Source organism: Bifidobacterium hapali (genome assembly GCF_002259755.1).
GTDB lineage: Bacteria > Actinomycetota > Actinomycetes > Actinomycetales > Bifidobacteriaceae > Bifidobacterium > Bifidobacterium hapali.
Genome location: NZ_MWWY01000005.1, coordinates 1 through 115,343 on the forward strand (window position 1 = coordinate 1; position 115,343 = coordinate 115,343).

Sequence of the window (115,343 nt, forward strand, 5' to 3'; positions counted from 1 at the left end):
TCATACCCTCGGCCACAGAAAGCACCTCCCGACGACCATCCATACCAACACCGATAGCAACCAGCACGCTCACGTTCTCGACCGAACCACCCCAGCAGCGCTTGTGCCATACGCCGTCCATGAACACGTACGCATACTCCTGCACCAGCGGACGCTCCCGCCACGCGTCGATATCCGCGTAGATGCGCTTGAGCTTGTCGCTCAGAGTCTGCGAGGGCATGCGATCACCCCACAACAATTGGCTGACATCATCAACCTGACGCGTGGACACGCCCGCCAGATACATGTCAATCAGCGCCTCCTCGACGCTCTCCTCGCGCCGCCGGTAACGCTCGATCACGGCCGACTCGAACACCGCGCCCTTCAGTTTCGGTACCTTCAGGCTCATTTTCCCGGCCTTGACGGTCAGATCACGCTTGTAATGGCCGGCCCGGTACGCCTTGCGATCCCCGCTGCGCTCGTAACGGGCGGCGCCCGTGATCTCGTCGGCCTCGGCGTCGAGCATTGCGTTCAACGTCTCCTCGACGCTTCTACGGACCATCCGGTCCAGGGTGGTCTCCAACATGGCCTGGTCGACCTGTAGAATCTGCTGTGACATGGCTTCGTGCCCTCTTTCCAATCGCGATTTGTTTTGTTTGGCGACAGAAAATCGTACACAGGACACGAGCCATGCCCTTTCATCTCAAGCCCAAGCCAAAGTGCGCAAAATTTCGGGCCTTATCTTTTTATGTGATTTTGACATGTTTTTTGATGTCATGTGTATATATAAGGTACATATAACAAAGTGGGGGGTATCTCTTGAATGAAGAGATACCCCCCCACTAGAGGTCATGTGTTAATGCATGAATCCGGTTATTGTGCGTTATTGTCCGCTATTGTGCGTTGAGCTTGGAGCGCTTACGGCTGTACGCGAAGTACACGACTAAGCCAAGTCCGAACCAAATCGCGAACCGTAGCCATGTCTCCCAGTTAAGTCCGGCAATCAACACAAAGCAGAACACGATCGCGCAAATCGGCGTAAACGGTACAAGTGGCGCGCGGAATCCACGATGCGCATCCGGCTGAGTCTTGCGCATCCACAAAATACCAGCCGACACGATAATGAACGCCGAAAGAGTACCAATATTCACCAGCTCAAAGAGGATATTGATATTAATAAAACCGCCAGCAAACGCAGTGAGCAAGCCGAAGAACCACGTACCCTTGAACGGCGTGCGATACTTCGGATGCACATCGCCGAACAGCTTCGGGAACAGTCCGTCGCGGCTCATCGCATAGCAAATACGCGACTGACCGTACAGTTGCACCAACATCACTGTGGTCATGCCGATGAGTGCGCCGAGGTTGACGATAAACGCAAGCCAGTTCATACCGGTCGCGAGAATCACGCCAGCCACCGGTGCATCGATGAACTTCGCAAACTCCTGATATGGCACTACGCCGGTCATAATGAGCGTCATGATAATGTACAGCACCGTCGACACGGCCAGCGACAACAGAATGCCCTTCGGCAGTGTCTTGTTTGGATTCACGGTTTCCTCAGCAGACGACGACACTGCGTCGAATCCAATAAAACTGAAGAATACGATCGACGCAGCCGGCACAATACCGTACGGCTGAGTCGAACCGGGCTGGAACGTGTACACGCCGTACGGGGAGAACGGCTTCCAGTTTTCCGGATTGACATACCAGATAGTGCACACAATAAACAGCACGATGATCGCGAGCTTGATCATCACCATGATGTCGTTGGTTTTCTTCGTCTGATTGATACCGATTGACAGTACCCACGTAATAATGAGTACAATCACGAAACCGGGCAGATTGAAATACGTGGTCACGCCCGGCGTTGTGCCATACGCGGCGGTTAGCTCGACCGGTAAACTGAGGCCGAATCCTTCAAGCAGCTTATTAAAATAGCCAGCCCATCCGGCAGATACGGTAGCAGCTTGCAGTGCATATTCGAGAATCAAATCCCATCCGATCACAAACGCGATGAGTTCACCGAATGCCAGATATGAGTACGAGTATGCAGAGCCGGAAACCGGTGCCATCGAGGCGAATTCTGCGTAGCATAGTCCTGCGAAACCGCAGCAGATGGCGGCAAGCAGGAATGAAACAGACAAGGCCGGGCCAGCAGTAAGTGCACCTTTACCAGTGAGCACGAAAATACCGGTGCCGATAATCGCGCCGATACCGAGCATCGTCAGATCGAACGTGTGCATCGTACGTTTTAATGGAGTGGATTCAGCGACCAGCTGATCCACCGATTTTTTGCGAAAAAGATCCATGAGTCTTCTCTCAATACGGTATGGATGTGGGCTGGACCGGACGGTTTTCCGGGACCCCGGCACGCCTCAACGCCGGGAATCAGAATTCGTGTCGAACAAGTGCGCGTGAAAATACGTTACGGCACTGCGAACGAATGGTGACCAGTGTATGACTGTGCCGTGGACAAGCGCTTGCTATTTGTGGGATTTGTCTCGCGTGGTGGGACGAGTGGTGGAATCGATAGTGGGATGCGTGATGGATGTGTAAATGGCGTGTAGACCGTCACTCATTCGTCATTGTGCCGCGTCACAATAGGGTCCATGACTTTGAGTGCAGTATCGAATTGGCAGTTTTCATCACCGGCTGGCGAAGCGAATTATCAAGCCGCTCGTCGACGTTACCCGGCACAGGCCATCGTCGACCTCGCCGCATTACGCGACAATATGCGTCATTTAGTGGATGTGGTCGGCGGCCCGAACTCGGGCACTGCGGTTATGGGCGTGGTGAAGGCCGACGCGTACGGGCACGGATTGCTGCCGACTGCGCTGGCTGCGCTCGCGGGAGGTGCAACATGGCTGGGCACAGCGCAATCGCATGAAGCACTGCTACTGCGTAAACTCGGTATCAGACCGGAACGTTGTCATATTTTAACGTGGGTCTATAACGGCCTTGAAGTGCCGTTTGACGAGCTGATTGACAACGATATCGACGTGTCAGTTGGCTCTCTGCCGGGCATTGATGCGGTTGCTGCCGCGGCTCGCAAACTCGGCAAAACCGCGCGTGTGCATGTGAAGGTCGACTCTGGATTCGGGCGTAACGGGTTTACTGAAGAATCGTTTGATGCGGCGCTTGCCAAGTTGGTTCCGCTTGCTAAAGAAGGTGTGCTCGATATTGTCGGCCAGTGGAGTCATCTTGCGGTCGCTGACTCGCCGGATGTGCCTGAGTTTGTCGCTTCCACGGATCGGCAGATCGAAAACTTCAAAGCGTTCACCGCGCGCATGGAGAAAGCTGGTATTGCCCCGCGTATTCGTCATTTGGCCAACACTGCTGCGACACTTGATCGTCCGGAAATTCACTTTGAACTCACGCGACCGGGCATTGGCTTGTACGGTTACGAGCCAGACCCGGCGATGGGAACGCCGCGCGACTGGCATTTGAAGCCTGCGATGACCTTGCAAGCGCAGCTTGGCACGGTTAAGCATATTGATAAGGGTCACGGCATTTCGTATGGTCGCACGTATCTGACGCCCGACAATACGTCCACTGCGATCGTTCCGCTCGGTTATGCGGATGGTATCCACCGTTCCGCATCTGGCTTTGATATGCAAGGTGCCAAGCATATTGAAAAACTCGGCGGACCGGTGCGTGTGATGACTACAGATGGTCCGAAACTGTATCGAGTCTCGGGACGCGTGTGCATGGACCAATTCATGATCGACTTGCACGGCTCGTGCGATGCGCTCGGCGTACATGAGGGCGATACGGTTGAACTGTTCGGGCCGGGACGTGGCGAATCGTTTGCTGAGCCGACTGCGGACGATTGGGCTCGCGCTGCGGACACGATCAGCTACGAAATTTTCACCTGTCTTCGCAATCGTATTCCGCGGTTGTACCTGCATGCGGCTGACGTACTGTCGTCGGATGATCTCGCCAAGCTTGACCAGACGAGTCTGCTGTAGTCCTTGCATATTACGACCGACGTTATTATCATTAGTCAATTGTTAATGATAATAACGTCGGTGTGCGCACGGCTGCACGCACGTATCGCCGGCCATATTGCGAGGAGTACACCATGACGGCAAACGGGGGAGTGGAGCGGCATACTAGGCAGAAAGACGCTGTGCTGCGTCAATTGCGCGGGTGCGATGATTTTGTTTCTGCACAAGAATTGCATCGTAAACTCGATGATGAGGGAACGAGAATCGGATTGGCGACAGTGTATCGTCAACTTAATGCGCTCGCTGATTCTGGCGCGGCTGACACGATTCGTCTCGATGGTCAGCAACTGTTTCGTTTGTGTGGCGATGACGGGCATCACCATCACTTGGTGTGCCGCAAATGCGGGAAAACCGTTGAAATCGATCCGCCGAGCGAAGCGTGGCTGCGCAAGATTGCCACGCAACACGGATTCACCGTTGAATCTCACACGCTCGAGGTCTTCGGCCTATGCCCCGACTGTCGAAAGAGCTGAATCTTTTTTGCGCGTCTTTAATTGCAGAACGAGCTGAATAGACCGTATCGTGGCTCCCCTTGTCAGGGGAGCCACGATACGGGCCACTTGACGAGCCGCGAATTAATAACGGAATTTATAGCGTATTAATAACGCAGTCCACTAACCTCAGTCTCAGTTGATTAATGCGCCAGCATTTCGGTGGCTACTTCCTCCTTGCTGAGCGATGCTGGATAATATGTGGGCCAGTTGTCCATTTCCTTGAGGGTTTCCTCCTGTGAAGAATTGCCCATGAAAATGTGGAAGTGTGCAGACTTGCCCGGTGCAATGCCGTGATCGGAGAACTGCACGACTTTCGGCGCGCCTTCGGGCACGTCGCCAGTTGCAGTGAACAGGAATCGCACGCCACGGTTACCCTTGGCATAGTCGAGAATCTTGAATCCATCGTACTGATACGTGGCGGTCGCAGTTGTCTCTCCACGAGTGAAACTTATCTGATTGCCTGTGATGACGATCTTGTCTACATCGGTTTTGTAGCCGGTGTCGTAGTACTTCTTGTACTCTTCGGCGGTCATATCGCCTTTCTTGGCTTTTGCTTCCATCACTGTATCGAGCGTACCGTCTTGAAGATACGGGTATACGGACTGCCATTCGCCTTCGTAGTCAGCCAGCGAACGGTCGGCAACATCTTGTGTGAGGAAGAAACCGTTCATAGTGTCGGTGGCCAGCGCTTGCTTGGCAATCAGCGTGAGCCATCCCAGTAGCGTCGACTGATTCTCTGGAAGCTGCTCAGTGGCGGAGATGATCGTCTTATTGCTGGACAGTGCCGCTTCGTTGAGTTTCTTGGCGAAACTGCCCATTTCTTGCGGGTTGACGACCAAGATATCCACGTCGTCACTGGCAACAATATCCATCGCGTTTTTGAGATCGGCGGCAGATGGCTCTGCTTCACTGTTCATCGCGTTCGTGTATGTTTCGGGAGTCTTGTCGACTGCACCGATGTAATCGAGTAGATAACTGATGATCGACTCGGTGGCCACGTAGTTGCGTGTCACTCCGGCTGCGCGGCCCTTATTCACTAGGGCAACGAAATCAGCGTATTCGCCATTCCACTCGTTGAAATGACGTTGCACAGTGGCCGCGGTCTTCGAGTTCTCACTGGCTTCGGCCATGTACGCATCGTTGATCGCCTCGGCTGCTTTCAAGACTGCTTCAGGATTGAACCACACATGCGGATTCGTGGAACCGTGGTGATGATGGTGGTGACCTTCTTCGCCTTCCTCATGTTCGTGGGAGTGCTCTTCAGTAGCGGTAATACCCATGAGATCGCCCACATTGATGATGCGCTGCTTCTTCTCGTCGAGCTGTGCTTTTTCAGCCCAGCCATCATAGCCGGCACCGTTGAGTACAACCACATCGGCTTTGGCGAGTTTAGCAAGATCTGCTGCAGTCGCCTCATAGTCATGCGGATCGGCGGAGGTTGTGTTGATCAGTGACGTGACCTTTGCACATGAGCCGCCAAGCTGCTGGGCGAGCGAGCCCCACTGGTTGACTGAGGCAACCACGGTAAACGTCGTATCGCAAGAATCTTCATTAGTATGCGCTGTCGCGATGGCGTTGTTATTGCGTGTTGAGGATGAGCTATTTGGATGAATGAACGCGATTGCTCCGATAATGAGACCGGCGAGAATCGCTCCGACAATGAATGCAACAATGATGTTGATTGTATTGTTGCGACGATTGACGTTTGGATCTGTTGCGTTGGCGGTTGGTGCGGGCTGACTGGTGTTGGTATCGGTCATGTCCGTTTCTTCTTTCTACCTGTTATTTGGTGGATTGTGTTGTTAGTAACGATTGATTCGTTACGGCTTGATATACCCTTTGCGCACGGCTGCAGCGAGATTCTGCGGCACTTGCGTGGTTTTCCCTTCTGGAGTTGTTACGGTGACGAGTTGCGGGGTCGTCGCCTTCCAATTAGCTCGACGGGAACGGGTATGTGACCGTGAGGTCCGGTATTTTGGCAGTGCCATTAGCCTTGCCTCGCTTTCCAATGCGGATTCTTCTTGTTGATGACGTAGATATGCCCTCGCCGGCGCACGACGTAGGAACCGTCCTTGCGGACCAGTGAGCGAACGGATGATTTGACCTTCATTGTTGTTTCCTTATTAATCGATTACCTGCCGCTGCTGGCGGTCACCAACTGGATTTCACAACGCCGGGCAGTTCGCCTTTGTGTGCTTTTTCACGCAAATTGATGCGAGAAAGTCCAAATTTACGATTGAATGCTCGCGGTCGTCCGTCTGCGGTGTCGCGATTGCGTAGACGTGTCGGGCTTGCGTCGCGGGGGAGAGCATGCAGTTTGCGCATGGCTTCGGCACGCTCTTCGAGACTCAGATGTGGGTTGATACTGTCCCGCTTGTATTGCGTGCGGCGCTCGGCGTATTTCGCCACGATGCATTCGCGTTGCCGTTGCTTGGCAATTTTGCTGGTTTTGGCCATGATATTGCTTTCCGTGTTGTTTATCGGGTTTCCTTAAATGGCACCCGTTTGCGTATGACTGGATCGAATTTGATGAGTTCAAGCCGGTCTGGTGTGTTGCGTCGGTTTTTGGTGGTGGTGTAGGTGAAACCGGTTCCTGCTGTGGATCGCAGTGTGATGACTGGTCGGTTCACTGATGCTTTGCCTGCCATATGTCGTTACTACTTTCTGTGATTTATCGGTCGATGCGATTAAGTGCTGCTTCGATGCCGATGTGATCAATGGTTTTGATGCCTTTGACGCTGAGTGTCAAGGTGACGGTGCGACCTAATGAAGGGACCCAGTACCGTTTCGTTTGCAGGTTCGGAGCAAATGTTCGTTTGGTTTTCCTATGTGAATGTGAGACGCGATTGCCAGTTGAGGCATGCGTGCCCAGAATTTGACATTGTTTTGACATGATTAGATACTATACTCCATAATGAGAATCATTATCAAAACAGAAAGGTTCGTATGATGCATCCTGCATTGCAATCATTAAGAAACGCCGACGTGACCACGGGGGTGGTGTTGCTTACTGGAGTCGATCGGTTGAGTCTAGATGCGGCTGTGTTCTCGCTGATGGATTCATGTCCAAGTGCCTGTTCGATTGTGTATGATGTGTGTGCGAATGATGACGCGGAATGTGGTCTGGATATTGTTCGTCGCATTGGCTTACCACTATCTAATGAGCTATCTCACTGTGCGAATGATGCTCCGGCTCGTGTAGAGACAATGCAAGTATCGGATTGTTGCTTAAGTTGCACAGTGAAGCATGATGTTGGGCGCATGTTGGAGATTTTGCATGATGTCGCTGATGCATTTTTAGTGGTATTGCCAGTTGGTCTTGAGGCAATACCGGTTATGCAGTATTTAGATGATATGTTTCAACTGGGCGCATGGGGCGAGTCAATGGCGGTATCTGCTATTGGCAATGTTGTCGGTTTGGATGCGTTTGAAGAGCGTTTTTTCGATGATGATCGTCTGCTGCTATGTGGGGTTACTGAGGACGATGCGGTGTTTGATGAACGATCAACGGGTGCGGTGGTCTCTCGTCTGATTCATGAAGCTTCGCATGTGCTCGAATTGCCGGTGATTGGCAGTGGATGTCTGGCAAGACATGTTGATGCGGATGAGACTTGCGATTGTCGCGGCATCATCCGTTCGATTGCGGCGAATGATGCTGTGGTGTGTCCTGATGTTCATGATCTCGTTCTGATGGATTTGGTAAGGCCTGTGATTGCAAGTGGTGTATAGCGATGATTGTCAGGTGACGACACGCCACGACAACAGATAATGATAACGAATCTCATTATGGTGTATAGTGTGTGGTTGGTTGAACGAACACCACACGATATGGCGATTCGTACCAAAGAATGCCAGACGGTTCATACGCAATCGTCATAGAGAGGAACATCATGAATACCACAATCCGCCAGATCGCAACGCGCATTACTGCCGTCGCGGTCGCAAGTCTCGCTGCAATCTCGTTAGCTGCATGCGGCTCGGAGTCAGCATCATCCAGTAGCGACGCATCCAATGCATCAGCCACGAACGGCACGATCGAGGTTGTAGCTTCCATTAACCAGTGGGGTTCCGTGGCCAAGGATCTCGGCGGCGACCATGTCAACGTCACCAACATCATGACCAAGACCAACGTTGAAGCACACGACTACGAGCCAACCAGCCAGGATGTTGCGAAATTCGGCAAAGCTGCGGTCGCTGTCGTCAACGGTGCAGACTACGACCCGTGGGCGTCCAAAGCTGCCGGTTCCACTAAAGCTACACTGGTAGACGCAGCCGAAACCGCCGGTATCAAGGAAGGTGACAATCCGCACGTCTGGTTCTCCGCCAAGGTGCGCAATGCCACGGCCGGCGCCATCACCGCCGCCTACCAGAAGGCCGATCCTGAGCACAAGGATGACTACACCAAGCTCAACAAGGACTGGCATGCCAAGGAAGACGAGCTCGAATCCAAGATCAAGGATGCATCCGCAACAACCAAGGGCCTGCCATATGCTGCGACTGAATCGGTTGCATGGTATCTGGCCGACGATCTCGGCATGAGTGACGCCACTCCAACCGGTTATGCGCAAGCCTCTGCCAACGAAAGTGAACCGACTCCGGCGGATATTAAAGACTTCCAAGATGCGCTGAAGGCTGGCTCTATCAAGATGCTTGTCTTCAACTCGCAGGAAGCTAACTCGACTACTGACCAGATCACTAGCGCTGCTAAAAGCGCCAACGTGCCGATTATCGAACTCACTGAGCAGATGCCGGCTGAGTACGATAACCTGCTCGACTGGATGGGTTCGCTTGTCGACCAGTTCGATCAAGCGTGATCTGCGCGTCTCGGCACTGCGCTGTAAGCCTGATTTCGCGCCAAAAAAGCTATGATGCCGAGACTATATCAAGACTTCGGGCTGTCAGTCTGGCCGATATGGCATTGCCCAAGTGCGGGCATTATCGCACGCACCTGCTGTATTGACTAGTTCTTCTTCTGACAGTCCGATTGCACTGGTGGGGTGCACCCGTATATCAGCGGGTGCACCCCACCATGTGTTTGCGCAAGCAACTACAGTGATTTCAGCCTCGGGGGATAGTTGATTCTCGTTGTACTAGTGAGCAAGGAACGTATTCCACACCGTGATGCGGTTTGTGATTAATAGCGTCAAGTAGAGCGCGTGCGGCACGATGTCCGATCTGTTCGAGGTTGTTGTCGACAGTGGTTAGTGGTGGCGCGCTTCCCAAACTCACATTCATCCAGTTGTCATGACCAACAACTGCCACATCGCGTGGAATAGACAATCCTCGTTCTTTGAGTGCGTCAAGGCAGCCACGAGCTATGACATCGCTCTGGCAGATCACTGCGTCGAAGTCGACGCCCTGATCGAGCAGCATACGCGTAGCAGCGCGTCCCCACGGTTCAGACCAGTCGGAAAAACGTACTGGTCCTGCCGGTTCAAGTCCGGCTTCGTGTAGTGCCGCTGTGTATCCTTCAAGTCGGTCAAGCGCAGCTTTACCTGAAGCGGTAGCCTTTTGATCACCGCCAATGATGGCGATTTTGCTGCGTCCACACGATAACAAGTGTTCGACAACCATTCGTCCTGCGCCAACATTGTCGCTGGTGATAGAACAGTCGTCAGAGTTGGTAGAGGGTGCGTACGCATACACTGCAGGAATGCCATTAGGTATGATCATTGGTGTACGAGGGGTGGTTTTGTCATTGATAAGGATAATGCCATCAACGTTGCGCGATAGCAGATAATCGAGATGATTCCGCTCAAGTGTTGCATCGCCTCGCGCATTGGCCAGTAGCACGGTGTTTGATGCTGCACCCAATTCATCTTCTGCGCCGATGAGGATTGGCGTACAGAACATGCCTTGGAAATCAGAAGTAATTGCTCCAATTGAATTGGATTTACCGGAAATAAGTGACTGTGCAAATGTGTTAGGAACGTAGGATAACTGGAGGGCAGCTGCTTGCACGCGGACTCGCGTATCAGCGTTGACTTTCGGTTGCCCATTGAGCGCTTTAGATGCTGTTGCCACAGATACACCGGCTAGTGTCGCCACATCTTTGAGCGTGGCTTTCGTCTGTTCTGACGATGTCGTGGCCGCACTGTTAATGGGGACTGGTGGTTGTGACAATGCCATATATGGTTCACCTTGGTTTCGTCGCTTATTTGGACAGTATTGATCTCGTCCAAACATGAACTCGGTATGTTCGAAAATATAATACCAGTTAGTGATAAGGTTTTCTCCTTTATAGCATTATTTTCTGGGCGAACGCGTAGATGTATGTGTTTCTTGAATGCGTGTTGAGCTTGTTGTGATGAAATATATGGCTATATCGTGGGCGATCCTGCTTTTGCAATCGCCTTAGAGATTGGCTATATGCAACGGCTTTTTGCACAAAAGAGAAAAGATGAAAAATATTTCTCTGGAGTTGACAGCCTGCTTGCTTTTGGTTATATTTAGTAGCGAAAAGGTTTTCACTAATACTCTACTCATTGGTGAGGTGCACAATAATGTCACACATTGATAATGTCGTGATCAACGATGAGCGCGATGTCCGGTCAATTTCTCATGAAACGATTGACCGCTTGTCTCTAGCGGATCATTCGCTGATTTGGAATGCAGGCCCAATGCGCGCTCAATATGACTTTGATCGTGGTGGATGGATTTCGATCACTGCTCCAAGCGATCCTTCAAGGGCTAATTTCTTGTTATCTCCTCAAGAATTTCCTGAGTATGACCGTCCCGGTGATTCACGGTGGTTTGGTACGGTTGTAGTTGATGTGCGTGACGAGCATGACATTATCCATACCGTTGTGTTGTCTGGTAGCAATACCGTTCGCTATCGTGATGAGTCGTCAATAGAAGTGCTTTGCCCAGCTAGTGATGCAACGCTTGGATTATCGGCGGTTCATCGCTTTAGCTTGGGGAACGATGCCGTGTCATGGCATGTTGACATACACAATGAGTCGGGCCATACACTCGACATTATGCGTATTGGCGTACCGCTGCCGATGGACCAATTCTTCCGTGATGGCGATCAGTTCAAATATGAGTGCAATGTCCTCAGACATGCGTGCATTATCGGATATAACTCATGGCTATATTGGCAAAAAGCTGGAGGCGCCATGCCTATCCTGCTCTTCAAGGCGATGGGCGACACTTCGGTGATGAATTATGCAGTTGGCGATGCTCAGTCACCGTGGGGACCGCGCGCAGGTGCAGGGAAAACGTTTGAAGGACTGTACACGATCTATGTTGCCAATCGTTTAACTGATAGTACTGATGCTGGCAGTATGCGCATGGCTGATGGAACGTCATATGAGTATGACTTCCGTTTTGGTATGGCGACAAGCCATGATGACGCAGAACGTTGGCTGTCGGATGCAGGTGGGTTCTTCTTGCGCGCTGAGCCTGGTATGACGTTGCCTGTTGGACAGGCTGGACATGTCACGATTGTGAGCGGTTCTCGGCCGCAGTTGCGCACTGAAGATGAGCAGGATGTAATTGGTCGCATCGTACAAACTGGAGAATATCTCTGGCAAGCTGATGTGACGCTTGGTGGATATGGTCGTCGCGGTCTGCTGGTGGGAATCAATGGACGCGAATCGCGCATTGAATTCTGGGGTATTGAACGTCCTGAGGCAATTTATCAGAACCATACTAATTTTATTTCTCGCAATCAGTGGGAGACTGATACATCAGATCCGTGCTATCACGGTTTACTGATGTGGGATATGGTTGATCGTCATCGTATTAATTCGTCGTATAATCCGCATGAGCCAAACTGGATGGCGGGTGGTAGCGATGACATTGGCTTAACGCCAGGTTTGTTGCTGTCTGAATGGAATGTGTATCGTCCGAGCGAAGCACAGATACGAGTATTGGCTGGGTACTGTGATGATTTCATTCGTGATCGGCTGACTGAACAGCCTGGATATAAAGTACACCGTATGGTGCCGTGGTTCGAGATGTTCGAGCCGTGGGGAGGTCTCGGTGTCGATGATGTATGGCGTGCTTACAACTACGTTCATGTGGTAAACACGTTGTACAACATGTATCGCATTGCGACAATGTATCGTGCACAATATCCGTGGTTACATGAGCCTTCTCACTATTTGGTTGAGGCATATCGTTATGCGGTTGCTATGTTCTCGTACTGGATGTTCCCAGATGGTGAGGGTGCAGACCGATATGCGAATATGGGCGAAGGCGTGATGGCGTTACATCTGTCTGCAGCACTCAAGCGTGAAGGATTTGCGCAGGAAGCCGCACAGCTGTCTGGGCTAGTCAACAAGAAGGCTCGATACTTCGCGGCAAAATCATATCCATTTGGCTCAGAAATGGCTTTTGACTCTACTGCATATGAAACGGTGTATGCCTACGGTAAGGTTATCGGCGACGAACGGGTTATGCGTGGAGCGATGACAGCTGCATTGTCTAACCGTGGTCGTCAGCCGTTCTGGCAACTGTATATGACTGACTTACGCGGCTGCGGCGACAGCAGTTGGAATGTGAGCTATATGACCCAGCTGGGTGCGTGGACGATATATGACTGGGCTCTTGAGTGTCGTCATGCAGATCCTGAGTTACTGCGTGCGTGGTATGCCTCATATCTCGCTGGCTTCTCAATTTACAATTCTGGTGGATATTTATCTGATGATCCTCGCAATGCTGGTGCATCAGGATGGATTTTTGAGAATCGATATGGCGATGCGACGTCAACGCAAGATCGTCCTCGACTGTTGAAAGGTGTGGTTCCTGAATCTGGTGAAAGCGCACTGGGATATTTCGGTGGTCTACTTATTTCGGCGTCGGCTGTATATCGTGAGTGCGACGATGAAGGATGTGGCTGTGATACGGCCGATGGTCGTTCACCGTTGCTGTCGCTAGGTTGCTCGTTGCAAATTCGTGACGGTGGCTATACGGTAACGCCACAAGATGGTTTGCGAATTCGTTTCTTTGATACAGTTCATGACTGGGCGGTTACTTTACAGCGTGATGCACTTACTGAAGTAGCGTATGACGAGACTTGTAATGCGATTACATTGCAGATCGAAAATGTCACTGTAGACGCTCATACGGCAGTGATTCGTGTACGAGTTGCGCAGCCAGCATCGTATGAGGTACGAGTAAATAACGCGGCGCCAAGTATTGCCGAGATTGGTGATCAGTGGACTGATCTCGAATTATCGATCGCATCGCCGAACGTACAGGTTTCACTGGTAAAGGTGAAGTAATACTGATCGTGGTCTGATCGTGGTCGTGAAGACTTCACGTGTCTGAGCAATGTGTTGGTACTGGTGTGTATCATCTGCGAATCGCGGTGAAAACTATTTCGTAGCATACACATTGTCGATAATAACAACATATAAATTTGCACATCTATTCAAGGTGTGCTATATTAAAAAACGTAGCGAAAAGGTTTTCGCTAGAGTTCATCCAATCAAAGGAGTGACGATGACTAAGAATCGCAATATGGGGCGTGCTATTGGTGTAGTGGCCGGTGTGTGTGCCCTAAGCATGGTGCTTGCAGGTTGTGGTGGCAAGGATGACAGCGCTACTAAAACTGATGCCAATGGCAAGCCTGTTGTTGATATTTGGGTGGTACACGATACTACTGCACAGCCAAAGATCAACGATATGAAATGGATTAATGAGGTTTCGGCTGCCTGTGATTGCACAATTAAGTGGACTGATCAGGATTCCAGCAACTGGTCATCATCTAAAGGACCGACTCTTGCTACTGGTGATCTTCCTGATATCGTCATCAACGGTGTGAGCACTAATGATGTAGCGCAATATTCCTCTCGGTTTGAGGATCTTGCTCCCTATGTCGATAAAATGGACAATGTCAAGAAACTGTTTGACGCATGGCCTAGTGCCAAGCTTATGAGTGAAGATCTTGAAGGTCACATCTACACATTGCCGGAAAGCACGGGTGAAGGTTTCCACGGTTCTGGTACACATCTGATTATCAATAAGAAATGGCTCGACAAGCTCGGTTTATCTATGCCGACCACTTGGGATGAGTTCTTGAATGTGCTTGACGCGTTCAAAACCAAAGATCCTAATGGTAATGGCAAAGCTGACGAGATTCCGATGAACTTCGGTAAACTGTCCACGTCACAGTTCCCAATGAATGATCCGGTTGCTTTCATCAACTCCACCGGTATCACGACATCGCTCCAGTCTCCGGCTGGTATGTATGGTATTTACGTTGACAACGGCAAAGTCAAGAACTTCCTGACTTCTGACAACTTCAAGCGCACCGTCGAATTCTTGCATTCGATGATGGAGAAGGGCTATGTGCCCAGCGATGCGCTCACCAAAGATTCCAGCAAGTATTGGGCTGAAATGCAGGGCGATGTAGAGACTGCAGGCGCTGTACTTGCATGGAACCCGATCGCTGTAGTTGGCACTGACTATCAAAATGATTACGTTTCTGTGCCACCACTGAAAGAAAGCGCCGACAGTACTGCTGAACCGTCATGGGATTACTCCGCTGATTTCAACCAGTTCAACACTGGTAAGTTGTCGGTGAAGAAGGGCGCCAATATGGATGTCATCTCCAAGATCATCAACGAACTGTATAGCGAGAAACTCGGCGTTGAAATGATGTATGGCTCCATTCCGACTTACACCAAGGATAATGGTGATCATTCATACACGATTAATATGGATGACGATGTTACTCTTGACGTACTGTCTGGTTCAATGGCAGGCTGGATTCACAACGAGGTTAAGATCGATACCAACAACGGCAAGACCTACAATGTTCCTGAATTTGAGAATGCTGATAAGCCATACCGCGACACTTATACAAAGATTGAGAAGTCCGGAGACTACATGCCAGCATATGTGGTGCCAAGTAGCGAAGATATGACTTCGATTTCTAACAACAACACTGCGTATATGAACTATGTGCTGCCCACGTACTCCAATTGGATTCTTAAGGGTGGCGTTGACGAGCAGTGGGATGACTATGTCAAGAAGCTCGAAGCGAACTCTGGCTATACGCAGAATATTCAACTGTGGCAGAAGTGGTATGACAACTGGGCGAAAAAGGCCAAGTGACGTATAACGTCTGCCCATGATTAATCATGGTCCTGTCCGTGTTTGCTCGCGCTACGCTGCACGGCGGAACAAACACGGACAGGATCACCTTATTTTTGTGCAAGCCGTGTGCATCACATTATGAATACATTGAAAGAAGAGTATGATGGCAACCTCTGTTGACACGACTGCGGCCATCAACGCCGTACCAGATAACGACGAGCGCCGACGTAAGGCACCGATACCGGTGCGCATCGCATGGCATTTTCGCAGGTATTGGCAGCTATGGGTACTTGCATTACCTGGATGCTGCTTTGTAGCTCTATTCGCCTATGTGCCAATGTACGGTATTCAGCTAGCATTCCGCGAATTTAGCCCGTCTGAAGGTTTGACTGGTGGCAAATGGGTCGGTTTTAAATACTTCAAACAGTTTTTTGAATCGCCACTATTCGGAAATCTCTTGATCAATACCTTCCGTATCAGCTTATGGACGCTGATTATGGGGTTTATCGCACCGATTATCCTTGCATTGCTTATCAACCAAATCGGTAATGAGAAACTGAAAGGATTCGTACAGACCGTCACCTATATGCCGCATTTTATTTCAACGGTGGTGATCGTGTCCATGTTGAACATTTTCTTGACACCAAAAACAGGTATTATTGGTCAGTTCTTTGGCGGACAAAATCTGCTAGAAAACCCGGATATGTTCACGCCTATCTATTGGATCAGCGAAGTTTGGCAGCATATGGGGTGGAACTGCATTATCTATCTTGCTGCACTATCCTCCGTTGATCTATCACTGTACGAAGCCGCTAAAATCGACGGTGCTGGACGTCTTCAGCTCATCCGATACGTAGATTTGCCAACAATTATGCCGACTATCGGTATCTTGTTCATCATGCAGATGGGTGGCGTGCTCGGCGTTGGATTTGAAAAAGTCTTCCTTATGCAGAACGCACTCAACATGACCGCATCTGAAGTTATCAGCACGTATACGTACAAGATCGGCATGATTCAATATCAGTTCTCGTATTCGACAGCCATCGGTCTGTTTAATACGGTCGTCAACTTCGTCTTCCTCATCATCGCAAATACGGTGGCGAAGAAGGCATCCAACGTAAGTATGTTCTAGGAGAAAGCCATGAGTATTCTCAATACGAAGATCGAAAGGCGCTCCGCTATTGACGATCCGCATGATGCTGTTACTGCGGCGACGCGGGCTGCATCGGCGGACATCCCATTCAACCCCAAAGTACGGCAACATAAGACAGTCGGAGACTGGGTCGTTGATATTGTTATCGCTGCACTACTCATCGGTGTTGTTATTGCCATTATTTATCCGTTATGGTTCATTGTTATCGCGTCTATCTCCAATTCGCAGCTAGTATCTACCGGACAAGTCACGTTCTTCCCTAAGGGCCTCACTTTTGCTGGTTATCGGCGTGTATTTGAGGATGCGCGAATCTGGACTGGCTATCGAAACACACTTCTATACTCATTCCTTGGCACTGCACTCAACTTATTGGTGACGCTCCCCTTGGCATTCTCTCTGTCGCGTCGTGAGTGGAAAGTACGTCGTGTGATTCTGTTCTTGTTCACTGTCACAATGTTCTTTGGCGGTGGCCTCATTCCAACATACTTACTGTTCGATGATCTGAACATTCTCAACACCATGTGGGTGTTCATTCTGCCTGGAGCAGTGTCAGTGTATAACGTGATTATCGCGCGTTCATTCTTCGAAACATCTATTCCTGAGGAACTGCGTGATGCTGCACAAATTGATGGATTATCCTACATTGGATACTTCGTCAAAGTGGTTGTGCCACTGAGCTCGGCGATCATCGCAGTTATTGCACTGTACTACTTTGTAGGTCACTGGAACGACTTCTTTACTGGTCTTGTGTATATCCGTAATGTTGACAAGTGGCCGCTGCAGAACGTACTTCAATCTATCCTGTTGGGTGCATCTACGAATACGAATATGTCGTCAATTCAAGGACTGGACGCAGTTGACCGTCAGAACTTGGTTGATCAAATCAAGTATGGTGTCATTATTGTTTCTACATTGCCATTGCTCGTTATCTATCCGTTCCTGCAGAAATACTTCAACAAGGGTGTCATGATTGGAGCGGTTAAGGGCTGATCGCTGAATCAGCATATAACGATGTGTTAGGCTCTGTTAAACCAGAATTGACGTGGCTCCCCTCGTCAGGGGAGCTGTCGGGCGAAACCGACTGAGGGTAGTCCGCAGACATATGTCGAATCTGGTTTAACAGAGCCATGTGTCATGGTTGCGGCGGCGTACGTCAGAACACAACCGAGACAGTAGGGGAGCCGGTCGCCAGATCGGTAACGCGACGCGGCTCGCCATCAGAACTGAGCTGGAAAGCCGTCAGATGATCGGACACTTCGTTTGCAACCAACAGCAAGTTATCGATCGGCAGGATATGACGAGGACGACTGCCGCCGCAGTCAATACCATGTCCTTGCCAACCGGGTTGATCGGTTGGTGCCAAACGAGATAAACGCTCGCCATCCCATGCCAGAGCCACGATACGTTCCGTACCACGCAGACCGACGTACGCGATACCGGTACGATTGTCCGCATTATCTGCGCAGTTGTTTCGCATAGCCGACCACGGTACAAACGCCAATGATGCTGACTGATCACGATCAGTACCGCCGAGTTCAACGGTCTGCAGCACGCTGATACCGTCCGAGGAATCGTCAGTAGCGTTGTGCGTACGGTCTGCCTCATCGTTGTTGACCGGGCCGAGTAGCGTGACCGTACGACCCCATTCACCGACCACCGCTACACGCCAATCGTGTGTTGGAATATGTCCGGTACGAACCGGTAGCAGGTGCATGTCGCGCGGGCCAGTGCCGGGGGTTACGGTTACTGTGCCAACGCGGGTCAACGTTCCTGCTTGCCAATGATGCACGTAGATACGGTCAGTGCCGAGATCGGTAGACAATACGCGACCATCTGGCAACGGTAGAATCCAGTGCGCATGCGGGCCCTCTTGTGCGGGTAGCGGTCCGTGACCTTCTCCGGTCAATACTTGCGTGGCTTCATGTACGGCACCGTCGCTATCAATCGGATGTACGCAGACATGACCGTCGACGTAGCACGCCACGATGAGATGTTTCGCGCCAAGATCATCCACGGCTATAGCCGCATGAGTTGGGCCGTTACCCGGCGTTGGTACGCGAGATAATTCGGTCAGGTGTAGCGTATCGTTGCTGTCGTGCTCAATGTGGAATGCGGCGATTTCGTTAGTATTCTCCAGTACGGCGTACAGGTAGTCACAGTCCCGTTCAAGCCACGATGGAGATGGGACGTCAGCCAGCAAACCGTCACGTTTGCTTAACGCAACAGATTCATGATTATCGTCTGCGTGTGTGGATGGGGGAATATGCAATGTTACGGCTTCAATGCCGGGGCAATGTGATCCATTGAGCGGTCCAAACCCGCCGATAGCAAGTGTTGCATCTGCACTCGTTGCAGATGTGATGTCATTATCAATATGTTCAGCCATGCCATCTAATCTACCGCGATATATGGTTTCATCATGCTGTGTATCGCGTGTATCAAGCGTAACTGCGCGCAATAGTCGACCTTGCGCGCACTTACGCTTGATTTCAGCGTAAAAAACGAGCGTAACTGCGCGCGAGTGTGATTATTGCGCGCAGTTACGCTCGTATTCCACAGTAGGTTCGTTGTTGTATTGGTGACTTCCATATCGTTATGAGGGATGGGGAAGTCACCAATACCGCATTAAGCGGCGAAGTACTCGACGCCCGCCTCGAACAGTGGCTGATACTTGTTGCCGGGCACATTTACATACAGGCCGTTGCCGGAACGCTCCGAGTGACCCATCTTGCCAAACACGCGGCCGTCCGGGCTAGTGATGCCCTCGATTGCCAGCAGCGAACCGTTCGGGTTCACTGCAAGATCCATGCCGGGCACGCCCGACTCGTCCACATACTGCGTGGCGATCTGACCATTGGCCTTCAGCATATCCAGCACCGGTTCGGACGCCACGAAACGACCTTCGCCGTGACTGATCGCCACCGTATGAATGTCACCAACGTTCGTACGAGCCAGCCAAGGGGACAGATTCGACGCGACGCGCGTACGTACCAGACGACTCTGGTGACGGCCGATCGTGTTGAACGTCAACGTCGGACATTCGGCGGTCATCGGCACAATATCGCCGTACGGCACCAGACCCAGCTTGATAAGGGCTTGGAAACCGTTGCAAATACCGAGCATCAAACCGTCACGGTTCTTGAGCAGGTCACGTACCGCTTCGGTGACGGCCGGAGCGCGGAAGAACGCGGTGATAAACTTCGCGGAACCATCCGGCTCATCGCCGCCCGAGAAGCCGCCCGGAATCATCACGATCTGGCTGTGCTTAATCTCATCAGCCAGTGCTGCAGTCGATTCAGCGACGGCTTCCGGCGTGAGATTATTCACGATCAGCGTCGACACATCCGCGCCTGCGCGCTCGAACGCGGCAGCTGAATCGTATTCGCAGTTGTTACCCGGGAATACTGGGATTACGACGTGCGGGCGCGCAACTGGAGTGCCGACATATACGGTCTTCTTCGGTGTCTCAAACGTAACAGTTTCCGTGGTTGCGCCAGCGTCCGCACCCTGAGAACGGTAAGGGAATACTGATTCGATACCGGACTCCCACGCTTCCTGTACGTCGTCCAGATCAATCGTCTCGCCGACGGCACGCAGCTCGTAAGCCGCAGTCGTCGTACCAATCTCGCCGATTTCGACAAGGTTGGACGCAGCCGGGAGCTTCGCGTTATCTGCAAGCTCGATAATGAACGAGCCGTATGCAGGAGTGAACAGATCGTCTGCAGCAATACCATCATTGAGCGTTACGCCAATGCGATTGCCGAGCGTCATCTTGAACAACGCTTCCGCAGTTGCACCGTAACCCGGAGTGGACACGGCCAGTGCATCGTGGAAATCGACAAGCTCTTCGACCAGCGAGAACGCTTCAAGCAGCGCATCCTTGTCCGGTGTTAGACCGTCGGCCAGATAACGCGGCGCAATACGCACGACACGATGATCTGCACCCTTGAATTCTGGCGACGTAGCGCGCTTCATGTTGCCTACGGCCACGGCGAACGAGATCAGGGTTGGTGGCACATCGAGATGCTCGAACGTGCCGGACATTGAGTCTTTGCCGCCGATCGCGCCCGCGCCGAGATCAATCTGCGCCATGAGCGCGCCAAGCACGGCAGCAGTAGGCTTGCCCCAACGTTCCGGCTCATCGCGTAGCTTCTCGAAATACTCTTGGAAGCTCAGGTATGCCTTCTCATGCTCGAAGCCAGCGGCCACGAGCTTAGACAGTGACTCGACCACCGACAGGTATGCGCCGGTAAACTGGTTCGCGCTCATGATGTACGGGTTGAAACCCCACGCCATCGCGGACGCAGTGGTCGTCTCACCGAATACCGGGAACTTGGCGACCATCGCCTCGTTCGGGGTGAGCTGACGGCGACCGCCGAACGGCATAAGCACAGTGCCCGCGCCGATCGTGGAGTCGAAACGCTCCGACAGGCCCTTATTCGAGGCGACATTGAGATCGGTGACCACCGCGTGTAGGCGTTCGGCGAGTGAACCTTCACGCCAAGCAGCCGGCGTTTCATAGGCGTGCTGTTCTTCGACGTGAACAACCTGATGCTTTGACGCGCCGTTTGAAGCGAGGAATTCGCGCGACAAGTTGACAATCTCGTCGCCATTCCACGTCATCACCATGCGCGGATCTTCAGTGACGGTTGCGATAACAGTCGCCTCAAGGTTCTCTTCGCGCGCGTAACCGAGGAACTCGTCCACGTCATCGGCAGCCACGTCCACGGCCATACGCTCCTGCGATTCGGAAATCGCAAGTTCAGTGCCGTCAAGACCCTCATACTTCTTCGGAACCGTGTTGAGATCAACATACAGTCCGTCCGCAAGCTCACCAACGGCAACAGACACGCCGCCGGCGCCGAAATCGTTGCAACGCTTGATCAGGCGGCATGCGTCACCGCGACGGAACAGACGCTGCAACTTGCGTTCGACCGGTGCATTACCCTTCTGCACTTCCGCGCCGTCGAGCTCAAGAGACTCGACATTATGCGCCTTGGATGCACCCGTCGCACCGCCGATGCCATCGCGGCCGGTGCGGCCGCCGAGCAGAATGATCTTGTCTCCCGGAGCTGGGGTTTCACGGCGTACGTGATCGGCTGGGGTGGCGGCTACGACCGCACCCACTTCCATGCGTTTAGCCACGTATCCTGGGTGGTAGATCTCATCGACCTGGCCGGTTGCGAGGCCAATCTGGTTGCCGTATGAGCTGTAGCCGGCCGCGGCGGTGGTCACGAGCTTGCGCTGCGGGAGTTTGCCTTCGAGCGTGTCAGCGACCGGAACTGTCGGATCAGCGGCACCGGTGACGCGCATCGCCTGATACACATAGGAGCGGCCAGACAGAGGATCGCGGATGCAGCCGCCGATGCAAGTTGCTGCGCCACCGAACGGTTCGATTTCGGTGGGATGATTGTGCGTTTCGTTCTTGAACAGGAACAGCCAGTCCTGATTCTCCCCATTGACGTCAACCTTGACCTTGACGGTACAAGCGTTGATTTCCTCGGATTCATCGAGACCGGTCAGGATGCCGTTCTTCTTGAGCCATTTTGCGCCGATGGTGCCCATATCCATCAGACAGACGGGCTTGCTATCGCGGCCCAGTTCGTGACGGATTGCCAGATAACGCTCGAATGCAGCCTTGACAGTCGCATCGTCGATCGTGACTTCGTCAAGTTCGGTACCGAACGTCGTGTGACGGCAATGATCAGACCAGTATGTGTCAATAACCTTGATCTCGGTGATTGTCGGTTCGCGATGCTCCGCCGTGAAATACTGCTGGCAGAACTCAAGATCAGCTAAATCCATCGCAAGGCCACGCTCATCAATGAACTGTTGAGCGGCGGCCGCATCCATTTCATTGAAACCAGCGATAACTTCGACTTTGCCCGGGGTGGGAACGGCGGTTTTCAGCGTTTGCTTCGTGTCGAGCGATGCTTCACGAGCCTCGACCGGATTGATGACATAATGCTTGATCGCGTCTACATCAGCATCGGTGAGATCGCCTTCGAGTGCATAGACCTTGGCGGAGCGCACGGTCGGACGTTCACCCTGCGAAATCAACTGAATGCATTCGCTTGCCGAGTCGGCGCGCTGATCAAACTGACCGGGCAGAAACTCGGTGGCAAACACTGTTGCATTGCCAAAATCAGGAAGATCATTGGATACATTATCAACCTGCGGCTCGCTGAACACGGTAGGCGTGGCTTTGTTAAACAGCTCCTGGCTGATACCTTCCACGTCGTAACGGTTCACGATGCGCACGGATTGAAGTGCGGTAATGCCGAGGATAGTGCGCAGTTCACCGGCGAGCTGCTGTGCCTCGACGTCAAAGCCGGGCTTCTTCTCCACGTACACGCGGAAAACCATAGGATTCCTTTCTTGCAAACGTAACGAAAATCGGCTCCCTCTTAAGTTAGGGGGAGCCGAGGTGCATTATCAGTCGACGTCAATGCCTTCGGACTTGGCAAGTTCAACAAGACGTGATTCGATCTCCTCATATGCGGGGATGATCGAGCCAAGTCCGCGACGGAACAGGTCCTTGTCAAGATGCTCGACCTTGCCAGAGTGATCGCGCTGATCCCACAGACGGCAGGAATCCGGCGTGATCTCATCGGCCAGCAACAGGGTGCCGTCCGAAGCACGGCCCATTTCAATCTTGAAATCAACGAGCTTGACGTCGATCTTTGCGAAAATGTCGATCAGCGCTTCATTGATGCGGCGGGCCAGCGGAGCGATCTCAGCGAGATCTTCACGTGTGCACACACCGAGAGCGACCAGATCGTCATCGTTCACGAACGGGTCGTGCAGCTCGTCGTTCTTCAGGAAGTATTCGAGCACCGGCTCCTTGAGCGGCAGACCTTCTTCAACGCCCAAGCGTGAGCAGAAATGGCCTGCGGCAGTGTTGCGCAGCACGATCTCGAGCGGGAACATGTCCATCTTGCGCACCAGCTGGGCGGTGTCGTTCACACGCTTGACGAGATGGCTGTTGATGCCGCGAGCCTTGAGCAGATCAAAGATAATCGTGGTGATGAGGTTGTTCAGACGGCCTTTACCGGTGAAATCTTCCTTCTTTTCACCGTCGCCGGCCGTTGCGGTGTTCTTGTATTCAACCCACAGAATCTCTGGGTCATCGGTTGCGTACAGCTGCTTGGCCTTGCCCTCGTAGAGCTTTTCCAGTTTCTCCATGATCGCCTTTCAAATCAGCGGAATAACGGTAAAAGGGTACCAATAAAGGGCTACAACCGACACTCGTTGCAGCGAATCATTCTCAATAACAAAAGTGTGAGCCGAACGAACAAAATCGCTCAAATGAACAAACCTCATAATCGTTGAAATTTCAACGATTATGCATGAATAAATGTGCGATTGGGTGAACGGTAAGCCTCACACTTTTCTTATTGAGAATGATTCGCTGCACTAGCGCACAGTAATTTCAAGCCTATCGGCCACACGGTCGGCCTTGGCACGGGCATCAGCCTCGCTATCGCCAATCGCCAAGGCAACCGCCATGCGACGATGACCGTGGACCTCAGGCTTAGCAAAAATACGCAGGTCGGTGTTCGGCTCAGCTAGCGCGTTAGCAACATGAGTAAATTCGGCCTCGCCATCGCCAGACACGACGATCGCGTGACTTGCGGCGACTGTCCCGTCTGGGATTGATAAAGTCACATGGTCGGCGGTGATCGGCAATCCCAAAATTGCGCGTGCGTGCAGTGCAAACTCGCTTAAGCGCTGTGAAATCAACGTCACCATACCAGTATCGTGCGGGCGTGGCGAAACCTCGTTGAACAGAACTGAACCATCTTTCAATACAAATAATTCCACGCCGAACACGCCCCAACCATGCTCGCCGGTCGCTGTAGCTTTGGCAACCAGCCCTTTCACGGCACGGCGCGCAATCGACTGAGCCTTGGCCAACACCGTGTTATCAGCTGCGGCTGGTTGCCATGACTCGCGATAGTCTCCAGACTCTTGGCGTTGACCAATCGGCGCACAGGTGACAATGCCCGCCGACGAGCTCACCGTCAGCACTGTCAACTCATAGTCAAGCGGCGCCAACGCTTCGACGATCACGCGTGACACGTCGCCTTCGCCAGCCGCGCGGCGACCCTCCTGCGCTTCGATCCACGCTGCGTCAATCGCATCCGCCGATCGCACAATCGACTGGCCATGACCCGACGAACTCATCACCGGTTTGACCACGCACGGATAGCCAATCACATCCGCACCCTCGCGCAACTCGGCCAGTGAGCCAGCAAAACGGTACGGTGTCGTCGGCAAACCAAGTTCTTCATGAGCGAGCACGCGCAGACGTTCTCGATCCATGCAAATCGCGGCAATCTCAGCACTCGGTACCACTTGGATACCGCGCGCAGCTGCTTCAGCCAGTTCACTTGTGGCGATTGCTTCGATCTCTGGCACAATAATATCCGGCTGAATCTCGTCAAACAGCGCACGCAACTCGGCTGCATTTGCCATATCGAGTACGCGGTATTCATGTGCTACCTGCTGGGCAGGTGCGCCCGCGTACGAATCAGCTGCGCACACCCACGCGCCGAGTCGCATGAGTTCGATAGTGACTTCTTTGCCAAGCTCGCCCGCGCCAAGGAACAGTACGCGCGTCGGATGTGCGCCGAGCGGCGTGCCAAGCGGGCGGTCTGCAGAGTCGGGAACGGAAGTCATGACAATGGGGGAAACGTTCATATCACTCATGCCCATCATTGTGCCATGTGCTGCCGTCCAGTACCCCGGCTGTGCTGCGTGGCGGTTTTCTCTCGCTGAGACTGCTCTCAGCGAGAGAAAACCGCCACGCAGCACAGCTATAGATGCGGTCGGTGGCGGCGATAATATAGGCTAATGCGTGAACGCAAGGAAAATAGCGGCAAAACTACTCATCTATGTGCGCCGGAGATCGAACGGCCTCTAACCATCGCTCTTGTAATGGACACGATCGGTAACAAGGGCAACGGTACATCCAATTCAGCACTCCAATACGCGCACGAACTCGAACGGCAAGGACATCATGTGCGGCTTGTTGGCATTGGCGCGCCCGAATATCCGGCTCGTGTGAGCCATGTGCCCCTTGTCTCGTGGGTGGCTGCTAAGCAGCAGATGCAGTTTGCGGAACCAAGTGAAACCTTGTTCCGCACAGCGTTCCGTGGCGTTGATGTGGTGCATATTTATCTGCCGTTCCGTTTTGGTCGTCACGCGCTTAAAGCTGCGCGAGCAATGGGTATTCCGGTTACAGCAGGCTTTCATTTACAGCCTGAGAATGTGACCTATTCAGCTGGTCCGCTCAAATACGTTCCAGGTATTTCAAGCTTTCTATATTGGCTGTTTCGCGTTTGGCTGTATCGCAATGTTGGCCATATTCATGCGCCAACCGAGATGATTGCCGGCCAGTTGCGTGCGCACGGTTACAAGGCCAAATTACATGTGATTTCAAATGGATACACGGCGCGGTTCACATCGAAGAGGCAGCGCGTGGCTGGTGAGAGTACGCCTGTGCCGTTCCGTATTGTTGCATCTGGCAGACTTACGCATGAAAAAGACCATATTACGTTGATTAAAGCGATTGCTCGCTGTCGTCACGCGAAAGATATTGAGCTCACGATTTGCGGGACGGGGCCATTGCAGCGGTATTTGCGATTCCGCGCGCATCGGTTGCTGCATCGGCCGGCATCCATTGGATTCCATCGTAATGCTGACATGCCAGCATTGCTGCGCTCGTGCGATCTGTTTGTGCATCCGTCAATTGTTGATATTGAGTCGTTAAGTGTGATTGAAGGCATGGCTTCTGGTCTGGTGCCAGTGATTGCTTCGTCTGAGTTGAGCGCGGCCGGCCAGTTTGCGCTGCTTGACGAGTCACTGTTCCCGGTGCGTGATGTGGCTGCATTGGCACAGCGTATTGATTGGTGGATTGACCATCCGCAGGAGTTAGCTGTGTGGGGTGAGCGATATGCCAAGCATACGAAAGAGCATTATTCAGTTGAAGCGTCTGTTGCAAAGTTCGTGGATATGGAACGTGAAGCGATTGCGGATACAAACCGTTTCGCGTAAATGTTGCTGTGTTTTGTAAAAGCGACGCCCTGTCTTCTCCAATCTGAGAGGCAGTTATCCGACGCTGCAGGGGTCTTTCTTCAATCTGAGAGGCAGCATATATTCTTATATGAACCATATTCTGCCCCAAATGTGGGTGTGGAATGAGTTTCAAGTGAGACTGACTGCCTCTCAGATTGAAGAAAGACCCTTACAGAACGAAAAAACTGCCTCTCAGATTGAAGAAGTCGCAGCGATTCGTTTTTACAACAGTGCAATCAGCTCCTCAACCTGCTCGTCCGTAGTGGACCAGCTCGTGCAAATACGCATCACCGTGTGCGTTTCGTCAGCTTGTTCCATAAACCCAAGACGCACGTGCTGCTCCAGTCGCGTGCGTGTCGGCTCGTCGACAGTAATAAAGATCTGATTCGTAGGTGCGTCGAATGTGAGCGTATAGCCTTTGCTGCGCAGTACGTCGCGGATACGATCGGCGGCGACGTTCGCATGCTGTGCAATACGGCAATACAGATCGTCAGTGAACAGCGTGTCAAACTGCAATCCAAGCAGCCAACCTTTAGCCAGTAACGCGCCATGCTGCTTAATAAGCGTGAGGAAATGCTTCGGTGTATTGCTGAACTGTCCGTGATGAGTGAACACGACTGCCTCGCCAAACAGTGCGCCCACCTTGGTGCCGCCGATGTAAAACACGTCGGCAATATGGGCGAGATCAGCGAGCGTGACATCGTTACCGGTGGCTGTAAGCGCGTAACCGAGACGTGCACCATCGACAAACAACGGCATGTCATACTTGTGCGCGATCTCGGCGATGCGTTCGAGTTCAGCCTTGGTATACAATGTGCCGTATTCGGTGGCTTGTGAAATGTAGACGGAGCCGGGGAAGACCATGTGCTCGTAGTTACCATCCGCATAGAAGGTTGCGCAGTAAGCGTCGAGTTCGTCAGCGTCGATTTTGCCGTTGTGCTGGGGGAGTGTCAAGACCTTGTGTCCGGTCGCTTCGATCGCGCCAGCTTCATGCACGTTGACGTGGCCACTGGCAGCTGCGACAACGCCGGCGTACTGCGGTGTAATGGAGTCGATGACTGTTTGATTAGTTTGCGTACCTCCGACGAGGAACCATACGTCCGCTTGTGGAGCATCGCATGCTTTACGGATTTTTGCTTTGGCTTGTTCACAGATCTGGTCGGATCCGTAGCCGGGAAACTGTGTGGTGTTTGTTTGTGCGAGGCGCGCAATGATTTCGGGGGTTGCGCCGCAGGAATAGTCGTTTTCGAAGGACAGCATGTTGTCTCCTTGGGATGGACTGTGTATGGAATCTGACAGTTATCGATATCACAGGAGAGTTTACCGCGTGATGCGGCAGGGTTGTCTGAGTTTGACTGTTACTGAGCGCACAGTCACGCAAACGGCTGCAGCTGCAGCATACTTTGTGCTCAGTAGCTTACCTACTAGCGTCCAAGTATGGAGTGGCGGAAAAGGCTCACTGAGGGTACTGGTAGTGAGCGTTTTCCGCCACGCATCAGTACGAGTGGCGGTTTTCTCTCACTGAATGAGACTCAGCGAGCGTTTTCTGCCACGGCCTAGTCTGCGTGGCGGTTTTTGCTCACTGAGGGTACTGGTAGTGAGCGTTTTCTGCCACGCACCGGTATGAGTGGCGGAAATGGCTCGCTGAATGGGGGCTTAGCGAGTGAAAACCGCCACGCACCGGTATGAGTGGCGGAAAATGCTCGCTGAGGTCACCGTCAGTGAGCGTTTTCTGCCACGCAGATTTAAGGGCTAGAGGGAGAAACGAAAAAGCCTCCCCACGTGGGGAGGCTTTGGTGGGGTGGATAACGCGGCTCGAACGCGCGACCTTCTGAACCACAATCAGATGCTCTACCAACTGAGCTATATCCACCATGTGGCCGTTTCCAGCGGACTGGATCCAGACAACAGATGGATACTATACAGGAAATAGCAGAACTTTCCACTTCGGCGTGTCGCGACGATGTGTAGATGACTCATGTACAGCTGGAAGCTGCATATCTGCATAGCTGTGCGCTATATGCGTAAGTAAACCGCGTGCTGCATATTCTGCGCGAGCTGTGTGTTGTATATGTGCTGCGTGTTCTGCGTCCTCAGCACGCCACCTCTGGCATTACACTGATCAGTTATGTCAACAGTTCCATCATCTTCCAAGCGTGTGCGCAAAACTCCTGAGGAGCGCCGCCGTGAGATTCTCGATGCTGCGGTTCGACTGATCTCTGAGCGCGGGTATAACGGCATTTCTATTCAGGATGTGGCGGATGAGGTTGGTGTCACGAAACAGGGTGTGCTGCGTTACATCGGCAGTAAAGACAATCTGTTGGCGATGGTGTATCGGGACAATTACAGCGTAACGGGCAACGTTGAAGATTTCCTCCATTCGAGATTGCCTGGTTCGTCGCCGAATGATCTGCGGTTCCCGGCATATTTGCGTTTTCTTGTGCGATTTAATTCGCGACGACGTGAGCTGGTGCAGTTGTTTTCGATGTTGCAGGTTGAGTCGTTTAATCCTGAGCATCCGTTGCATGATGAGTTTGCGTCGCGTGCTGAAAATATTTGGCGTTATTATTCTTCGTTTGATTGGCGTATTCCGTCCGAGTATGTTGCGTGGGATGATCGCATGCGTCCGGTAGTGCGTCGTGCGATGGAGGTGATGGATGGTGTGCAGCTGAGGTGGTTGCGCGAGCCATCTATTGATCTCAATGAGGAGTGGGCTGATCTTGAGGAGTTACTGTTTCCGTCTCCGTTGTGGGATGACTATCGCTGATTGGTTGCGCAGATAGTGCTGATACAACTGTGTTGTGATGCTGCCGTGATGGCGGTATTGCGGTGGCGTGTCGTTGCTGCACCGATGCTAAACTACCGAATGGTAACTAAGTAATTCATTGTTCGTCTTCATTGAAGAAAGCGAGCTCAGTTATGAGTGATACCCCTGCGATTCCTCCGTACCGCAATACTGACCTCACTGACGCTGAGCGCATCACTGATCTCATTCATCGCATGACCCTCGAAGAAAAAGTCGGCCAGATGATGCAGCTCGACGCGCGCAGTGGCGATCTGGAAGATCTAATCGTTAACAAGCATGTCGGCTCTATTTTGCATACGAGTCCAGCAGACCTGCCGCGTGCAGTCGATCTCGTCAACACGAAAACCCGTCTCGGCATCCCGCTGGTGATTGGCGACGACTGCATTCACGGATACTCATTCTGGCCGGGCGCGACCATCTTCCCCGAGCAGCTCGGCATGGCCGTCAGTTGGGACCCGGATAAGATCGAAGCGGTAGGCCGTGCCACTGCAGAAGAGGTATCTTGCACTGGTGTGCATTGGACATTCTCGCCGGTGCTGTGCATCGGCCGCGATACCCGCTGGGGTCGCGTAGGAGAGACGTTTGGCGAAGACCCCTACCTTATCGGTGAACTCGCTTCGGCAATCGTGCGCGGCTACCAAGGTGGTGCGAAAGTTGGAGAACCGTTGCCGAAGAATGCTATTCTCGCATGTGCCAAGCATTTCGCCGGATACTCCGAAACGCAAGGTGGCCGTGATGCGTCTGAAGCTGACTTGAGCCATCGCAAACTCGAATCATGGTTCCTGCCTCCGTTCGAACGCGTTGCAAAAGAAGGCTGCGGCACGTTCATGCTCGGCTACGAGTCTATTGACGGCGTACCGGTCACGTTCAACAAGTGGCTGTTGTCTGATAAGCTACGCGGCGACTGGGGCTATTGCGGCATGCTGATTACCGACTGGGATAACGTCGGCCGATCAGTGTGGGAACAGCATGTCAAGCCGGATTATGTGCACGCTGCAGCTGACGCGGTAAAGGCCGGCAATGATCTGATTATGACCACGCCGCAATTCTACGATGGTGCGATTGAAGCTGTTCGTTCCGGTTTGCTTGACGAATCGCTGATTGACGCTGCAGTCGAGCGGATTTTGGCAGTCAAGTTCCGTCTTGGTTTGTTTGAAGATCCGAGGCTTCCTGACGAAGCGCGTATCGCCTCGGTGATCGGCTCCGAGAAACATCAGCAGCTGAATCTTGAGTTGGCACGCGAATCGGTCGTACTGCTACGCAACGACGGTGCGTTGCCGTTCGCAGCTGAAACTGCGAATCGTATTGCGGTTGTCGGACCGCTTGCCGACGATGCGCAAACTCAACTTGGTGATTGGGCTGGAAGTTCTGGCCAAGTCAACTGGATGCCTGACGGTCATCCACGTAACATGATCACCACAGTACTCGACGGTATTCGTGAACTTGCTGGCGATTCCTGTGATGTTGTGTACTCGCGTGGTGCGAATGTTGTCGATTTGGTCGATGACCCAGCTGGCAAGTTCTTCCCCGACGGTCAACCACGTCCGAAAGTCGCAGTGAACGCGGCTGTTGATCAGACTCTGATTGATGAAGCAGTAGCAAATGCGCGCGAATCTGACCTGGTCGTCGCGGTCGTTGGCGACGTGGTTCAGCTCATCGGCGAAAGCTGTTCGACAGCAACACTCGACCTGCTCGGCGGACAGAATGCGATGCTTGACGCGCTTGCGGAAGTCTCTCGTGAGACTGGCAAGCCAATGGTCACAGTACTGATCAGTTCCAAGCCGCAGATTCTGCCAGCGTCTATCGTCGGTGCAAATGATGTATTCGCGAAACGCTGCAACAATCCAACCGTTGGCACAGGTTCGATTTTGTGGGCGCCGAGCCCGGGTATGCAAGGTGGGCGTGCGATCGCCGAAATTATTCTCGGCCACGTCAATCCGTCTGGCAGATTGCCGATCACGTTCCCGCGTCACGCTGGACAGTTGCCGGTTTACTACAACCAGATTCGCGGTCAGCACGGTAATCGTTACGCTGATCTTACACAAGATCCTGCATTCGCATTCGGTGAAGGCGAAGGATATACGACGTTCGCGTATGGTGAGCCGACGATTGCTGGCGGCGCATCGCGCGGCGACGGTACATTTGCGACCAACGACACTGTGCACGCTGAAATTACGGTCACGAATACTGCAGATCGAACAGGTACTGAGGTTGTACAAGTGTATATCAACGATGTTGTGACGTCGTATAGCTGGACTGACCGTGAACTTAAGGCGTTCCATCGTGTGACGTTAGCGCCGGGGGAGTGCGCAACAGTTAAGTTCGACATTCCGGTTGCTGATTGCACGATCGTTGACCCGGATGCCAAGCGCATCGTCGAACCCGGTGAGTTTGAACTCCTTATCGGCCATTCGTCGCGCCGCGAGGATCTACAATCGGTCATATTTATTGTTGCGTAATGTCGGCACTTGCTGGCCGCTAATATTAAGTAATGATGATGAGCAATATCGTCAACATGGAGACAATGAGGTTGTGATATGAGTGAACACGTGTATCCGTCTGTGCATGATCTGACGCTTGAAGAAAAAGCGTCGCTAACCTCTGGCGCTGACGCATGGCATTTGCAAGGCATTGAGGCTAAAGGTATTCCGGGTTACATGATTACCGATGGTCCGCATGGACTGCGTAAGGGTATTCCAGCAGGTGATGGACAAACTGATCTTGATGCATCGGTACCGGCAACATGCTTCCCGCCAGCTGCAGGACTCGCCAGCTCATGGAATCCTGATCTCATCCGCGAGGTCGGCGAAGCGATGGGTGAGGAATGCGTGCAAGAAAAAGTTGCCGTTATTTTGGGTCCCGGTGTGAATATCAAACGCAATCCGCTTGGTGGCCGGTGCTTTGAATACTGGTCAGAAGACCCATATCTGGCGGGGCATGAGGCAGTCGGTATTGTTGAAGGAGTGCAATCCAAAGGCATAGGCACTTCGCTCAAGCATTTTGCGGCTAATAATCAGGAAACTGATCGACTGCGCATTTCGGCGCGCATCAGCCAGCGCGCATTGCGCGAAATCTATCTGCCAGCATTTGAACATATCGTCAAAACTGCGCAACCGTGGACGGTGATGTGCGCATACAACCGAATCAACGGCGTACATTGCGCACAAAACCGGTGGTTACTGACCGACGTATTGCGCAACGAATGGGGTTTCAAGGGCATCGTCATGTCTGACTGGGGTGCCGATCACAATCGCGTCGCCTCACTCAATGCCGGTCTCAACCTTGAAATGCCGCCAAGTGGCACCGATTCGCAGATCGTCGAAGCTGCGCAAGACGGACGCATCTCCTCTGCGCAACTTGACAATATGGCGCAAGGTATGATCGATCTCGTTGACAAGACACGCGCCGCAATGAACGTCAACGATTATCAGTATGACGTAGATGCGCATCACGAGACTGCACGTCGCGCGGCCGTCGAATCAATCGTTTTGCTCAAAAACGATGATGCAATCTTGCCTGTCAGCAAAGCTGCGCATGTTGCGGTAATCGGCGAGTTTGCACGCACTCCGCGTTATCAAGGCGGTGGCTCTTCGCATATTACGCCCACTCGAACCACATCGTTCCTCGATGCGCTTACGGCTCGCGGTGTGAACGCCACGTTTGCGCCGGGCTTCACGCTTGATCTCGCACCTGCCGACCCAGCCCTCGAATCGGATGCGGTCGATGCGGCTAAAAGCGCTGAGGTGGCGATTTTGTTCCTTGGTCTTCCTGATGCGGCTGAATCCGAGGGTTTTGACCGCACGGATATTGATCTGCCGGCTAAGCAACTTGAGCTGCTTGACCGGGTAGCGGCAGTGAACGACCATGTGGTTGTCGTACTGTCTAACGGTTCTGTGGTTGCTGTCTCGCCGTGGGCTTCACGAGCTCAAGGCATTCTCGAATCGTGGCTGCTTGGTCAGGCTGGTGGCGCGGCGCTCGCTGACGTGATCTTCGGTGATGAGAATCCGTCTGGCAAACTGGCACAGACTATTCCGCTCGATATTCACGATGACCCGAGTACGCTTAACTGGCCTGGTGAAGAAGGTCATGTTGACTATGGTGAAGGCGTGTTTGTTGGCTACCGTTATTACGACACGTTTGACAAGGCTGTTGCGTATCCGTTTGGCTACGGACTGAGCTATACGACGTTCTCCATTGGCGACGTGGCAGTTGAGAAGAGTGGGGCTAACTCGGCTGTGGTGACCGCGACGGTTACGAATACTGGTTCGATGGCTGGAGCACAAACTGTGCAGGTGTATGTTGCGCCTAGCGCGTGCGATGTGGCTCGACCTCGTCACGAGCTTAAAGGCTTTGTGAAAGTGCAACTTGAGGCCGGTGAATCGAAACGTGTGACGATTGAACTGGACGAGCGTGCGTTCGCGTATTGGTCGGAACAGTTTAATGATTGGCATGTGGAAGCTGGAACATACACGATCGAAGTGGGCTCTAGTTCGCGCGATATTGCTGCGTCAGTGCCTGTTGCACTGGATGGTGATGGCAAATCGATGCCGCTTAACGAGTGGTCGACGTTTGCGCAGTGGTCATCTGATCCAGTTGGTTCGCAAGTTGTCGCGATGCTTGAAGAGGCGGGGGAGCGTGGCGAGATGCCGAAGTTGCCAGATAATCCGTCAATGAGAATGTTCCTTGAACCAGCTCCGATTAATTCCATAACGGTGGTTTCAACGGATGGTTTGTCTATTACTGAATTCATGTTGCGCGAGTATGCGCGATTGATAAAGCAGCAGTAGTTGATAGGCGTATTTCGATGCTGACATAACCTGACATCATGAGCATATGAGACTGTTGAGATCGTTTGATTTCAACAGTCTCATCTCATGTTTGGGTAGTGTAATGACACGCCGATTGTTGTATATGCAATTGTTGTATATAGGGATGATTATCATGATTTCACGCATATGGTTGTATATGCAACTGTTGCATATAAGACTGTTGTATGGCAAACAATAGTCGTGACGGGAGGAATATGGACCAGCATGTCCTCAGCATTGAAGTTCGTTCACTGACTCGAGCAGTGGACCGATATCTCAGTGAAAGCATGCCTGAAGCTGCTCGTGTGGCAACAGGTGGCAATGCGCATATTATCGCGTTTCTGGATCGCAATCGCGATAAGGAAATCTACCAGCACACCATCGAGCAGAAGTTTTGTATTACTCGCTCTACTGCGTCGCGCGTGCTCGCGCTTATGGAGAAAAAAGGACTCATTGTGCGCGAACCGGTACCGCACGATGCACGATGCAAGCGTATTGTGCTCACGCACAAAGCGGATGCTATTGTGGCTGATCTCAAAACAAATGCTGATCGTGTGGAGCGGATGCTCGTCAACGGATTGTCGCCACTGGAGCAAGAAACGCTGCGCATGTGTATACAACGCATGCGCGAAAACATTCGTGAAGCGCAACAAGAGTATGAACACCATGAGGCTAGCCAGTTATCTTCCTCGACAGCTGGCGATGAGGATGAAGAGCTAAAACCATATAACCACATGAAGGAGGAGAATAATGAGCGATAGTGCTACCGCTACCGAGGCTGCGATTGAGCAGTCTCGTAAGGCTGTCGAACCGGAGCGACCGAAGCATATTATCCGTACTTTAGCGGGTTCGATGCGCGAATACACGAAAGAAAGCCTGCTCACACCACTGTTTGTGATTGTTGAGAGCATTCTCGAAATCGTGATTCCTACGATTATGGCCTCGCTGATTGATGACGGTATTTCAGGCGGTAGTATGCCCGCTATCATTAAGTTCGGCCTGATTTTGCTGTTATGCTCGATAGCTTCGCTTACTTCAGGTTTCTTCGCTGGTAAATTTGCGGCAATTGCTGCGGCTGGTTTTGCGAAGAATCTGCGCCGCGATCAGTTCGAGAAGGTGCAGGGCTTCAGCTTTACTAATATTGATCGATTCTCTACTGGTTCGATTATCACGCGACTTACTACCGATGTCACGAATCTACAGATGGCATACGGCATGATGATTCGTATGGGCGTGCGTGCTCCGATCATGGTGGTAGTTGCATGGATTTTCTCATTCCGTATTAGTCCTTCAATTTCGTTCGTTTTCCTCGCTTGCGTGCCAATTTTGGCGATTGGTTTGTGCGGGCTTGCGGTGCTTGTGCATCCGGTGTTCGAGCGTGTGTTCCACACGTATGATGCACTGAACAACGTTGTTGATGAGAATTTGCAGGGCGTACGCGTGGTGAAATCGTATAACCGCGAACCGTTCGAGATTTCCAAGTTTGATCGAATCTCACAGCGTATCTTCAAAGATTTCACCAAGGCTGAGCGCATTATGAGTTTTAATAATCCGCTCATGATGCTCTGCATTTATGGCTCAATGATTCTTATTTCGTGGATGGGCGCGAATCAGATCGTTGCTTCCGGTAACAATGCTGCGATGGGCTTGACTACCGGCGACTTGACTGCTCTGGTTACGTATGCGATGCAGATTCTCATGGCCATGATGATGCTCTCCATGATTTTTGTCATGATTATCATTTCGCAAGCGTCCGCCGAACGTATTTGTCAAGTGCTGCAGGAAGAAAGCACGGTGAGCGATCCTGATCATCCGGTCACCAATGTTGCAGATGGTTCGATTGTGTTCGACCACGTTACGTTCCGTTATTCCGATAGCTCCGAAAAACCGGTACTTGACGATATTGATCTGACTATTCAATCCGGTATGACCATCGGCATCGTCGGCGGCACTGGTTCGGCTAAATCGTCGCTTGTCCAGCTTGTTCCACGTCTGTATGATGTTTCCTCTGGAACGCTCAAGGTGGGCGGCATTGATGTGCGCGACTACGATCTTGAAGTGTTGCGCGATCAAGTTGCTATGGTGTTGCAAAAGAACGTGCTGTTCTCCGGTACGATCAAGGAAAACTTGCGTTGGGGTAACCCGAATGCTACCGATGAGGAAATTCGCCATGCCTGCCAGCTTGCACAAGCAGACGGATTTATCCAAGAGTTCCCTGACAAGTACGATACGTACATTGAACAGGGTGGTACCAATGTTTCCGGTGGCCAACGTCAGCGTCTGTGTATTGCTCGTGCGCTCTTGAAGAAGCCGAAGATTCTCATTCTTGATGATTCCACTTCGGCTGTTGATACCAAGACGGATCGCCTGATTCGTGCCGCATTCCACCACGAAATTCCGGACACGACCAAGATCATTATCGCGCAGCGTGTTGCTTCCGTACAGGAATCTGACATGATTCTTGTGATGAACAATGGTCGCATTATGGCACGCGGCACGCATGATGAACTACTGGCTACATGCGACGAATACCGGTCTATCTATGAATCTCAGACCAAGAACACTGCAGAAGGTCAAGCGGCGCTTGAACAGGCAGCAGCACATGAAGTTGCACAGGTGAAGCGTATGGAACAGGAAGGAGTGGCACGATGAGCGATACCAAACAGAATTTCAGCAAGCGCAAGCCGGGTATGGGCAAGCCTGCGCCCGGTACTACCAAGCGTATTTTCAGCTATATCTTGCATTACCGTTGGCGTGTGACTGCTATCGTTGTATGCATTCTTATTGGTGCTGCGGCACAGGCCGGTTCGGCGTTGTTCCTTCAAACGCTTATCGACACATATATCTTACCGATGGTCGGTGCCTCAAACCCGGATTGGGGTCCATTACTGCGTGCACTCACGCTTATGGGATGCCTGTATGTTGCCGGTATTGTCTCAAGCTGGCTATGGATGTGGCTGATCGTTACGGTCGAACAAGGCACGCTCAAAACCATCCGCGACGATATGTTCGCACACCAGCAGTATCTGCCAATTCGATACTTCGATACGAACGAACACGGCGATATTATGAGTCGCTACACTAACGACACTGATACGCTGCGTCAGGCCATTAGCCAGTCATTCCCGCAGATGTTTGCGTCAATGGTCTCTGCGATCGCAGCTATCATCTCGATGCTGTGGCTGTCGGTGCCGATTACCATATTCGTTCTGGTATTCACTGTGGCACTGTTCTTTATGGTGCGTGTCATCGTTTCTCGAGCCGGTCGTTACTTTGTCAAGCAGCAGCACTGGCTTGGTGATGTGAACGCATTCGTTGAAGAAGCAGTCAACGGCCAGAAAGTCATCAAGGTGTTCAACCATGAGGATGCAACGCAACAGACTTTCGACGAAAAGAATGAAGAACTGTTCGCTGCGTCTGCTGAAGCGAACACGTGGGGTAACGTCACCATGCCGGTTGTAGGCAACATGGGTTACGTGCTCTACATTTTGCTCGCTATTGTCGGTGGTGCAATGGCACTTGCTGGTGTCGGTAACTTTGGTCTGAGTGGTGCCGGTACGTTGACCCTCGGTACACTGATTTCGTTGCTCACCCTGTCCCGCTCATTTATTAATCCGCTCGGTCAGGTATCCATGCAGCTCAACATGGTGATGATGGCGCTCGCTGGTGCTTCTCGTATCTTTGCCTTAATGGATGAGCCGATTGAAACTGACGGTGGTACGGTGACGCTGGTGAATGTCAAACTCGGCGAGGATGGCCGTACGATGACTGAAACAGACCATGAAACCGGTCATTGGGCGTGGAAGCGTGAGGCAGGTGACGACGGTACTCGCTCGCTTAAAGCAGCAGAAAAGCTGCAAGGTTCGGCTCGTGAGGTGGCAATTAAAGCTAAGGAGCAGGCGGTTACCTCTCCTGATGGGCGTTATACGTTGCTACGCGGCGATGTGCGCTTCACCAATGTAACGTTCGGCTATAACCCAGACAAACCGGTGCTGCATGACATCACGTGGTTCGCTAAGCCCGGTCAAAAGATTGCGCTTGTCGGCGCAACCGGTGCTGGTAAGACTACGGTGACGAACCTTATCAACCGGTTCTACGACATTCAGGAAGGTCAGATTCTCTACGATGGTATTTCGGTAGCGAACATTCGTAAGCCTGATCTGCGTCGTTCGCTTGGTGTGGTGCTGCAGGATGTGAACTTGTTTACCGGTACAGTGATGGACAATATTCGCTACGGTCGTCTCGACGCAACTGATGAAGAGTGCATTGAGGCAGCAAAGCTTGTGAACGCGGACGGCTTCATCCGTATGCTGCCGCAAGGTTATCAGACTGTGCTTGAAGGTGACGGTTCAGGCTTATCGCAAGGCCAGCGTCAGTTGATCTCGATCGCGCGTGCTGCGGTTGCTGATCCGCCGGCGCTTATTCTCGATGAGGCTACGTCATCTATCGACACGCGCACTGAGGAAGTCGTTCAGGCTGGCATGGATGCGCTTATGAAGGGACGTACCGTGTTCGTTATTGCGCATCGGTTGTCTACAGTGCGCAACTCCGATGTGATTATGGTGCTCGATCACGGCCGCATCATCGAACGCGGCTCCCACGATGAGCTTATCGCTCAGCAAGGTGAGTACTACCAGCTCTACACCGGAGCCGTCGAGCTCGAGTAAGGAATAAAAATAATGGTTATGGTGCGAGCCAATCTTTGGCTCGCACCATAACCATTGTTATTCAGTCAACCAGTCGAGCGCGTTGACGACGTCGATACCGTCAACGGTTCCTAACCCAAATGTGTCTAGGGTTAAGACCATACGTCGACCCGGTTGGTTGCCGAGTTGCAGGAATGGTTCAAATTCGCGCCGACGTGTTTCAGGGTCCATAATGCTGGCACTGACTTGAATGAGTATTTGCTCGACGGTGAGATCGTCTCTCATTCGTGTCGCCACAAAATCAATTTCCAGTTTGTCTATTTTCCCTACTTGAACTGTGTATCCACGTGTGCACAACTCGTTATGAATAACATTTTCGAGTAGAACACCGAAATTACCGGATGGATAGCCAAGCAACATGTTCTTGATACCGAGATCAGCCGGATAATACTTATTGAGCCCTTGAAGATGACCACCGCCCTTGACGTTAATACGTGACGCACGATAAAATAGATAAGCATCTAATAGTCCAGAAATATATCGTTCGATAGTTTCGTTCGTAGTAGATCGGTGAGAGCTAACCAGCCGATGCTCAATCTTAGCGACAGGTGTTGGCGATCCTGCTGTATCGGCAAGATAACGGGTTATATCATTAAATACCATCGGATTGCGAATTTGCAGATACTGGGCAATATCCCGCATCACAATGGTGTTATACACACCATTGAGCACGGTGTGTGCTAATGCCTGATTGGTACCCTGATCAACTACAGGCGGTAGTCCTCCATACCTTGTGTATCGATCGAATGCGGCGATTCGGTCACTGTGCATATTGGTATAGTCCAAAAACTCTTGGAATGACAGCGGAAACACATTGATTTCAATATAGCGTCCGGCTAGAAGTGTTGCCAGATGACTAGAGAGTAGATGCGCGTTTGAGCCGGTTAAATAAATATCAACATTATGCTCGACACGTAATGCGTTGATGGCTCGTTCCCAATGGTTGACAAGTTGAACTTCGTCAAGGAGTAAATAATATCGACCGTCATCTTGTATATGAGTCACGATGGTCTGATGCAGTTGCTTCTCATCACAATCGTTGTACTGGAATGATTCAAGATTGATGTTGATAATGTGATCTTCCGCAATATCATGCTCAGTAAGGTAACGGTGGAAGAGTGCGAGTAATGATGATTTACCGCATCGGCGCATGCCTGTGATGACTTTAATAAGGCCATTATCTCGTGTTGCAACAAGCATGTTGAGATATTTCGGTCTAGGCTTCAGCTCCATAAGACTCCAACTTTTACTAGTATACTAGTAAAAGTATATCATAAAATCACACTTTTACTAGTATGACCGATAAAGTATGTTTTTGCGGCATACTTTAACGGTCATACTAGTAAAAGTTGCAAAGTGGTGCTAAGGCTTGCAGCAGTGTGGCTGCTAAGGTAAAAGATATGAGAACTGACAATCGTGGTCTGTCTGATATGTTCGACTTGCTGGGCCGTATGCATGGCAGCGTGTCGGTAATTGGCTCAATGAACGCGGACTATACGGTAACAACTGAACGATTGCCGAAACCGGGAGAGACAGTCAACGCTGGGCCGTTACGAATTCTGCCCGGTGGCAAATCCGGCAATCAAGCTGCACAAGCTGCCCTGCTCGGTGCGCAGGTTCGCATGTTCGGCGCGGTCGGTTCTGATGCGAATGCTGATTTTCTGCTTGGTGAATTGAATAAGTCGGGCGTTGATACGACATATGTGCGTCATGTGCCGGGCGCAAGCGGCACGACTGTGATCACTGTAGACGCGTGCGGTGAGAACACGATCGTGTACTCACCTGGTTCAAATGCGATGGTCGACATTGACTATGTCAACGCATCACATGACATACTCGTCTCTTCATCGGTACTTGGCTTGTGTTTAGAAAGTCCGATTGAAACGGTTACTGCAGCTGCTCGCATGTGCCATGAAGCTGGTGTTACAGTGTTGCTCAACGATTCGCCGTTCGTGCCTGAACTACCAGCCGAGCTGATCGCAGCAACGGATATATTGCTCGTCAACGAGCATGAAATGGCTCAACTCTTACGCATTGACGAACCAGACGATGGCAACTGGAGTAATTTCGACTGGATGATTGCCCTAGAACGGTTGCATGCATTCGGTTGTGAGCGAGCAATTGTGACACTCGGCGGTGACGGATCAGTGGTATTGGACACTACTGCGAACAATGCGAAACACAGTTTAGACGCCGACGTGGTAACCGTATCCGCATCCACTAACTGCGTAACTCGTATCGCTCCGGTCAGCGTCCAAGCAGTCGATACTACCGGTTGCGGTGACTCGTTTATGGGCACTGTACTCGCTGGACTCGCTTCGGGACTCGAACTGCACGAAGCAGCTCAGCTTGCTTCGGTCGTTGCGGCTTACGCAGCTACCGGTCACGGTGCGCAAGCATCCTACGGCACACCTGCGCTCATTTGCGAACGTTTCGATAGGTGAGCTACTGTACCAAGCTGCTTATTGAGATATTGAGATAAGTCTGTAGTCAGCGTCAGATAAGTCGCCGGTAGGCGAACAGCGACTGAATTCTCTGTGCCAAAGCGGAGTGGCTTGCAGCATGATAACGATACGCGAGATACGCTAATACGTATCATACGGCCATCGTATCGATTCAGCAGGGAGGCTTATCATGAAGAAAATCATCCTCGACTTGGACACTGGCATTGATGACACGCTTGCCATCGCCTATGCGTTAGGCAGCGGTGAAGCGGAACTCGTCGGCATCACCGGCACATACGGTAATGTCACCGTCGATCAAGGCGTACGCAATGCGCTCGCCGTCGCCGAACTCTTCGGTCACCCTGAAGTTCCCGTCTACCGTGGCGTCGATCATCCGCTTACGCGAGACACGTTTACGGTCAGCGCCGGTTCAGCCTTCATCCACGGCAACAACGGTATCGGCGAAATCGATATCCCTGACGCAAACCGCGAGCCCGAATCCGAGCCGGCAGTCGATTTTATCATCGACGCAGTCAAAACATACGGCAAAGAACTCACGTACATACCAACCGGTGCACTCACTAATATTGCAACCGCATTGCGCCGCGCTCCCGAAATCCGCAACTTGTTCGGCAGTATCGTACTCATGGGTGGCGCGCTCACTGTTCCCGGCAATGTGAACGCATGGACCGAAGCTAATATTTCACAAGATCCTGAAGCTGCCGACTACCTGTTCCGTTCCGGTGTACGCTCGACCATGATCGGACTCGACGTGACTATGCAAACACTGCTCACTCGCCGTCAAACGCAACGTTGGCGTGATCTGGATACACCAGCCGGACGTTTCCTCGCTGACATGACCGATTATTACATTCACGCGTATGAGACCACCGCACCAAACCTTGGTGGTTGCGGGCTGCACGATCCGCTCGCAGTAGCGGCGGCCCTCGACCCGACGATCGTTGCTACACTGCCAATTAATCTGAAAGTTGATCTTGACGGTGCCACACGTGGTCGCACGATCGGCGATTACGATCGACTTGCTGACCCGTTTAAGACTACGAATGTGGCGATTGCAGTCAACGCGTCACGATTCCTTGACGACTTTATGCACCGTGTGACGGCTGTCGCTGAACAACACTGATTGCGGTATCACTGATTTCGGCGCGAACTGGCATGCGCAGTATGAGCAGACTGAGTGAATGCTGCTGCTAAGCTGAGGCGAGGGGAGGTGCAATAACACGATGCAGCGGACGGAAACAATACCAGCAGGCGAAGCATACTGTGCATTCGACGAGGAACGCTGGGCTGTTGAACCGCCTAAATCCAAATCACGAACCGCGTTCGAGCGCGATCGTGCTCGGCTTATTCACTCGTCTGCTCTACGCCGACTCGGAGCCAAAAGTCAAATTTTGATCGCTGGAACCGACGATTTTGCGCGCACGAGGCTCACACATACGCTCGAAGTTGCGCAAATCGGTCGGCAAATCGGCAAATTACTCGGTTGCGATCCTGACGTGGTTGACTGCGCGTGCCTTGCCCACGATCTCGGTCATCCGCCGTTCGGGCATAACGGTGAACGCGCGCTCGCGTCCATTGCTGCGCATATTGGCGGATTTGAAGGCAACGCGCAAACCTTGCGTCTGCTTACAAGACTTGAGCCGAAAGTGTTCCACGAGGACGGTCGATCAGCAGGTGTCAATCTTACGCGTGCTTCACTCGACGCGGCTGTCAAATATCCGTGGACGCTTGCTGAAGCTGATCAGCATCCTAAAGGTGAACGCAGTAAAAAATATTGCGTATACCCAGATGATGAAGCGGTATTCCGTTGGCTGAAAATCGGCGCTCCTGAAGCTACGCGCCCGATGGAATGCCAAGTTATGGACTTGGCAGATGATATCGCGTATAGCGTGCACGATGTGGAAGACGCGATTGCAACCGGTGCGTTCAATCCGATTGCGCTCACTGATCCGCGCATTGTCGACAGTGTTGTGACGCAAACGCGCGCATGGTATGGCTCGCAATGGGACAGTGACCGGTTAGTTGATGCACTGAACCGATTGCGCACATTGCATATGTTCCCTGATAATTTCAATGGTTCACGAGCTTCGCTCGCACAGCTCAAAAACATTACCAGTGATTTGATCGGACGGTTTGCGTGGTCAGTGGAACATGCCACGCGCGACACGTACGGTTCCGGGCCGCTCGTACGATATCGGGCAAACGTGGTTATCCCTGAAGAAACGAGCTATGAAATCGTCGCGCTCAAAGGTATTGCCGTGCATTTTGTTATGGCACCGCGTGAACGTGAGCCATTCCACGAAGAAGAACAACGGATTATTGTCGATCTTATTGATGTGCTTATGGCTGATTCGCCAAATCCGTCTGATGCACTCGAAAGCGTATTCCTTGACGACTGGCGTGAAGCAGTGAACGATGATGAACGGCTGCGTGTTGCTGTCGATCAGGTTGCCTCCCTGACCGATAATTCCGCGCTCGCGCTGCATTCGATCTTGTGCTAAGCGGTTAATCAATATATGGGTGTGGTCGGAGTTGCTTGATGGAGTTGATGTTCGACACGCTCCGGGCCGCTCGGCCAAGTCTTACGGTCGAACATCAACTCCATCAAGCAACTCCTCGGCTTAATGTGATATCGAGTCTTGAGCTGGTGAATGAGAATAGTGTAAGTAACGTTCACCGAAAGCGAGGCGTGTGCTGTATATACGATGCGCGACCGTAAGACTTGGCCGAGCGGCCCGGAGCGTGTCGAACATCGTATATACAGCACACACCGGTTGGCGCACAATCAACGCAGAAACTTCGCGTGAACTAGCCAGCTCCCAGCATGACGGTATTGTTGAACGTTATGGCCGGGATGATCAAGAAAGAAGACGTCGAACAGGTGCGAGCGCGGGCTGACCTGTACGATATCGTGTCTGCAAGCGTGACGTTGAAAGCGTCAGGTACAGGTACGTTCGTCGGTCTATGCCCGTTCCACGATGAAAAAACGCCAAGTTTTAACGTGCGACCAGCACTCGGTGTATGGCATTGCTTCGGTTGTGGACTCGGCGGCGATGTGTTTAAGTTCGTCGAACAGCAAGAAAATATTGACTTCCGTGAGGCTGTCGAGCTGCTCGCTGACCGTTATCACATTGAGCTGCATTACGAAAATGGCCCGTCGCCAGATAAGCCTGTCGGCTCAAAACGTACTCGTCTGCTCGAAGCTAATGAGGAAGCACAACGGTTTTTTGTTTCGCAAATTCTCACGAAGGAAGCACTTCCCGCCCGCAAACTGCTTGGTGGCCGCAATTTCAGCCAAGCCGATTGTGAACGATTCGGATGTGGTTATGCGCCGCAAGGTTGGGATAATCTTGTGCGTCATTTAGCTGGTAAAGGTTTCACGCAGCAAGAAATGCTTGACGCGGGACTTGCTCGACGTGGGCAGCGCGGCGTGTATGACTATTTCCGCGGCCGTGTAACATGGCCGATTCGTGATTCGACCGGTCGCACACTTGGTTTTGGCGCGCGCAAGCTATACGAAGACGATACGATTAACGCCAAATACATCAATACACCAGACACGGCACTGTACCGCAAAACGCAAGTACTGTACGGTATTGATATTGCGAAGTCAGCGATTGTGAAGAAGCGGCAAGCGGTGATCGTCGAAGGTTACACGGATGTGATGGCGATGCATCTGGCTGGTATCGATACGGCGATCGCTACGTGTGGTACCGCGTTTGGTGCGGAACATGCGAAAATCGTACGCCGACTTATTGCCGATGATTCACTTGGAGCGGTGCAACTTATCGGCCCGTTGAAAGTTGACGGACAGTCGCTGAGCTCGCGCATTGTGTTTACATTTGACGGTGATGCTGCTGGGCAGAAGGCTGCATTACACGCGTTTGGATTAGATGCAACGTTCTTGTCGCAGACGTTTGTTGCTGTAGCGGATGACAATCTGGACCCGTGCGATCTGCGTATTGAACGTGGTAATGAGGCGGTGCGCTCGTTGGTCGACCATGCGAAGCCATTGTACGATTTTGTGATTGATACAGCGATTGGTCGTTTTGATACGACGTATACGACTGGTCAGATGGGTGCGGTCAAAGCTGCGGCTCCGCTTATCGCGCAAATCCGTGATCGTTCGCTGCTCGATTTATATACGCGCAAAGCGACGCGGCGTATCGGTGTTGATTTAGACGTGATGCAGCGAGAAGTACGGCAGGCACGCCGACAATTACATGTGCGCGACGAAGATGCATATGCGGTGAAAAGACGGAACGGGGTCGGAGGAGTCGGTCCTGAATTTGGCGAGAGCGCTGGGATTGTTGGTCGTGCTGGCAATGCTCAGATCGGGGCGGATAATAATCCGTATGCTAATCCTGCTGTACGGCGTTCCCTTGAGCGTCGCGATGCGAATGAGCAAACATATTATCGGATTGATGACGCGGTGTTTGTGTGTGAACAGCAGTTTATGGCTACGTTGATTCAAGTACCGCGTGCGATTGACCCGGCGATGTTTGCGTCACTGTCGCTGTCGAATTTCATGACACCAGTATTTCGTTCACTGTTTCAAGCGATTGCTGCTGCCGGCGGATTGCCGGACGTGGCGACTCCACAAGGATTATGGTTGCATAATCTCGCTAAGGCAGGCGGGCCATTATTGGAACCGGTAGTAAACGAATTGGCAGTCATGCCGTTGCCGCTGCCTCCGAGTGAGGATGATTTGCGGGCAAGTGAGGGGAAGCCAACTAATGGAGCAGAGGCTCAGCTTCGTCCAGCTACACCCGCTGAACAGCAGTATGCTGCAGAATTAACTGCGAAACTACTTGACATGGGATTTATGCGGCGTATCGGCGCGGTACGTCGACGGATGGCTGCATTACCTGATGGCGAAGAGAAAATTGCGCTACTCGGTCAAATTACGCAAATGGAGACTGCTCGCAAAGATCTTCAGTCGCAAATCTTCCACAATAATGTCGGCTGATTGCTTAGCTCATCGGCCGTAAGTATGTGTGCAGCTGGTATCTGCTCACAAACTTACGGCCTACAAATCACTCATACTGCCGGTTCAACGACTCGTATCAAGAACGCGGTCAGTGCACAACGGTGAGTGTGCACTCGGATAAGGTGACGAGCTGCTTGGATACAGAGCCAAGGAAGTGCGCGTCGAGGCCAGACAGTCCACGCGAACCGACTACGAGATGACTTGCATAACGCGATGCGGCAATCAATCCCTTAGCGGCTGCGATATGGAACGCATGCGCTTCGAGATCAACCCCTTGTGCAAATGAGCGGTCACCGAGCATATCCGACAGAATTTGCTCAGCACGCTGCTGCCCAACTTCTACCGGTGCAACAGCATTCTCGTATCCCGGTATCATACCTAAATCACGCAGCTGCCAGCAGAACAACACATGCAACGGCAGTCCATGCACGCGAGCCTCATGTATCGCGAACTCTAACGCGTGCCTAGACGTTGCCGAACCATCCACGCCCACTACCACAGGCCGTCCGTTTACAGCAACATTTGGCCGCGCGAATCGAGTCGTCACATTAGCTGGCGTCAGTGCGTTCGCAATCGCATCCTGCATCGTCTCATCTTCATCCGTGAAAATACGCACTATGGTCACCGGTACGCTCGTCGCTTCTTCAACCAGCGACGTGGAAAACGAGCCAGTAAACCAGCGCGCCACACGGCCAAGCGAACGGCGACCGACCACAATCTGCTGCGCGTTCTTACCGATCTGCAATAACGCTGACGTACCGGACGCATGCACCGACGTGAGCGTGACCGCATCCGCAGTCACATCAGTCATACCGTCCACTGCCTCATCAACCCACGCTTTGAGTCGTGCGCCAATTCGGTCGCGTAATTCTTGCCAGCCGGCCTCATCATCTGGCTCAGAGCCCATATCCCACGATCGAGTCCAACCGTATACTGCGTTCACGCGCTGCCCGGTCAGCTGCGCCTCGCGCAACGCCCAACGCAACGCTGCAAATGACTCATCAGAACCGTCCACACCGACCACAATGTCGGCCATGTCCGCATTGCCCGTCATGATGCCTCCTTTAATGACTGTGACAGTCAACGACTGATTCCAGCATATCGTCTCGTGTTGCGTCTACAGCGCAATTCACACAAGAATTGCAATAAACGTCACCGCGAATCGGTAGAGTGTCATGTACTAACAAGAGTGGAAGGACAAGCATGTTCGAACGGTTTACCGACCGTGCCCGGCGCGTGATCGTGCTGGCGCAGGAAGAGGCTCGTGCCCTCCAGCACAATTACATCGGCACCGAGCATCTGCTGCTCGGCCTGATCCGCGAGGGTGATGGCGTGGCCGCAAAGGCGCTCGCATCCAAGGGCGTGACCTTGGAGGACACGCGCAAGCAGGTCGAAGAGATGATCGGCAAGGGTAATGCGGCACCTGGAGGCCACATACCCTTCACGCCACACGCTAAGCAAGTGCTGGAACTCAGCCTTCGTGAGGCGCTGCAGCTGGGGCACAGCTATATCGGCACTGAGCACATCCTGCTCGGCCTGATCCGTGAAGGTGAGGGCGTAGGCACGCAGGTGCTCATCAAGATGGACGTCGATCTGGGCGAACTCCGTAGTGCCACAATCGATATGATTCGCGGCAACTCGGCTTCCTCGTCGGATGGTCAAGGCAAGGGTGATCTTGCAAACGCTGGTGGCGTGCAAGATAAGCGCAATCAGACTGGTTCGGCAATTCTTGACCAGTTTGGCCGCAATCTGACGGCTGAAGCAGCCGAGGGCAAGCTCGACCCGGTTATCGGCCGTTCCAAGGAAATTGAACGCGTGATGGTTGTGCTCTCGCGTCGTACCAAGAACAATCCGGTCCTGATTGGTGAACCGGGTGTCGGTAAGACTGCCGTTGTTGAGGGCCTTGCGCAAAAGATCAACGCGGGCGATGTGCCGGAAACGTTGAAGGGCAAGCAGGTGTACTCGCTTGACCTCGGTTCAATGGTGGCTGGTTCTCGCTACCGTGGCGACTTTGAGGAGCGCCTCAAGAAAGTCTTGAAGGAAATCAAGACGCGTGGCGATATCGTGCTGTTTATCGATGAGATTCACACGATTGTCGGCGCAGGCTCTGCAGATGGTGCCCTTGGTGCGTCTGATATGTTGAAGCCGATGCTTGCGCGCGGCGAGCTACAGACCATTGGTGCGACCACGACTGACGAGTATCGCAAGTACATCGAGAAGGATGCGGCGCTCGAACGCCGTTTCCAGCCGATTCAGGTGCATGAGCCGTCGATCGCGGAAACCATCGAGATTTTGAAGGGCTTGCGTTCTCGTTATGAGAATCACCACAGGGTGACGATTACTGACGGTGCTCTGCAAGCTGCTGCCGAACTGTCTGCGCGGTACATTCAAGATCGTAACCTGCCGGATAAGGCGATCGATTTGATCGATGAGGCTGGTGCGCGTTTGCGTATTAAGCGTCTGACTGCGCCGCCAGAGCTCAAGGAACTCGACGGTCGTATCGCCAAGCTCGCTGCTGACAAGGATGAGGCTATTAAGGCTCAGGACTTCGAGAAGGCCGCTACTTTGCGCGACAGTCAGGAGAAGCTGGAAGCTGAGCGCAAGGAGAAAGAGACTGCTTGGAAGCAGGGCGAGTCTGACGTCAAGATGACCGTGGATGAGGATGTGATCGCTGAAGTGATCTCCAACACCACGGGCATTCCAGTGTTCAAGCTCACGCAGGCTGAATCCAAGAAGCTTATGAACATGGAAGCCGAACTGCACAAGCGCATCATCGGTCAGGATGAGGCGGTGTCCGCACTGTCTCGTTCGATTCGCCGTGCGCGTGTCGGCTTGAAGGACCCGAAGCGTCCGGCTGGTTCGTTCATCTTCGCCGGCCCGACTGGTGTCGGTAAGACTGAGCTGGCTAAGGCGCTCGCCGAATTCCTGTTCGACGATGAGGACGCGCTGATTCGCGTCGATATGTCCGAGTTCTCCGAAAAGTATGCGGCATCGCGTCTGTTTGGTGCGCCTCCGGGATATGTCGGCTACGAGGAAGGCGGCGAACTCACCGAGAAGGTGCGTCGCAAGCCGTTCTCTGTCGTGCTGTTTGATGAGATCGAAAAGGCTCACCCGGATATCTTCAACACGCTGTTGCAGGTGCTGGACGACGGTCATTTGACCGACGGCCAGGGACGTAAGGTGGACTTCAAGAACACCATTATTATCCTGACGACAAACCTCGGTACACGCGACATCGCAAAGATGGCGAACACAGGCTTCAACCTCAGTTCCAACACAGAATCGAGCTACCAGCGCATGAAGGATCAGGTAAGCACGGAATTGAAGCAGCAGTTCCGTCCTGAGTTCCTCAACCGTCTGGACGACATCATCGTGTTCAAGCAGCTCACCGAGCCGCAGGTGCGTCAGATCGTGGATCTTGACGTCAAGCAGCTCAATGACCGTCTGTTTGACCGTCATATGTCGCTTGAACTGACCGACGCTGCTAAGGATCTGCTTGCGCAGAAGGGCTTTGACCCGCTGCTTGGCGCACGTCCGTTGCGTCGCGTCATCCAGCGCGATATTGAGGATGCGATCTCTGAGAAGATCCTCATGGGTGAGCTCTCTGACGGTCAGCGCGTAGTGGTGGATGCTGAGGGCGACAACGTTCTTGAAGAGGAATTCACGTTCAAGGGCGAGGCGTTCGATTATCCGAAGACTGCTGCTGACACGGCTAACACTGCTGATTCAGCCGAGGCTGAGGCTACAACGGAGGCACCGACTGACGAGCCAGCTATGGCGACAGCTGCATCGACATCAACAGCTGACGGTGATGGTGCTAATGCAGCAGATGGCAGCGCACAAGCTGAATAATTGCGCTGATTGCTATATATGAATGTGGCGGGATGATTCTCAATGAACCATCCCGCCACATTCATATATAGCTATATAGGCTGCGTGTTGCGTACGTAAGGTTATGCGCGTAACAAATCGAGATCAGTGTCAATCCGCTTATGTCGCGTAAACAACGTGCGTCCAGCACGCACCGAGCGCAGCACGTCACAACGCTCATACACCGCGTCAAATACGCTTGCTGCATCGAGCACAATAAAGTTCGCAGGCTTGCCTAGCTCAAGACCATACTGATCGCGCAATCCTAATGTGACAGCGCCATCAGTCGTCAAGAATTTCAGCGCGTCGTCAATCTCCTCAAAGCTCATCATCTGCGCCAGATGCAGCACATAATCGAGAATTAACATCATATTGCCGTTACCGACCGGGTACCACGGGTCTTGCATCGAATCTTGACCGAGCGACACATTTATACCAGCCTCGGTAAGCTCCTTGACTCGTGTAATCCCACGTCGCTTGGGGAATGTGTCTTGGCGGCCCTGCAAATATAGGTTTTCGGTAGGTGCGCACGCAAAATTAAGATGCGCCATCTTCAGCAGCTTGGTCAAGTGGAAGAAATACGCATTATCCGCCGAACCGAGCGAACAGGTGTGGCTTGCCGTAGTCCGCTCGCCAATACCTGCGCGGTAAGCCAGTGCTGCCAGCAACTCAACGTACCGCGAGTTCGGATCGTCAGTCTCATCGCAGTGCACATCGATCAGCTTGTCATACCGCGACGCAAGTTCAACCACCGTATGCATCGAACGTTCCCCAAACTCACGACACTGCTCAAAATGTGGAATACCACCGACGCAATCCGCGCCCATTTTCAAGCCTTCTTCGACCAAGTCGGCACCAGACTCACCGTGTGGGCCTTCGTATGAGTACATGCCCTCCTGTGGGAAGCTCACAATTTGGATAGTAACAGTGTCTTTAAGCTCTTCCTTGAGTTCAAGCAGCGCCTTGAGTGAAGTGAGATTCGGGTCAGTCACGTCAGCATGCGAGCGGATAAACTGCACACCGTGCAGCATTTCTTTACGTATGCCAATGCGAGCGCGACGCTTTACCTCGTCAACAGTCAAATCAGATTTCGTTTCACTCCACCGCTGAATACCTTCGAACAGTGTGCCGGACTCGTTCACTGCGCCGGGCTTACGTGCAGTGAACACATAGTCGAGATGTAAATGTGTGTCACAGAACGGCGGACACACGAGTTTACCACCTAAATCCACAGTTTCAGCAGTGCTCAAATCCTTGCCTTGCGCGCCCAGCTGAGCCGCCAAATCAGGTCCGATCGCTCTAAACACACCGTCTTCTACCAGCAGATCTTGCAATGGCGCAGTATCAGCGGCGGTGCTGCCCGGTTGACCGGTGGCAATATGTGCGTTCGTGAACAGTGTCGTGGTCATCGTGACTCCTTTACTCGGCGAACGTTCGAGACGTTGATGGTTATCCGTTGACGTGCGCTGTGTTGCTGTGTTGCCGATCGGTTACAAGCGGTGCGTGGCCGCGTAACCAACTGCGGCTATTGTCGGCACCACGCTTTGCAGCGAGATGTACCCGATGCAACCGGTGTATTACCGGAGAATGGACAGATTGTATGGTTGTGACGATTCGTGATGCGTTGGCTGATGAACGGTTTCGGGCAGCACAACCGACGGTTACAGTCGAAGGCAAAGGGCTTGATCGGCCAATTAGATGGGTGTTTACTAACGAGCGCGAAGATGTAGCAAACTTCCTGTCTGGCGGTGAGATGCTCATTGTTGACGGCAGTGCACTATCTGGTATGAGTGCGGATGCGATGGCTGCATATGTACGGAGTTTAGCTGATGCGAGGGTTGCTGCACTTGTTGTTGAACTCGTCGAAGACATACAAACAATGCCGGCTACGCTCACGAATACTGCGTGCGTCCGAGGATTAACGCTTATTGGCCTTGGCTCTCGCGTACCGTTCGTAGATTTGTGCCAGCGGATTAATACGGCGATCGTACGTGAACAGATGCGTCTCAGTCTTGAGGTGGACACTATGTCCAGTTCGCTGCGTGAACGTCTATCACACGCGGACAATATTGATGCCGTAGCGCAAGCTATTGCGGACTTATTTGGCGAAAGTGTAGCCATATTTGATGCAGATGGACTACTTGCCGCACAAGCTGGGGGAGTATTCCGTGATGACGAGCCGACAGTAGTCATCGGATTGTCTGGACAGTCGCGTCCGACAGGTGCTTTGGAGATCTCGCAACGCGCAACCATATTGGACGAAGACAAACGCAAGATTATTGCGAGTATCGTTGATCCCGTAGCCTCGCTGAGCATCGACGGTGGTGCACGTATCGGTATGATTCGACACATTGTCGCCGGTCCGTCTGACGGTATTCACGCGACTAACGCTGAAGCAGCAGACACACACGCCATGCTGGAAGCGTTAGGATTTGCTGGTTCCTGTATTTATCTTCCGTTCGCATTGCGACTGCGCTCGTTGACTGCGTCGATGGACGATGTATCTGCCATGATCGAACAATATTGTGCCCAGACTGGCCGTGATATCGCGTGCATACTTGACGGTGCAACGTTGATTGGTTGGATGGCTGCAGAAGATGCTGCGGCAGACGTTCCAGCATTTAGCGTGCAGTGTGTGCACGCGCTTGGCACACTGTTGGACGACAACGACAATGTGTGCGTGGTACACGGCAAGGTAGCGACGGATACGGTCTCACTACTTGACGGATTCGCTGCGTTGCGTGACGTCTGTAATAGCGATCCACAATATGGACAGATGATTGATGTGATGGACAGTGCTATCGATCGGTTTGCTGCAAACGATGACATGAACCGCGCTGTTCGTGCACTGATCGCGCAGACTATCGGCTCTGATATAGCTGCGTCACCAGTACTGCTCGACACATTGTGCGCTTGTTTCGATCATATGGATAACAAGACTGGCGCTTGCGAACAACTTGGCATCGGACGGCAAACACTGTACAACCGATTAGACAAAGTGACTCAAATGATCGGTATTGATCATACCGACTGCAGTGGCTGGACCGCGCTACTATTGGCCGCCAAACTCGCCAAATCTCGCCTCGATCAGCACATCTCATAACATCATGCGTGCCACCTGACAAATTGTCTCATCGTACCGGCAACTACGTAATGCGAGGTTCACCACACGGCAAATCACGCGAGGCATGATCAAGTCACCGCGGCACGGTCCATACAAACCGCATATCCCATCCATACGAAAGGCGGCGACATCATGAGCTCGGCAACGATCAGTACCACGCAACTCAGCGTCACACCACAATCTGAAGAGCAGACAATGGTCAAGAAGGTCGCAGTATCCTCCTTCCTCGGTAATTTCATCGAATGGTTCGACTACGCCTCCTACTCTTACTTCGCAACCACCATTGCTCTCGTCTTCTTCCCAACCGGCAACCACACTGTTGCCATGCTCCAGACCTTCGGCATCTTCGCACTGTCTTTCATTCTACGACCGATTGGCGCACTGTTCTGGGGCAGCTACGGCGACAAGCGTGGCCGCAAAGCAGCGCTCGCACACTCCATCCTGTTCATGTCCGGAGCGAGTTTCCTCATCGGATGCTTGCCGTCTTACTCAGTTATTGGTGTGGGCGCGCCGATCCTACTCCTACTGCTGCGCATGGTGCAAGGTTTCTCCGCATCTGGTGAGTATGCTGGTGCTGCCACATTCCTCGGCGAATACGCTCCGACCAGCCGTCGCGGTATCTACTGTTCGCTGATTCCAGCGTCGACTGCGATCGGCCTGCTCGCCGGCTCCACACTGGCCACGATCATGACCGTGCACGTCAGCCAAGCCGATATGGTCGGTTGGGGATGGCGTGTGCCGTTCCTGCTCGCAGGTCCGCTTGGCCTTATCGTGCTCTATATTCGTACCAAGCTCGCTGACTCGCCGGTGTACGAGTCCATGAATAAGGCACTTGAAGAGAAAACTGATCGTCGCGCTGAAGATGCAACCGTTGCCGAGGACGGTATGTTCGCGCCACTCAAGGAACTGTTCCGCAATCATTTCAAGGCGCTTATGATCAGCTTCGGTGCTTGCGTGCTCAACGCGGTCGGCTTCTACACGGTGCTCACCTACCTGCCTACCTACCTGTCCGACACGGTTGGTATGGATGCGACCCAGTCCAGCACGATCACCACGATTTGCTTGGTCGCCTACGTGTTTATGGTGTTTGGCATGGGTCATATTTCCGACACCTTCGGCCGCAAGAAGGTACTGATCGGCGCATGCGTTGCGTTTATCGTGCTCACGGTGCCCGCGTTTCTCATTCTCAACACCTCGCAGTTCTGGCCGGTGCTGATCGTTGAACTCGCTATGTGCGCTACGCTGACCGCAAACGACGGCACACTATCGAGCTACCTGACGGAAACGTTCCCCACATCCGTGCGTTTCACTGGATTTGCGTTCAGCTTCAACCTCGCCAATGCGATCTTCGGCGGAACTGCTTCGTTCATCGCTACTGGTTTGATCGCGCTGACTGGCTCGTCTATCGCGCCGGCTTGGTACATGGTGGCTGTGGCTGCGATCGCGCTGGTTGCGATGATCCTCTCCCACGAGAACACGGACAAGGATCTGAGCAATATCTAGTCTGATGTGCTAGTGATCACGTAGTCGCTGGTGAATGTTGCGATGATTTCCCTAGCTGGAAGTCATCGCAACATCGTAAGTAATGCCAGATTCATCAATCAGCAACATATAGAGCGTAATTAATCATCTCAAGAATTTCATTCACCCATAATCATTCGCCCATATCAAGGAGTACACACATGGGTATCAACCGTCGCATGGATCACATGACTTGGCCGGAATTCAAGGAGGCGTGTGAACGTCCCGTCATCGTGCCTATTGGCTCGACTGAACAGCATGGACAGCATTTGCCCATCGGTACGGATGCAGTGCTCGCGACTCGTATTAGCGAAGACTTAGCTGATCGTATCGACGGTACTGTACTGCCTACGCTCAGTTACGGGTATAAGTCCAAGCCATTGTCTGGCGGCGGTCCACTGTTCCCGGGCACGATTGATATGAACGGCGTGACCGTGATCAATCAGATGCATGACGTGTTGCGTGAACTTATTGACGACGGATGCACCAGGATTGTCGTACTCAATGCGCATTTCGAGAACGAGGCGTTCATCGTCGAAGCGATTGATCTGGTGACTCGTGAAACCGGGGGAGTGGCTACCATCGTTGAAACGAACTGGTGGGACCCGCTGCCGCAATCTGTGGTAGACGAAGTCTTCGATGGGCTGGTATTTCCCGGCTGGGCGCTCGAACATGCGGCAGTTACGGAAACCTCGTTGATGTTGCATTATGCGCCTGAACTCGTGCACATGGACCGTGCGGTAGAGGAGGCGGGTGCTTCAGCAAAATCGTATGTGCGATACCCTGTGCGGCAAGGCGATGTGCCGGCACACGGCGGACTTGCGAATCCGGCTGGCTCTAGTGCCGAACGCGGACAGCTCATCGCAGATGCGTGTGTCAATGAGATTGCACGCGTATGTGCCGAGGAGTTTAGCGGACGATAACATCGACTCAGATCAAGTGGTGTCATAGCAAGGCGGATTGCCTCTAGTATCCAGCACCGTTGCATTCGATAACGATGTTCATGGCTCAGGACAGCACCGTAAAGCAAACAGCAGTGTGGCTCCCCTTGTCAGGGGAGCCACAAACATCATTGACGAATCAATGACACATTACTTAATGGCGTTGAGCCACTGCTCCTTGGTTGCCTTCTCTGCTTCGAGTTGAGCCTTCTTCTTCGGGTCAGACTCGGCAGCGATCTTCGCGCTCAGCTCTTCAAGCTGAGCATTGATCTGCTGCTCGAAGCTGGACTTACGAGCGTCAGCTTCTGGATCAGACTTCTTCCATGCAGCATCCTCAACAGCCTTGATCTGCTTGTCAACTGCGTCAAGACGGCCTTCAATACGACGCATATCGTCACGCGGCACATAGCCGATCTGATCCCACTCTTCCTGAATCGCAGCCAGTGCCTGACGAGCCTTCTTCGCAGCAGCCTCGTCAGCAACCGGGACCAGAGCCTCAGCTTTAGTCAGCAGCTCTTCTTTCTTAGCAAGGTTCTCCTTCTCAGAGGAAGAAATCTGATCGCGATCAGCCTGACGAGCATTGAAGAACGTGTCAGCAGCAGCGCGGAACTGTGCCCACAGCGCATCATCCTCGTTGCGGCCAGCGCGTCCAGCCTGCTTCCAGCGATCCATCAGCTCGTTGAACTTGTGTGAAGTTTCACCCCAAGCAGTCGAATCCTTGAGTGCGTTTGCTTCGGCAATAATCGCTTCCTTAGCTTCCTTCGCAGTGTTGCGCTCAGTGTCACGAGCCTGAGCCCACTTACGACGAGCCTGATTGAATGTGGTGCGTGCCGAAGAGAAACGCTTCCACAGGGCATCCGCATCAGCCTTATCAATGCGAACTGTAGTGCGCTGGTGCTCTTGCCACTGATCGAAGAGCGAACGGAACTTGTCTGCAGTGGAGCGCCAGTTGGTGTTGTCACCGAGCGACGAAGCCAATTCCTCAGCCTTCACCACGATCGCAGTGCGTTCTTCGACAGCCTTGGCAATCGCAGCCTTGCGAGTTTCAGCGATCTTCGCTTTACGCGCTTCGCCCTCAGCCTTCAGCGTCTCGAACTGAGCCTTCAGTGCAGCAAGATCGCCGACAACATCCGGCTGTGCGGTTTCTTCAGCCAGCGTCTTGATCGTCTCATCAATCTCATGCGTCTTAATATTGTTGGACTTGAGACGACCTGCGAACAGGTTCAGCTTACCCTTCAAATCAAGGAAGCGACGGGCATACAGTGCCAGCGCTTCTTCCTTAGAAACATCCGGGAACTGACCGACCTCGCGCTCAGACTCGCCGTCCTTGACATAAACAGTGCCGTTATCGTCGACGCGACCGAACGCTTCAGCGGCCTTAACCTGATCTTCGGCATAGCCAGTAGCAGCCGGGGCAGGAGCGGCAGTATGCTGCGGCTTCTTTGCAAACGCTGCCGGGGACGGTGCGTGCGGCTTCGGCATAGCTGCCGGTGACGGTGCTGCAGGTTTGACGGCGGCGGGTGACGGTGTTGCGGCGGCGCTGGCCTGCTCCTGGGAAGCGGGCGCTGCTGCCTGCTCAGTGGTTTCAGTTGTGTTCTCGGATTCGGTGACGTTCTCGTCGGCCATGGCCAGCTCCTTAAGCTACAAGGTGGTAGAGGGGAAGCAGAATTACCCGTAGTTGGTACAAAAATTCTACGGTGTTTTCCGCAACCTCCCTTATTATAGGGAACCGTGGCTAAAGGCGCATCTATTTCAGGATTTCCAGAGTGGCTCCCCTCTGAACGTGTCGTGGAGCAGCGTGTTATTGACACGCTCCGTAGGGTGTTTGAACTCAATGGTTTCATCGGTATTGAAACGCGTGCCGTCGAACAAGGTTCAAGTCTGCTCAAAAAAGGCGAAACAAGCAAGGAAATTTACTTGTTGAGCCGTCTTCAAGAGGTTGGTCAAGATAACGACACTCCGGTTGAAGATCGACTTGGACTACACTTCGATCTCACTGTGCCGCTGAGCCGGTACGTAGTTGAACATTCTGGCGATCTGGCATTCCCGTTTAAGCGCTGGCAGATTCAGAAAGTGTGGCGTGGCGAACGTCCGCAAGAGGGTCGTTTCCGCGAGTTTGTTCAGGCTGATATTGATGTGATCGGTCAGGGTGATTTGCCTGATCACTATGAGGTTGAGCTGCCGTTGGTGATGGTGTCGGCACTCGAGCAGCTGCGCGCATTCGGCTTGCCAAAAGCGACTGTGCATGCCAATAACCGCAAGCTGTCCGAGGGGTTCTACCGTGGTCTTGGACTGACTGATATTGAGGGCGTGTTGCGTGAGATTGACAAGCTCGACAAAATCGGTGCTGACGAGGTTGCCAAACTTTTGGTTGAAGGTTGCGGTGCGTCTGAGGCACAGGCACGTGCTTGCCTTGAGCTTGCTGATTTAACTGCGGCAAACGGTGACGAACTGGCAGTGAAGTTTGACGCGTTGTGCGCTAAGCACAATATCGCAGCTGATAGCGACGCCTACGTTCTTGCGCGTCAGGGACTCGACACACTTGCGATGATCGTCGACGAGGCTGCTCGTATTCGTCCTGGTTCTGTGATCGCTGATCTCAAAATTGCGCGTGGACTTGATTACTACACTGGTTCAGTATATGAGACGTTCCTCGAAGGAGCGTCATCGCTCGGCTCAATTTGCTCGGGCGGTCGGTACGATAATCTCGCCTCGCAAGGTAGCCGAAAGTATCCGGGCGTCGGTCTGTCGATCGGCTTGTCTCGTCTCGTGTCGTACATGTTGCACACGGCTGGTGCGCATGCGAGCCGTGTCTCGCCGGCTGCGGTGCTTGTAGCCGTGTGGAACGAGGAAGATCGCGGTCAGTCCAACCGTATTGCGAACGATCTGCGTGCGCGTGGTATTGCGGCCGATGTTGCTCCGAGTGCTGCTAAGCTCGGCAAGCAAATCAAGTACGCTGATAAGCTCGGTATTCCATACGTGTGGTTCCCGGCCGGTGCCGCTGGTATATCCGATGAGAGCGGTGCCGATGAGAGTGCTCACGACGAAGTTAAGAATATCGTTACCGGCGAGCAGTGCGAAGCTGATTCCCGGTCGTGGGAGCCGGATAGTGTAGTTGCCCGGCAAACCGTGGAAGTAGCGGATCGCTGAGTCCGTATAAGTCCGTATAACGGTCCCTGTGTTCCACCGCAGGGACCTGCGACAATGAATAGAGGAAGCATGAGCCAGACGGCTTACAGAACACATCATGCGACCGACGTGACCGAAGCGCTCGTCGGCCAGAAGGTGACGCTCGCGGGTTGGGTCGACCGTCGCCGTGACCACGGTGGCGTGGCCTTTATTGATCTTCGCGATTCGACCGGCCTTGTGCAGGTCGTGATTTATGACGAGGAAATGGCTCGTCCGTTGCGCTCCGAGTTCGTTATTCAGGTCGTTGGCGAGGTTCGTCTGCGTCCGGATGGTAACGAAAACACGCATCTGGTTACCGGTAAGATCGAAGTCGTCGCCGATTCCATTGAGATTCTTGCCAAGGCTGACGCACTGCCGTTCCAAGTTTCCACGGCGCTTGAAAACGAGTCTGAGAACAAGCTGCCGGGCGAAGATGTGCGTCTCAAGTACCGCTATCTTGACCTTCGTCGTCCGTCCATGCAGCACAATCTCAAGTTGCGCTCCGAAATGACTAAGGCTGCTCGCCACGCGTTGGAAGACATGGACTTTACCGAGGTAGAAACCCCGACGTTCATCAAGTCCACACCGGAAGGTGCGCGCGACTTCCTCGTGCCGGCCCGTCTGGTGCCCGGCTCGTGGTACGCACTGCCGCAGTCTCCGCAGCTGTTGAAGCAGCTGCTCATGGTCTCCGGTGTTGAGCGTTACTATCAGCTTGCTCGTTGCTACCGTGATGAGGATTTCCGTGCTGACCGTCAGCCTGAGTTCACGCAGCTCGATATGGAGATGAGCTACGTCGATCAGGAAGACGTTATGGCTATGGCTGAAAAGGTCATCGCTGCGATCTGGAAGAGCGCTGGCTATGAGGTGCAGCTGCCGTTGCCGCGTATTTCGTGGCAGGAAGCGATGGACAAGTATGGCTCCGATAAGCCGGACTTGCGTTTCGGTAACCCGCTCGTCGAGCTGACTGATTACTTCAAGAACACGCCATTCCGCGTGTTCCAAGCATCGTACGTTGGTGCGGTCGTGTTCAAGGGCGGTGCTGCAACTCCTCGTCGTCAGTTTGACGCATGGCAGGAGTGGGCGAAGCAGCGCGGTGCTAAGGGTCTCGCGTATGTGGTCTTCGCTGAAGACGGCGAGCTCAAGGGACCGGTTGCTAAGAATCTGTCGGAAGAAGAACGCGCTGGTTTGCGTGAAGCTGTGGGTGCTGAACCGGGCGATGCAGTGTTCTTCGCGGCTGGTTCTCGTGAATCCTCGCAGCTGCTGCTCGGTGCAGTACGTGTCGAGTTGGCTCGCCGCGAAGGACTGCTTGATCCGAAGAAGTTTGCTTTCACGTGGGTTGTGGACTTCCCGCTGTTCAAGCGTACTGACGACCCGGATGATGACGACGTGGCAGTCGGCCACTCCAAGTGGACTTCCATGCATCACCCGTTCACCATGCCGTCCAAGGATTGGATCGACAAGTTCGATAAAGACCCTGAGCACGCTATGTCTGACTCCTACGACATTGTTTGCAACGGTGAGGAGATGGGCGGCGGTTCCGTGCGTATCCATCGTGACGATATTCAGGATCGCGTGCTCAACGTGCTTGGCATTGGCAAGGAAGAGGCTGAAGAGAAGTTCGGCTTCCTGCTTGAAGCGTTCAAGTATGGTGCACCGCCTCACGCGGGTATCGCGCTCGGCTGGGATCGTACCGTGTCGATTCTCGCCGGTACCGACACCATCCGCGACGTCATCGCATTCCCGAAGGCTGGCGGCGGTCGTGACCCGCTGACCGGCGCTCCGGCTCCGATCACCGACGCACAGCGCGCCGAAACCGGTGTCGATTACGATCCGGACGCTGAAGAGTAATAATCTGCGCGCAGGTTTCCCCATGATGCGGTAAAACTCACATGGTGCGGTAAACGAAAATGGCTTATTCTCAAGGTTTTGGGATGATAGCCTATTTCAGGATTACCGCATCATGGGGAATTTACCGCATCATGAGAGGTTTACCACATCATGGGTGGGTGGCTCGTTGGGTTACCAGCGGTCGTCGGACGGTGACGCGGTGGTGTTGCGCGCGATCACGCCGTCGGCGATGGAACCGTCGGTACCGCGGTGTGCAAGTCCGGAGCCGTCGGGCATGCTGTCACGTACCGTTCTGATTTCAGTCTTCAACAGATACTGTTCCGCGAAATCCAATGTTGTCGTTACCATCGCATACCCCCTTCCGTTATTTTGATGCGATGAACGGCACCCCCGTACCGTTGAACGACCATGTAATCATGAATCGTTGCGCGACACAAGTTTCACAGGAATATTAGTTATAGCTGTTGCTTATAACTAGTTATAATGCGGCAAATAGAACTGTCGACGTCAGTGTTTCGTGAGTGCTCGTCTAACCAGCGCGGATAGACTTGATCTTGTGCTTGAGGGGAAATATGACGCAGTGAGCGTTCGCACGCAGATGCCATTGCATCGGTTGCGCAGCCTAGCCACGTTGCTTATACAGAGAAATTGGTTGTGTTGGTTGTCTTCGCGCACTCCATCTACGTTACGTCAAGCGCTGCAAGCGAGGTTTGTGCCATATACCCTCATGCTGTTGGTTGCATGGGCCCCGTATCTGACGCTTATCTGGCCCGGAGCATTGCGTGACGATACGCTCGCACAATACTTACAAACTGCTGGATTACACCGTTATTACACGCAGCATCCGTTATTTGACACGCTGATTTTTGGCCTGTTCTGGAAACTGGGCGACGCGGCTGGCTCTCCTCTGATTGGTGAAGCAATATACACGACGGTACAAGTCATGCTACTTGCCGCTGGTTGCTCGCTGATCTTGTGTTATATTCGAAAACTCGGCGTCCCGCGCTGGTTGCGTGTGATCGGGCTGATATATCTCGCTACGAGTTACGTTGTGGTCGGTGCAGTGGGCACGATGGGCAAAGACTCGCTGCATACCGTATTTTTCTTACCGGCGGCAGTGCTGTTTGTAGAAACCTGTTTGACGCGAGGCCGTGTGCTCGCTCGTCAGCCGGTTGCGGTTGCGTTCGTAGTCGTTCTCTTTGCAACGATTGCCTCGAAACGCACGGCATTGGTGATTGTAATCTGTGCTGGCGTGTGTCTGCTCATAGCGTGCGATCGGGGACGGCGCCGTCGCCATGCGGCATGCTGCCTCGTGTTAGCAATCGTATTTGCGCAAGTGATATTCGCGCCGATCGCTGCGGCTGCAACACATGCCAATCATTCGCCGTCGCGTGAAATATGGGGGATTGTAACGCAGTCGGTTACGCAGGTTGCGCGAGATTATCCGTCGGCTATCTCTCAAGATCAGCGTGCTGCATTGGATGCCATTATGAATCTTGATCGTGCCACGCTCGAAATGAAGCCGTATCGCAGCAATGAGACGTTCCAGACGTTACGTACTGATCCGTCACCGAGTGCGAGCGAACGATTCGCAGCGTTACGCGTGTGGGTTCAGCTCGGACTCGCATATCCGGGGGAGTATTTCAAGGCTTGGTCTGGACCGATTCGCGGATGGTGGGACCCGCATGTGAACTTTGCATACCCAACGGATTCGGATTATTTGTTGCGTGGTGGATATTTGCGGCAATGGGCCACTTTTCTGCCAGAAGATGCTGGGATATTACACGATGGTATTGCAACGCGCAACGCTGATGACATTGCTGATGCGGATACGCGTGCAGCATTACGCGTGACGCAGATTACTCACGATCTTGCACCACTGATGGGCACGTCTCGTAAAGCCCAATGGCAACGTGACATGTTGGAGCATGTGCGACATTGGGTGCGCGATAATAATCCGCTCACTGCAATGGCCTTATACGTGACGTGGATTCCGTTATTGACGGGCGTGATATTGCTGATACAAACGATTATGGAACGGCGACGACTACACCGAGATACCAGTGGTGTATCGGCGTATCCTTCCGGTCGATGTGCAGCATTCAGCTTGTTAGTATTTACGATGTTGTCATTGTACGCTTCGCCGGAAGCGCTGTTCTGGTATCCAATCCCTGTGTTTTGCTCCCTGCCATTATTTACAGCATTACCGTTGTGTACCCGTTCGTGACGTCGACTCTACTGTGTGTGGGCATAGGCTGTTCATAATAACCTCATATTTGACCATTTCATGAACAGCCTATGCCCACAACAAGTTATAAGGAACGTCTATAAGTACGTGGCGTTGCGCACCGTAACCAGCCGGTATATTAGCCGATAACAAGTTGCGGGGAAGGCAATGGTTATGGCGTTAGAAATACTGGACTGGCATGATGGGGATCTGCTGGCAAAGCCGGTGTTAAATGCATTGAACGCGTTAATCGCGTCCGGTGTGCCGGAACGCTTAATTCTTGGTGTCACTATTAATACGGATGAGGAATCGGATACTGATATATGGTGTCCTCGATATGACGTGCCGTTTGCGAACACCGGTAACGTGGTCGTCGTGCATACGCATAAGACCCGTAAAGCGCCGCCGCAGTTTGCTGCTGCGCTTGTTACGGCAGATACGCGCGCAGATCTCAACGGTGTGGTTAAACATACGTTGGAAGTTTCAAAAGTGAGTTTTGCGCCGATTACAGATGCCGTTGAAGCAACTGGTATGGAATCAGGCGGTATGTCGCCAATCGGATTGCCGGAAGGCTGGCCGATACTGGTTGACCAGCATATTCTCGCAGTACCGAAACTCTATATTGGCTCAGGTATTCGCCCGTCCAAACTTGTGGTTGACGGTGCGATTTTCGCTGATCTTCCCGGTGTAACGTTCGTGGCTGGATTAGGAAAACCGCGTTTGTGACAAGCCAGTAACAAGCCAGTGACAAGTCAGCGGCAACACATCTTGTGCGAACCGGCTATTTTCTCGTAAGTGAACGTTCACAATCGAGCACGAGTTCATTACATGAACAAACCGTGTTGATTTGGTAACATGCGGCCGATATACTGCCCGCATGTCGCAAATCCAAGAAGAAGAGAAAATCGCCGAAGCTCCGCTTATCCCCGGCGTTGAATATCCTGACCATCCGCTCGTCGAGCTGACCCACGTCGAAAAGTATTTCGGCGACCTTCACGTACTCAAAGACATCAATCTCGCCGTCAACAAAGGCGAAGTACTCGTCGTCGTCGGACCATCCGGCTCCGGTAAATCGACAATGTGTCGCACTATCAACCGTCTCGAAACTATCGACTCGGGCGATATTCGTATCGACGGCAAAGCTCTGCCCCAAGAAGGCAAGGAATTGGCGAGTCTGCGCGCCGAAGTCGGCATGGTATTCCAGTCGTTCAACCTATTTGCTAACAAAACTATCCTCGACAACGTGACGCTCGCTCCGATCAAAGTACGTCACATGAACAAAACCGAAGCCGAGCATCTGGCAATGGACTTGCTCGCCCGCGTAGGCGTTGACTCTCAGGCTCATAAAATGCCGTCGCAACTTTCCGGTGGCCAGCAGCAGCGTGTTGCTATTGCTCGCGCGCTCGCCATGAAGCCGAAAGTCATGCTTTTCGACGAGCCAACATCCGCTCTCGACCCGGAAATGGTCAACGAAGTGCTCGACGTTATGGTTGAACTGGCTCATGAAGGCATGACCATGATCTGCGTGACCCACGAGATGGGCTTCGCGCGTAAAGCCGCCGACCGTATTGTCTTCATGGCAGATGGTCAGATTCTTGAGCAAAATACGCCTGATGAGTTCTTTGAACATCCTAAGACTGAACGTGCCAAGGATTTCCTCTCGAAGATCCTCACTCACTGAAATCAAGGCGGTGAGAGTATAGCTATGATATTTAACCAAACTATGAAACGCATTGCCACGCGCGTACTCGCCGCTGTGGCTGCGATCGCATGTACTTTATCGCTTGCTGCATGCGGTGAGGATGAAACTGGCAAAATTCGCATCGGTATCAAATTCGATCAACCCGGTCTTGGCTTTAAGAAATCGGGCACGTATGTCGGTTTTGATGTGGATGTAGCCAAGTATGTTGCAAAAAAACTTGGATATTCTGAAGACGAGATTATCTGGAAAGAGGCACCGTCCAAGCAGCGTGAAGCCATGTTGCAAAACGGTGACGTTGATATGATTCTCGCTTCCTATTCGATTACTGACGAGCGTAAGAAAGCGGTCTCATTCGCGGGTCCGTACTTTGTTGCTGGGCAAGATTTGCTTGTGCGCAAAGATGACGAGTCCATCAAAGGTCCGGAAGATTTGAACGGTAAACGACTGTGTTCAGTAACCGGCTCAACGTCTGCGGCGACTGTGAAGAAGAAGTTTGCGTCTGAAGTTCAGCTCATGGAACAGCCTGGATATGCGGAATGCGCGACCGCACTGTTCTCTGGCATCGTTGACGCAGTAACAACTGACGATATTATTCTCGCAGGTCTCGCCTCGGCTTCGCGTGGCAAACTCAAGGTTGTTGGCAAGCCGTTTACGCAGGAATACTACGGTGTGGGCATCAAGAAAGGTGACACGAAACTCGCCACGCAGATTAATAATGCGATTGCGCAGATGATTCAAGATGGAGCGTGGCAACGTGCTGTGAGCGATAACACTACTGGCACTGATTACACACCGGATGTGCGATACAATCCGCCGACGCCGAATGAAGGGGAGGAGGAGTGATGAACGGCTTTATGGAACTTTTCAGTCAATATGATGTGCCAGGGGCGTTCCTCGTCAACATTGAATTGACCTTGTGGAGCGCATTGTTCTCCACGATACTTGGCGTGATTCTTGTCATGATGCGTATCTCGCCGATCTCGTCGTTGCGTCTCGTAGCCGGCGCATACGTGGAACTGTTTAAGAACCTGCCGCTGACGATCATCATGGTGTTCATGGTGCTCGGTGCGTATGCGCAGTTAAAACTCAGTTTTTCCGATACATTCGCAGTGAACTTTTTCTGGCTCGCTGTGACTGGCTTGAGCTTATACACAGCGGCGTTCGTGTGCGAATCGCTGCGCTCTGGCATTAATACGGTTCCGATTGGTCAGGCCGAGGCTGCGCGTGCGCTGGGACTTGGGTTTATGCAGTCGGCCACGCAGATTATCCTGCCGCAAGCATTCCGTGGTTCAGTCGCTCCGCTTGGCAACACGCTGATCGCACTGTTGAAGAATTCGACGGTCGCTGCGGCTGCTTCGGTGTCGACGGAAACGTCATCGCTGATGAGTTCGATGATCGAATTCCGCCCAGACGTGATTATTCAGATCTTCCTGATTTTTGCGTTCGGTTATGTGATTTTGATCATTCCGATCGGCATGCTCACCACGTACCTGTCCAACAAGCTCGCCGTCAGGAGGTGACCTAAGATGGCTGATACTTCCAATTCTGTACTGTTTGACGAGCCTGGTCCGCGCGGTCGGCGCACGATTCGTATTGCTAACTGGATTGCAGCATTCGTATTCGTAGTGTTGCTGGCATTAGTGTTATTACGCTTGCATAATCCGCCGCAAGGAGAGAACCAGCTCAGTTGGGAGCTGTGGAAGCCTGCGCTTGAGCGTGAAGCGTGGACTGATTTTTACTTGCCGGGATTGTGGGCGACGATTCGTGCAACGATTGTTGCCGTGATCGGCGCGGTTGCGTTTGGTCTGGTATTCGGCGTAGGACGACTCTTGCCAAACATGGTAATTCGCGGTATTTCTGCGGTGATTGTCGAGTTTTGCCGCGCGGTGCCAGTGCTGTTGCTCATGATTTTCTTCTGGCGTTGGTTTGCGTTCGCTGGATTGTCGAGTCCGTCGTATTGGGCGGTCGTGCTCGCGCTCGTACTATATAACGGTTCAGTGGTTGCTGAGCTCGTGCGTTCTGGCGTAGGTAACTTGCCGAACGGACAGCGTGAAGCATCCCTTGCGCTGGGGTTGACTGAAACTCAGTCACTGATGCAGGTCGAAGTGCCGCAGGCCGTCTACGCGATGCTGCCAGCTGCGGTCACGCAGTTGGTCGTGGTGCTGAAGGATACTGCGCTCGGTTCAATTATTATGTACACCGATTTGCTGCAAGAGTCACGTCGACTTGGTTCGATGTACTTTAATATTCTGCAAACGTTGGTGATGGCTGCGGTGATTTATTTCGTTGCTTGTTGGCTGCTGTCTCGTCTTGCTGAATGGCTACCCGAGCGTATGCAGCAGCGTACGGCAGCGCCGGCCGAACCCGAGCCGGTCGCACCGATCGCCATCATGGACCCGTCGAACGTCAACCAGATTGCGGTGGCGAAGGAAGTGAAGGAATTGCCGCTCGGCGGCACGCCGCGTAAGTATCACGTGCATCATCGTGGTACGAACGCGTCTATTCGCAACTGGAGGCGCACTCGTTACGAGCAAGGTTACGACGAGACGCATCCCGAATCGCAGGTTGACCCAGCGACCGGTGAATTCCCGGCTGCGCGCAAGGCTGCTGAGGATGACAAGGCAGCGAAAGCGAAAGCCGCGCGCGCCAAGCGTAAGACCGAGGCGGAAGCTGCTGCCGATGCTGACGATCGTCACGCAGACAAGACCGCACATCACACCGACGCCATGCCGGAACACAATCCCGTGTTCAAACACGGCAACGACGTGGGCAAGGGAAGAACCGATCTTGGAGGCAAGCCAAAGATTTGAGGTCCCTCGATCTTGCTTGCTTCGCTGCGATGCTGTATGACGAGCCTGATAGCAGGTGCGTCATATAGCATCGTCCTGCGCGGTGTAAGCGAGAGATATTAGTGGTCTGCGTTAGAAGTTCGTTGACGATGTTCTTGGTTCCCCGTGTTAGGGGGGGGCTGGTTGATGGTGACATTGACTTCTTGCGACACATATGGAATGGGCGCGCCACCCCACAACGCCGTCACGGACGTACAATCGTCGCATGGGCAAAGATGACAAAAGAACCAGCGACGGTTTCGATGGTGGCGCTGGCAAATCGGGCGGCAAATATATCTTGAAAACGCTGAAACGTGCTCAAGATCGCATCGCATCGATTGAATCAAGCGATGACGTGGCGACGAGGCTTGCCCGTGCTGCGAAATCAAGTGAGCTGCTGAGCGCTGTCTGGTCGTTGCCGCCGGCGCAACGACTGATGTTCCATCAGGGTGCGCGAATCGCAGATATTGATGGCTCGTCTACGCCCGGTTTCGATGGCGGCAAGGATGACGCGGAACGGTTCATTGCGTTGAGCGCCACCGAGATCGCCCGGTACCAGAACCTCCTATACGCGAACGGCGTGCATGGTTCCAATCGGCGGCTGCTTATCGTGCTGCAGGGCATGGATGCCTCTGGCAAGGGCGGCATCGTCAAACATGTGTTCCGGCAAGGCAATCCGATGGGGATTCACTATCACGGGTTCGGTTCGCCCAGTGAGGAGGAGCGGGCGCACGACTTTCTATGGCGTATCGAATGTGAACTGCCTGACTCTGGCTGGATCGCCGTATTCGATCGGTCGCATTACGAGGATATTGTGATGCCGCGTGTGTATGGCACGTTGCCGGAAGTGACGTGGCGAGCGCGGTACGCGCGAATCAACGATTTCGAGCATGATCTCGTTGCGAGCGGCTGCGCGATTATTAAAATCTTCCTCGTTGTCAGCCGCGACGAACAGAAACGGCATTTTCTCGGTCGCCTCGACGATCCGACGAAACGTTGGAAGTTTGACATGTCTGATCTTGACGCGCGTGATCGTTGGGATGATTATATGGCCGCGTGGCAGGAGGTATTCGAGCGCACGAGTACGCTAGCTGCCCCGTGGCATCTGGTGCCCGCAGACAACCGTTGGTATTCGCGCGCGGTGGTTTCCGAACTGCTACGCACAAGCCTGAAGAACATGAACATGACATGGCCATCATTCAAGGCCGGTGTCGATCCCGACGAGGCACGGCGACGTCTCTCAGCAGGGTAGCGGTTGCTAGACATCCTCGAGATGCCGCCATCTGGCACAGGTGCACAACCCCAGCCAGTGCATGTATAGAACGGCACGGTGATACCAGTATCTTCAGCAATGCGTTTGAGAGCATGCATATATGCATTGCCTTCTCGACTGCAATACACCCACTCGTTTGATACACCAGTTGTCATTTCCCACGGTGCAGAGGAATGCATATATTCATTGTCTAGCTGTGAGGCAATGATCGGACCGCCGTCCTGATAGCGTAAGCCGGTGATTTGTTCGCCAATCTTGGAAAAATAGTGGCTTGATTGGACTGCTCCTACTGCTGTGGAACGTATTCTTGCGCGTATCGATGACACATCTCTCCAGCCGGAACTGTTGACCACGCATTCGCACGTTGTTACTCGTGCGACCACGCGGCGATAGATAGGACATCATTATCTTGTGTAAGGTGTCAGAAAGCGATGATCACAGTACTGAGATAATTTGATTATGTGCAGATAATAGAGGTATATCTATTATATAATGTACAAGAATAAGAGATAAAACTACTCTATAATGTACATATTGCAAGGTGCTGAGCATGTTACAACGTAAAGCCATGAAGCAGCTGGAATTCTGGAGGGCACATAAAGCCAAGCAAGCTATGCTGGTTGACGGTGCTCGTCAAGTCGGTAAAACGCATCTGGTGCGCACTTTTGGTAAAGCGAACTATAACCATACGATTGAAATCAACTTTATTGACAATGAAGATGCGCGTGACGCAATTGACGCTGCTCATAATGCTAATGATGTATTCTTCGCTATTTCGGCATATGCGAATGATGATCTTATTGCAGGAGAAACGCTTATTTTCCTAGATGAGATACAAGCGTGCCGTGATATTGTCACAAAGATTAAATTTTTAGTTGATCGTTTTAGTGGCTACGATTTCATCCTGTCAGGATCATTATTAGGCGTAGATCTCAAGAGCGTGCGATCAGTGCCGGTTGGTTACCTGGATTCAATCACCATGTTCCCGCTTGATTTTGAAGAATATTGTTGGGCGAACAAAGTTCAGCCTGCGGTATTTGATGAAGTGAGAAGCGCATTTGCTCAACGCAGACCGGTTAATGATGCGGTGCATCGACGATTGGCTGGTTTGTTTCATGAGTATTTGATTGTGGGAGGCATGCCGCAGGCGGTAGAAAACTTTGTGCAAGAGCACAATATCCAGTCACTGCGAATGTATCAGCAGAATATTATTGATCGATATCGCGAGGATATTGCACAGTATGCTGATGGTGTGGAACGTGTACGTGCGATTCGACGCATATACGATCTTATTCCTGCGCAGCTTAATCAGCAGAATAAACGCTTCAAAGTTGCCAGTGTGACAGCTGGTGCTCGATATGTGCGCTATCAGGAGGAATTCCTCTGGCTGACTGATGCTGGTGTGGCATTGCCGGTATACAACGTGGATGAGCCGCGATATCCGTTGATGCTGGCACAGAAATCGAATTTGTTTAAGCTGTTCGCTAATGATGTTGGATTGCTGACATGTATGTGCGGCATGGATGTAGTGCGTGACATGTTGCGTGACCGAACAGATGTGAATTACGGTGCATTGTATGAGAACGCTGTAGCTCAAGAACTCATTGCGCACGGAGTTACTCCTTATTATTTCAAGAATAATGCGATTGGTGAACTTGATTTTCTGATGGAAAGTTCTCGCGGCGTGGTCGTTCCAATCGAAGTGAAATCAGGTAAAACGTATAATCGGCATAGTGCGTTAAATCGTGCGCTGGCTACACCAAACTATGGCATGGAGCGCGGTGTGGTATTAGCTGAAACAAATGTGCAGGTACAGGAGCGCATTGATTATTTGCCGGTGTATATGGTAGCTGTATTAGATCGTGAAACGGTAGTTTTACAGGGAATGTGAGAAGTATCATCAAATTTGATGCTTCTACTGCTGCGGAACGTATTCTTGCGCGTATCGATGACACATCTCTCCAGCCGGAACTGTTGACCACGCATTCGCACGTTGTTGCTCGTGCAACCACGCGATAGCGGATTTACCGAGTGTTCAACATGCCGACGGGTATTGTTTGCTTGAGTTGGGTGTTGGGTTCATATGGGTTTCCTAGCGTGGAGCTTGTCCATTAGCATATGGCGGCAACGTATAACCGATCATTCATGGGTCTGTTAGCGACGTGAATGAAGGATATTACTTGTGTGGCCATACGAGGGGAAGGAATTCTACCGTGGGGTCCTATCGTAATATTGGGCTGGTGACGCGCAGTACGATTGCACTGTGCGCTGCTGCCGCAACGCTGGCTGGCTCAGCGTTCATCGGTGTGCCGAATGCGCACGCTGTTGACGCAACTGCCAAGCCGTCCGTTATTATCAACGAAGTATTCGCTGGTAACACCAAGGAACTCGGCGATCCGGTCACCGAACGTGACGATTGGGTCGAACTGAAGAATACTGGTTCTGAGCCGGTCAACGTCAATGGTTGGGGTATTTACGACGAGAAGCAGAAGAAGCACTATACGATCGGTGTTGACAAGGAAATCAACACGGATACGATTGTGCAGCCCGGCGGCTATCTCGTAGCTGCGATCGACTACAACGGGGAACCGGGTCTTGGATCTGACGCTGATTCGGTGTACCTGACGTCGAAGACTGGCGACAAGTATGATACAGCTGCCGAAGTTGACTCGACTACGTGGAAGCTTGCCGACAAGCTGACCGCACAGCAGTCATGGTCGCGCGCAGATGATGGCACGTTCAAGGTCAGCGACAAGCCGACGCCGGGCGCTGCCAATGAGTTCCCAGCACCGACTCCAACTCCGGAACCGGGCGAAACGCTGACTGTTAACGCTTGGCCGGGCCTTGACAAGGTCACGCCGGTCGATGCGAAGGGCGAATTCGGTGCGAGCGGCAAATCCGGTGAACACACCGACGGTAACCTGTCCGGTCTGGTCTACGAAAACGCGACGAATACGCTGTGGGCTGCAGATAACGATCTCAACCCGACGCTCGGTAACACCGAAGACAAGGGCCCTGGTTCAATCAACAAGTTCGTGCTCGATCCTGCAACCGGTACGTGGAAGCAGGATACGACCGACGGTTGGACGTTCAAGGTGGACGACACGACCAAGGGCGGCAAGCAGCTGCACTTCAAGGACGGCAAGGGCGGCGTTGATTCCGAAGGCATCACGCTGATCAACGCAGACTCGTCCAAGGGTGTGTTCATCGGTGCGGAACGCGACAACGAAGACAAGAACACGCCGCGTCCGTCCATCCTCAGCTACGATGTGAACGCGACTGCCGTCGACACGAACGGCGATGGCGCACAGGACCTGACTGCTACGCACGAGTGGAATCTTGTGGCACCGCTGTCCCAGTTCGACGTGACGCTGACCAAGGATGACGCCAACCTCGGCGTCGAAGGCCTCGCGTTCATCCCGAATGAGACGCTTACTGCCAACAAGTTCAAGGTCAACCTCGATCCGAACAACGTGCATGATTACGATCCTGCCGGTACTGCTAACGACTACGATGGTCTGTTCTTCGCGGCTCTTGAGAAAACTAACGCGATCTACGCGTTCGCGCTTGCCACGGTCGGCGGCAAGGATGTTGCCTACCCGATCTCCCAGATTCCGCTGCCGCAGGCCGCTGCTAACGCTGGTTTCGATGGTCCGCGTGATCTGACGTGGGATGCTGAGCACAACCAACTGCTCGCTCAAGGTGACAACGACAAGGGCACTGGCTCGAAGATCGCCACCTACACCTTCGACAAGAACGGTGCGCTCACGCTCACCGCGCTCACCGCAACACCAGCAGAAATCGCAGGACAGAACTCCGAAGGCTACGCGATCACGCCTGACTCAGCCGCGAAGAGCGTCGAAGGCGGCAAGGAAGGCAAGACCTACAAGCCGGTCTTCTGGGCTGATGACGGCGTAACCGACGGTTACTCACTGCGTCAAGGCTGGATCGAAACCAACGTGCCAGCAAAGACGAGCACCGAAATCAACCTGCTCAACTTCAACGATTTCCACGGACGCATCGACAAGCACCTCACCGTTCCGTTCGCTGGAACCATCGAACAGTTGCGCGCCGAATATCCGGACAGCTCGCTGCTGCTCGCCGCTGGCGACAACATTGGTGCTTCCCTGTTCAACTCGTCTGTCCAGCGTGACCAGCCAACCATCGACGTGCTCAATGCGCTCGGCTTAAAAGCGTCCGCAGTCGGCAACCACGAGTTCGACCAAGGCTACGCTGACCTCACCGACCGTGTGATCGGCACGGAAGGTAAGCGTAACGCTCAGTGGGATTACCTCGGCGCGAACGTGTACCGCAAGTCCGACGGTAAGCCGGCACTCAAGGAATACAGCATTCAAGACGTCAACGGCGTCAAGGTTGGTGTGATCGGTGCGGTCACTGAAGAAACCTCCACGCTTGTTTCGCCCGGCGGTATCAAGGACATCACCTTCGGCGATCCAGTCGAAGCAGTCAACCGCGTTGCCAAGCAGCTCACCGACGGTAACGAATCCAACGGTGAGGCCGACGTGATCGTCGCCGAATACCACGAAGGTGCGCTCGCAAACGAGGATACGGAAACTGGCAAGCCGACGCTCGACGAGCAGAAGGCCGACAGCCCGGTGTTCAAGCACATCGTCGACGATACCGACAAGAACGTCGACGTGATCTTCACTGCGCACACGCACATGGCCTACGATTACACTGATCCGGCGCACGCAGACCGTCCGATCATCCAGACCGGTAGCTACGCGGCTAACGTCGGCCAGGTTGTACTTGACTACGACAAGGCGAGCGACAAGGTCACCTATGTCAAGTCTGGTAATGTGCCGTCTCTGAGTGCACCGGCTGCCGATCCTGACAAGGGTGCAACCGACGAGGAGAAGGACGCCTTCGACGCCGAGCTTGCTGCCAAGTATCCGACCGTCGCCAAGGTCAAGGAGATCGTTGACGCGGCGCTCAAGGTCGCTGCGGCCAAGGGCAACGAGAAGGTCGGCTCCATCGCCGCGGACATCACCACCGCGTTCAAGGACGGTGCCCGCGACGATCGCGCGTCTGAATCCACGATGGGTAACCTCGTGGCTGATGCGCTGCTCGACTCGCTGAAGTCTGCGGATCGTGGCGGTGCTGAAATCGGCGTGGTGAACCCGGGTGGCCTGCGTGCCGAATTCTGCAAGACTGGCGAAAACGAGAAGTGCACGCTCGCCGAGGACGGTTCGATCACCTACGCTCAGGCGAACTCGGTGCTGCCGTTCCTCAACAACCTGTGGACCACCACGCTTACCGGCGCGCAGTTCAAGGAAGCGCTCGAACAGCAGTGGCAGACCACGGCTGACGGCACGGAACCGTCCCGTCCGTACCTGCAGCTCGGCCTGTCGCACAACGTGTCGTACACCTACGATCCGAACGCCAAGCAGGGCGAGCACATCACGTCGGTCACCATCAACGGCGAGCCGCTCGACCTGAACCGTGAGTACCGTATTGGTTCGTTCAGCTTCCTGTTGCAGGGCGGCGACAACTTCCGCGCCTTTGCAGCTGGCAAGAACACCAAGGACACTGGTTTGGTAGATCGTGACGCATGGATTGACTACATTCGTGCTAACTCGCCGTTGAAGCCTCGCTACGATCGTCGTGCCGTGGCCGTGACCGGACTGCCGACCGGTGAGGTGAAGGCTGGTAGCTCGTTCGCCCTGAACTTCTCGAAGCTCACACTCACTTCGCTCGGTGTACCGGCTGAAACGAAGCTCACCGCGAAGGTTGGTGACGCAACCGTTGGTGTAGCTGATGTTAAGGATGGCGATAGCGCAACGCTGACCGTGACCCTGCCGCGTACGCTGGCAACGGGCAATGCAACGCTGACGATCGTGGGCGCGACGAACGGTACGACTGTGACGTTGCCGCTGACGGTTGTAGCAGCTGGCAGTGTGACTCCGAAGCCTCAGCCTGGCCCGGGGCAGAAGCCGACTCCTAAGCCCGGCCCGCAGCAGCCGCAGCAGAAGCCGACTCCGCAGCAGCCGCAGCAGACGGGTGACAAGAACAAGAAGCCGTCCGCTGAGAAGAACGACAAGGCTAAGCAGCTCACCGAAACCGGTTCGTCAGTTGCGTGGATTGCACTTGTTGCAGCCGCGTTGCTTGCTGCCGGTGGCATCTCGCTTGCTTCCATCGGCATTCACCGCCGCGAAGAGTAAGCGCATAAGCAAATAACGTAAGGGGGTGTGGGCTCCTCTCTCATTGAGAGGAACCCACACCCCCTTACGTTATTAACGTGAATACACGGTTCCGTTTATGAAGACATCTGCCTTCACGGTGCTGTCCTAACAAGGGGAGTCGATGATAACTTTATTCGCTAAGGAGTTTATCGACGATTTGCGGCTTTTCCGTGAGTTGACCGGTGAAACCGGGGCGAATATCCATGTGCAGCACGAGACTTGTGCGGTAGCCTTGTTCTGCGAGCTTCTTCGCCGCTTCCCCCGCAACATGAAGTACTTCGTCAAGATCACCCTCGACATCAGTAAACAGTGCGTTTGTCTCCTGTGGTAAGCCCGAATCTCGAATCACCTTCACCGCTTGCGCTACATACGGTGAAACTTCCGAACCGGCACCAGAGACCGACACTTGAATCGCGGCGACCGTATTGAGATACGGCTTGCCTGTTTCAGGATTAATAGGAACGTCCTGCGTTATTGCGTTGCGATCAAGAATCATCATATTTCCTTTCTGCACAATGGCTGCCTTTTACTGTCAAGCAATCAAGCCACTGTAATCATCGTTTGTCAGCGATACTGCCAGCCGTGGTCCATCGGACCAGATCCATGTCCAAGATCAAGCTGAGCGTTCAGCGCACCAGTCAGATACTCTTTAGCACGACGAATCGCATCCGGTAACAATTCTCCTTGCGCGAGATACGCAGCAATCGCAGACGATAACGTACATCCAGTACCGTGTGTGTTCGGATTGTTGACGCGTGTGCCACGGAACCACGTAATAGTGCCGTCAATCTGCGCAAGTACGTCGCTCGCACCTTCAACACTATGACCACCTTTTACGAGCGCGGCACAACCGAACATGGTCGCAATACGATGAGCAGCAGCTTCCATATCGGTCTGATTGTGAAGTGGAGAGCCCGTCAACACTTCCGTTTCTGGAATATTCGGCGTCACCAGTGTTGCAAGCGGAAACAGCCGCTCAGTGAGTGCAGTCACTGCGTCATCGTCAATCAAATGCGCGCCGGACGTTGCAATCATCACCGGGTCAAGCACGACATTGCGCGCGTGATGCGCAGCAAGACGATCAGCAATCGCAGTAATAATCTCGGCCGACGAGACCATACCAATCTTGACGGCTACCGGCGGAATATCAGCGAACACGGTATCAATCTGCGCGGCCACCATGCTAGGAGACACGTTTTCAACTCCAGTGACTCCCATCGTATTTTGCGCGGTGATTGCGGTGATCGCGCTCATACCGAACACGCCGCATGCCAGCATAGTTTTGAGGTCGGCTTGCATACCCGCTCCACCGGACGAGTCTGACCCAGAAATCGCGAGAACTGCAGGAAGCGTAGTAGACATACGAACTCCTTGAAGTGACTGCACTATGGACTATCAGAGGATTATTAGAGGGACTATCAGATACACAAAGGCGGTGTCTTACGGCAATATTGCCTAAGACACCGCCATCGTGTTTTGCCTTACTGAGCGGTGGTGTAGAGTTTGCCGCCCTGAGCCTTGAACTTCTCGCTCATCTGGGCCATGCCAGCCTGAATCTCTTCAGCACTTGCCGTATTCGCAGTGCTTGGCGTGGTGAGCGCACCGCGAGCTTCCTGCGCAGACGGAATCTTGCCAGCAAGCGTATCCTGCACGAGCTGTTCCTGTGCAGCAGCACCGCCGAACTGCTTGCGGATGTTCTGCGAAATAGCCATCGAGCAGAACTTCGGGCCACACATCGAGCAGAAATGAGCCATTTTCGCTGGCTCGGCCGGCAGAGTGTCATCGTGGAACGCGATCGCGGTGTCCGGATCGTAGCTCAGGTTAAACTGATCGAGCCAACGGAACTCGAAACGAGCCTTGGAGATCGCCAGATCACGATCTTGCGCGTGCGGATGATGCTTGGCGATATCGGCCGCGTGACAAGCGATCTTGTAAGCGATCACGCCCTGCTTGACATCGTCCTTGTTCGGCAGCCCAAGGTGTTCCTTCGGAGTCACGTAGCACAGCATAGCGGTGCCGTAACGGGCGATCTCCACACCGCCGATAGCGGACGTGATGTGATCGTAACCAGGAGCGGTATCGGTCGTCAGCGGTCCCAACGTATAGAACGGCGCATCATTGCAGATCGCCTTCTCCATCTCAATGTTCATACGCACCGTGTCGAACGGAATGTGACCCGGGCCTTCGATCATTACCTGCACGTCCTTCGCCCATGCACGGCGGGTGAGTTCGCCCAGTGTCATGAGCTCGGCCAGCTGTGCCGGATCGTTCGCATCGGCAAGGCATCCTGGACGCAGACCATCACCCAGCGAGAATGCGACGTCGTACTTGGCGAAAATATCGCATAGTTCGTCGAAATGCGTGTACAGGAAGCTCTCCTGATGATGTTGCAAGCACCATTCGGCCATAATGGAGCCACCACGCGAAACGATACCGGTTACGCGGTTCGCGGTCAGCGGCACGAAACGAAGTAGTACGCCAGCGTGGATGGTCATGTAATCAACGCCCTGCTCGCACTGTTCGATCACCGTGTCGCGGAACAGTTCCCAGCTCAGTTTCGACGCATCGTCCTCGACCTTTTCGAGTGCCTGATACATCGGCACGGTGCCGATCGGGACAGGGGAGTTGCGCAGAATCCACTCACGCGTAGTGTGAATGTCGTTACCGGTCGACAGGTCCATGACCGTGTCAGCGCCCCACTTCGTCGCCCACGTGAGCTTTTCGACCTCTTCGTCGATGGACGAAGTGACGGCCGAGTTACCCATATTCGCGTTAAGTTTGGTGAGGAAGGCAGAACCGATAATCATCGGCTCAGCTTCCGGATGGTTGATGTTGCACGGCATAACCGCGCGGCCCGCGGCCAGTTCGGAACGTACGAGTTCGACATCGCAGTTCTCACGCTCGGCAACATACTTCATTTCCGGGGTGATGATGCCGTGACGGGCATACCACATTTGGGTCACTGGGTGATCCTTGGCACGCATCGGCTGGTGCGTGCGACCACGCCATTCCTTGGTGGCGCGGCCGCGCTTGATGGCACGCTTGCCGTCATCTTCAAGGTTGCGACGACGACCCTCGTACTCTTCAACGTCGCCACGGTCTTTGATCCAGTCGAGACGAAGCGGCTTCAAGCCTTCCTTCGGGTCGCACTTGGGGCCTTCGGTGTTGTAGTCGATGAACGGCGGGTTCGGACCCACGCCCGGGGTATCCGATAGCTTGATCTCGGTGTACGGCACCTCAAGATCGTATGTGCCGAACTGGTTTTCGAAGTGCACGGACTTGGTCTTGCGAATGTGTGCCTTGTCGCGCTGCTTGGAGCCGCGCGCGGCGATGTCGACGCGCTGCTGCTTGGCGAGCTTCTGTGCCGCCTTGGCATCCTTCGCGTTCGTGAACTTCTTTTCGGTGGCTTCGGCACCGACGGAAGCTGCGCCTTCTTGCGCTGCCTGCGTATCAACGGCAGGAGTGTGCGTCACAATACGCTTCGCGTAGCCGTGCTTCGCGTCGCCGCGCACAGCCTTCCAACCTTCGACCATTGCACGAGTGGCGGCCTCGGGGTCGTCGGCACCGGCGATAGCGGAAACCGCGAACCATCCAGCAGCTTTCGTGCTCGCGAGCATCGCCATGTCAGCTACGGTCACGCCGCCGCCGACAACCACCGGGAATTCGCATGCCGAGCAGATCGTGTTGATTTGCTTCGCGTCAAGCGTCTTGCCTGAACCGTCGTTGCCACCGACTGATGCTTCAGGTTTGGTCGTGGACACATGCAGAGGGCCGGCGCCAATGTAGTCGATGCAACCGTCAGGCAGCTCATTGATGAGTTTGACGAGGCTTTCGGTTTCTGCGGACAGACCGACGATTGCTTCGTCGCCGAGCAGTGCACGGGCCTCACGCGGTTCCATATCAGTCTGGCCGATGTGCACGCCATCCACCTTGATGCCCTTGCGGCGAGCCTGCCACACGACATCCGCGCGGTCGTCAATCACGAACGCTACGGAATCGGACTTGTTATTGTCCTCGATAATCTGTGCGATGTCCTGTGCCATCGCAGTCAGTTCGGACGCATCAGCCTTCTTGGCGCGCAGCTGGATGAAGGTTGCGCCGCCTCGCAGAGCCTGATCAACCACGTCGGTCAGCGGGCGACCTTTGCAATCGTCAGGCCCGACCACGAAGTATGCGGACAGGTCAAACGAGTCTCGCATGGAGGCGTATGGGTATTCGTTGTTCATTTGGTTGTTCCTTTGTTGGTTGTATAAGGAAGTCTTAATGTGTGTTGTTGCGCGGTTGCACGTTGAGCAGTGAGGGAGCACTGAGTGATCTAGCTATTGCGTGACGATGATCGGTGAATCAGCCACCTGTTCAGGCGTGAGATTCCACAGTGCATCGAGAAAATGCGGCTGAAATGTCCCCGTCCCGTTCGATTGTTGTTCGGCAATTTCGCCAGCACGGTTGAACAATAGAGAAGCGGACAGTGCGGCGATCAACGGTTTACTAACCGCCAAGTATGTTGCAGTCACGCCACCTAGTGAGCAACCGGCACCGGTGATTTTCGTCATCATCGCGCTGCCGCCGGGAAGACGGTAGGTGCGTTCTCCGTCGGTAACGAGATCAATCTCGCCAGAGACTGCGACCGCGGCCTGCTTGTGCGGGGTGGATGTGGCGAGGAAGCGAGCAAGTTGACGTGCTGCGACAGTTGCGCTATCTACATCGTCGACTGACTCAACGCCGGCCGGGCGGGTCGTTGCGCAGTTAGTCGAATCAGTCGAGTCAGTTGACTGCACAGTATCGTCACGCAGTCCCCACATCGTTGCCAACGCGATGATTTCGGACGCATTGCCGCGCACAATTGTTGGGGGAGCGGCGCGGAACGAACGCAGTATCTCGGTGCGGGTTGCTCCGATGCCAGCTGCCACCGGGTCCAGTACCCACGGATGTGCTGCTTTATGAAACGCGCGTGCGATTTGCGGCAGTGCATCCTTATAGAACGGCAGCAGCGTGCCCACATTGATATAGTCTGCGCCGGCAATGGATGCCGTATCAATCACGTCGTCTGGTAGAAAACTCATCGCTGCTGTACCGCCTGCGGCAAGCTGTGCGTTTGCTACGAGATTGATCGTCACGAAATTCGTGAACGATTGCGCGAGCGGAGTAGTAGCTTTTACGGTTCGTACAGCCTCGCTGATCCGCGCACGTACATCAGTTAGATCATTAGCTGACTCTCGCTTAGACGACGCTGGCTGATTGTGCTGTATAGAAATATCAGTGTCAGTGGGCTCGCCGTGGCGCCAGCTTGCGCAACAATGCGGCTGCGCGTCGACTTGCGAATCATCGCTCATATGACTGCTCCCTACGATGGTCTTAACCAACAGGTTCTAAGGGTCAGGCCGAAACCTTTCTCAACCCGCCAAACTGGCCGGGTTCCCCTGCATTACGTTGTTGACGCTATGCCTCAACGTGGACATTTGCGCTCTTGAATTGCGCATATACCGCAAAATGTGTGTCATCAGGTCTTGCGAGTCGCATGTGCACATGGTAAAAGGCACTGCTCATATACCTCACATACGTACTGTCAGCGACTGCCGATAGACTTTAGGACGCTAATAAAGTCCCCAAACCGTTCAAACCAGAAGGTGCATTGTGGCTGTATCCAAACTCGATGAAGTCGTATCCCTCGCGAAACGTCGCGGATTTGTGTTCCCCGCCGGTGAAATCTACGGCGGTACCCGTTCCGCATGGGATTACGGTCCGCTCGGCGTCGCGCTGAAGGATAATATCAAGCGTGAATGGTGGCGTTCGATGGTCGTCACCCGAGGCGACGTGGTGGGCGTGGATACGTCCATCATCTTGCCGACCCCGGTGTGGGTCGCGTCCGGACACGTGGCCGTGTTCAACGATCCGCTGGTTGAATGCCTCAACTGTCATAAGCGCAATCGTGCCGATAAACTGCAGGAATCCTACGCTGAGAAGCACGGCGACAAGCTGCCGGAGAACGGCATGGCTGATATCGTGTGCCCTGACTGTGGTACTCGCGGCAAGTGGACTGAGCCGCGCGACTTCAACATGATGCTGCGCACGCACCTCGGCCCGGTTGAGGATGAGAACAGCCTGCACTACCTTCGCCCGGAAACCGCGCAGGGCATCTTTGTGGACTTCAAGAATGTCATGACTTCCTCTCGTTCCAAGCCGCCGTTCGGCATTGCCAACATGGGTAAGAGCTTCCGTAACGAGATCACGCCGGGCAACTTCATCTTCCGTACCCGTGAGTTCGAACAGATGGAAATGGAATTCTTCGTCGAGCCTGGCACTGATGAGGATTGGCATCAGTACTGGATTGATGCGCGCACCCAGTGGTATCTCGATCTCGGCGTCAAGCCGGAGAACCTGCGTCATTACGAGCATCCGAAGGAGAAGCTTGCCCACTACTCGAAGCGCACGGTCGATATTGAATACAAGTTCGGCTTCCAGGGCTCTGACTGGGGCGAGCTTGAAGGCATCGCCAACCGTACTGACTACGATTTGAGCGCACACATGAAGCACTCCGGCGAAGACTTGAGCTACTTCAATCAGGCGACCGGTGAAAAGTACGTGCCGTACGTTATCGAGCCAGCCGCAGGTCTGACCCGTTCGCTCATGTGCTTCCTCGTGGATGCATACGACGTGGATGAGGCTCCGAACACGAAGGGTGGCGTCGACAAGCGTACTGTGCTGCGTCTCGACCCGCGTCTGGCTCCGATCAAGGCTGCTGTGCTGCCGCTAAGCAAGAAGCCGGAACTGCAGAATGTCGCGCAGAATCTCGCTTCCGATCTGCGTCAGCATGAGTGGATGATCGACTATGACGAAGCCGGTGCAATCGGTCGTCGTTACCGTCGTGAAGACGAAATCGGCACCCCGCTGTGCGTCACTGTCGACTTCGATACGCTCGACGATCAGGCAGTCACGATCCGCGACCGTGACACCATGAATCAGGAACGCGTTGCACTTGATCGCGTGGCTGAATACGTTGATTCTCGCATCGGTGAGAAGCGTACGCATGTGCCCGCCAAGCCGGTGTCAATGGGCGGCGAAGCATGGCCAGACTCGGTGAAGATCAACGAGGCTGGTGGCCTGTACTGATTCGCTCGTGAGAAACGATTGAGGGGAGCGGGGGATAGGCGTCCTCCGCTCCCCTCATCATGCCACGCGGCGTACTGAGGCGCTAACGTAGCTGCAACGTTCACAAACAGACAGGGAAAGATGCCATGACGAAGACCAACGACACCGAAACGGTGATTACCGTGCACGAGCACGCACGTCTCGACCCGCGAGGTGATGGCCAAGAATCTGCCGTTCAAATCGCGTCAAGTGAACCGTCATCTTTCGCGCGAGTTAGGACAGCTGAGTCACCAGCCCAGTCAACCGGGACTGCCACGGCTGCACCAGTAACCATCGCACCAGTACAGCTCGGTCCAATCACCGTACCCACGCCGGTTGTGCTCTCACCAATGGCGGGCGTGACCAACTGGCCGTTCCGAGTCATCTGCGAAAGCTACGGTCCAGACGGTCTCTATGTTGCCGAAATGATCACAGCGCGCGCACTCGTTGCACGCAATCCTAAAGCGCTGCGACTGTGCCGTTTCGCACCGAGTGAGAAAATTCGTTCACTCCAACTGTACGGAGTTAATCCGTCTATCGTCGAACAAGCTGCACGTATTGTCGTTGACGAGCACATGGCCGACCATGTTGATCTCAACTTCGGATGTCCCGTGCCGAAGGTCACCCGTCGTGGTGGCGGTTCTGCACTACCGTGGAAAACCGATTTGTTCCGCGAGCTTATTCACCGTGTCGTTGCAGTATGCTCCGAAGCGAACATTCCCGTAACCGCGAAGATTCGCGTTGGTATTGACCAAGATCATGAAACATTCATGGAAGCTGGTCATATTGCGCAGGAAGAAGGATGCGCTGCAGTAACGTTGCACGCACGTACCACTGCTGAATATTATGGTGGTCATTCTGACTGGAGTCGTATAGGCGAACTCGTCAACGCGCTCGATATTCCCGTGTTCGGCAACGGAGATATTTGGGGTGCTGAAGATGCTCTAGACATGGTGCGTGAAACTGGGTGCGCAGGCGTGGCGATTGGACGCGGATGTCAAGGCCGTCCGTGGCTGTTTGCTGATATTAAAAACGCGTTTGCTGGCAATCGCGAGCGTACTGACCCGTCACTTGGCGAAGTGTGTACAGTTATTGAACGTCATGCCGAACTACTCACTGATTTTTACGATGGCGACGAACGTATGGCTGTGCATGATTTGCGCAAGCATATCGCGTGGTATCTTAAGGGATTCCCGGTTGGCGGTTCTACACGTAAAGCTTTCATGGAATGCGAGAGTCTTGATGATGTGCGCCGTGAGATCAGCTGTCTTGACCCAACTATGCGCATGCCGGAACGGGTTCGAGACAAGCCGCGCGGACGAGTACGATTTGCGAAGAAAGTACATTTGCCGTACGGGTGGCTAGATTCGCGTGAGACTACTCATGAACAGCGTGAAACATTATTCGGTGATGATCCGATGGATGCAAGTTATTAATTGAATCGCAACCTACTAATATCGTCGTTAGCGAACCGTAAGTGGAGACAATATCCACGTAAATCGGCAAGCGAAGGTGTATTCTATGCGCGAAACGCCGACACACGCTTGAGAAACATGGCGTCATTATCAGGGGTTCTGCGATAGAGTTGTGCGTAACCGTGTGAGTGACAGGAGACAATGGTGAGCGAAATCGCCCAGAACGAGCAGCTTAGCGACAAGATCAACATTAAAGTCGTGGGCGTTGGTGGTGCAGGTGGCAATGCAGTCAACCGAATGATCGCCGAGGGCCTACAGAACGTCGAATTCGTGGCGGTCAATACCGACGCGAAAGATCTGTTACGCTCTGATGCCGACGTGAAGATTTCGTTGACTGATAACACGAGTCGTGGTCTTGGGGCAGGAGCAGATCCGGAAAAGGGCGCGAAGGCTGCACAAGATCATCAGTCCGATATTGAGGAATCCTTAAAGGGTGCGGACATGGTGTTCGTAACCTGCGGCGAAGGCGGTGGCACTGGTACCGGTGCCAGCCCGATCGTTGCTAAGGCTGCCCATCAGCAGGGTGCGCTCACGATCGCAGTTGTCACTCGTCCGTTCTCCTTCGAAGGTCCGCGTCGTTCCGCGTCGGCGAATCTCGGTATTGAGAATCTGCGCAAGGAAGTGGACGCGTTAATCGTTATTCCGAACGATCGCCTGCTTGAGCTTTCGGATCGCAACGTTAGCATCGTTGACGCGTTCAAGACTGCTGATAGTGCACTCCTTGCTGGTGTGCAGGGTATCACTGATCTAATCGCTGCGAATGCTTACATTCACGTTGATTTCGCTGATGTCAACACTATTCTGCGCGGCGCTGGTACGGCACTGTTCGGCATTGGCTCGGCACGGGGCGAAGATCGCGCTACGCAGGCTGCGGAAATCGCTATCAGCTCGCCGCTGCTTGAAGAAAGCATTGAAGGTGCGCACGGCGTACTCATTAACATTTCCGGCCCGACTGATCTCGGTTTGCAGGAGACTGCGGCCGCTGTTGAGCTGGTTCGCAAGGCGATTCATCCTGAAGCTCAGATTATTTGGGGACAGTCGCTTGACGACGCATTTGGCGACGAAGTACGCGTAACGGTTATCGCCGCTGGCTTCGGCCCGAAGGAAGGCGAAACTAAGGCTGACGCACCACAAGCTGCACCGATTATCTCGCAAGCGACGCCAGTACACACTACCGTTCCAGCGCAAGCCACTCCGGTAGCAGCACAGCCTGTCCAACCCGCACTGCTCCAGAAGCAGCCAAGCCCAATCATTCCGCAGCAGTATGCACAGCCTGCGCAAACTGCACAGCCAGCAGCAGCGCCTGCGACACATGGCTATGCTCCGGCTGCAGACTCATCTCACGCTAATTTTGACGAGACGAGTGAGCATGAGGTTATTTCGTCGAACGATCCCGGCGATCTTGACATTCCGGACTTTCTGCGCTGAGACAGTACGCCGAGCTGACTGACCTGACTGAAAGGAATCTTCATGGCAGGATTTATGAAGAACGCGATGTCCTATCTGGGCATGACGGATGTGGTAGATGACGACGACCAGTACGATGATGAGCCGGCTGAAGAGCAGTCATTTGACTCTGATCATTCGGTTACTCCGATGACTACCACTTCACCGAATGCGACAGGAACATCGTCTGCTCAGGCTTCTACTCGTGAATCAAATCCGTTCCAGAGCCGAGTAACGCGCATTACAACGATTCACCCTAAGACATATGAAGATGCACAGCTCGTCGGCCGTGCGTTGCGCGATGGCGTTCCAGTAGTGCTTAATCTTACTGACGTGCCTGAAGCGGTTGCATACCGTATCGTGGACTTTTCTGCTGGTGTGGTATTCGGCGTACGCGGTTCAATTGAACGTGTGACGCCGCGTGTGTTTCTGCTTAGCCCAGCACAAGTCAATATCAAAGTTGAAGAGCCAACATCGCCATCTTCTGCGCACGACTTGTTTGCTGACTGAGCGGTTTTCGCAATCTTCCACACGTTTTCGCAAGTTAGTAGTGAGTTCGCTCTCGGCATTGCCCTCAGCTGTGATGATAGGCTGAGGGCATGATGCTGTATGTACTGGCCCGTCTTATTGACTGGGTAATTGATGTTTATATTGCAGTCCTGTTTATTCGCATGATCGTGGACTGGGCTATGGTTCTCGCACCGCGCTGGCAGCCGGGCGATGTTGTTCGTGCGCTGATTGATGTTGTTTATCGTCTCACTGATCCGCCACTGCGTTGGCTACGGCGTTATATTAAGCCGATTCCGATGGGCGCCATATATTTTGATGTGAGCTTTATCGTGCTGTATTTCGCATTAGTTGTCTTGCGTGTGCTTATCTAGTTCCAGTATCGGAAGTTCGTTTATGATGTTTCGTACGTCCGAATCGGCGTGGAACACTGATATTGGCACGGGGTACGTGATAGCATCGTGTGTTGATACCAACACAGCGAGGCATGACCCCAAAGCGAGGTGTAAGGATTTATGGCTTTGTTGACTCCGAAGGATATACGGGAGCATACCTTCCAGACGGTTCGATTTAAGGAAGGCTATGACGTCGACGAGGTCGACGATTTTCTCGATCAGGTGACGGAAACCGTCGAGGCGCTCGGCAAGCAGGCCGTGGCTGCCGGTGCGGCGACGCAGTCGCTCGGACCGGATGTAGCGAACCTGAACAAGAAGATCTCCGATCTGACCGCACAGGTCCAAGAGCTGCAGAAGGAAAACGCCAGCCTGAAGTCGGAGGCCGGCAATGCCGCTGGTCAGCATGATCAGGCTGCGCAGGTCGCACAAGCCAAGCTCGGTGAAGCTGAGGAAAGCAACCGTGCTCTGAGTGCGCAGAATGAGCAGCTTAAGGGTCAGGTTGATCAGCTCAACAAGCAGATTGACCAGTTGACTGCACAGGCGGCTAAGGCGTCTGACAATGACGCGCTGGCTGAACAGCTCGCCAACATCCAGAAGGAACGTGATACGTTCCGCGCGAACAGTGAAGATCTTTCTCGTCAGCTCGCTTCTGCTCAGCAGCAGGTTGTGGCTGCTCAGCAGGCTGCTGCACAGGTTCGTGAACTCACTCGTCAGCTTGAGGAATCCAAGCAGCGCGAGAACCAGCTGCGCGAGCAGGTTTCTAAGGTTGAGCCGAGCACGGAAACTGGTAGCCTGCAAAAGATCGCTGGTGCTGCCGCTTCCGCAAGCACTGAGCCGGAGCGTGCTACTGCAATGCTCACGCTTGCCATGCAGCTGCACGATCAGTATGTTGACAAGGGTAAGGCACAGGCTAAGGAAATCACTGAGGCCAGCCAAGCTAAGTACAATGAGCTGATCACCAAGGCTAACGATTACTCCAGCCGTACTCGTTCTGAGGCTGATGAGTATGGTAAGCGTACTCACGCTGATGCAGACGCATACTCTGATCGCGTGCGTGCCGATGCAGACGGTTACTCGGTCAAGACTCGTCAGGATGCTGATCTCTACTTGAAGAACAAGCATGAGGATGGCGATGCTTACGAGGCTGAAGTTCAGCGTCGTGCTTCCGACTACGACAAGAAGAAGCGTAATGAGGCTGATACGTACAGCAAGAACACGCGTTCTGCTGCTGACGATTACGCACAGCAGGTGCGTGATAGCCTCACCGAACAGACCAAGGTTATTGAGGGCAATATTCAGGGTCTCAAGCAGTTCGAGAGCGCGTACCGTACTCGTCTGACGGAGTTCCTCACTGGTCTGATGAACCAAGTGTCCGACACGAACAGCTACAACCAGACCGAACAGTCCGGTCAGTGATCGCGGCGGGTATTCGTACTATGACTATTCGACAGGGACGGCCTCGCACGCGCGTGGCCGTCTTTGCATGCGTGGCGGTCGTTGCGCTTGGTATTGATCAAGTCACCAAATTATGGGCGCAGACGGCTCTGAGCGACGGTCGTACTGTGCCGGTGATTCCTCCGTTCTTGTCGTTGACGTTAGTGCATAATCCGGGCGCTTCGCTTGGCTTGGGTTCGTCAATGACATGGGTGATTTCATTACTGGCTGTCGCAGCTTCGATTGCACTGATTGTGCTCGCATTACGTACGTCGTCAATGCGTTGGACGCTGGCACTAGCGTTAGCGTTTGCGGGTGCGTTTGGCAATCTTATTGATCGCGTGGCGTATGCGGACGGTTTTCTCAACGGCAAAGTTATTGACTTCCTCAATTACGGTTGGTCAGTTGGCAATGTGGCAGATATTTGGCTCATGCTCGCTGGCATCGGCATTGTCATACTTATTATGATGGGTACTCCGTTTGAGGGCGCGGCTGACGTAGTAGATGCTGATGTTGCCGAGACGGTACAGATGACAATGCCTGAGACAACAGATAATGTGACATCCATGACCTCCAACAATGACGGGAGGGACACGGCTCAGGGCGGCAGCAGCCTATGAGCCGTCTTGTTCCTGCACCCGACGCACTTGTCGGCAAACGTTTCGACGTAGCGGTAGCCAAAATGCTCGGCATATCGCGTGCCAAAGCCGCTGATCTTATCGAAACTGGTCAGGCACGCATACTTGAGCGTGATATCGCCAAATCTGGTGCATTACAGGCAGGGGACGTCGTCGAATTCAACCTCGTCGAAGAACGCACCGAGCCTGAACCAGTATGCGACGATATGGCCATCGTCTACGAGGACGATGACATAGTGGTTGTCGATAAACCAGTGGGTGTTGCCGCACATGCGTCTGCTGGTTGGACAGGCCCGACTGTACTCGGCAGTTTGTTGCAACGTGGCGTGCATATTACATCGTATGGTGCAGCTGGTCGGCAAGGTATTGTATCTCGTCTTGACGTTGGCACATCAGGTTTGATGCTCGTGTGCAAGTCTGATCTTGCGTATGTTGAAATGCGGCGACAGTTTGCTGAGCATGAGGTTGTGAAAACCTATCATGCGTTAGTACAAGGCGGTTTGAAGGAAGATCGTGCGACGATCGAGGCTCCGATCGGCCGTGCGAAAGTCTCCGATTTCCGTTTCTGTGTGACGCCATCAGGCAAACCTGCTATCACGCATTGGGATGTGATGGAACGTTTCGGCAGCGAAGCCACACTCGTGTCAGTCAATCTCGAAACGGGTCGCACTCACCAGATTCGCGTCCATTTTTCCTCTATTGGTCATCCACTCGTCGGAGATCCTATGTATGGCGCAAATCCAGTATTGGCAGCTGAATTAGGATTAGACCGGCAATGGCTGCATGCCATGAAACTTGAGTTTCGTCATCCTCGCACGCACGTATGGACTACAGTCAGTTCACGATATCCGGCCGATCTCGCGCACGCGCTTGATCTAATGCGCGAGCGTCACGCATCTGCTGAATAGTCATGAATCCTGCGCTGCCTATACTGTCGCTTATGCTGACGGTATCGTCGCGTGATGCATTGCATTCGATATTGCGAGTGTCAGTGAACGTATCTGAGACAGTATGATCAATCAGCCCGATAACATGGTTTGTGAGATACGGTTCAGTACTGGCAGTATGTGATGCGTTGGTATCCGCAGCACGACGAGCGGATACCAACGTCACAATCCTCACGATCACACCAGCTATCAGACAGATCGGGCACGCCCACGCTGTAAGCGACACCACGATGAGTACCAGCACGTCTTCGGGCTGGTATGTACCGCGGCTTAAATATCTCATGCCTATGAGTACTGCGGCAGCACATACGAATCCAGCGATAAGCAAGCCATCGGCAGCTGTTTGAGCGGTATTACGATGCGATGGTGAGGACATATCGCACCTCCTTTCTGTACATGAAACTCAGCAGCACGACGTATGAGCAACAACACCGTAGATATAGTCCGCCACGCTGCTCCTTTATCTTCCCGAATGAATCGTGTCGTGCGCAAGCTGAACAGAGATTGTGGACGCAAGCTCAACGTATCGGCGTGTTGTGGATAAGTCACTGTGGACAAATCAGCTGGGAATTTTCTGAATGTGGATAACTTATCTTCCGAACGGCTAATCAGTAGCTGATCCGCGTCTGAGCCGCATCGCTGTACCACATCATCCTCTCGAATGAACACACTCGTGCGCCACATACCCTACAATCAAGCATGAAACGTAGGGAAACCAATCCGAGGGAGACCACGGTGCTGACACGTAACCAGATACGAACACTGGTCAATAAACACGGTCATGACATTATCGCTCACGAACATATGCACATTGAACGTGGCTGCTATCAACATGGATGCATCACCACGTTTGCACATTCGTTGCGCGTCGCGTGTCTGGCGGTATGGTTTGCTGATCGACTGCACCTGTGGAATCGTGTTGATCTGCGCTCGCTCATCCGTGCGGCATTGCTCCACGACTATTTCCTCTACGATTGGCATGACTGGGACAATGGTGAGCATCGTCTGCACGGCTTTACTCACGGTCGTACAGCGCTACGCAATGCATTGCGTGACTTTGAACTTAACGCGGTCGAACGTGACAGCATCGCTCATCATATGTTCCCGCTCACACCGACCCCTCCAAGTTATATTGAAGGATATCTCGTGACGTTGGCGGACAAGGTTAGTGCTACGCGAGAAACTGTGAGTTTGAAACGTTTCGGCCGTCCTGCGAAACCGATTGTGGCAGCTCACGCATCTTCAAACGTGCAGATAGGAGCATGACAATCGTTATGCTGCTGATTGCTGAAAAATACGTACTATGGTTTCTTTTCTATAGTTTCTGCGGGTGGGTATACGAGTCGATTCTCGTATCGATACAGGAAAAACGTCCAGTAAACCGTGGATTTCTGAACGGGCCATTATGCCCGATTTACGGCATAGGTGCGGTGCTTGGCATTGCGGTACTTGGTGACGTGCATCAGCCGATACTGTTGTTTGTACTGTCTGCCGTTGGCGCGTGCATACTTGAGTATGTCACGTCATGGGCAATGGAACAACTGTTTCACACTCGCTGGTGGGATTACTCGCATTTTCGATTCAACCTTAATGGACGTATCTGCTTGCTCGGTGCGCTAGTTTTTGGTATCGGCGGTGTGGTGATTGTCGGATTTATACAGCCGCATGTTGCTTCAGCTACGCAGATGATCCCGCTGTCGATGATGCATTGGCTCAGTTTCGTGCTGATTGTGCTGACACTGCTGGACACGGTGATCACCGTGGCTGGCATTGTTGACTTTGAGGAAAGTCTCGGTCAATTGGCTGCCGTGGTTGCCAAATACAGTGATGCGATGCGAGAAAAAGTCGGTGATGCAGTCGACGTTGTTAACGATGCGTCTGGCAGGGTCAGTGACATGGTTGAAGATGCGGTCAGTGGTCCGTTACAGTCCGGTCGTGAAATGTCGACTGAACTGATGTACAAGATTAAAGATGCAGCCGATTCGGTATTTAACCGTCAACAGCGGCGTATGATCGAGTCCTTCCCGCGCTTGCGCACCGATCGTAATGACGAAACGCTACAGCAGTTGCGCGCCATGTTCGAACGTCTGAACCGACGCCACCAGTAATTCGTTCGGCTGTCGGCCTGTTCTGAGAGACTGATAGATGCGTAAAAACCCACAATTTGATAGGGAGACACCACTCTTATGGCTCACGTCATCGATTTCAAGGAGGCCGGATTCGATTCCGTCCTTGATGAACTAGAATGGCGCGGGCTGATCTCGCAGTCCACTGACCGCGATCAGCTCGCCGAAGCATTGAACGGGGAGCCGGTCACCTATTATTGTGGGTTCGATCCGACTGCTGCGTCACTCCATATCGGCAACCTTGTTCAGCTTATCAATATGCGTCACTTGCAGATGGCCGGGCATCATCCGATCGCATTGGTCGGTGGCGCTACCGGTTTGATCGGTGATCCGCGTCAGTCCGGCGAACGCACGCTCAATCCAAAGGATGTTGTATCCGGCTGGGCTGAACGGCTTAAGCATCAAATCGGCGGTATTCTCGAAACTGGCGGGGATAATCCGGTGCGTTTCGTATCCAATTATGACTGGACTGCGCAGATGTCTGTTATTGACTTCCTGCGCGACGTTGGCAAGAACTTCCGTCTTGGCACGATGCTCGCCAAAGATACTGTTGCTCGCCGTTTGAACTCTGAAGAAGGCATTTCATTTACTGAGTTCAGCTATCAGGTGTTGCAGGGTAACGACTTCCTACATTTGTACGACGAATACGGCTGCACGCTCGAAATCGGTGGTTCTGACCAGTGGGGTAACCTCACGTCTGGCATGGACTTGATTCGTAAAGTACGCGGCGTTTCAGTGAATGTGTTCACGAGTCCGATTATTACTGATGCAAACGGCAAGAAATTCGGTAAGTCTGAAGGCAATGCGGTATGGCTCGATGGCACGATGCTGAGCCCATACAAGTTCTACCAGTTCTGGTTCAACCGCCCGGATGTGGAGATGGAAAGCTTGCTGAAGGCGTTCACCTTCCTGCCGAAGACTGAAATCGAACGATTGGTAGAAGAGTCGAAGACCAATCCTGGTGCTCGTGAAGCGCAGCGCACGCTCGCATGGGAAGTGACGAGTTTTGTGCACGGTGATGCTGCAACTCAGGCGGCGATTGACGCATCAGCAGCATTATTCGGTCGCGGTGGCGATCTGGCCAGCGTTGATGAGGAGACGTTGGAAGCTGCAATCGACGGATTAAAAGTCGAAAGCGACGATGGTACGAAGTCGTTTGCGACTGCGTCGGCAGGTGATCGCGTGACTGAGGCTGGTGTGAAAGCTGGCTTGTTCAAGTCTATTTCTGATGCACGTAAGACCATCAAGTCCGGCGGCGTGTATCTGAACAACAATCGTGTGGAAGACGAGGAACAAGTTCTGTCTGCTTCTGACTTCCTGCACGGTCGTTTCGCGCTGATTCGTCGCGGTAAGAAAGCGCTCGGCGCTGTCGAGCAGCATTGATCATAGAACGCTGAATCATAGAACACGGTAAAGCACAGTAAACATTTCGGCTCCCTTCATAGGGGGCCGAGTACGTTAGTTAAGGACATCAATGGCAGAAGAACAGGGCCGCTCGGGCGGCAAATCCTACGGCAATCGCAAATCGTACGGCTCCGGTCGCTCGGGCGGCTCACGGAATGGTTCTGGACGCTCATTTGGCGGCTCGCGTGGCGGATTCCACAAGGGCGGTAAGTCCGGTGGATTCCACAAGTCCGGCGGATTCCATAAGGATGGCGAGTTCCGCCGCGATCGCGAAGGTGCTGGCGAAGGTCGTGACTTTAAGCGTGACGGCGGTGAGCGTCGCGAGTTTAAGCGTGACGGTGAACGTGGCGGGTTCCACAAGTCAAACGGTGGTTTCCGTGGTGGTAAGTCCGGTGGCTTCCGCAAGAATGGTGAGCGCGGTGGTTTCCGTCGAGATGATGATCGTAAGGATTTCCATCGCGGTAGCGATAACGGCGGTGAGCGTCGTGACTTCCACCGCGATGATCGTCGCGATGGTGAGCGTGGCGGCTTCCGCGGAAAGTCCGGTGGTTTCCACCGTGACAATGATCGCAAGAATTTCCACCGGGATGGCGATAACGGTGAACGTCGTGACTTCCATCGCGATGATCGTCGTGATGACCGCCATGATGGTGAACGTCGTCAAGGTGGTAACCCGCGATTCCAGCGTGATGGTGAGCGTAAGTCATTCCGCCGCGATAATGAGCGTCGTGACTTCCACCGTGACAATGATCGCAAAGATTTCAAGCGTGATGATCGTCGCAATGATCGTGCCGATAATGAACGCCGCGAGTTTACTGCGGACGAAAAGCGCGAGTATCGCGAAACAAAGCGCCGCGAGTATATGGAGCGTGGACCGCGCCGTAACTCTGACGGCACGATGAGTTTCCCGTCGCAGAACCCGTACACAGCGCGTCGACCTGACGAACCAAAGATGCCGAAGGGCATGGAATGGTCAATGCTGTCGAGCGACGAGCGTGAACGACTGCGCGGTCTATCGAAGGAACATGCGGAGAACATTGGTCTGCACATTCTCGCCGCTTATGCGCTCGAAGAATCTGATCCTAAGGGTGCGCTTGAGCACGCTAAGTGGGTTGCTCGTCAGGCATCGCGTATTGATTTTGCTCGTGAAACCCTCGCTTTCGTGGCTTACCGTCAGGGCGATTACAAGCTTGCTTTGCGCGAGTTCCGCACTGCATACCGCATGAACGGTTTCCTCGACTATCTGCCGTTCATCGCCGACTGTGAACGCGGCACTGGCAATCCGAAGAAGGCTATTGAAGTAGCTATGGGGGATGATGCCAAGCAGCTGCGTGGCGAAGCCAAGGCTGAGATGTTCTTGGTGTATGCGGGTGCGCTCAACGATTTAGGCCAGAGCGATAAGGCAATCGATATTGTGCATACGCTGGGCCGCTCTAAGGGTCTGCCGGGGGAGTACCGTATGCGTGCTATTCAGGCCGAACAGTATTTCCTTGAAGATGCTGGACGCGGTGAAGAAGCGGCTGATCTTGATCCGCTGCTCGACAAGCTCGAACTGCAGTATGCGGATGACGATGAAGCTGCGGATGATGCCGTGATCGATCATGATCTTGAACGATTCTCTGACGACGAGCTCGATATGCTCGGCATCAGCGAGGATGATGCTCAGTATGCGCCAGAGGATGACGAGAATGCAGATGATGCTGAAGATACCAGCGATAACACGGATGCGGACGGTGATGAGAATGCGGCATCTGATGAGGATGCTGATGATGCTGAAGCCGTGAGCGAAGTCGCTGATATGAGCGAGACGCTCGAGCCTGAAGCATCTTCGGAAGCATCCGATGCAGTGTCGGCAGATGATGAGTCTGAGTTGCCTGCACAGGAAGCGCAGGACGGTTCGGATGCAACGAGTGAACCGGCAACAGATATTGATGATGCGGCAGATGACGCTGCAGATGACGCGGTGGACGCTGAGTGATCGCCATGCTCAAGTCAACTGACAAGCCGATTGCTGAAACTTACTGTCTCGCACTTCTCGACCTTGATGGTGTAGTGTATCGTGGCAAGAATCCGGTTGAATATGCTGCGGAGTCGATTCGTCAGGCTGAAGCAGTCGGCATGAGCATTGAATACACAACGAATAATTCTTCGCGTTTTCAACGTGTAGTTGCTGATCAGTTGCGTGGATTCGATCTCAACGTGGAACCTCATCAGGTAATCACTTCGTCGGTGGTTGCCGCGCGCATGGTTGCTCGCCATGTACCGGCTGGTGCCAAGGTACTCGTGCTGGGGGCGCAGCACTTGCGCGAAGAGGTTGCTCGACAGGGATTGGTTGTAGTAGACGGTGCGGCTGATGATCCTGTCGCGGTGATTCAGGGTTGGTATCCTGACATGCGCTGGCAGGAAATGGCTGAAGTCTCATTTGCGGTCGAGCATGGGGCAACATATTTTGTTACCAATCGTGATTTGACAATTCCGCGTGAGTTAGGCATTGCGCCCGGTTGCGGTTCGATGATTCAAGCGGTGATCAATGCGACTGGTGTCGAACCGGTCGCATCGGCTGGCAAGCCTGAATCGGCCATGTATGATGAGGCTCGTTTGCTTGCCGCTGGCGATAATGCGGAGCCAGTGGCTAAAGAATCATGTTTGGCGATTGGCGATCGGCTTGATACTGATATCGAGGCGGGCAATCGTGGCGGATACGATTCACTGGCAGTTTTAACTGGTGTGACCAATCCGCATGAGCTTATGCTTGCTCCCGCTCATCTGCGCCCCACCTATATCGTCAAAGATTTGCGCGGCCTGATGGACGTGATGCCGGCAGTTGACCAGCTCGCAAATGGATCATGGACGTGCGGTGATGCTGTTGCCTCGTTGGACGAAGCCTCCGGAACGTTGAACGTCAACAATACGACCAGTATTGATGCGCTGCGCGCAGCATGCGCATTGATGTGGTCATATGCAGATCGAGGTGGCGACACTGCTACGATCACTGTGCCTAACTTCGCCTTGTGATCGCTGGCCAATATCCTATGTGAGCAGTACGTGAGTTCTTGGCTTTTGCTTATCAAAAGCCAAGAACTCACTTCATTACGACATTGGGCAATATTCATTGAAACAGCCAATACGAAAGGAGCTGATAGTAATGCCTGCGGATGATCTCGCACAGAAGTTTCCTCAGTTATCCGATCTTGAGCATGTAGATGTTCCTCAGCGTATTGAGGCATTCCAATCAGTGCTCGATCAGCTCCAGCACGAACTTGACGACAATCGCTAACACTGGCGATCAACGGCACTGCACACACTCGGAGACTTCTCATGCCAAGACTTGACTCATTGTTGGTTTACCGTTCTTTGGTTGATAGTAGGTCCAAAGCACAGAAACTTATCAAAGACGGGCATGTTTTGGTAGACGGCGTGCCAGCAGTCAAGCCGTCTATGACTGTGGCGGAAGATGCCTCGCTAGTGGTTGACAAAGGCGATGATTACGTCTCTCGTGGAGCATACAAACTCGTTGGTGCGTTTGATGTTTTTGCTCGCAACGGCTTGCCTGCTGCACAAGGACTACAGTGTCTTGATATTGGAGCGTCAACAGGCGGATTTACTGAGGTATTGTTACGTCGCGGTGCAGCTCAAGTTATTGCGCTCGATGTTGGACACGATCAACTTGACTCGCGTATCGCGGATGATCCTCGGGTTATTCGTATGGACGGTGTCAATATTCGTGATGTAACGGCGGACGATCTGCCGTATAGACCTCAGATGATTGTTTCTGACGTTTCCTTCATCTCGCTAACGTATGTTATTCCGGTTATCGCACGTATTGCCGTGCCGGATGCTGCTATTGTGCTTCTTGTTAAGCCACAGTTTGAAGTGGGCCGTGAGGGGCTTGATCGGCATGGCATTGTAGAAGACCCTGTGTTGCGTGAGCAAGCATTGGATAAGATTACGCAGTGTGCTGTAGATCATGGTTTACATGTTATTGCTACAGCTGATTCGCCTATTGAAGGCACTCACGGTAACGCCGAATATCTGCTGTATGCTCGCGCATAGTATTAACTATTCCGCCATTTTTCGGCTGAAGTTATCTAGTCTGTCTCTGACAGAAGGTTTACGAAGTTTGCGGCTCCCCTTGTCCGGGGCGTAGCGGCTTAGCCTCGAATGAACCGTTCGATTTGATCCTCTTTACCCATAAGAATGAGTTCGTCATTGCGATGCATAACCAGTTCTTTAGAACCGTATTGGAACTCTTTACCCGGTGATTTAATACCGACTACGGTGATACCGTACCGTTCGTGTACTTTCGCGTCTTCGATGCTGTAGCCTGACACATGGCGTGGCGTGTGAATTTTAACGACAGTGTGTGCGCCTTCTATTTCGATGTAATCGAGATAGTTACCTGAGACGAGGTGCCCGACACGTTTGCCCGCATCGGTTTCTGCATTGATAATATGGCGAGCTCCGATGCGTTGCAGAATGCGCGCATGTTCTTGCGATACGGATTTTGCCCAGATGTCTGAAATACCTGCATCGAGCAGATTACCGGTAGTGATCACTGATGCTTCCACACTGTCACCGATTGCCACGATTGCCGTGTTAAAGTCGGAAACATTCAGCTGTTCAAGTGCTAACACATCAGTCATATCGGCTTGTACGGTCGGAATTTGCGAAGACCAACGGTTCACTAATTCCAAGTTCTTATCAACTGCAAGCACATCCTGTCCCATCGCATCCAACGTGGTCGCCACAGCGCTACCAAAGCGGCCCAGTCCTACGACTAGAATGCTTCTGCTATTGTCTGCCATGTGTGACTCCTTATTGCTCTTCAACCTTGATGAATATGCTGGACACGTGCTGATAGATGAAGACAACTGTTACCTTATCCTACGACCAACGGTTCAGTAGGGTAACGTACCGCCTCCAATGCTCGAGGACGACTAATTGAGTATGCAATCGTCATCGGTCCGAGACGCCCGACAACCATCGTAATTGCAAGAATCGCTAATGCAGCGGGATTGTCTTCCCTCGCAACACCAACCGTATAACCACCGAGTCCAAACGCTGAGCAAGCATCAAACAGTGCGCTAGACAACGGAACATTTGCTACGAGCATCAGTGCAATTGATGCAGCAAGTACGAGCATAAGGCATGTAGTGGTAATACTTACCGCAGTCATGGCTACATTGGTGTGGATGCGACGACGGAACGCATTGACATCTTTGTGACCGGTGAATGATGCGCGGCATACGAGCAAAATCACCGCAAATGTGGTGACGCGAATGCCACCGGCTGTGGAGGTGCTGCCACCGCCGATGAACATTACAAAACTCATGAATACTTTGGTTGCTTCGCTGACTTGTGGAACCCATGACAGATCGAATCCAGATGATCGTGGCATCACTGCTGCAACAACCGCATGTCGTAAACGGGTTTCTACATCTGCGTCTTTGAACAACGATGGATTATCCCACTCGACTAACAAAAACCATGTCAGCGATGCAATAACGATAAGGAACGTCATCGTTAGCGTGACTTTCGTATGCAAACTCCATCGACGTGGAGGAACATGTCGGCGGGCGCAGCGCATGAGATTGAGAATCACGGGGAAACCTAAGGTACCGCAAAATGCCGCAGCCATAATCGGCATACCTACCGCCCAGCTGTTTACATATAGTCCTGCACCATCGGGTGTGAATCCTGCGTTGTTGTATGACATAACTGCGAAGAACAGTGCTTCCCACGCAGTTTTACCGAAATCAGTTCGATTAATCGATAACAGACCCGGAAAGAGTGCGACGAATGTGATGGATTCGATAAAGAATGTGGTAGTGATAACCACCGTGAGTACGCCACGTATTTCGGATAATTTCGTAGTGCCAAGCTCAGTGGCAGTGAGCAAGCGTTGTGTTGCTTTCATATGATGGTTGACTGCTAGCGCGATCATTGACGCGAACGTCATGACGCCAAGCCCTCCCATCTGTACACTCACGAGCAATACGCCTTGCCCGAACAACGTCCAATGTGTTGTCGAATTCACGATTGAGATGCCGCATGTTGACAGGGCTGAGACTGCAGTGAATAGTGCTGTTGAGAATGAGGTTGTTTCTCCTTGCGGTGTCGATTGCGGCAATAAGAGCATGGCGGTGGAAACCATGACAAGTATTCCAAAATAAATGACGGTAAGTCTACCGGGATGAGATGCCATATGTTGACGCAGTGTATGGCGACGTGTGACTTGCCTCTCTGCTGCAGCAGCTCGCTCGAATGTATCGCCAGAGAACCACCAAGCATATCCGCGTGAGGATTCGCGATTGGATGATGATTCGTCAAAAACGAGATTCGACATCGCGGCCTCCTTACCTTAGGAATAGTTCAGTGCTGTATTGTGTTGCGGTGGCGATGCGGCCAACGCTAACGATGTGCTAACAGTCTATGACCGGCTCGTGAGAACATGAGCATGCAAAAGGCTCTGGCACGGCGTGGCGCAAGGTAAGAGACGGCGTGTCATGCGAACAATTGTTCGAAATCTCGATTGGTTCGGTTACGATGAAATCAGTTCTTGATTCCTGCGACAAGGAGGATACGATGAGTGGCGTTCGGCACGCGGTGGTGGTGACGCACACGCGCCTTCGTGAAAGCGGCACGGTGGTTTCTGAGGCTGTGGCACAGTTGCGCAGGGGTGGTTTTGATGTGTCGATTATTGATAACACAGAGGCTCCGGAATTTGGGAATCGTCCGCCGGTCGTGCCAGACAATACGGAGATTGTAGTGGTGTTGGGTGGCGATGGCACGATTCTCAGGGCTGCAGAATTAGTGCATTGCACAAGCGTGCCAATTCTTGGTGTCAATCTTGGTCATGTTGGCTTCCTCGCTGAATTTGAAAGCTTCCAAATGAGCGAGGCGATACGACGTATCGCAACGCACGACTATTCGATTGATGAACGCATGATTGCTCACGTAGATGTGTGGCTGCCTGGTGCACATGAGCCGTTAGAGGATTGGGCACTGAACGATATCACGGTCGAAAGAGCAGACCGTGGCAAGATGGTTGAGCTGTCTATTCGTGTTGATGACGTGGAAATGAGTTCATTTGGGTGTGATGGTGTGATTGTTTCCACGCCTACTGGTTCTACGGCTTATGCGTTTTCGGCTGGCGGTCCTATTATGTGGCCGAATGTACAAGCACTCCAGCTGGTGCCACTAGCAGCGCATGCATTGTTTGCAAGGCCATTGATTATCGGTGCTGGTTCAACGTTTGCAATGGATATTCTTGATGATTCAACATCTGATGGATGGATTTGCTGTGATGGTCGCCGTCAGCGTGGTCTGCCGAAGGGTACGCGTATTGAAGTTCGTCAGTCAAAAGATACGTTACGTCTAGCTCGACTATCTGGTGTGCCATTCACGAATCGTCTTGTTACTAAATTTGATTTGCCTGTAGTCGGATGGCGTGAACATGCGCGTAATGGGCAAAGTGTCAAGCATGGACATGTATTTCCTGAAGGTTCAGTGCATGATGTCGAACAGTTAGAGGCACAGAATGATGCGCATACACGCAGTGGAGGTGAATGATCATGCTTGAGGAACTGGAGATTCGTGATCTGGGACCTATTCGGCATGCGTTACTCACTCCTGCGGCTGGTATGACTGCCATTACTGGTGAGACTGGTGCTGGTAAGTCAATGCTGTTGAGTGCTCTGAAACTTATCTCCGGTGGCACTGCTGATGCAGGGCGTGTGTCTGCTGGAGCTCGTAGTGCATGGGCTCAAGGCGTATTTGAAGTCGATGGAACTTCGCCACGATCTGACAATAAACGCAGTGAAATAACTGCTGATGAAGCTCTTCATATTGCGAAAAATGCTGGTATTGAGCTAGAAGACGGTGAACTGTTCTTATCTCGTACGGTACCGGTATCTGGCAGGTCACGGGCTGTAGTAAATGGACGTAGTGTGCCACGAGCACTGCTTGGAGAGCTTGCCGACGAGTTGGTGACGATACATGGGCAGGCAGATCAGCTGCGTATTGCTTCTTCAGCTCGGCAGCGTGAATTTCTTGATATGGTGGCTGATGATGGTCAAGAATTAGCAGCTTATCGTAAGGCTTGGGATGCGCTGTGTGCTTTGGATGAGCGGCTCAAACGCATGGAGCATCAAGAGGCGTCAGTCCGGCAGCGGGCTGATTATTTGCGTGAATCTATTGACCGTATTAATCGCGTTGACCCTCAGCCGGGGGAAGATGATGAACTGCGTGCCAAACGAGCACGCATCGAGCATGCGGCGGATATTGCGCAAGGTGTTTCTGGTGCGTTAGCCGCGTTGGACGCCTCTCAGGTGAACGTCGATGCGGATGAAAGTAGTGCTTCGGAACTCATTAACCATGCGGTGCAATCACTGCGTGCAATTCGTGCGGATGGTGATTTCTCTGAACTCGCTGATCGGCTGGAATCTATCAATGCGGACATTTCAGACGTTGTGTATTCGTTGAGTCGAGAACTTGACGTGGAAGATGATGTCGATGATCTCGATGGACTTAATGCGCGCATTCATGAGTTAAGTGAATTGACTCGACGCTGGGGGCCAACCTTATCGGATGTTATCGCGTGGCGAGATAAAGCGGTGTTTGAGATGGAAGATCTTGATGCATCTCCTGAAAAGGTTGCCGCGCTACAAGCCGAGCGTGCCACATTACTGTCACAAGCGATAGATGCTGCTCAACAGTTAAGCGCCGTCCGTGCAACTGCAGCACAAGCATTGGCTGCGGCAGTGAGTCAAGAATTAACGTCACTGGCAATGGATGGGGCTGAACTACGGATTGCGGTAACGCCACGGCAAGAGTCTGCCTCTCCAACAACATCCGCAACGACAGGGCTATTGGATGCGAACGGATGCGATGATATCGCATTCTTATTCACCCCATACGAAGGAGCGCCTGAACTACCAATGGGCAAGAGTGCATCCGGTGGCGAACTGAGTCGTCTCATGCTGGCACTGGAATTATCTGCTGCGAACCGTCATTCGACTGGCTCTTCCATGACGTTCATTTTTGATGAAGTTGATGCTGGTGTTGGCGGTAAAACTGCAGTTGAGCTAGGACGGCGTCTAGCTCGACTCGCGCAGAGTGCGCAAGTTATTGTCGTGACTCATTTAGCGCAGGTTGCCAGCTGGGCTGATAGCCAGTTCGTAGTAACTAAGGAGCCTCCAGATGCGGACGATGATGAAGTTGGCGTCATTACTACTGTTGCACAAGTGACAGGTGAAGCACGCGTTCGTGAGATTGCTCGCATGCTGTCAGGCTCTGAGTCGGACACATCGCTTGATCATGCTCGCGAGCTGCTGCACTCCTCAACACTCATACAGACCCATCCCCATGTCAGCAAAGATGCAGCAAGGAAGAGTCATGAACAATAACATAACGCATACAGTGGCGCAAGTGAATGCAGGAAAAGCCGCCATTTTTGACCTTGACGGCACACTGCTGGACTCGATGGGAGTATGGGATCAGGTTGATATTGATTTCCTCTCACGTCGCGGTATCACCGTTCCAGACGACTACATGACCACGGTTGCTGCCATGCAGTTTAGACAGATTGCTGAATACACCATCTCACGATTTAGTCTTGACGATACTCCTGAACAACTCATGGACGAGTGGGACAACATGGCTCGTATTGCGTATGCGACAGTAGTCGAAGCTAAACCGCATGCTGTTGAATACTTAGCCAGTCTTAAAAAAAGCGGGGCACAATTAGCGGTGGCAACATCATTGCCACCATCGCTACGAGAACCAGCCATGAGGCATGTTGGTATCCTCGATTTCTTCGATGTGACAGTCAGTGTTGATGATGTTGGCGACGTTGGCAAGGATAAACCGGATATTTATTTACTTGCAGCTCAGCGACTCGGTGTCAAACCATCTGATTGCACAGTCTTCGAGGACTTACTCACTGCTATCCGTTCAGCGCGTGCAGCAGGCATGAAGGTCTGGGCTATGCACGACGATTCATCGAATAGAGATTGGCCGCAGATCTGTGAGCTTGCAGATGGCGTGCTTTTCGACTTCGCTGAAGCGCCACGCACCTTATAAACAATCAATATATGTATCTCACGATACGGGTGACGAGGGTATTCCACACCAGTTTCGTGATGTGACATTGCTACGATGGAGCGTTATGAGCGAGAACATTATGAACATCATCGACCTTCGTGGGTTGAAACTATCCCGTGCTGAACTGCTGGCCGCAATGCCGCGTGCTGCAATGGGTACTTCTGAAGCAACTGATTTAGTACGTCCAATTCTTGCTGACGTCAAAGAACGCGGTGCTGCAGCGTTGCGCGACTTTGAAGAAAAGTTTGATCACGTGCGTCCAGTTCACTTGCGCGTGCCGCAAGAGGAAATTCAAGCATCGCTAGATACGCTTGATCCTCAAGTGCGTGCTGCTATCGAAGAATCTGTGCGTCGTGCTCGCGCGGTCGCAGCCAATCAGGTTCCTCAGGATTTCCACACTGATCTTGCACCCGGCGCTCGAGTTGCTGAACGTTGGATTCCAATTCAGCGCGTCGGCCTATACGTGCCCGGCGGTAAAGCTGTGTATCCGAGCTCAGTCATTATGAACGTCGTACCTGCGCAAGCGGCTGGTGTTGAATCGTTAGCAATTGCTACTCCGCCAGCACGAGATGATGCGCAAGGTCTTCCGAACAGAACGATTCTTGCTACGTGCGCCATTCTTGGTGTTACGGAAGTGTATGCGGTCGGTGGTGCTCAGGCTATTGCCATGTTTGCATACGGCGCTAAGGGAAGCGAACCGCAAGATGGTGACGTGTTATGCGACCCAGTTGACAAGATCACTGGTCCGGGTAACATCTTCGTAGCTACGGCCAAGTCGCTGGTTTCGGCATTTGTCGGTATTGATGCTGTTGCCGGTCCTACGGAAATTGGCATTATTGCTGACAAGGATGCCAACCCGAGTCTAGTCGCCGCTGATCTCATCGGGCAGGCTGAGCACGATGAACTTGCCGGTTCTGTACTCTTCACCGATTCGCCTGAGCTTGCTGCTGCAGTGCAAGAGAACCTTGCGTATCGTGTTCCGCGTACTGAACATGCTGAACGTGTTCACACTTCGCTGTCGGGTGCGCAGTCGGCGATTGTACTTACCGATAATCTTGACCAGTCTATTGATGCGGCCAATGCGTATGCTGCTGAACACCTCGAAATCCAGACTGCTGATGCTGATGCTGTCGTGAAGCGTATCAAGAATGCAGGTGCTATCTTCCGCGGCCCATATTCGCCGGTACCGCTCGGCGATTACATGTCTGGTTCCAACCACGTGTTACCTACTGGTGGCACGGCGCGCTTTGCAGCTGGTCTCGGTGTTCACACATTTATGAAACCAGTTGAGGTTATCGAATACGACGAAGAAGGATTGAAGGAACTTGCTGCACGTATTAATGCGTTTGCAGTGTCTGAGGATCTGCCAGCTCACGGCGAGTGCGTGTTGAGTCGTTTTGTCAACGATCCATACGATAAAGCCACATTAGGCGAACAGGAACAAGAAGCTGGTTTGCTGTAAAGCACCAGTACTTGATGATTACAATCCGTCGGAATGAATAGTGCATTATTCTGACGGGTAATCACGTCGCAGCCGAACCCCTTGTATATGGGGTAAAGAAAAGGGGAGGAACATGACTCAAGAAACGAACGAGATTCTGGCAAACTTGCCGCTGCGCAACGATCTGATCGGTGAGACTCCATATGGTGCTCCGCAGCTCGACGTGCCGGTCTGTCTCAACGTTAACGAGAATCCGTATGAACCGAATCCGGATGTTTGCGCTACAATCGCACGTCGTGTCGGCGAGATCGCGCATACGCTCAATCGTTACCCTGACCGTGAACATGTAGCTTTGCGTCAAGCATTTGCTGATTACCTTGCTCAAGAATCTGGCGCTCATCTTAGTGTCGATCAGCTTTGGGGTGCAAACGGTTCGAATGAGATTATGCTTCAACTGTTCCAAGCCTTCGGCGGACCGGGGCGTACTGCGCTCGGATGCGACCCCACGTACTCTATGTATCCCGAATATGCGCGTGACACGTTCACTGGTTGGAAACTTGCTCATCGCAACGCCGATTTTACACTGGATGTGGATGCAGCTATCGAAGCGATCCAAGAGATCAAACCCAGCATGGTAATTCTCACCAGCCCAAATAACCCAACTGGCACTCCATTACCAACGGCTGATCTCGAACGCATCCTCGACGTGTGTGAGCACGCAGACGTGTCTGGCGCTGCTGAAGGTGTACACCCGATTGTGGTCGTTGACGAAGCGTACATCGAATTTCGCAATCCCGGCACGCCAAGCGCTGTCACCCTCATTGATCGGTATGCTAACCTCGCAGTCAGCCGTACTATGAGCAAAGCGTTTGCTTTCGCGGGCGCACGCGTAGGCTATCTTGCCGCATCCAAGGGCATTATCGATTGTGTACGCATTGTGCGTATGCCGTATCATCTGTCTGCCATTACGCAAGCTGCAGCACTAGCCGCGTTCGAGCATACTGACGAACAACTCAGCCGAGTAGCTCATTTGCGCGATATTCGCGAGCAAACTGCTGTATGGCTTGCAACACAGACTTACCAAGGTCAGCCGCTCGAAGTTGCCGCTTCGGAATCCAACTTCCTACTTTTCGGCGGACACTTTGACAAACGAGAGCGTATCTTCGACGAACTGCTTAACCGTGGCATCCTTATTCGTGTCGTCGGCCCGGACGGATGGCTGCGCGTATGCATGGGTACTGATGATGAAATGGCACAATTCCGCGAAGCACTCACCCAAGTGCTACGAATCGTGGAACGTGAATAACGTGAGTAATACTTGCGATTAAGGGTAAGGAGTGATGACATGGCACGTACTGCACACATCATCCGTGAAACCAGTGAATCACATATTGACCTTGAGTTAAACCTCGACGGCACCGGACAAACTAATATCGACACGTCTGTGCCGTTCTATAACCATATGATGAACGCGCTCGGCAAACATTCGCTGATTGATCTAACCATCAAAGCGTGGGGCGACACTGATATTGACGTGCACCATACGGTCGAAGACACGGCTATTGTGTTCGGTGAGGCGCTCAAGCAGGCACTTGGCGACAAACGTGGCATTCGTCGATTTGCTGATGCCACAGTGCCGCTCGACGAAGCGCTTGCTAAGGCTGTCGTCGATATTTCAGGACGTCCATATTGCGTGTGCACTGGAGAACCTGACGGTTTTGAATATTGCATGATGGGCGGTCACTTTACCGGCTCGCTCGTCCGTCACGTTATGGAATCCATTGCTTTGCATGCGGGAATTTGCTTGCATATGCAGGTCCTTGCTGGTCGTGATCCGCATCATATTGCGGAAGCAGAGTTCAAAGCTCTAGCACGAGCATTGCGTTTTGCTGTCGAACCAGACCCGCGTATCGAAGGACTGATTCCAAGCACGAAGGGTGCATTGTGATGAGCGACGATATTTCCAAGGATGACGATCAGTCAAAGAACGCTGAGTCTCATTCGGATGATTTCAATGCAGACGACATGCATTTCAGCGACGAGGAACTCGAAGCGGCGCTTGCTGGATTTGAGCAAGAATTTCAGGATGCTGATAACGAGACCACTTCCGATAACAGTGGCGATAGTGGTTATGATGATGCTTCCGCTGATACCGCTCCTGCCGACAAACAGACAGATATCTCTTCGCAGTTTGAGGATGAGCTTGCCGGATTGCTTGGCAATAAGGCAAAGGCTGCAGTGATTATCACTCGTATTGCTTCAGCTCAATTGCTTGCTGCATTTTGCCAATTGTCTGACATCACGGCAGACTGCATTGGTTCGCCACAAGGCGCAATCGCAGTACTTTCTCATCTCGATGGGGATAGTCCAGAGGCAGCAGCTCGTGATATAACAACCGTCGTATCCGGCATGAGTGTCATTCTTGCAGTGAATCGTGCAGACAAGCTCGAAGCGACACTGTATTTGCAAGGCAAGCCCACCCAAACGTTTGCTCCACCAATCTTGTTCAGTGCTACGCCATCGTTCGTTGAAGATCTCATGCTCGGCATTAGCGATCTCGATGCGTTACATCAGCAAGGCATCGAAAGTATGTCATCGTCAGAACTGAGTCAAGATGATGCGATGCATATTCTGGCTGAGCATACAAAATTTGGACGCAATGGTTCCAGTATTCAGTAATGCAACGTGTAAACCCAAGAGTTGTGTGATGCCGCGGTAGAACGAGCGTGACGTACAACAAGTAAAGGAGACCTCAGCTCATGACCTCAGTGGTGGTGTTCGATTACGGATTCGGCAATGTGCGCTCTATGGTGCGTGCACTGGCTAATCTCGGTATTGACGTGACGTTAACTTCCGATTATCGTCAGGCGCTTGAAGCTGACGGTTTGGTTGTTCCCGGCGTTGGTGCGTTCGCGGCTTGTATGGCTGGTCTTAAAGAGATGTCTGGTGATCGTGTTGTCACGGATCGTCTGCGGGCTGGTCGACCGGTACTTGGTGTGTGCGTAGGCGAACAGATCATGTTTGAACGAGGTCGGGAACGGGGTCATGAAGCTGCTGGACTTGGCCTTATTAATGGCAGTGTCGAACTACTTGACGCTGATGTAGTACCGCACATGGGTTGGGATACAGTGGACGCACCATCTGATTGCGTACTGATGAACGGCGTAGAGCATGAGCGTTTCTATTTCGTGCATTCGTATGCTGCGATGGACGTACAGCCTGCCGATCTGAGCCGATTCGATATTGATTTTGGCGATGTACCTGAACACGTGACATGGTGTGATTACGGTCGCAGCCGATTCGTGGCCGCTTATGAACGAGGTCCGTTATCGGCTACACAGTTCCATCCAGAAAAGTCTGCGGAAGCTGGTGCTCAGCTGCTGAAGAACTGGATTGCCACATTCTAAATAAGAAAGGTCATATTATGTCGCTCACTCTTCTACCTGCTGTTGACGTGCGTGATGGCAAAGCTGTACGTTTGCGCCAAGGTGAATCTGGGTCAGAAACAGATTACGGTTCACCGCTTGATGCTGCGCGTACGTGGGTTGAATCTGGTGCACAATGGATTCATCTTGTTGATCTTGATGCTGCGTTTGGTACTGGCGATAATCGTGCTCAATTGCGTCAGATTGTTCACGAACTTGGCGATCGAGTCAATATTGAAATGAGCGGTGGTGTACGCGATGATGCATCGCTCGATGCGGCACTTGAAGCCGGAGCAACACGCGTAAACATTGGTACCGCAGCACTTGAGAATCCTGATTGGACGGCGTCGGTGATTCGCAAGTATGGTGAGCGTGTGGCTGTTGGACTCGACGTGCGCGGTCACACGTTGGCTGCTCGCGGATGGGTGAAGGAAGGCGGCGATCTGTTCGAGACGATGGCATTCCTTGACTCGGTTGGCTGCTCTCGATATGTCGTCACCGATGTGGCGCGCGATGGCATGATGTCAGGGCCGAATATTGAGTTATTGCGCGAAGTGGCTAAACGTACCGATGCCAAGGTGACTGCGTCGGGTGGTATCAGCAGTCTGGATGATTTGCGCGCGATCAAAGAACTTGCACCATTCGGCGTAGATTCAGCCATTCTTGGCAAATCGCTCTACGCTCGGGCGTTCACCCTCGAAGAAGCTCTTAACGTCGCCCGTTAGTCCTTCTTGCATATGCGCGTGGCTCCTCTGCAATTGAAGACGCGCTAGGCGCGCGTTTTGCTAACTCGCCTGTCGGCTCGCACAGCGCCTACAAACAGCTCTGCTGTTTGCTTAACGGCGCTGTCCTGACAAGGGGAGCCACTAGAATCCAACCCGACCAGTTACTCTAACAAGGGGAGCTCTGAGACAGAGCTTTGGCCCCTATCAGCGCAGCTGCCGCACAACTTACGCGCAAGGCAGTTCGCCAGACGCAATCAGCTGCTTAAACAACGCATAATCGGCATCATTTTGATCAGCATACGATGATGCAAACGACGCGATTGCCTCGTCAAATGTCTCATCATCGCCCACATACGAAGCAATCGCGATACGGTCTCCGGTACGCGCATGCGCATGAGCGAGGCATCGCGCGCACATACGTCCCAAATCAGACAGTGCTAAATCGTTGAGATGATCAATGTCGATCGAACCTTTACCGTTCCAGAACTGTCGCACGTAATAATCGCGCTTGTGGCCATCCTCAGCCATGAAACTCGCCCAGCCAAGTAACACGTCTGCTGTCGACTGAATAAGTTTCTGCCCCTGTACCACGCGTTCACCATGCGTCGCGTACTTTGATCGGCCCACGAACCGTTCAAGTACAGACTCATTGGCCTCTTTCATCTGCAACATTAATGGATCATCAATATCGCGTCCGGTTAGAATCGACACCCACGCACGCGTGCCTACTGACCCAACGCCCACGACTTTACGAGCAGTATCGTTATACGTGTAATGACTCAACACATGTCGGCGGTCCTCGTACAAGCTGTCTCGGTAGCTAACAAACAACTCCTGAATACGCTCCTCAAGTGCGTTAAGATCAGCGTAATCATCAAGCTCACAAATCGGAGTCAATGCCGGAGGTTTTGAACGGAAACGTAGCCTGTCACCATCCCGATACGTCAGTTTGGCAGCAGCATGATCCGAGTCACGCACTTCAGCGCGAGCCGCAGCGTCACGCAACGTCCGGTTACGCTTACCACTCATCGTGCGCTCATAGTGATCGAGCGCAGCCTCAACATCAATGTGATCGTACCAAGCGTCCAAATAGTCCATCTGAGAGAACTGCTTGAGATGATCACGATACGAATGTACGCAACGTTTCACTGCAGCCGTACGTTGCGCTTCACGAATACCGTTCGCTCGACCGCAGATTTCGACTGAAACTGCGAGGCGTTTAATATCCCACTCCCACGGCCCGGTTGTCGTCTCATCAAAATCGTTAATATCGAACACGAGACGCTGTGAAGGGGAGCGGAACATGCCGAAATTGCCAATATGTGCGTCGCCAACCGCTTGCACTGGAATGCCAGTGACTGGTGTGCGCGCCAAATCGTTCGCCATAATCAGCGCAGTACCACGGTAAAACGTGAACGCTGACACGCTCATGCGCTGGTATCGCAGAGGAATGAGGTCTTGCACGCGTTCGCGCGACTGTTCTTCCAACAGTCCGATCACATCTCTGCGATTCTCACGGACCTGCCATAACGCGTGGCTTTCCAGTGGCACGCGGAAACGACGGTCCAATCCTGCTTGTGCGCGTTCGGCGGGTAAACCAGCCTGATGCCACGAACGAATGTCGATAATCGGGTGGTCGGCGTCGGCCGAACGCAAAATATTGCTCTCACTTTCTTTCACACGCACTACCTTACCGCGTGTCGGGAGATGACATTTACGAATCGTGCACATGAACGAACAGAAACGGAGAGAAAACAAACTGGCATACCACAACTATACGGTATGTATCGATAAACAAAACACATATGATCACGACTCGCATGATCGTGCAATATTGTCGATATCCGGTTTGTTAACGAACTTCGTAACACGCGGATGGAACTATAGGACGCTATGGATAAACAGCAGGAGTTTGCGCTGCGCACGGTCGAGGAACGCGACGTGCGCTTCATTCGGTTGTGGTTCACCGACGTGCTGGGTACGCTCAAGTCCGTGGCAATCGCGCCAGCCGAATTGGAGGCAGCGTTTGAGGAAGGGCTTGGCTTCGATGGCTCGGCAATCGAAGGTATGACCCGCGTGTCGGAAGACGATATGATCGTCCAACCTGACCCGTCAACGTTCCAGATCCTGCCGTGGCGCGGCGGTCCGCAGGGTACTGCGCGCATGTTCTGCGACATTCTCACGCCGGACGGGGAGCCGTCACTCGGCGACCCGCGTCACGTGCTTAAGCGTGCGCTCGCCAAGGCGAAGGAGAAAGGGTTTACGTTCTACGTACACCCTGAGATCGAGTTTTATCTGTTTGAGCATCAGGATGATTGGTCGAAGGCCCCGACTCCAATTGATGAGGGCGGCTATTTTGACCATGTGCCGCGTAGCCCAGGCATGGATTTCCGCCGCGCCACCGTCAATATGCTCGAACAAATGGGTATTTCGGTGGAGTATTCGCATCACGAGGCTGGTCCCGGTCAAAACGAGATTGACTTGCGTTATGCAGATGCGTTGACAACGGCGGACAATATTATGACGTTCCGCACGGTAGTCAAGGAGATTTCGCTTGAGCGTGGTATTCATGCCAGCTTTATGCCGAAGCCTTTGGCTAACGCACCTGGCTCGGGTATGCACACGCATTTAAGCCTGTTTGAAGGCGATGCGAACGCATTCTATGAGGCTGGTCAAGAGTTCAACATGTCGATGACGGCTCGCCAATTTGCTGCCGGTATTCTCTACCATGCGGCGGAGATTTGCGCGGTTACTGATCAATATGTCAACTCGTATAAGCGTCTGTGGGGCGGTAACGAAGCTCCGAGCTATATTTGCTGGGGTCACAACAATCGTTCTGCATTGCTGCGTATTCCGCAGTACAAGCCTGGCAAGGGTAATTCAGCTCGTATGGAGTTCCGCGCACTTGACCCGGTTGCGAACCCGTATCTTGCGTATTCAGTGCTGTTGGCTGCTGGCCTTGACGGTATTGACAAGCAGATGGTGCTTGGCGAGCCGACGAGTGACGATGTGTGGGAGCTCACCGATGCTGAACGGCAAGCGATGGGCATCCAGCCGTTGCCAGAGTCGCTTGACGAGGCGTTGAAGATCATGGAGAAGTCCGACTTCGTGGCTGATGTGCTGGGCGAGCATGCTTTCGAATATTTCCTGCGCAACAAACGGCAGGAATGGGAAGCGTATCGTCATCAGGTCACGCCGTACGAACTTAAGACGTACTTGCCTAAGCTGTAATCTGCGGCGTAGTCAAGTGTAGTCAAGTTGTACAATACGTCTCATGACGCACACTGAGAATGCGGGTGCCAGTGGCACCCGCTTTTTTACGCTTCCAGTGATTGTACTGGTTTCTATCAGCTTTATGCTGGGCATGAGCGAATTCATTGTTGTTGGTATTTTGCCTGACATTGCGCGAGGATTGTCAGTTTCTGAAGTGACGGTTGGCAATCTCGTGTCGCTATTTGCATTCGTGTATGCGCCAGTTACACCACTTGGTTCGGCTATTTCGGCACGTTTTCCGCGATTCGCCACCCATCTTACGTTGATGGCTGTGTTCCTTGTCGGAAACATATTGTGCGCATTTGCGCCAAATTATGCAGTACTGGTGGTTGCTCGCATCATGATCGCGCTGGTTTCGGGCACGCTTGTTGCGATTGCTATGACGTATGCGCCTGATGTGACTGTTGACCAGTACCGTACCAAGTTCATCGCATGGGTTTTTTCTGGTTTTTCGATCGCCTCGGTTGTTGGTGTGCCGGTAGGAACATGGATTGCGAACACATTCGGGTGGCGTTGGGCGTTCCATTTGATCGATGTGTTAACGCTTGCGCTTATCGTATCTATGGTGGTTGTCTTGCCACGAAATAGTCATATGATGCAGGTTGGATTCGTGCGTCAGTTTCGCTTGTTTATTGACCGTCGTATCTGGCTTGGTGTACTGGCTGTGGTGTGTGGTGCGGCGTCCAGCTACGTGTTTTACACGTATTTAACGCCGATTATGCGCGATGAAATCCACATTCCTGAACAGTTCTTAAGCCTTGGACTCGTGGTATACGGTGTTGCATGCCTGTGGAGTAATTTGCACGCTGGCAAGCTCGCTGAACGTGGCAGGGGAGTTGAGCCGCTGTATCACTTGCGTTGGGTATTCCTTGCCCATGCAGCGTTGCTGTGCTCGCTTGCATTGGCTCGTGTGATTCCGTTCTACGGTGCGATATTGCTAATCGTGCTCGGCATGTTCATGTACTTGTTTAATGCGTCATCACAGGTTCTGTACATGGATGTTGCTGCCGAGTCACACCCCGGTTCGATGAATCTCGCCGCATCGCTGAATTCCATGTCGTTCAACATTGGTATTGCAATTGGCTCGGCTGTAGGCGGTTTGGTGAATGATCACCTTGGTTTGACGTGGCTTGGCCCCTTCGGTGCATTGTTTGCGTTGGGTGCGGTGGCGATTACGTTAGCGCTCGGACGGTTTCTGCCTGCTGCCACTCAGCAGTGAATACTAGGGTATTAGCGCATTGCGCCGAACCAGCTTTGGTAGATGATTGCAAAATTACGATTACCGTAACTGGAACAGGAATCACCCTCGCCAACGCCAGCCGCTAACGCTGCATCATTCGGCTGATACGGCGTATAAATATACAGTAATGCGGTTGCTTTGTTCTCAATGAATACATCGGTACCACCGCAACTGACGTTCGGATGATACCGTACATAGTTGAGCGCATGCGCATGATATCCGTAACGATCTTCGTGCGCAACATAGTATTGGTAACGTTTCGCTGAACCGTACACTTGATTGAAAAAGCCGGCGTATTCAGGGTCGCAATCTGCGTCATCTGGGCAGCTTAACCCCATTGCAGCTTTGTACTGGAAATCAGTGATAGTGGTTGCAGTGACGAGATGCTGTTCTTTCTGTAAAACGGTGAGCAGTACTTTTTGACTGATACCGCACGCTTTGCCGGCCTTGTAAATGATGGCAGCTGCGGTTTCATGCTTGGCACCTTGGTATGCAGCACAGTATTCGTCAGCTGGCTGGTTGCTTGTATCGAAGGTTTTCGATTTGAGACAGTGATTACCCGAGCATGCGGCTCCTTGCTCGTTGAGAAACGACTGGATTTCGGCTTCGCTCATCGCGTTTGCGTTGAAAAACTGGCCATCTGAGATAATGTTACCCGGATCAAAATCGTAGGTTTTAACCAGTTGCGACTGTCTCGCTTCAGCAGCATTCAAGTCGATACGCCACTGGACAACGCGTACGGTGACTGTCGTTAAGGCGAGGATGATGACGATCGATACGAGTGAGATTAGAGATGCTTTGATTTTTTGCCCGATCGTCGCATGATGCCACCATTGTGCGGGATTGAATGATGACTTGCTGTTGGTACGACGAGTGCGAGCGCGTGTACTGGATGCGCCGCGAGAGTTTTTGACTGGGCGTTTTTTGGGTGTCTTCTGGCTACGCATAGTGGTACTGCCGCGTTGCTTATTGCGTGTTTTGTTTGATTGCTTCTGCTGATTCGACTGTCCCATCGCCCAGTCATTGTAGTACGTTGCTATGAAACAAACAGCCTTGCTGCTTGCTGTGTTAAACCAATCGAATGGTTTGGCTGAGCGTGTGTGACGCTCCCGGTGCGAGCGTCACCGCATGATCACGACATGCTGCCGCTTCTACGCACACGAAATCACGCCATTCTGTTTCACCGAGATCGCTACTGCCGCTTTCAATTGTGGCTCCCGGATTCCATACCACCGTCTGCGACGATCCTGCAGTTTCGATAACGATCGTACGGTCAAGTACATCGTCGTGAATCTGCAGCTCATCAGTCGTATCGTATACGCGATCAACTGGCGAACCGTTAAACGTTACCGCATCCGCTGACTGTTCGCGTTCTGGGAATCCATCTACAGTCGCATCCAAGTAATGTGCACCGCGCAACCCAAGTATGTGTGCGTAAGTCACATCACCCACGTGAAAATACGTGTGCAATGCTGACTCATATACCAGCGAATCGTCACCAGTGTTCGTGACGGTCAGTGCGACTGTCAATTCAGTGCCTACCGTTACATCATATGCGGCGTGGAATCGCGAATTCGCGCCAGAAATAATCTGATCAAGCAGCGCAGCATCAACGTCATCCGTATCGAGCGTGTACTGAATATGCCGATCAGTCATGCTTTCTTTGTCAACGTGCCAGAAACTCAATCGCGCGAACCCATGCCGTGGTGTTTTATTAGTCGGCTGACCGTTGGCAAACCCTGCGTTAAACCACGGAAAGATCACGGGAATACCGCCGCGTACTGCTGATTGTGCACACAGTCGCACCGCTTTCGGCTGCCAGATTACAGACGTCTGCCCGCTCGGAGCCCAGTTGATAACATGCGCACCATGATCGCCGATCAGCGCTGACCCATCATCGTTGGCGATATTGCGAATAACAAATGTATTGCTCATTGGGCTAAGTATAGGCGTGCCCGTATGCGACCCGCCGAAACGTACTTCACCTAGCTTCACTCGGTTACACCAGAATTGACCTTGACATTTCCTCGGCTTTGTTAAACCAACTTTGACATGTGCTTGCGAACTACCTATCAGTCAGCTTTGCTGACAGCTCCCCTGACAAGGGGAGCTAAGGAAAGAAGCAATGTCAAAATTGGTGGAATAGAGCAATGATCTTAACGATCGAGTCGGAACCCTTGTGCAGCAACATGCGAGCCCATCGCATGACCAGCCATATCCGCCGTCGCATTATGCGCAATCTGATCGCTAAACGCGTCTACCGGACGATCAGTGTGACGCAGATCGTAATATTCGTGCACGCTCTTATCAAATGCCGCCAATGGAGCAAGCGTTGCGTCATCATCGGATGGATACGTGTTCTCAAAGAACTGCATTGTGCGCGGCATACG

The 115,343-nt window shown here is 52.9% G+C and carries 90 protein-coding genes, 1 tRNA gene, 2 pseudogenes and 1 riboswitch (1 of these 94 running past the window's edge); of the genes and pseudogenes, 62 read left to right on the forward strand and 31 right to left on the reverse strand.

Going from position 1 to position 115,343, the window contains the following annotated elements; all coding sequences use genetic code 11:
• Window positions 1–598, reverse strand: a 598-nt coding sequence (locus BHAP_RS00665) for a transposase (protein ID WP_211279653.1), incomplete at its 3' end; no start/stop codon positions are given.
• A gap of 274 nt (window positions 599–872) precedes the next feature.
• Complete coding sequence (locus BHAP_RS00670) at window positions 873–2,291, reverse strand: amino acid permease (RefSeq protein ID WP_094728649.1); 1,419 nt, start codon at window positions 2,289–2,291, stop codon at window positions 873–875.
• 300 nt (window positions 2,292–2,591) lie between these two features.
• Here BHAP_RS00670 and alr point away from each other — a divergent pair, with 300 nt between their 5' ends.
• The gene (gene alr / locus BHAP_RS00675) at window positions 2,592–3,950 is read left to right on the forward strand and encodes an alanine racemase (RefSeq protein WP_094728651.1); all 1,359 of its coding nucleotides are present in this window, start codon (window positions 2,592–2,594) and stop codon (window positions 3,948–3,950) included.
• 113 nt (window positions 3,951–4,063) lie between these two features.
• Window positions 4,064–4,462: a Fur family transcriptional regulator gene (locus BHAP_RS00680; protein WP_094728653.1), complete on the forward strand. Its 399-nt coding sequence runs from the start codon at window positions 4,064–4,066 to the stop codon at window positions 4,460–4,462.
• A gap of 161 nt (window positions 4,463–4,623) precedes the next feature.
• On the opposite strand, the gene BHAP_RS00685 is transcribed toward BHAP_RS00680, so the two are convergent.
• The 6 genes from BHAP_RS00685 to rpmB are packed head-to-tail and all read right to left on the reverse strand — an operon-like array spanning window position 4,624 to window position 7,376.
• A complete protein-coding gene (locus BHAP_RS00685) occupies window positions 4,624–6,243 on the reverse strand; it encodes a metal ABC transporter substrate-binding protein (RefSeq protein WP_094728655.1) in 1,620 nt (539 codons plus the stop codon).
• Between the two features lie 60 nt (window positions 6,244–6,303).
• On the reverse strand, window positions 6,304–6,471 hold the full coding sequence (rpmF, locus tag BHAP_RS00690) for a 50S ribosomal protein L32 (protein WP_094728657.1): 168 nt from the start codon (window positions 6,469–6,471) through the stop codon (window positions 6,304–6,306).
• Window positions 6,471–6,593, reverse strand: coding sequence for a 50S ribosomal protein L36 (gene rpmJ, locus BHAP_RS00695; protein WP_094728659.1), 123 nt, complete (start codon window positions 6,591–6,593; stop codon window positions 6,471–6,473). Before rpmJ ends, rpmF begins: the two co-directional genes overlap by 1 nt.
• 41 nt (window positions 6,594–6,634) lie before the next feature.
• Window positions 6,635–6,940, reverse strand: a complete 306-nt coding sequence (rpsN, locus tag BHAP_RS00700) for a 30S ribosomal protein S14 (protein WP_094728661.1) — start codon at window positions 6,938–6,940, stop codon at window positions 6,635–6,637.
• A 20-nt stretch (window positions 6,941–6,960) separates the two neighbouring features.
• On the reverse strand, window positions 6,961–7,131 hold the full coding sequence (gene rpmG / locus BHAP_RS00705) for a 50S ribosomal protein L33 (protein WP_094728663.1): 171 nt from the start codon (window positions 7,129–7,131) through the stop codon (window positions 6,961–6,963).
• Between the two features lie 23 nt (window positions 7,132–7,154).
• Window positions 7,155–7,376 carry a 50S ribosomal protein L28 gene (gene rpmB, locus BHAP_RS00710; RefSeq protein WP_094728665.1) on the reverse strand — a complete coding sequence of 74 codons (222 nt, stop codon included), beginning with the start codon at window positions 7,374–7,376 and terminating at the stop codon, window positions 7,155–7,157.
• A gap of 347 nt (window positions 7,377–7,723) precedes the next feature.
• Here rpmB and BHAP_RS11800 point away from each other — a divergent pair, with 347 nt between their 5' ends.
• On the forward strand, window positions 7,724–8,212 hold the full coding sequence (locus BHAP_RS11800) for a hypothetical protein (protein WP_244569192.1): 489 nt from the start codon (window positions 7,724–7,726) through the stop codon (window positions 8,210–8,212).
• Window positions 8,213–8,373: 161 nt separating this feature from the next.
• Window positions 8,374–9,297 (forward strand): metal ABC transporter solute-binding protein, encoded by a 924-nt coding sequence (locus BHAP_RS00720; protein WP_094728669.1) that lies wholly within the window; start codon window positions 8,374–8,376, stop codon window positions 9,295–9,297.
• Window positions 9,298–9,541: 244 nt separating this feature from the next.
• Here the strand turns inward: BHAP_RS00720 and BHAP_RS00725 are convergent, their stop codons facing one another.
• Window positions 9,542–10,612 (reverse strand): LacI family DNA-binding transcriptional regulator, encoded by a 1,071-nt coding sequence (locus BHAP_RS00725; protein ID WP_094728671.1) that lies wholly within the window; start codon window positions 10,610–10,612, stop codon window positions 9,542–9,544.
• Window positions 10,613–10,810: 198 nt separating this feature from the next.
• On the opposite strand from BHAP_RS00725, the gene BHAP_RS11965 reads away from it, so the two are divergent.
• From BHAP_RS11965 to BHAP_RS00745, 5 genes are all read left to right on the forward strand, one after another.
• Window positions 10,811–10,936 carry a hypothetical protein gene (locus BHAP_RS11965; RefSeq protein ID WP_275542089.1) on the forward strand — a complete coding sequence of 42 codons (126 nt, stop codon included), beginning with the start codon at window positions 10,811–10,813 and terminating at the stop codon, window positions 10,934–10,936.
• A gap of 50 nt (window positions 10,937–10,986) precedes the next feature.
• Window positions 10,987–13,713: a DUF5695 domain-containing protein gene (locus BHAP_RS00730; RefSeq protein ID WP_094728673.1), complete on the forward strand. Its 2,727-nt coding sequence runs from the start codon at window positions 10,987–10,989 to the stop codon at window positions 13,711–13,713.
• Between the two features lie 220 nt (window positions 13,714–13,933).
• Window positions 13,934–15,550 carry a type 2 periplasmic-binding domain-containing protein gene (locus BHAP_RS00735; protein ID WP_094728675.1) on the forward strand — a complete coding sequence of 539 codons (1,617 nt, stop codon included), beginning with the start codon at window positions 13,934–13,936 and terminating at the stop codon, window positions 15,548–15,550.
• 145 nt (window positions 15,551–15,695) lie between these two features.
• On the forward strand, window positions 15,696–16,664 hold the full coding sequence (locus tag BHAP_RS00740) for an ABC transporter permease (protein WP_244569237.1): 969 nt from the start codon (window positions 15,696–15,698) through the stop codon (window positions 16,662–16,664).
• 9 nt (window positions 16,665–16,673) lie between these two features.
• Complete coding sequence (locus BHAP_RS00745; protein WP_094728679.1) at window positions 16,674–17,675, forward strand: carbohydrate ABC transporter permease; 1,002 nt, start codon at window positions 16,674–16,676, stop codon at window positions 17,673–17,675.
• A gap of 163 nt (window positions 17,676–17,838) precedes the next feature.
• On the opposite strand, the gene BHAP_RS00750 is transcribed toward BHAP_RS00745, so the two are convergent.
• From BHAP_RS00750 to purT, 4 genes are all read right to left on the reverse strand, one after another.
• The gene (locus BHAP_RS00750) at window positions 17,839–19,071 is read right to left on the reverse strand and encodes a lactonase family protein (protein WP_094728987.1); all 1,233 of its coding nucleotides are present in this window, start codon (window positions 19,069–19,071) and stop codon (window positions 17,839–17,841) included.
• A gap of 239 nt (window positions 19,072–19,310) precedes the next feature.
• Entirely contained in the window at window positions 19,311–23,051 is a 3,741-nt protein-coding gene (locus BHAP_RS00755; RefSeq protein ID WP_094728681.1) for a phosphoribosylformylglycinamidine synthase, read from the reverse strand.
• Between the two features lie 69 nt (window positions 23,052–23,120).
• The gene (purC, locus tag BHAP_RS00760) at window positions 23,121–23,870 is read right to left on the reverse strand and encodes a phosphoribosylaminoimidazolesuccinocarboxamide synthase (RefSeq protein ID WP_094728683.1); all 750 of its coding nucleotides are present in this window, start codon (window positions 23,868–23,870) and stop codon (window positions 23,121–23,123) included.
• A gap of 231 nt (window positions 23,871–24,101) precedes the next feature.
• Complete coding sequence (purT, locus tag BHAP_RS00765; protein ID WP_094728989.1) at window positions 24,102–25,388, reverse strand: formate-dependent phosphoribosylglycinamide formyltransferase; 1,287 nt, start codon at window positions 25,386–25,388, stop codon at window positions 24,102–24,104.
• A 153-nt stretch (window positions 25,389–25,541) separates the two neighbouring features.
• On the opposite strand from purT, the gene BHAP_RS00770 reads away from it, so the two are divergent.
• Window positions 25,542–26,744, forward strand: coding sequence for a glycosyltransferase (locus BHAP_RS00770; RefSeq protein ID WP_094728685.1), 1,203 nt, complete (start codon window positions 25,542–25,544; stop codon window positions 26,742–26,744).
• A 243-nt stretch (window positions 26,745–26,987) separates the two neighbouring features.
• On the opposite strand, the gene BHAP_RS00775 is transcribed toward BHAP_RS00770, so the two are convergent.
• Window positions 26,988–28,025 carry a threonine aldolase family protein gene (locus tag BHAP_RS00775; RefSeq protein WP_094728687.1) on the reverse strand — a complete coding sequence of 346 codons (1,038 nt, stop codon included), beginning with the start codon at window positions 28,023–28,025 and terminating at the stop codon, window positions 26,988–26,990.
• A gap of 537 nt (window positions 28,026–28,562) precedes the next feature.
• Window positions 28,563–28,638 (reverse strand) — tRNA-His (locus BHAP_RS00780).
• Between the two features lie 255 nt (window positions 28,639–28,893).
• On the opposite strand from BHAP_RS00780, the gene BHAP_RS00785 reads away from it, so the two are divergent.
• From BHAP_RS00785 to BHAP_RS00810, 6 genes are all read left to right on the forward strand, one after another.
• Window positions 28,894–29,532 (forward strand): TetR/AcrR family transcriptional regulator, encoded by a 639-nt coding sequence (locus tag BHAP_RS00785; RefSeq protein WP_094728689.1) that lies wholly within the window; start codon window positions 28,894–28,896, stop codon window positions 29,530–29,532.
• 152 nt (window positions 29,533–29,684) lie between these two features.
• Entirely contained in the window at window positions 29,685–32,030 is a 2,346-nt protein-coding gene (locus BHAP_RS00790; RefSeq protein WP_094728691.1) for a glycoside hydrolase family 3 N-terminal domain-containing protein, read from the forward strand.
• A gap of 78 nt (window positions 32,031–32,108) precedes the next feature.
• Window positions 32,109–34,358: an exo-alpha-(1->6)-L-arabinopyranosidase gene (locus BHAP_RS00795; RefSeq protein WP_094728693.1), complete on the forward strand. Its 2,250-nt coding sequence runs from the start codon at window positions 32,109–32,111 to the stop codon at window positions 34,356–34,358.
• Window positions 34,359–34,594: 236 nt separating this feature from the next.
• Complete coding sequence (locus BHAP_RS00800; RefSeq protein WP_094728695.1) at window positions 34,595–35,140, forward strand: MarR family winged helix-turn-helix transcriptional regulator; 546 nt, start codon at window positions 34,595–34,597, stop codon at window positions 35,138–35,140.
• Window positions 35,130–37,031, forward strand: a complete 1,902-nt coding sequence (locus tag BHAP_RS00805; protein ID WP_094728697.1) for an ABC transporter ATP-binding protein — start codon at window positions 35,130–35,132, stop codon at window positions 37,029–37,031. The genes BHAP_RS00800 and BHAP_RS00805 overlap by 11 nt, the downstream gene beginning before the upstream one ends.
• Complete coding sequence (locus tag BHAP_RS00810) at window positions 37,028–39,046, forward strand: ABC transporter ATP-binding protein (protein ID WP_094728699.1); 2,019 nt, start codon at window positions 37,028–37,030, stop codon at window positions 39,044–39,046. The genes BHAP_RS00805 and BHAP_RS00810 overlap by 4 nt, the downstream gene beginning before the upstream one ends.
• A 57-nt stretch (window positions 39,047–39,103) precedes the next feature.
• On the opposite strand, the gene BHAP_RS00815 is transcribed toward BHAP_RS00810, so the two are convergent.
• Complete coding sequence (locus BHAP_RS00815; protein ID WP_244569195.1) at window positions 39,104–40,285, reverse strand: ATP-binding protein; 1,182 nt, start codon at window positions 40,283–40,285, stop codon at window positions 39,104–39,106.
• Window positions 40,286–40,485: 200 nt separating this feature from the next.
• On the opposite strand from BHAP_RS00815, the gene BHAP_RS00820 reads away from it, so the two are divergent.
• The 4 genes from BHAP_RS00820 (at window position 40,486) to dnaG (ending at window position 46,519) form a co-directional block, all read left to right on the forward strand.
• Window positions 40,486–41,529 (forward strand): ribokinase, encoded by a 1,044-nt coding sequence (locus BHAP_RS00820; protein ID WP_169713133.1) that lies wholly within the window; start codon window positions 40,486–40,488, stop codon window positions 41,527–41,529.
• Window positions 41,530–41,719: 190 nt separating this feature from the next.
• Window positions 41,720–42,673, forward strand: coding sequence for a nucleoside hydrolase (locus BHAP_RS00825; RefSeq protein WP_094728703.1), 954 nt, complete (start codon window positions 41,720–41,722; stop codon window positions 42,671–42,673).
• A gap of 100 nt (window positions 42,674–42,773) precedes the next feature.
• Window positions 42,774–44,051 carry a deoxyguanosinetriphosphate triphosphohydrolase gene (locus tag BHAP_RS00830; RefSeq protein WP_094728705.1) on the forward strand — a complete coding sequence of 426 codons (1,278 nt, stop codon included), beginning with the start codon at window positions 42,774–42,776 and terminating at the stop codon, window positions 44,049–44,051.
• 344 nt (window positions 44,052–44,395) lie between these two features.
• The gene (dnaG, locus tag BHAP_RS00835) at window positions 44,396–46,519 is read left to right on the forward strand and encodes a DNA primase (protein WP_094728993.1); all 2,124 of its coding nucleotides are present in this window, start codon (window positions 44,396–44,398) and stop codon (window positions 46,517–46,519) included.
• 109 nt (window positions 46,520–46,628) lie between these two features.
• On the opposite strand, the gene BHAP_RS00840 is transcribed toward dnaG, so the two are convergent.
• Complete coding sequence (locus BHAP_RS00840) at window positions 46,629–47,594, reverse strand: universal stress protein (RefSeq protein ID WP_094728706.1); 966 nt, start codon at window positions 47,592–47,594, stop codon at window positions 46,629–46,631.
• 149 nt (window positions 47,595–47,743) lie between these two features.
• Between BHAP_RS00840 and BHAP_RS00845 the strand changes: the two genes are divergently transcribed.
• On the forward strand, window positions 47,744–50,392 hold the full coding sequence (locus BHAP_RS00845; RefSeq protein WP_094728708.1) for an AAA family ATPase: 2,649 nt from the start codon (window positions 47,744–47,746) through the stop codon (window positions 50,390–50,392).
• A gap of 101 nt (window positions 50,393–50,493) precedes the next feature.
• Here the strand turns inward: BHAP_RS00845 and BHAP_RS00850 are convergent, their stop codons facing one another.
• Window positions 50,494–51,819 (reverse strand): amidohydrolase family protein, encoded by a 1,326-nt coding sequence (locus BHAP_RS00850; RefSeq protein ID WP_094728710.1) that lies wholly within the window; start codon window positions 51,817–51,819, stop codon window positions 50,494–50,496.
• A 191-nt stretch (window positions 51,820–52,010) separates the two neighbouring features.
• Between BHAP_RS00850 and BHAP_RS00855 the strand changes: the two genes are divergently transcribed.
• The 3 genes from BHAP_RS00855 to BHAP_RS00865 all read left to right on the forward strand — a co-directional run bounded on the left by BHAP_RS00855 (window position 52,011) and on the right by BHAP_RS00865 (window position 55,978).
• Window positions 52,011–53,513 carry a PucR family transcriptional regulator gene (locus BHAP_RS00855; RefSeq protein WP_094728712.1) on the forward strand — a complete coding sequence of 501 codons (1,503 nt, stop codon included), beginning with the start codon at window positions 52,011–52,013 and terminating at the stop codon, window positions 53,511–53,513.
• Between the two features lie 153 nt (window positions 53,514–53,666).
• Window positions 53,667–55,037, forward strand: coding sequence for an MFS transporter (locus tag BHAP_RS00860; RefSeq protein ID WP_094728714.1), 1,371 nt, complete (start codon window positions 53,667–53,669; stop codon window positions 55,035–55,037).
• 179 nt (window positions 55,038–55,216) lie between these two features.
• On the forward strand, window positions 55,217–55,978 hold the full coding sequence (locus BHAP_RS00865) for a creatininase (protein ID WP_094728716.1): 762 nt from the start codon (window positions 55,217–55,219) through the stop codon (window positions 55,976–55,978).
• 168 nt (window positions 55,979–56,146) lie between these two features.
• Here the strand turns inward: BHAP_RS00865 and BHAP_RS00870 are convergent, their stop codons facing one another.
• Window positions 56,147–57,622: a DUF349 domain-containing protein gene (locus tag BHAP_RS00870; protein ID WP_094728718.1), complete on the reverse strand. Its 1,476-nt coding sequence runs from the start codon at window positions 57,620–57,622 to the stop codon at window positions 56,147–56,149.
• A gap of 105 nt (window positions 57,623–57,727) precedes the next feature.
• On the opposite strand from BHAP_RS00870, the gene hisS reads away from it, so the two are divergent.
• Both hisS and aspS read left to right on the forward strand, forming a co-directional pair.
• Window positions 57,728–59,146 (forward strand): histidine--tRNA ligase, encoded by a 1,419-nt coding sequence (hisS, locus tag BHAP_RS00875; RefSeq protein ID WP_094728720.1) that lies wholly within the window; start codon window positions 57,728–57,730, stop codon window positions 59,144–59,146.
• A gap of 69 nt (window positions 59,147–59,215) precedes the next feature.
• The gene (gene aspS, locus BHAP_RS00880) at window positions 59,216–61,012 is read left to right on the forward strand and encodes an aspartate--tRNA ligase (protein WP_094728722.1); all 1,797 of its coding nucleotides are present in this window, start codon (window positions 59,216–59,218) and stop codon (window positions 61,010–61,012) included.
• Window positions 61,013–61,183: 171 nt separating this feature from the next.
• Here aspS and BHAP_RS11805 read toward each other — a convergent pair whose 3' ends face one another.
• Complete coding sequence (locus tag BHAP_RS11805) at window positions 61,184–61,360, reverse strand: hypothetical protein (RefSeq protein ID WP_244569197.1); 177 nt, start codon at window positions 61,358–61,360, stop codon at window positions 61,184–61,186.
• A gap of 379 nt (window positions 61,361–61,739) precedes the next feature.
• On the opposite strand from BHAP_RS11805, the gene BHAP_RS00890 reads away from it, so the two are divergent.
• From BHAP_RS00890 to BHAP_RS00930, 10 genes and pseudogenes are all read left to right on the forward strand, one after another.
• Entirely contained in the window at window positions 61,740–63,239 is a 1,500-nt protein-coding gene (locus BHAP_RS00890; RefSeq protein WP_094728724.1) for a DUF6020 family protein, read from the forward strand.
• Between the two features lie 174 nt (window positions 63,240–63,413).
• A complete protein-coding gene (locus BHAP_RS00895; protein WP_169713134.1) occupies window positions 63,414–63,965 on the forward strand; it encodes a YbaK/EbsC family protein in 552 nt (183 codons plus the stop codon).
• Window positions 63,966–64,116: 151 nt separating this feature from the next.
• Entirely contained in the window at window positions 64,117–64,920 is an 804-nt protein-coding gene (locus BHAP_RS00900) for an amino acid ABC transporter ATP-binding protein (protein ID WP_094728726.1), read from the forward strand.
• 24 nt (window positions 64,921–64,944) lie between these two features.
• Window positions 64,945–65,784, forward strand: coding sequence for a glutamate ABC transporter substrate-binding protein (locus BHAP_RS00905; protein ID WP_094728728.1), 840 nt, complete (start codon window positions 64,945–64,947; stop codon window positions 65,782–65,784).
• Window positions 65,784–66,461 (forward strand): amino acid ABC transporter permease, encoded by a 678-nt coding sequence (locus BHAP_RS00910; protein WP_094728730.1) that lies wholly within the window; start codon window positions 65,784–65,786, stop codon window positions 66,459–66,461. Before BHAP_RS00905 ends, BHAP_RS00910 begins: the two co-directional genes overlap by 1 nt.
• A 6-nt stretch (window positions 66,462–66,467) precedes the next feature.
• Window positions 66,468–67,565: pseudogene (locus BHAP_RS00915) on the forward strand (amino acid ABC transporter permease); the annotation flags it as partial.
• A gap of 430 nt (window positions 67,566–67,995) precedes the next feature.
• Window positions 67,996–69,021, forward strand: coding sequence for a PPK2 family polyphosphate kinase (locus tag BHAP_RS00920; protein ID WP_094728997.1), 1,026 nt, complete (start codon window positions 67,996–67,998; stop codon window positions 69,019–69,021).
• Window positions 69,022–69,312: 291 nt separating this feature from the next.
• Window positions 69,313–69,435 (forward strand): annotated as a pseudogene (locus BHAP_RS11810) (LacI family DNA-binding transcriptional regulator); the annotation flags it as partial.
• A gap of 157 nt (window positions 69,436–69,592) precedes the next feature.
• A complete protein-coding gene (locus BHAP_RS00925; RefSeq protein ID WP_094728732.1) occupies window positions 69,593–70,933 on the forward strand; it encodes an ATP-binding protein in 1,341 nt (446 codons plus the stop codon).
• 322 nt (window positions 70,934–71,255) lie between these two features.
• The gene (locus BHAP_RS00930; RefSeq protein WP_244569203.1) at window positions 71,256–75,224 is read left to right on the forward strand and encodes a 5'-nucleotidase C-terminal domain-containing protein; all 3,969 of its coding nucleotides are present in this window, start codon (window positions 71,256–71,258) and stop codon (window positions 75,222–75,224) included.
• A gap of 151 nt (window positions 75,225–75,375) precedes the next feature.
• Here BHAP_RS00930 and BHAP_RS00935 read toward each other — a convergent pair whose 3' ends face one another.
• The 4 genes from BHAP_RS00935 to thiM form a co-directional block, all read right to left on the reverse strand.
• On the reverse strand, window positions 75,376–75,741 hold the full coding sequence (locus tag BHAP_RS00935) for a thiamine-binding protein (protein ID WP_094728736.1): 366 nt from the start codon (window positions 75,739–75,741) through the stop codon (window positions 75,376–75,378).
• A 68-nt stretch (window positions 75,742–75,809) separates the two neighbouring features.
• The gene (thiD, locus tag BHAP_RS00940; protein WP_094728738.1) at window positions 75,810–76,607 is read right to left on the reverse strand and encodes a bifunctional hydroxymethylpyrimidine kinase/phosphomethylpyrimidine kinase; all 798 of its coding nucleotides are present in this window, start codon (window positions 76,605–76,607) and stop codon (window positions 75,810–75,812) included.
• 119 nt (window positions 76,608–76,726) lie between these two features.
• Window positions 76,727–79,471 (reverse strand): phosphomethylpyrimidine synthase ThiC, encoded by a 2,745-nt coding sequence (gene thiC / locus BHAP_RS00945; protein ID WP_094728740.1) that lies wholly within the window; start codon window positions 79,469–79,471, stop codon window positions 76,727–76,729.
• A gap of 93 nt (window positions 79,472–79,564) precedes the next feature.
• Window positions 79,565–80,578 (reverse strand): hydroxyethylthiazole kinase, encoded by a 1,014-nt coding sequence (thiM, locus tag BHAP_RS00950; RefSeq protein WP_094728742.1) that lies wholly within the window; start codon window positions 80,576–80,578, stop codon window positions 79,565–79,567.
• Window positions 80,570–80,677: riboswitch (TPP riboswitch) on the reverse strand. It overlaps the preceding gene by 9 nt.
• A 202-nt stretch (window positions 80,678–80,879) precedes the next feature.
• Between thiM and BHAP_RS00955 the strand changes: the two genes are divergently transcribed.
• The 8 genes from BHAP_RS00955 (at window position 80,880) to BHAP_RS00990 (ending at window position 89,176) form a co-directional block, all read left to right on the forward strand.
• The gene (locus tag BHAP_RS00955) at window positions 80,880–82,355 is read left to right on the forward strand and encodes a glycine--tRNA ligase (protein WP_094728744.1); all 1,476 of its coding nucleotides are present in this window, start codon (window positions 80,880–80,882) and stop codon (window positions 82,353–82,355) included.
• Between the two features lie 125 nt (window positions 82,356–82,480).
• Entirely contained in the window at window positions 82,481–83,809 is a 1,329-nt protein-coding gene (gene dusB / locus BHAP_RS00960) for a tRNA dihydrouridine synthase DusB (protein WP_094728746.1), read from the forward strand.
• Window positions 83,810–83,992: 183 nt separating this feature from the next.
• On the forward strand, window positions 83,993–85,276 hold the full coding sequence (gene ftsZ / locus BHAP_RS00965; protein ID WP_094728998.1) for a cell division protein FtsZ: 1,284 nt from the start codon (window positions 83,993–83,995) through the stop codon (window positions 85,274–85,276).
• A gap of 42 nt (window positions 85,277–85,318) precedes the next feature.
• The gene (locus tag BHAP_RS00970; RefSeq protein ID WP_094728748.1) at window positions 85,319–85,804 is read left to right on the forward strand and encodes a cell division protein SepF; all 486 of its coding nucleotides are present in this window, start codon (window positions 85,319–85,321) and stop codon (window positions 85,802–85,804) included.
• A 92-nt stretch (window positions 85,805–85,896) separates the two neighbouring features.
• A complete protein-coding gene (locus tag BHAP_RS00975) occupies window positions 85,897–86,175 on the forward strand; it encodes a YggT family protein (protein WP_094729000.1) in 279 nt (92 codons plus the stop codon).
• A 141-nt stretch (window positions 86,176–86,316) separates the two neighbouring features.
• Complete coding sequence (locus BHAP_RS00980; RefSeq protein WP_094728750.1) at window positions 86,317–87,612, forward strand: DivIVA domain-containing protein; 1,296 nt, start codon at window positions 86,317–86,319, stop codon at window positions 87,610–87,612.
• A gap of 20 nt (window positions 87,613–87,632) precedes the next feature.
• Window positions 87,633–88,250, forward strand: coding sequence for a signal peptidase II (gene lspA / locus BHAP_RS00985; RefSeq protein WP_094729002.1), 618 nt, complete (start codon window positions 87,633–87,635; stop codon window positions 88,248–88,250).
• Window positions 88,247–89,176, forward strand: a complete 930-nt coding sequence (locus BHAP_RS00990) for an RluA family pseudouridine synthase (RefSeq protein WP_094728752.1) — start codon at window positions 88,247–88,249, stop codon at window positions 89,174–89,176. The genes lspA and BHAP_RS00990 overlap by 4 nt, the downstream gene beginning before the upstream one ends.
• On the opposite strand, the gene BHAP_RS00995 is transcribed toward BHAP_RS00990, so the two are convergent.
• Window positions 89,103–89,591 carry a hypothetical protein gene (locus BHAP_RS00995; protein WP_094728754.1) on the reverse strand — a complete coding sequence of 163 codons (489 nt, stop codon included), beginning with the start codon at window positions 89,589–89,591 and terminating at the stop codon, window positions 89,103–89,105. The genes BHAP_RS00990 and BHAP_RS00995 overlap by 74 nt on opposite strands.
• A 359-nt stretch (window positions 89,592–89,950) precedes the next feature.
• On the opposite strand from BHAP_RS00995, the gene BHAP_RS01000 reads away from it, so the two are divergent.
• The 7 genes from BHAP_RS01000 to BHAP_RS01025 all read left to right on the forward strand — a co-directional run bounded on the left by BHAP_RS01000 (window position 89,951) and on the right by BHAP_RS01025 (window position 96,798).
• Complete coding sequence (locus BHAP_RS01000) at window positions 89,951–90,481, forward strand: HD domain-containing protein (protein ID WP_094728756.1); 531 nt, start codon at window positions 89,951–89,953, stop codon at window positions 90,479–90,481.
• Between the two features lie 8 nt (window positions 90,482–90,489).
• Entirely contained in the window at window positions 90,490–91,323 is an 834-nt protein-coding gene (locus BHAP_RS01005; protein WP_094729004.1) for a putative ABC transporter permease, read from the forward strand.
• A 78-nt stretch (window positions 91,324–91,401) separates the two neighbouring features.
• A complete protein-coding gene (gene tyrS, locus BHAP_RS01010) occupies window positions 91,402–92,724 on the forward strand; it encodes a tyrosine--tRNA ligase (protein ID WP_094728758.1) in 1,323 nt (440 codons plus the stop codon).
• Between the two features lie 91 nt (window positions 92,725–92,815).
• Window positions 92,816–94,723, forward strand: coding sequence for a tetratricopeptide repeat protein (locus BHAP_RS01015; protein ID WP_094728760.1), 1,908 nt, complete (start codon window positions 92,816–92,818; stop codon window positions 94,721–94,723).
• A 5-nt stretch (window positions 94,724–94,728) separates the two neighbouring features.
• Window positions 94,729–95,760 (forward strand): HAD-IIA family hydrolase, encoded by a 1,032-nt coding sequence (locus BHAP_RS01020; RefSeq protein WP_169713136.1) that lies wholly within the window; start codon window positions 94,729–94,731, stop codon window positions 95,758–95,760.
• 130 nt (window positions 95,761–95,890) lie between these two features.
• A complete protein-coding gene (locus BHAP_RS11970) occupies window positions 95,891–96,022 on the forward strand; it encodes a hypothetical protein (RefSeq protein WP_275542090.1) in 132 nt (43 codons plus the stop codon).
• A gap of 41 nt (window positions 96,023–96,063) precedes the next feature.
• Window positions 96,064–96,798 (forward strand): TlyA family RNA methyltransferase, encoded by a 735-nt coding sequence (locus BHAP_RS01025; RefSeq protein ID WP_094728764.1) that lies wholly within the window; start codon window positions 96,064–96,066, stop codon window positions 96,796–96,798.
• Window positions 96,799–96,896: 98 nt separating this feature from the next.
• Here the strand turns inward: BHAP_RS01025 and BHAP_RS01030 are convergent, their stop codons facing one another.
• Together BHAP_RS01030 and BHAP_RS01035 are read right to left on the reverse strand one after the other, a co-directional pair.
• Window positions 96,897–97,550: a potassium channel family protein gene (locus BHAP_RS01030; RefSeq protein ID WP_094728766.1), complete on the reverse strand. Its 654-nt coding sequence runs from the start codon at window positions 97,548–97,550 to the stop codon at window positions 96,897–96,899.
• Window positions 97,551–97,624: 74 nt separating this feature from the next.
• Window positions 97,625–99,091: a TrkH family potassium uptake protein gene (locus BHAP_RS01035; RefSeq protein ID WP_094728768.1), complete on the reverse strand. Its 1,467-nt coding sequence runs from the start codon at window positions 99,089–99,091 to the stop codon at window positions 97,625–97,627.
• 239 nt (window positions 99,092–99,330) lie between these two features.
• Between BHAP_RS01035 and BHAP_RS01040 the strand changes: the two genes are divergently transcribed.
• From BHAP_RS01040 to priA, 9 genes are all read left to right on the forward strand, one after another.
• The gene (locus BHAP_RS01040) at window positions 99,331–100,317 is read left to right on the forward strand and encodes an NAD kinase (RefSeq protein ID WP_244569206.1); all 987 of its coding nucleotides are present in this window, start codon (window positions 99,331–99,333) and stop codon (window positions 100,315–100,317) included.
• 2 nt (window positions 100,318–100,319) lie between these two features.
• The gene (gene recN / locus BHAP_RS01045) at window positions 100,320–102,152 is read left to right on the forward strand and encodes a DNA repair protein RecN (RefSeq protein WP_094729006.1); all 1,833 of its coding nucleotides are present in this window, start codon (window positions 100,320–100,322) and stop codon (window positions 102,150–102,152) included.
• The gene (locus tag BHAP_RS01050) at window positions 102,142–102,828 is read left to right on the forward strand and encodes an HAD family hydrolase (protein ID WP_094728770.1); all 687 of its coding nucleotides are present in this window, start codon (window positions 102,142–102,144) and stop codon (window positions 102,826–102,828) included. The genes recN and BHAP_RS01050 overlap by 11 nt, the downstream gene beginning before the upstream one ends.
• A gap of 85 nt (window positions 102,829–102,913) precedes the next feature.
• Entirely contained in the window at window positions 102,914–104,311 is a 1,398-nt protein-coding gene (gene hisD, locus BHAP_RS01055) for a histidinol dehydrogenase (protein ID WP_169713137.1), read from the forward strand.
• Between the two features lie 112 nt (window positions 104,312–104,423).
• A complete protein-coding gene (locus BHAP_RS01060) occupies window positions 104,424–105,596 on the forward strand; it encodes a histidinol-phosphate transaminase (RefSeq protein WP_094728772.1) in 1,173 nt (390 codons plus the stop codon).
• A gap of 39 nt (window positions 105,597–105,635) precedes the next feature.
• Window positions 105,636–106,238, forward strand: coding sequence for an imidazoleglycerol-phosphate dehydratase HisB (hisB, locus tag BHAP_RS01065; protein ID WP_094728774.1), 603 nt, complete (start codon window positions 105,636–105,638; stop codon window positions 106,236–106,238).
• On the forward strand, window positions 106,238–106,969 hold the full coding sequence (locus BHAP_RS01070) for a hypothetical protein (protein WP_094728776.1): 732 nt from the start codon (window positions 106,238–106,240) through the stop codon (window positions 106,967–106,969). Before hisB ends, BHAP_RS01070 begins: the two co-directional genes overlap by 1 nt.
• A gap of 80 nt (window positions 106,970–107,049) precedes the next feature.
• The gene (gene hisH / locus BHAP_RS01075; protein WP_094728778.1) at window positions 107,050–107,697 is read left to right on the forward strand and encodes an imidazole glycerol phosphate synthase subunit HisH; all 648 of its coding nucleotides are present in this window, start codon (window positions 107,050–107,052) and stop codon (window positions 107,695–107,697) included.
• Between the two features lie 17 nt (window positions 107,698–107,714).
• The gene (priA, locus tag BHAP_RS01080; protein ID WP_094728780.1) at window positions 107,715–108,440 is read left to right on the forward strand and encodes a bifunctional 1-(5-phosphoribosyl)-5-((5-phosphoribosylamino)methylideneamino)imidazole-4-carboxamide isomerase/phosphoribosylanthranilate isomerase PriA; all 726 of its coding nucleotides are present in this window, start codon (window positions 107,715–107,717) and stop codon (window positions 108,438–108,440) included.
• Between the two features lie 225 nt (window positions 108,441–108,665).
• Here the strand turns inward: priA and BHAP_RS01085 are convergent, their stop codons facing one another.
• Window positions 108,666–110,171 (reverse strand): DUF2252 domain-containing protein, encoded by a 1,506-nt coding sequence (locus BHAP_RS01085; RefSeq protein WP_094728782.1) that lies wholly within the window; start codon window positions 110,169–110,171, stop codon window positions 108,666–108,668.
• 162 nt (window positions 110,172–110,333) lie between these two features.
• On the opposite strand from BHAP_RS01085, the gene glnA reads away from it, so the two are divergent.
• Together glnA and BHAP_RS01095 are read left to right on the forward strand one after the other, a co-directional pair.
• Window positions 110,334–111,671, forward strand: a complete 1,338-nt coding sequence (glnA, locus tag BHAP_RS01090) for a type I glutamate--ammonia ligase (protein WP_094728784.1) — start codon at window positions 110,334–110,336, stop codon at window positions 111,669–111,671.
• Window positions 111,672–111,714: 43 nt separating this feature from the next.
• Window positions 111,715–112,932 (forward strand): MFS transporter, encoded by a 1,218-nt coding sequence (locus BHAP_RS01095; RefSeq protein WP_094728786.1) that lies wholly within the window; start codon window positions 111,715–111,717, stop codon window positions 112,930–112,932.
• Window positions 112,933–112,943: 11 nt separating this feature from the next.
• Here BHAP_RS01095 and BHAP_RS01100 read toward each other — a convergent pair whose 3' ends face one another.
• The 3 genes from BHAP_RS01100 to BHAP_RS01110 form a co-directional block, all read right to left on the reverse strand.
• On the reverse strand, window positions 112,944–113,966 hold the full coding sequence (locus BHAP_RS01100; protein WP_244569208.1) for a hemagglutinin: 1,023 nt from the start codon (window positions 113,964–113,966) through the stop codon (window positions 112,944–112,946).
• 55 nt (window positions 113,967–114,021) lie between these two features.
• A complete protein-coding gene (locus tag BHAP_RS01105; protein WP_094728788.1) occupies window positions 114,022–114,888 on the reverse strand; it encodes a D-hexose-6-phosphate mutarotase in 867 nt (288 codons plus the stop codon).
• Window positions 114,889–115,109: 221 nt separating this feature from the next.
• Window positions 115,110–115,343, reverse strand: partial view of a nitroreductase family protein gene (locus tag BHAP_RS01110; RefSeq protein ID WP_211279661.1) — the 3' portion only. 534 nt of this gene lie beyond the right edge of the window; the window shows 234 of its 768 coding nt (coding positions 535–768); its start codon lies beyond the right edge, outside the window; the stop codon is at window positions 115,110–115,112.

What these genes read in the sequence shown, in the direction of transcription:
- BHAP_RS00670 (WP_094728649.1), bottom strand. Translation starts at nt 2,291, where the DNA reads ATGGATCTTTTTCGCAAAAAATCGGTGGATCAGCTGGTCGCTGAATCC.
- alr (WP_094728651.1), top strand. Translation starts at nt 2,592, where the DNA reads ATGACTTTGAGTGCAGTATCGAATTGGCAGTTTTCATCACCGGCTGGC.
- BHAP_RS00680 (WP_094728653.1), top strand. Translation starts at nt 4,064, where the DNA reads ATGACGGCAAACGGGGGAGTGGAGCGGCATACTAGGCAGAAAGACGCT.
- BHAP_RS00685 (WP_094728655.1), bottom strand. Translation starts at nt 6,243, where the DNA reads ATGACCGATACCAACACCAGTCAGCCCGCACCAACCGCCAACGCAACA.
- rpmF (WP_094728657.1), bottom strand. Translation starts at nt 6,471, where the DNA reads ATGGCACTGCCAAAATACCGGACCTCACGGTCACATACCCGTTCCCGT.
- rpmJ (WP_094728659.1), bottom strand. Translation starts at nt 6,593, where the DNA reads ATGAAGGTCAAATCATCCGTTCGCTCACTGGTCCGCAAGGACGGTTCC.
- rpsN (WP_094728661.1), bottom strand. Translation starts at nt 6,940, where the DNA reads ATGGCCAAAACCAGCAAAATTGCCAAGCAACGGCAACGCGAATGCATC.
- rpmG (WP_094728663.1), bottom strand. Translation starts at nt 7,131, where the DNA reads ATGGCAGGCAAAGCATCAGTGAACCGACCAGTCATCACACTGCGATCC.
- rpmB (WP_094728665.1), bottom strand. Translation starts at nt 7,376, where the DNA reads ATGTCAAAACAATGTCAAATTCTGGGCACGCATGCCTCAACTGGCAAT.
- BHAP_RS00720 (WP_094728669.1), top strand. Translation starts at nt 8,374, where the DNA reads ATGAATACCACAATCCGCCAGATCGCAACGCGCATTACTGCCGTCGCG.
- BHAP_RS00725 (WP_094728671.1), bottom strand. Translation starts at nt 10,612, where the DNA reads ATGGCATTGTCACAACCACCAGTCCCCATTAACAGTGCGGCCACGACA.
- BHAP_RS00730 (WP_094728673.1), top strand. Translation starts at nt 10,987, where the DNA reads ATGTCACACATTGATAATGTCGTGATCAACGATGAGCGCGATGTCCGG.
- BHAP_RS00735 (WP_094728675.1), top strand. Translation starts at nt 13,934, where the DNA reads ATGACTAAGAATCGCAATATGGGGCGTGCTATTGGTGTAGTGGCCGGT.
- BHAP_RS00740 (WP_244569237.1), top strand. Translation starts at nt 15,696, where the DNA reads ATGGCAACCTCTGTTGACACGACTGCGGCCATCAACGCCGTACCAGAT.
- BHAP_RS00745 (WP_094728679.1), top strand. Translation starts at nt 16,674, where the DNA reads ATGAGTATTCTCAATACGAAGATCGAAAGGCGCTCCGCTATTGACGAT.
- BHAP_RS00750 (WP_094728987.1), bottom strand. Translation starts at nt 19,071, where the DNA reads ATGGCTGAACATATTGATAATGACATCACATCTGCAACGAGTGCAGAT.
- BHAP_RS00755 (WP_094728681.1), bottom strand. Translation starts at nt 23,051, where the DNA reads ATGGTTTTCCGCGTGTACGTGGAGAAGAAGCCCGGCTTTGACGTCGAG.
- purC (WP_094728683.1), bottom strand. Translation starts at nt 23,870, where the DNA reads ATGGAGAAACTGGAAAAGCTCTACGAGGGCAAGGCCAAGCAGCTGTAC.
- purT (WP_094728989.1), bottom strand. Translation starts at nt 25,388, where the DNA reads ATGAACGTTTCCCCCATTGTCATGACTTCCGTTCCCGACTCTGCAGAC.
- BHAP_RS00770 (WP_094728685.1), top strand. Translation starts at nt 25,542, where the DNA reads ATGCGTGAACGCAAGGAAAATAGCGGCAAAACTACTCATCTATGTGCG.
- BHAP_RS00775 (WP_094728687.1), bottom strand. Translation starts at nt 28,025, where the DNA reads ATGCTGTCCTTCGAAAACGACTATTCCTGCGGCGCAACCCCCGAAATC.
- BHAP_RS00785 (WP_094728689.1), top strand. Translation starts at nt 28,894, where the DNA reads ATGTCAACAGTTCCATCATCTTCCAAGCGTGTGCGCAAAACTCCTGAG.
- BHAP_RS00790 (WP_094728691.1), top strand. Translation starts at nt 29,685, where the DNA reads ATGAGTGATACCCCTGCGATTCCTCCGTACCGCAATACTGACCTCACT.
- BHAP_RS00795 (WP_094728693.1), top strand. Translation starts at nt 32,109, where the DNA reads ATGAGTGAACACGTGTATCCGTCTGTGCATGATCTGACGCTTGAAGAA.
- BHAP_RS00800 (WP_094728695.1), top strand. Translation starts at nt 34,595, where the DNA reads ATGGACCAGCATGTCCTCAGCATTGAAGTTCGTTCACTGACTCGAGCA.
- BHAP_RS00805 (WP_094728697.1), top strand. Translation starts at nt 35,130, where the DNA reads ATGAGCGATAGTGCTACCGCTACCGAGGCTGCGATTGAGCAGTCTCGT.
- BHAP_RS00810 (WP_094728699.1), top strand. Translation starts at nt 37,028, where the DNA reads ATGAGCGATACCAAACAGAATTTCAGCAAGCGCAAGCCGGGTATGGGC.
- BHAP_RS00815 (WP_244569195.1), bottom strand. Translation starts at nt 40,285, where the DNA reads ATGCTTGTTGCAACACGAGATAATGGCCTTATTAAAGTCATCACAGGC.
- BHAP_RS00820 (WP_169713133.1), top strand. Translation starts at nt 40,486, where the DNA reads ATGAGAACTGACAATCGTGGTCTGTCTGATATGTTCGACTTGCTGGGC.
- BHAP_RS00825 (WP_094728703.1), top strand. Translation starts at nt 41,720, where the DNA reads ATGAAGAAAATCATCCTCGACTTGGACACTGGCATTGATGACACGCTT.
- BHAP_RS00830 (WP_094728705.1), top strand. Translation starts at nt 42,774, where the DNA reads ATGCAGCGGACGGAAACAATACCAGCAGGCGAAGCATACTGTGCATTC.
- dnaG (WP_094728993.1), top strand. Translation starts at nt 44,396, where the DNA reads ATGGCCGGGATGATCAAGAAAGAAGACGTCGAACAGGTGCGAGCGCGG.
- BHAP_RS00840 (WP_094728706.1), bottom strand. Translation starts at nt 47,594, where the DNA reads ATGACGGGCAATGCGGACATGGCCGACATTGTGGTCGGTGTGGACGGT.
- BHAP_RS00845 (WP_094728708.1), top strand. Translation starts at nt 47,744, where the DNA reads ATGTTCGAACGGTTTACCGACCGTGCCCGGCGCGTGATCGTGCTGGCG.
- BHAP_RS00850 (WP_094728710.1), bottom strand. Translation starts at nt 51,819, where the DNA reads ATGACCACGACACTGTTCACGAACGCACATATTGCCACCGGTCAACCG.
- BHAP_RS00855 (WP_094728712.1), top strand. Translation starts at nt 52,011, where the DNA reads ATGGTTGTGACGATTCGTGATGCGTTGGCTGATGAACGGTTTCGGGCA.
- BHAP_RS00860 (WP_094728714.1), top strand. Translation starts at nt 53,667, where the DNA reads ATGAGCTCGGCAACGATCAGTACCACGCAACTCAGCGTCACACCACAA.
- BHAP_RS00865 (WP_094728716.1), top strand. Translation starts at nt 55,217, where the DNA reads ATGGGTATCAACCGTCGCATGGATCACATGACTTGGCCGGAATTCAAG.
- BHAP_RS00870 (WP_094728718.1), bottom strand. Translation starts at nt 57,622, where the DNA reads ATGGCCGACGAGAACGTCACCGAATCCGAGAACACAACTGAAACCACT.
- aspS (WP_094728722.1), top strand. Translation starts at nt 59,216, where the DNA reads ATGAGCCAGACGGCTTACAGAACACATCATGCGACCGACGTGACCGAA.
- BHAP_RS11805 (WP_244569197.1), bottom strand. Translation starts at nt 61,360, where the DNA reads ATGGTAACGACAACATTGGATTTCGCGGAACAGTATCTGTTGAAGACT.
- BHAP_RS00890 (WP_094728724.1), top strand. Translation starts at nt 61,740, where the DNA reads ATGCTGTTGGTTGCATGGGCCCCGTATCTGACGCTTATCTGGCCCGGA.
- BHAP_RS00895 (WP_169713134.1), top strand. Translation starts at nt 63,414, where the DNA reads ATGGCGTTAGAAATACTGGACTGGCATGATGGGGATCTGCTGGCAAAG.
- BHAP_RS00900 (WP_094728726.1), top strand. Translation starts at nt 64,117, where the DNA reads ATGTCGCAAATCCAAGAAGAAGAGAAAATCGCCGAAGCTCCGCTTATC.
- BHAP_RS00905 (WP_094728728.1), top strand. Translation starts at nt 64,945, where the DNA reads ATGATATTTAACCAAACTATGAAACGCATTGCCACGCGCGTACTCGCC.
- BHAP_RS00910 (WP_094728730.1), top strand. Translation starts at nt 65,784, where the DNA reads ATGAACGGCTTTATGGAACTTTTCAGTCAATATGATGTGCCAGGGGCG.
- BHAP_RS00920 (WP_094728997.1), top strand. Translation starts at nt 67,996, where the DNA reads ATGGGCAAAGATGACAAAAGAACCAGCGACGGTTTCGATGGTGGCGCT.
- BHAP_RS00925 (WP_094728732.1), top strand. Translation starts at nt 69,593, where the DNA reads ATGTTACAACGTAAAGCCATGAAGCAGCTGGAATTCTGGAGGGCACAT.
- BHAP_RS00935 (WP_094728736.1), bottom strand. Translation starts at nt 75,741, where the DNA reads ATGATTCTTGATCGCAACGCAATAACGCAGGACGTTCCTATTAATCCT.
- thiD (WP_094728738.1), bottom strand. Translation starts at nt 76,607, where the DNA reads ATGTCTACTACGCTTCCTGCAGTTCTCGCGATTTCTGGGTCAGACTCG.
- thiC (WP_094728740.1), bottom strand. Translation starts at nt 79,471, where the DNA reads ATGAACAACGAATACCCATACGCCTCCATGCGAGACTCGTTTGACCTG.
- thiM (WP_094728742.1), bottom strand. Translation starts at nt 80,578, where the DNA reads ATGAGCGATGATTCGCAAGTCGACGCGCAGCCGCATTGTTGCGCAAGC.
- dusB (WP_094728746.1), top strand. Translation starts at nt 82,481, where the DNA reads ATGACGAAGACCAACGACACCGAAACGGTGATTACCGTGCACGAGCAC.
- BHAP_RS00970 (WP_094728748.1), top strand. Translation starts at nt 85,319, where the DNA reads ATGGCAGGATTTATGAAGAACGCGATGTCCTATCTGGGCATGACGGAT.
- BHAP_RS00975 (WP_094729000.1), top strand. Translation starts at nt 85,897, where the DNA reads ATGCTGTATGTACTGGCCCGTCTTATTGACTGGGTAATTGATGTTTAT.
- BHAP_RS00980 (WP_094728750.1), top strand. Translation starts at nt 86,317, where the DNA reads ATGGCTTTGTTGACTCCGAAGGATATACGGGAGCATACCTTCCAGACG.
- lspA (WP_094729002.1), top strand. Translation starts at nt 87,633, where the DNA reads ATGACTATTCGACAGGGACGGCCTCGCACGCGCGTGGCCGTCTTTGCA.
- BHAP_RS00990 (WP_094728752.1), top strand. Translation starts at nt 88,247, where the DNA reads ATGAGCCGTCTTGTTCCTGCACCCGACGCACTTGTCGGCAAACGTTTC.
- BHAP_RS00995 (WP_094728754.1), bottom strand. Translation starts at nt 89,591, where the DNA reads ATGTCCTCACCATCGCATCGTAATACCGCTCAAACAGCTGCCGATGGC.
- BHAP_RS01005 (WP_094729004.1), top strand. Translation starts at nt 90,490, where the DNA reads ATGCTGCTGATTGCTGAAAAATACGTACTATGGTTTCTTTTCTATAGT.
- tyrS (WP_094728758.1), top strand. Translation starts at nt 91,402, where the DNA reads ATGGCTCACGTCATCGATTTCAAGGAGGCCGGATTCGATTCCGTCCTT.
- BHAP_RS01015 (WP_094728760.1), top strand. Translation starts at nt 92,816, where the DNA reads ATGGCAGAAGAACAGGGCCGCTCGGGCGGCAAATCCTACGGCAATCGC.
- BHAP_RS01020 (WP_169713136.1), top strand. Translation starts at nt 94,729, where the DNA reads ATGCTCAAGTCAACTGACAAGCCGATTGCTGAAACTTACTGTCTCGCA.
- BHAP_RS11970 (WP_275542090.1), top strand. Translation starts at nt 95,891, where the DNA reads ATGCCTGCGGATGATCTCGCACAGAAGTTTCCTCAGTTATCCGATCTT.
- BHAP_RS01025 (WP_094728764.1), top strand. Translation starts at nt 96,064, where the DNA reads ATGCCAAGACTTGACTCATTGTTGGTTTACCGTTCTTTGGTTGATAGT.
- BHAP_RS01030 (WP_094728766.1), bottom strand. Translation starts at nt 97,550, where the DNA reads ATGGCAGACAATAGCAGAAGCATTCTAGTCGTAGGACTGGGCCGCTTT.
- BHAP_RS01035 (WP_094728768.1), bottom strand. Translation starts at nt 99,091, where the DNA reads ATGTCGAATCTCGTTTTTGACGAATCATCATCCAATCGCGAATCCTCA.
- BHAP_RS01040 (WP_244569206.1), top strand. Translation starts at nt 99,331, where the DNA reads ATGAGTGGCGTTCGGCACGCGGTGGTGGTGACGCACACGCGCCTTCGT.
- recN (WP_094729006.1), top strand. Translation starts at nt 100,320, where the DNA reads ATGCTTGAGGAACTGGAGATTCGTGATCTGGGACCTATTCGGCATGCG.
- BHAP_RS01050 (WP_094728770.1), top strand. Translation starts at nt 102,142, where the DNA reads ATGAACAATAACATAACGCATACAGTGGCGCAAGTGAATGCAGGAAAA.
- hisD (WP_169713137.1), top strand. Translation starts at nt 102,914, where the DNA reads ATGAGCGAGAACATTATGAACATCATCGACCTTCGTGGGTTGAAACTA.
- BHAP_RS01060 (WP_094728772.1), top strand. Translation starts at nt 104,424, where the DNA reads ATGACTCAAGAAACGAACGAGATTCTGGCAAACTTGCCGCTGCGCAAC.
- hisB (WP_094728774.1), top strand. Translation starts at nt 105,636, where the DNA reads ATGGCACGTACTGCACACATCATCCGTGAAACCAGTGAATCACATATT.
- BHAP_RS01070 (WP_094728776.1), top strand. Translation starts at nt 106,238, where the DNA reads ATGAGCGACGATATTTCCAAGGATGACGATCAGTCAAAGAACGCTGAG.
- hisH (WP_094728778.1), top strand. Translation starts at nt 107,050, where the DNA reads ATGACCTCAGTGGTGGTGTTCGATTACGGATTCGGCAATGTGCGCTCT.
- priA (WP_094728780.1), top strand. Translation starts at nt 107,715, where the DNA reads ATGTCGCTCACTCTTCTACCTGCTGTTGACGTGCGTGATGGCAAAGCT.
- BHAP_RS01085 (WP_094728782.1), bottom strand. Translation starts at nt 110,171, where the DNA reads ATGTGCACGATTCGTAAATGTCATCTCCCGACACGCGGTAAGGTAGTG.
- glnA (WP_094728784.1), top strand. Translation starts at nt 110,334, where the DNA reads ATGGATAAACAGCAGGAGTTTGCGCTGCGCACGGTCGAGGAACGCGAC.
- BHAP_RS01095 (WP_094728786.1), top strand. Translation starts at nt 111,715, where the DNA reads ATGACGCACACTGAGAATGCGGGTGCCAGTGGCACCCGCTTTTTTACG.
- BHAP_RS01100 (WP_244569208.1), bottom strand. Translation starts at nt 113,966, where the DNA reads ATGGGACAGTCGAATCAGCAGAAGCAATCAAACAAAACACGCAATAAG.
- BHAP_RS01105 (WP_094728788.1), bottom strand. Translation starts at nt 114,888, where the DNA reads ATGAGCAATACATTTGTTATTCGCAATATCGCCAACGATGATGGGTCA.